Consider the following 93039-nt stretch of genomic DNA (forward strand, 5'->3'; position numbering starts at 1 on the left):
CCCGGCGATCCCGGCGCCACCGCCCACAATTTCCCGCGGGTTCTTTCTTTGGCGGCTTTCGGACGCCGGCCTCGGTGCACGCCGCACCGCTGCGATCGGCCGGCATCCGAAACCCTCAACAATACCGGAAGCCATGGCCCGGCTTCGAAGGACGAGCCTGGCGAGACCGCTGTCTCGTTACTAATCACGCGGCGGCCTGGCGACCCGACACAAGCTCGCTGACGATCTTGCGGGCTTCTTCTGACAAGTCGAATTTGATCAGTGTCGTTCCTTCATCCTTGCGCGCGACAAACCCCTTCAATTCTGTTGGAATGCCATCGATGACGAGGGTAAGCGGTGTGTTGACGGCGACCTCAGGACCGGTCTTCTCGATCATCGCACCTCCCAAAGAGAGATCGCGAACCATCACGCTGGCTGATTTACCCTGCAACTTGAGCGTGGCCGGACGACGAATATCGATGCGAGAGGACATGCGGCGGTCGACGTCGCTTGTTGAGGTGCGGATCACCCGTACAAGCGTGTCGCGAAGGACATCGACCTTGTTGGCGATTTCAGCGGAGCCGTCGCGAATTTCTGAGGCGCGTCGGCCGGTCTCAACCGCCTCATTTGACACGGAGACGATCTGCGAAGCCACCTCGCGGGCCGCAAGTGAGGTTTCCTCGACGGTGCGGGAAATTTCCAGCGTGACGGAATTTTGCTCGTCGATGGCGTGAGCGATGGTCGATGACACCTTCTCGACATTCCGAATTACTTCGCCAATGCCAACGATGGATGCTACCGAAGCCTGCGTTGCTTCTTGGATTTCCGTGATCTGCTGGGCGATTTCGCTGGTCGCCTTGGCGGTCTGCTCGGCCAACGACTTCACTTCAGCGGCAACTACCGCAAAGCCGCGTCCGGCTTGACCGGCGCGGGCGGCTTCGATGGTGGCATTGAGTGCCAGCAAATTCGTCTGGCTCGCGATCTCGCTGATCAGGTTGGTTACTGCCCCTACCCGATCTGCGGCTTCGGACAATTTGGCAATCGTCGATTGGGCCTGAGTAGAAGCGGTGACGGCTTCAAGGGTCAGAGCACGAGATGATTTGACCTGGGAAGCGATTTCGGCGATGGAGGCGCTCAGTTGCGAGGAGGCCTTTGCAACCGTCTGGGCGTTGGCAAGCGCTTCTTCGGCGGCCGCAGCGACACTGTTGCTGTTCTTGCCGAGCAGGAGTGCGCTGTCAGTCATGGAGACCGCATTCTCGGCCATCCGTTCGGTGCCAATCGCGACTTCGCCGACCGCGACGTTGGTTTCGCGCTCGACCGTCTCGGCCATTTCCTGCAAGGCCTTGCCTTTGGCCTTTTCAGCGATCTGCCGCCGCTCTTCTTCCAGATTTGCTTCGTTCCTAGCTTTTTCGGCCGCCTTGATCTTGAATTGCTCGACTGAGCGCGCCATGTCGCCCAGCTCATCGCCGCGATCCAGACCCGGCAGCTCAATACCAAAATTGCCTTCGCCGAGCTTCGTGACGGCTGAAGTCATGGCGACCAGCGCCGAAGACATCGTGCGCGCGATAATCAGAGTGACCGTGCCCAGCAGGCCAACCACAATCAGCGCTGTAATGATTACTTTGCTGATACTATCCCAGAGCTGAGCCTGCAGGTCGTCAATATAAACGCCGGTGCCGATGACCCAGCTCCAAGGTTCAAACCCCGTTACGTAAGACAGCTTCGGCTGTGGCGCGTCCTTGCCAGGCTTTGGCCATTGATATTCGACGAAGCCGGCTCCCTTGCTCTTCGCGACGTTGGCGAACTCGACGAACAGGTGCTTACCATTGGGATCCTTGATATCGGCAAGGTCCTGGCCGTTCAACTCCGGCTTCGCCGGGTGCATTATCATTCGAGGACCGAGATCATTGATCCAGAAATAGTCATCGTTGCCATAGCGAAGCTTCGATATCCTAGCCGCGGCATTCCTTTGAGCCAGCCCATCGTCCGAATGATCACGAACCGACGCATCGTATTCCTCGCGGGCAATCGTCACGGCGAGCTGCGTGAGGTGGTTCAGCTCATCCTGGCGTTGTTTTTTGAGCGAATCAGCAAGGTTGTTCGCCTGCATCGCCGCCAAGCCGATTAAACCGCAGAAGCTGAGACCGATGATGCTGTAAATTCGAAAGCCCAAAGAAAAGCGCATGTCCGCAACAACCCAAGATAGGATCAAGAATCGAATGTGCCACTGTCACACCGAGACGCTGCCGAACGGTTAATACGGACTAGATTAGCGGACCCGTAGTTTTACGTACCCGTCCATTCGGCGGCGCGATGGTCTGCAGCGATCGCTCGATCGTTTGCCCTTGGCGACGGCCGCGTTGCCGGCAATCTGATTGAAGATCATCAGGCCAACTAGCAAAAGGCCTAGCGTGGATACGATTGCGAATTTGATGCCGATGCGGAGATTCCGAACGATCCGTATGATGGGCTTCCTTATTGCTGCTCACGAGGAGCTGAGCTAATTGCGAAAGCGAAAGCAAAGTCGTCCAACCGTCGGCCTCTAATCGAGCGGCGTTGATGTAAATTTAGTCAAATCGAGTAAATGCCGTCTTTGTCCGAAAGCTGCCACCACTACCCTAAAAGTGCGATGACTTTTGAAGTAATGAACCTTGGAGATCATCGACGTCCGAGACGGATCCAAACTCCGAAGTCAATCAGCGCCGGTAGGCTGAACAATTGGCAATCAACCTCTGGCGGCCGTAATCAGACGCGCCTGCGGGGGATACCGCACAGCAAATTCGGCCATCCATTTACTGATCTCATTGGCTGGCATTGGCTTTCCAATCAAATACCCCTGCACGCAGTCGCAACCTTCAGCCTTCAGGAACTCAAGTTGCTCCTCGGTTTCAGCACCCTCGGCGAGAATCTTCATGCCGAGCTTTTGGCCGATCTTCAGCAGTGCACCAATAATGGCCTCAATCTGTGGAGTTGGTTTGCTCCAATTCAAGAAGGACTTGTCCAGCTTAATCTTATTGAACGCAAATGAAGAAAGTGTCCCGAGAGAGGAGTAACCGGATCCAAAATCATCCAACGCAATTGAAATGCCGAAGTTCTGAAGCGACTGCAGTTCCTTCAAAGCGTGTTCGGGACTTTCGATCAGCGTTGATTCCGTAATTTCGAGCTCGAGGCGTGCAGGTGGTAGGCCGCTTGGTCTAATCGCATCCATGACCACTGCTGTTATGTCTGAAGACCGAAGTTGCACCGGAGAAAGGTTTAGAGCCACACTTAGCGATGCGGGCCATGACGACGCAATTTTGCAACCTTCTTTCAGCACCCACTGTCCGATCGGCACGATCAGCCCGGATTCCTCAGCGATTGGTATGAACTCCGACGGCGGAACAGAGCCCAATGCGGGATGGTGCCACCTCAGAAGCCCCTCAAAGCCGACAATTTCCATCGCGGCAAGATCGCACTGCGGCTGGAAGTGCAATTCAAACTGACCAAGTTCAAGAGCGTTCTGCATATCCTGGCTCAACGTCCGGCGTCTGTGAAGACATTCGTCCGTCGCTTCGTCGTAAAAGCAGATGTTGCCAGGTAACCGGCGAGCTCTTTCGAGCGCCACATTGGCATTTGCCATTAACGGTCCTTGACTGTTTCCATCTCGGGGGAACATTACAATCCCCATGCGAAAGCGAAGTTTTATCGCCCGACGCTTAATTTGCACAGGGGATGCGAGGCTCCCGATGATCGCCTGTGATATGGCTTGAGCCTGCAACACATCGCCGCAATCTATCACCGCAGCGAAGCGCGTTCCGCTAAGTCGGGCGAGAAACGCAGTCGAATTCAGCGTCGTTTTCAGACGCCGAGATACTTCGACAAGCAGTTCGTCGCCGCCATCAGTTCCGGTCACTTCGTTTATTTCATGCAAGGCTGCGATATTTATCTTGTATAGCGCGATTGTTCGACCTTCGAGCCGAGCAGCCTCAATAATCTTACCTAATCTCTCTTCGAAAGCAGTCCGGTTAGGCAACCCTGTCAATGGATCATGGTGCGACGCGAAGTCGACCTGATAGCCTGCATTCAATTTATTGCGCTGATCTATTGAGATTGCGAAGAAGCCAACACCAATTACGAGACAACTGACGACAAACACGCCGGCTGCAAGAACGTCCCTCGGCAGACCTGCTGGCGCCTCAGCCCCGTAGGGCGTGATCGTTACGCCAGCCATCGCCATAAAATGAAGGCCGACAATACAAAGGACTAGAAGGCCGACACCAAGGCGCTTCGACATCGCGGACGGCATTCGTACTAAAACCGAAAAGACCAGACCCCCCACCAATCCGCCGATCACAATCGACACACGCATGAAATTCGGGTCGAAGTAAACAAACCCTGCAGGTTCGTAAGCCTGCATCCCGATAAAATGCATCAAGCAGCCGCCGAGCCCGATTACAGCGCCTCCCATTTCGGGAAGCCAAAAACGTTGATCGGACCGTGCGATCGCCAGGCCAGCCATCGTCGTAATGATGGCGCTCAGTAACGACAGAACTGTTGTTGTGGCCGCAAATGTGGCGACCAATTGCTGCGAATACGCAAGCATCGCAATGAAGTGGGTGCTCCAGATCGTAGTTCCACCAACCAAACCGGATATTGCAATCCAATCGAAACTGAAACTTCTTGAACGCAGACAACGATCAAACAGATTTATCGAAATCCAGGATCCAAATATGCAAATCCCCCCGGCCAAAGCCACCAGAGGAAAATAGTGCTCGGATTGGATGCAAGTATAGAGCTTTATCATACGCATCCAAATCCAACTTTGGCGTCGCGAGCGCGCGGGGTTTGCTGATTGTGTTCAGCAAACACTTAAGGGGCGATAAATCTTCGACCCGTACATTCCCGGGTGCTAGCCCAAGACATGTCGTTTCGGGTCAGTCGCGCCTGCTTGATCGTGTGACGGTGATTTCCGGTCTAACCCGGTGGTCTCAACTGGTCGGCGCGACACTTTGTCTTAGAGCAATAAGATGGAGTGTAACGATGGATCTGGGAATTCGTCGAGGGTTTACGGCGGCCGAGAAGACAGAGTTATGGGATCGCTGGCAGCGTGGGGACAGCATCGTTGGCTTGATCTGCATCGGCGCCGGTGACAGCATCCCCCTCACATCGGAGACACGTTGGCCGCGACATACAGGCGACGCATCGACTGCCTCATTAGAATGAACGCTGTGCGTCCTGTGGCTAGCAGGCTTGGGCTACGTTCGAGCACCACTCGACGCAGCAGACCTCTAAGCAAGCGCAACGCAACGGCACAAGCCGCCGAGGGAAACCTTGGCGGCTTTTGCGTGTGTAGCCAAGTTGGACTAGCCTGATAAGCAGAGTTTGTCGGAGATCGCGCACGTGAACTCCACCCTTATGATTCAGAAATCAGAAGCGGTGAGCTTGATCGAAAAAATCAAAGCCGAGATCAAGAAGCGTGCGGAGGCGAAGGCAAAGCGGATGCTGCTTAAGCGCCCCAAAAGACCGACGAAATGATACAACTAGAGTAGCGAACTCATTTATGAGTTAGGACTTCTTCGCTCTCTTAGCCTGTTGCAGGCGCTTATTCTCAGCCTGCGTACTGCGGACGGCTTCGGCCAGCATCTCGCGTAGCTCAGTCTTCGTCTTTGGCGGCTCGCGTGTCGATTTCCACGGGGTCATGCAACCTATCTGGGGATGCTGGAGGAACCCCTTGACGGGACTGCCTTCATGTGGGCTTTTGCGCGCACAGCGGACTCAGAGCGCACATCGCGCCATGTCCGAAACGTGCCCCATTAGCGAAAGTCGTCGGGCATCATTCAATCACCTGATCCACGCATGACCGACGGCCCCGCAATTATCCCCGCCAATCGCCTAGTGTTCCACTTTGGTGAACTGCATCCGGAACGCGAAGACCGAGACATTATAACAACAGTCGTCGTGCGAAATTCCAAACTGCTGACCCGGACACATAGTTAAGAAAGCGTCAACTGATTTGTGGAGATATAAGCGCACCGACGATTCCAGAAGGAGTTCTCGATGGCGAAGTTTGCGATTGGCGAGACGGTCGATACGCAGCCGGCCGCCGGTCCGACGACGAGTTGCGCATTCTCGATGTAGTCGAAGCCGAGTTGGCGCGCTCGCCTTCTCGCTTCATTGTAACTGTCCACGCCGTCTTTTGAGCTGCTGTCCGCGAGCACTCGCCAGTGTTGCTCGAGGTTGCTGTTGAATTTTTCAGCGACGCGTGACGCACGAACTGCTGCGCGGTCTGAAGCGATCCGAATCTTGGTTGAGTGCTTCACAACACCGCGGCGATCGAGATGCGCAAACTCGGTCGGGACTCGACGTGCGAAGTGCCAGGTGCCGTTTCGTCTCGTTAAAAAATCGGGCATGAGTGTGAATGTGTTGGACGTTTTGTTGGACGAAATGTTGGACGTTATTTCTGGCAAAAATACGGATTCTATCCGCAATTTCAATAAGTCGCCGAGATCGCTTGGGAAACTACTTGGGGGATGGAGCGGGTGAAGGGAATCGAACCCTCGTATTCAGCTTGGAAGGCTGCTGCTCTACCATTGAGCTACACCCGCGCTAGGGCCGATCCCCTAACACGCCCCGCGTCTGGCCTCAACCTCCCCGCCCGGGGGACAAAATCCGGCCAAAAACCGCCACCCTTAACAGGCGCCGATCACCGGCCTATATTGATGTTTCCACCAACAACGAAAGGAGGTGATCCAGTGTCTTATACCAAGCGCTGTCACCTCGCTGGGATCGCCCGCTAAGCATCTTTTTGGCATCAGGGCGCTCCTAGTGCGGCCTGGACCAGCGAGTTTCAAGAACGGGGCGCGACGGATCACCTCCGCCGCGCCCTTTGTTGAGTCGGAATGGAAGTTTACATAAGGGGTTGTTCGATGGAAGTTCCGGCCTGACATCGCCCTCGCGGTGGACGACGCCGAGGTCGAATGCACTCATTTGACGAGCGGGCATTCGCTTTCCGACAACGGCCGGAACGCCTGATCGGCAGGCAGCGTCGCCAATACTTTGTAATAGTCCCAGGGATATTTCGATTCCGCCGGCGTCTTGACCTGAACCAGAAGCATGTCATGCGCCATGCGCCCGTCCTTGCGAATGGTTCCTCCCCTCGAGAAGAAATCATCGACCGGCATTTCGCGCATTTTGGCGAGAACCGCCTGGGTGTCGCTCGTGCCGGCGGCCTTCACCGCTTTCAGATAGTGCGACACGGCGGAGTAGACGCCGGCATGCGTCATGGTCGGCATCGCCTTGCGCCGTTCGAAAAACCGCTTCGACCAGGCGCGCGTATCGTCATTCAGATCCCAGTAGAAGCCTTCGATGTAGGTCAGCCCCTGGGCCATCGGCAGACCCATGCTGTGAATGTCGGAAATATAGACCAGCGGCGCTACGATCACGTGGTCCTTCGTCAGGCCAAATTCCTGCGCCTGTTTCACCGAGTTGATGGTGTCGGAACCGGCGTTGGCGAATGCGATCACCTTCGCATCCGACGCCTGGGCCTGCAGCAGGAACGAGCTGAAATCAGGATTGTTCAGGGGATGACGAACGCTGCCGACCACGGTGCCGCCCAGCGCCGTGATCGCCTTTGATGCCTCGGCCTGAAGTGAAATGCCGAGCGCATAGTCGACCGTGAGAAAGAACCAGCTCTTGTCGCCCTTCGCGACCAGCGCTTTCGCAAGGCCAGCGGCATTCGAATAGGCGTCATAAACCCACTGGATGCCGTTGGGAGAACATTGCTTGCCGGTGAGCTCGGTCGTTGCGGCCGTGGCGTAGAGCGCGATCTTTTTTTTCTCTTTCACAAGCGCCTGCACGGCGAGCGCGACGCCCGAGTTCGGCATGTCGGCAATGACGTCGACACCATCGACATCGATCCAGTGCCGAACGATGGAGGTCGCGACGTCCGTTTTGTGCTGATGGTCGGCAGAAACAAGTTCGATCGGCTGATTGCCGATCTTGTTTCCGGCATCTTCGATCGCCATCCGCGCCGCCTCGACGGAGCCTGCGCCCGCCTGATCGGCATAGGGGCCCGACATATCGCTGAGGACACCGATCTTGATTGGGCCTTCGAGAGTCTGCGCCTGGACCGCGACTGTTCCAAAAAGAACGCCGCACGCCAGAATGACCAGAGCCTTGATTTGCTTCTTCTGATCTTTCATCAAACACCTTCCATAAAATCATAACGTGACGTCAATCCGCTTTCGGAAGCCCGACCACGGCCTCGATTTCGACCTTCATCTCCGGCAGCGCGAGCCGGCTGACCTCGATCAGCGTGCTGGCGGGCCTCGCCGACCCGAAGAATTGCTGCCGCACCGGGTTGATCGCAGCACGATCGTTGATGTCGGTCAAAAACACCGTCACCTTGAGCACGTCGGCCATGGTGGCTCCGGCTGCATCGAGCACGAGCGCGAGATTGGAAAGTATCTGGCGGGTCTGGGCTGCCGCATCCGCGCCGCCCACAAGCTTGCCTTCGCCATCGTGCGCCGTCAGCCCGGAGACAAACAGCATGTCTCCAAACCGTACCGCGTCCGTATAGTGGCTCAGGGCCGCGGCAAGTCCTTCGACTTTGAACTCCTGGCGTTTGGTGTGATTGGAACCGGACATGATTTTCTCCCCCGCTCTTCCAGCTGCAAAACCCCTTCTAGCGGCCGAATTGTCTAGCCGCTGTCGCGCAGCACCAGTTCGAACCCGAGATCGACGCACCGCTCTCCGCCGCGCTCCAGCGTCAGCGTGGCGGCCGTGCGGCCGATGCTGTGTCCGTGCACGCTGATGGTGCTCAGGCTGGGCGAGATGAGCTGGCCGATTTCAAGATCGCCAAGGCCGATGACCGCGACCGGCTGTGCCGACGCGGGTCCTTGACGCAGTAGGCCAGCCTTGCGCAGCCCCGCCATGAAGCCGATGGCATAGGCATCATTGGCGGCAAAGACGGCATCGACTCCCGGCAGATGCGCGTTCGCCGCCACGCTGCCGGGGGCATTGCGATCGAGGATCAGCCGGCGAGGCTCGGCCAATCCCTGCGCCAGCGCCTCTTCTCTGAAACCGAGCCAGCGACGGGCGCCGCGCGGATCGTCGCCACCGATGAAAGCGAGATGTTGTCGCCCTTGCGCGATTAGGTGCTTTGCGACCGCGACCCCTGCCTTGAAGTTGTCGAAGCCGGCAACCGCTTCGATCGGCGATGTCGGCAAATCCCAGGTCTCGACAACGGGAACTCGTGCGTTGCGGAGCAGCCGCGCTCCTTCTTCCGTCGCGGGCGATCCCACCATGATGATCGCCTCCGGCCGCCGCGACAGCAGCGCCGCCAGCATGCGGTCCTCGCGTTCGTCATCGTAACGCGACTGCGCGAGGATCACCGAAAAGCCTGCGGGCTCGAGCGTGTCCGACAACCCCTGAACCGTGTCGGCAAAGATCGAATTGGCGATGGTCGGCACCAGCACGCCGACCGAATTGGTGCGGGCACTCGCGAGCGAGCCCGCCACGAGATTTGGGACGTACCCCAGTTCCCGCATCGCGCGCTCGACCCTTGCACGTGTCTGTGGCGCAACCTGCCCGGGAAGCCGCACCACTCGGCTCACGGTGATCGATGAGACGCCCGCGAGCCTAGCGACAGCCGAAAGCGTCGGGGCAACTTCGGGGCTTTCCTGGATGTCAGGTGGGGATTCTTGGTTCATGGCCGTAAATGCACGAATTTGACTTGCCCAGCTACAATGACAGCGCTACCATTCCGTTATGTTAGCGCTAACATACCTAGAAATGACGGGGGAGGACAGATGATTCCTGAGAGCATGGTGCAGGCCTATGAGCGGGACGGCGTGATTATCGTGCCGGAAGTGCTCGACACCGACACGCTCCAAAGGGTGCGCAATGTGATCGCCGAACTGGTGGCTGGCGCCGCTGATGTGACCGAGCACACCGATGTCTATGACCTCGAACCCGGGCACACGCCGGAAACTCCGCGTGTCCGCCGGATCAAGACCCCGCACAAGGTTCATCCGATCTTCGACGAGATGGTGCGCAGCCAGCCGGTGGTCGAGATCCTCGCACAACTCTTGGGTCCCGGTTTGCGCCTGCACGGCTCCAAGCTGAACATGAAGTCTGCGCAGTATGGCTCGCCGGTGGAATGGCACCAGGATTGGGCGTTCTACCCGCACACCAATGACGACATCCTCGCGATTGGCGTCCTGTTGGACGACTGCGACCTCGAGAACGGCCCAATGCTGGTCACGCCCGGCACGCATATCGGAAACGGGATGTGGAATCACCATGGCGAAGACGGCTGCTTTGCCGGCTTGATCGATCCCGATCAGATTCAGGACGAGATCAAGCGCGCCGTGCCCTGCATGGGCAAGGCCGGCAGCATGTCCTTTCATCACGTGCGCGCCCTGCACGGCTCGGCCATGAACACTTCCAACCGCCCGCGCAATCTCCTGCTCTACGAAGTCGCCGCCAGCGACGCCTGGCCGTTGGCGGGCGTCAAGGATTTCGAGGAGTTCGACAGCCGGCTGCTGGCAGGACCTTCCGTGATTACGCCGCGGCTGACGGACGTACCGGTGCGGATGCCCTTGCCACCGCCGAAACGTCAGGGCTCGATCTACGAGACGCAATCGGCGGCCAAGAAAAGCTATTTCACGCGCGCAGCGTAGTGACATCGACATCGCCCGCGATTCCAAGCCGCGGGCGATGCGCTTCAAGAACCAAAATCAAACAAAATATACGGGGAAACGCATGACCAAGATGGGAGCCGATGGCGCCGGGAGCTCGCGCTTACGTGTCGTCCTGGCCGCGAGCATCGGCTCAGCACTTGAATGGTACGATTTCTTCCTCTACGGCACCGCAGCAGCGCTGGTGTTCGGCGAACTGTTCTTCCCGAAGAGCGATCCGGTCGTAGGCACCCTTCTCTCCTTCCTGACCTTTGGCGTCGGTTTCGTCTTTCGACCGTTGGGCGGCATCATCTTCGGTATCCTTGGCGATCGCTATGGCCGCAAGCCCGTATTGGTCGCAACGCTTCTGATGATCGGTCTCGGCACCACCGCGATCGGATTCTTGCCTACCTATTCTCAAATCGGCGTTTGGGCCCCTATCCTCCTGGTCGCGATGCGGATTGTGCAGGGGCTTGGCGCCGGCGCCGAATATGGCGGAGCGGTGATCTATCTGGTGGAGAACGCACCGGCGAACCATCGCGGCTTCTGGGGCGGCTTTGCGCCGCTCGGCGTTTCCGTCGGCAATCTGCTCGCGGCCGGCGCGTTCGCCTTGGTGTCGATGCTACCGCACGACGCCTTGATGAGCTGGGGATGGCGCCTGCCGTTCCTCGCGAGCTTCGTTCTCATCCTGGTCGGGCTCTATGTCCGCCTGCGAATCACCGAAACGCCCGTTTTCACCGAAGCGGTCCTGGCGCGCGGCATCGTCGAAAAAAATCCGGCGATGGAAGCGTTGCGCCACCATCCGCGCAACTTCCTGGTCGTTCTCGGCGCTCGAATGGCGGAAAACGGATTGGGCTATTTCTTTCCCGTTTTCGGGCTCAGCTATGTCATCAAGACGCTAGGCGTTCCGAATTCAGAAGCGCTCAGCGCCTTGATGCTCGCCTTCGTCATCGAGCTCTTTGCCATCCTCGGGTTTGCAGCCCTGTCCGATCGGGTTGGCCGGCGGCCAGTCTACATGTTCGGCGCGCTGGCCGGCGTTGCGCTCGCCTTCCCGTTCTTCTGGATGGTCGGAACCAAGCAATGGATCATGATCGCGCTCGCCTTCATCCTGGCGAGAGCCGTGGTGACGGCGGCGATGTTCGGACCGCAAGCCGCCTACTTCGCCGAACTGTTCCCGCCGCAACGGCGCTTTGCAGGTTTCGCATTCGCCCGCGAATTGGGCTCACTGCTATCGGGCGGGCCTGCGCCGTTCGTCGCCACCGCGCTGGTCGCCGCCTACGGCAGTTGGTGGCCGGTCGCCTGCTATGCGATGTTTCTGTCGATGTGCACGGTGATTGCGATCTGGTTCGGCCCGGAGACCTATCAAGAGGACATCACGGCAGTCGCGCCCGATCCTCGAGTAGAACTTCCGGTAGCGATGCCCCAGCGGGCCTGAACAAGCGAGCTTGAACGAAGATGGCGCAAAAGCTCCGCGTCCTGCAATCGCTGTGGGCCATGGAGCGGCGGCTAAAGGATGAACCGGAGTGGCCGCTTCAAATCCAGCTCGCGATGATCCGCGATGCCGGGTTTGACGGCGCCGGCGTGCGTTTCATCGATCCTGATTTCGCTGGCGAGGCGACCCGTTTCTTGCGGGCCCACGGGATGATCTGGCAGGCGCAGTGCTATCCCAGATCGGTCGACGAACGAAGCCAGTGCTCGAACTGGTGGCAAAGCTCGGCGCCGACCACGTCAACCTGCCACCGGATATCCGCCCCTACCGCCTCGCCGACTGCATTCCCCTGCTTGAGGGGTGGCGGCGCCTCAGCGAACAAGCCAGCGTTGCGGTCAATATCGAAACGCATCGCGACCGCATGACGACCGACTTGCTGTCACCTTGCAGCTGCACGATTGTTTTCCCGATCTCCGTTTAACCGCGGACCTCTCGCATTATCTGGTCGGCCGGGAATTCGCGTGGCTGGTCGATGACGCCAACCACGCCATGATCCGTCGAATCCTGGACAATAGCTGGGCCTTGCACGGCCGCATTGCCAGCCGCGAGCAGGTGCAGATATCGCTCGGATTTCAGCAGCATCAGGGATGGGTCGGGCTTTTCATGGATTGGTGGGAATACGGCATGCGCTCGTAGAAAAAGCGCGCCGGTCCTGACGCGACGCTGACCTTTCTCTGCGAGCTCGGGCCTCCGCCCTATGCGATCACCGGGGCTGACGGACGGGAATTGTCCGACCGCTGGCAGGAGGCGCTCGTCATGAAGGACATGGTCCGCGGCCTGTGGGACCGGATATCCTGAGATGATCACGAGTTGCTATCTTCGGGTCTGCAGTCGCCATCGATAGTGGCAAATCGGCGCGGGCATCATTAAGTTGCCGGCATGAAAAAAATCGGCTTCCTTTCGTTCGGACACTGGACTCCCTCGCCGCAATCGCAGACGCGCTCGGCCGCGGATACGCTTTTGCAGTCCATCGACCTTGCGGTTGCTGCCGAAGAATTGGGCGCGGATGGCGCCTATTTCCGCGTCCATCACTTCGCGCGACAACTCGCCTCACCCTTCCCGTTGCTGGCGGCCGTTGGCGCCAAAACCAGCCGGATCGAAATCGGCACCGCCGTCATCGACATGCGCTACGAGAACCCGCTTTACATGATCGAAGACGCGGGTTCCGCCGATCTGATCTCCCGCGGGCGTTTGCAGCTCGGCATCAGCCGGGGTTCGCCCGAACAGGTGATCGATGGCTGGCGGTATTTCGGTTACCAGCCGGCTGAGGACCAGGACGACGCCGCGATGGGGCGGCGACATGCGGAGGTGTTTCTCGATCTCTTGCGCGGCCAGGGCTTCGCCCAGCCCAATCCGCGTCCGATGTTCCCAAATCCGCCGGGCCTCTTGCGCCTCGAACCGATTTCAGAAGGCTTGCGCGATCGTATCTGGTGGGGCGCCGGTTCGAATGCCACGGCGGTCTGGGCCGCAAAAATCGGCATGAACTTGCAGAGCTCGACGCTCAAGATCGACGAAACCGGCGAGCCGTTTCACGTCCAGCAGGCGAAACAAATCCGCGCCTATCGCGCCGCCTGGAAGGAAGCGGGCCATACGCGCGAGCCGCGCATATCCGTCAGCCGCAGCATTTTCGCTTTGGTAGACGATCGCGACCGCGCCTATTTCGGCGGCGGACAGGACGCGGACCACGTCGGATTCATCGATCCGAAGACGCGAGCGATCTTCGGCCGCAGCTATGCCGCCGAACCTCAAGCGCTGATCGAACAGCTCAAGCAGGACGAAGGGATCGCGGAAGCAGACACGCTGTTACTCACCGTCCCCAACCAGCTCGGCGTCGACTACAACGCGCATGTAATCGAAGCGATCCTGACCCACGTCGCGCCCGCGCTTGGATGGCGGTGATGGCGGACTAACATCACATCCCGCGCGTCTCCGTTCGCGGTGCATCAAAAAAGCGCGTTCGAAACCGATCCGGCGACCTGCCGCGATTCTATTGAGATGCGGCGGTTCCATCGTGTTGCACGAACGCCACGCCCTCGGGAAAACGCAGTGACGGCCCGTTCAAAGGTAACAAACATCAGATATTATTCGCATGAAGCGGTTCACGTTCGAGGTCCCGTAGCCTGACAGTTCGCGGCAATGGTTGTTGTCGCGCCTATTGGAGGTCAACGTGAAGAGAGTTTTTATCTCGGCAGCGGCGATCCTGACATTTGCGAGTGCGGTTCATGCCGACGAATTGTCGGACATCCAGGCCCAGGCCAAACAATTGCGCGAACAGAACGCGGCGATGATCAAGCGTCTTGCCGATCTCGAAAAACGTCAGACGGCTCTCGAAAACCAGAAGCCGGCGGTTCCGGCCATCAATCCGGTGGACGCGATGGCGGCCGACCTGCCCTACAAGGCGGCGGTCAAGGCCAAGCCGCCCGAAGATGACGGCATCTGCGTCAAGGGCGTCTGCGTCTACGGAGTTTTCGACATGGGGGTGGCGTATGCCCAGCATAGCGCGGGACTCAACGCTCTCGCCGCCGCCCCGCTCGATACCATCATCTCGAAGAACGCCGCCGGCGCCTATTTCGGCGTCGGGCCCGACCAGATGAGCAACTCCTACATCGGACTGCGCGGCAAGCAGGAAATCGCGGATAATCTCTACGCGGTCTTCAATCTGCAGGTGCTGTTCAACGTCTACAGCGGCCAGAACGCCAATGGCATCGGATCGGTTGCCCAGAACAACGGTTTGACGACCAACGTCCTGGCGCAGAACTCGTTTGCCGACTCGTCGAAAGGCGGCCAGATGTTCAACGGTGCCGCCTATTTCGGTATCAGTTCGCCGACCTACGGCACCTTCACCATGGGCCGTCAAAGCGCCCTGAGTTCGGACCTCCTCGCCAACTACGATCCGCTCGCCGGCTCAAACTCCTGGTCGCTGCTCGCCTTCCAGGGCGCGAACGGCGGTGGCGGCGACACTGAGGATCGCATCTTCGACAACTCTTACGAATACCGGGTCACCGTCGGACCGGTACGCTTGGCGGCTGAAGTCCAGGCCAGAAACGGCGGCAACAGCTCCACCGGCAACGCCTTCCAGGGCGGGATCGGCGTGGACTACATGGGCTTCTCGATCGATTTCCTCGGCGGCAAGATCGACGACGCCGTTTCCTCCGCCATCCTGTCTGCAGCGCAGCTTTCGACGCTCAACGCGCAGGGCGTCGCCCCCGGCAACGGCTTTCTTTCGGTGACCGTATCCGACAACACCGTTTTCAGTGTCGGTGCGAAATACACCATCGGGCCGTGGAAGCTCTTCGGCGGCTATGAGCACATCGACTTCGCCAACCCGAACAATCCGCTTAATCCCGGTGCATTCGTGACCGGCGGATATGTCGCCGGTATCGTGAACAACACCAACTTCACCAACGACAAGATTTTGCAGACGGCATGGATCGGCGTCAGATACTCGATCATGACGTCCCTCGATATCACCGGCGCCTACTACCACCAGTGGCAGAATAGCTTCGCCACGGGCGCCAATGCGGGCTGTACCGACGCAAGAGCGACCCAGTGCTCCGGCACTTTGGACATGGTCTCGCTGGTGCTCGATTGGCGGTTTGCCAGGCACATGGACGTGTATGCCGGCGTGGCCTGGTCGCAGGTACAAAACGGGCTCGCGAGTGGCTTCCTTCAGGCAAATGGAACACCGGCCGGCGGCACGATTGTGGGTGGTCCCAACAAGGCTTCCACGTACGACCCCGGTGTTGGTCTGCGCTATCAGTTCTGACCAGCTTGGCGACTACAGCGCGCATGTGATCGAAGCGATTTTGACCCACATCGCGCCCGCGCCTGATCACCGTTGACGATCAAATCGCGCCGGCCTTGCCCGATGCCTTGTCGGCGAGCGCGACGGTTTCAAAGTACTGGATTTTGGGATCGTTGCCGTAACGGGCTCGGATGCCATCGCGCCACGGACCGCTGTAGAACGCCTCGGCGTCGGACTGAGTCTCCCACATATAAACGCCGCCGGCGACGCCGCCATCCTTGTGGCAGATGAACTGCTTGCGGACGAAGCCCTTGGCTTTCAGAAAGTCGGGCGCGATCTTCGTGAAGTGCTCGCGGCATTCCTCAAGTCCGATGGTCTTCGGCAAATCGTAGAGAACAACGGCGGTAATCATTGGATCTCCTCCTTTTTCTTCCGTTTCAATAAGTCAGGCGGCGGCAATGCCAAGATAGGCCTGACCTACACTTGGATTGACTGCGAGATCGACGGTCGGCCCGGACAAGACGATACGACCGGTGTCGAGCACGAAGCCAGTCGTCGCAAGCCGCAACGCGGTCGCCACATCCTGCTCCACCAGCAGGATGGAAAGGCCGGCCTGGTTGATTTCGACAAGCGCTTTGCCCAATTCGCCAACCAGCTTAGGCGACAGACCGAGCGACAATTCGTCGATCAACAACAACAGCGGATTGGCCATGATGCCGCGGCCGATCGCACACATTTGCTGTTCGCCGCCAGACAGGGTCGAAGCATCCTGATTCAGACGCTCGGCCAACCGTGGAAATGTCTTCAGCACAAAATCGAGGTCGTTGTTGATGACGGCGCGCCCGTCGCTGCGCATGTAGGCCCCCATCAAGAGGTTTTCACGCACCGTCATCCCCGCAAACAGGCGTCTGCCCTCCGGGACATGCGCAATGCCGCGACGTACGATCTCCTGAGGCGATAGTCCGAGCAAGCTCTGGTCGGCGAACGTAATATCACCGGCGACTGCCTTCGCCATACCGGACAGCGTTCGCAACAACGTCGTCTTGCCCGCCCCGTTCGAGCCGATCAGGCAGACGATTTCGCCGGCTTTGACCGTGATATCGACGTCGTGCAGCACCTGGATATCGCCATAGCCAGCTGAAATGCCTGAAGTTTTCAAAAGATCGGTCGTCATGCAACCGCTCCCGGATGGCCGGCATAGTCTGCGCCGAGATAGGCTTCGACCACCTGGGGATCTCGTATCACGTCGGCCGGCAGCCCGTTGGCGATCAGCGCCCCCTGATGCAGCACGATAATCCGGGACGACGCGCGCATCACCACCTTCATCAAGTGTTCGATGAGCAGAATCGTAATGCCGCGCGCGGCAATCGCCCTGATCAAATCCAGTGCGCCGTCGATTTCTGTGGCGTTCAGTCCGGCGTTGACTTCGTCCAGAATCAGCAGGCTCGGGTTGGTGGCAAGACCCTTGGCCAATTCCAACCGCTTCCGCCCAGGCAGCGTCAATTGCGCGGCCGGCAGCGATGAAACCGCAGAGAGGCCGACGAATTCCAGACATTCGGCGGCCCGGTCCTTTGCAGCGGACACGCTATTGGCCTTTCCAGCAAACATCGCGCCCGCCGCGACGTTCTCGAGCACCGTCATGCGCGGAAACGGCTGAACGATCTGGAACGTGCGCCCGATTCCGCGTCGTGCGATCTGATAGGCCGGGAGCCGGTGAATTGGCACGCGTTGAAAGAATATCTCGCCGGAATCGGCCCGCTGCATGCCGGTGATGACGTTGACAAGCGTCGTCTTGCCCGCGCCGTTGGGACCGATCAATCCGATGATCTCGCCCGGCATCAAGGCAAAGGAGACGTTGTTCAATGCCACCAGGCCGCCGAAGCGCTTGGTTACGCCACTGATCTGCATCAATGGCGTTGAAGAGTCCGCATTTGCCGCAACCGCGCTCATGAGGACACCGCCGGCGGCACAACCTTGTCGATGCGGCCGGTGCGGCCACTGCTGAAGAACCTTTCAATTCCGCGCGCGACGTTGCGGAGACCTCCCGGCATGAAGATCAGCAAGGCCACGATGATGATGCCGAGAATTCCGGCGTGGAAATTGAGAACGTTGCGCCATACAAATTCTTCCAGCACCAGAAAGACAACGGCGCCGGCAACGGGGCCAAAGATGGTCCCTACCCCACCGATAAAAGCCATGACGATCGGCTTGACCGAGAGCAGATCGTCGAAGGCATCCGTCGGATCGATATAGCCGATCCAGGTTGCGTAGATCGCCCCGACCAGGCCGGCCGTACCGGCGGACGCCGCAAAGGCTACAATCTTGGTCGCAAGCGTATTGACGCCGAGCACGATCGCAGCGTCTTCGTTTTGCTCGACGCAACGCATGGCCCAACCCCATCGACTGCGCCATATCAAGGTGGCAACGCCGACCGCAATCAAGGCGGCAGCCAGCATGCTGGCATAATAGAGACGGGCCTGCGCGTCGACATTGATAGTGCCGGTGGTTGGAAGATTGAGACCCATGCCACCCCCGGTCAGGCTCGTCGCCGCGTTGGTAATCTCCCGCAGCACCGCCGCCAAAACCAGGCTTGCGACCGCAAAATAATGCCCGCGCAAGCGAAGGATCGCCGGGCCAACCATCAGCGAGAACACCGTGGCGGCGGCCGCTCCCAACAGCCAGGAAAGTGGCAAGGGAAAAGCGCCGCTTGATCGCAGAATGCCCGACGCATACGCGCCGATCCCGAAAAACGCCGCCGTCGCAAACGACGGATAGCCGGTGAAACCGCCGACGATGTTCCAGGACGACGCCAGCGCGACATACATGAAGCCGATGGTCGTCAGACGCAGCAGATAGTTGGTGGCGGCGAATGGCAGCGCGACAATCGCAAGCGCAAGCAAGCCAAAACCGATCATCATGACCGGAAATCGCTTCATACGAACCCCCGTTTGCCCATGATGCCGTTAGGTCGAGCGAGCAAAAACAGGATCAGCACGGTGAACGAGAGCGTGAGCGAATGTTCGGGACCGAAGAACAATGCGCCAAAACTCTCGAGTATTCCGAGCACGAGCCCGCCGACCAGGGCGCCCGACACACTGCCAAGACCGCCCAGCACGCAGATAACGAAGGCCTTGCCGAGATAAGCGGTCCCTGCAAGCGGCGAGATCGGAAAGATCGGGCTGAGCAAAGCGCCGGCCGCGCCTGCCAACGCCGCGCCGAGCGCAAACGTCACGGCAAACACCTTCTCCGTATTGACGCCCATCAAGGTCGCAGCGTAGCGATCCATCCTCACCGCGACGATCGCACGTCCGACCGCCGTGCGCCGCAACAGCAGATAGAGCAGTCCGACGAACAGCAGCGCAAACAGCATGCTCGCCAGACGATCGACCGGCACGATCAGATCAAGCGAAGGAAAAGTGTCCGAAAGATCGATGATGCCCAGCGGCGGCTTCAGGTTTACCTTGCGGAAATTGGCCTGGAAGGCCACCAGCATGACGTTGTCGAGCAGCAGCGTCAGACCGAACGTCGCCGTCATGGTGACCAGCACCGGAGCTTCAATTACCCTGTTAATGACTACGAGCTGCACCGCGTAGCCGAGAACGAACAAGAGCAGCGCGGCGATCGGCGCAAACAGGTAGGGATGTACGCCAAGCCCGGTATAGGCGAAGAAGGCAAGATAAGCGCCAAGCACGATGAATGATCCGTGCAGGATGTTGATGACGTTCAGGACGCCCCATACCAGCGAAAAACCGACGGCGATGCAGGCATAAAGCCCGCCGAGCAGGATGCCGTTGATGAGGATCTGGAGATACAGCAAATTGGGCTATTCCGGTCAGCGGACACCGAGCTGTAGTTCACCACCTTTGATCACGTCGGGATAGATCACGACCGGCTTGCCGTTCTGGATCTGGAACACCGGCGGCACATAGGAAACGGCCTGGCCTACGCTGTTGAACGACAGCGGCCCGAAGAAGGTGTCGAAACCGCCTTTGGCAAGGGTCTCGCGAATCTTGTCGCGATCGATGGAACCTGCTTTTTCGATCGCCATTTGCAGCACGACGCCAACCGAACTTCCTGTCGCATTCGTGAAATCAGGCAACGCGTTGAATTTCTTCTGGAACATTTCGGTGTATTTGGCGGCGCTTCCGAACACGTCCTTGCTCTCGTAGCGCACGGCCGGATGCCACCAGGTTGCGCTGGTGACATTGTCCGCCAACGGCCCGGTGGCGTCGATGAACTCCTGATAGGCCGGCGCGTTGATCATGGTGACGATCTGCGCCTTGATGCCGAGATCGGCCATCTGCTTGCGGATCAGGATCATGTCGTTGATGTAACCGGTGGCAACGATCCAGTCCGGCTTCGCGGCTTTGATCTCCGTCAGCGCGGAAGCATGATCCAGCGTGCTGATGGCGTATTTCTCGAAATACACGACCTCGAGACCGCGCTTCTTCGACGATTTCTCGAACTCCTGACCGAGCGCCAGCGGATACAGATCGTTGCGAGCGAGGATCGCCACGCGCTTCACGTTCGGCGCCTTTGCCTTGACGATTTCCGCCATCGGCTCGCTCAGCGTGTCGTTGGCGGTAAAGGTCCCGAACAGGTTTTTGTAGCCCTGATCGTAGACCTCGACAGAAGAGGCCGTCGGCGCCAGCATGGGAATGCCGTAGCGTTCCGACACCGTGCTCGCCGCTTTGGACGCGCCCGATCCGAACGGCCCGAACATGAAATCGACCTTGTCGTCGGTCGCGAGCTTCTCGGCCAGTTGGACCGCTTTCGGCGTCGCCGACTGATAATCGTAATAGACGATTTCGACCGGGCGCTTGATGGCGCCGACGGCAATGCCACCCGCGGCATTGACGGTGTCCTTCCAGAGTTCATAGCCTTGCTGAAGCTTCACCCCTTCGGGCGAAAGCGCACCCGTCAGCGGCAGCGGTGCGCCGATCCGAATTGGCGCTTCGGCAAAAGAGACTGCCGGCATCCCCCATGCCGCCAGCATCGCCACCGCTAAAGCTGCGAGACGATGGCGGCTCACAACGACACTCTTAGGCACACTGCCAAGACCCATGACATGACCCACTCCTGTTTGATCCGCCGGTACCATCAAGGGAGGCAAGGCCCATGCCAAATCATATATGATATGATTACCTCGTCCGCGCCCGGCGGGCGACTATTCCGTTGGGTCGACCATCAGGCTCACCACGGATTGGCAAAAACAATAGGCAAGCTGAGCCGAAATGACCAAGAGTTGAGCTTGTTCGAAATTCGGCGCCTTGGAGAGAATTATGCTGGCAATCAGGCTTCCGACAACAATTGCGAATTTTCATATATGATTTCGCGATGAACCTTGCTTCCATTGCCACCGCGCTGCGCGGCAAACGGCCCTCAAGCCCCGAAGTGATCGCGGATGTGATCCGGACTTTGATCCTGCGCGGTCATCTCGAAGGCGGCCAACCGTTACGGCAGGATACGATCGCGCGATGGTTTGGCGTCAGCCACATCCCTGTCCGGGAATCGCTCCGCCAACTGACCGCCGAAGGCCTGGTTCAACTGCACGATCGGCGCGGCGCGACGGTTGCGCCTTTGCGTCCCGATGAGGCCGAAGAAATCCTCGAAATTCGTCTGACGCTGGAAATCAAGGCGGTATCGCTGGCGATGCCGCACTGGACTGAAGCGACCTTCGACGATCTCGAAAAATTGCTACTCGAAGCCGAGGCTTGCGACTCAATCGACCGTTGGAGCGACATCAATCGCCATTTCCACGAAAAGCTCTACAAGGCTTGCGCCAGGCCAAGGCTTTTGAATCTCATCGCCAGCCTCAATGCCAATGTCGAACGCTACATCCGCCTGCTGGTGAGCCGGTCGGACTACCGCTTGCAGGCGGAACAGGAACATCGCGCGATCCTGGCGAGCGCGAGGGTGCGGAACGCGGCCTCTCTCGCCGCGCTCGTCGAGCATCATGCGCTCGAGACGGCGGTGCAGCTGCGACAGTTCCTTTTGCTGCATCAGCAGGATGAAATTCGAGGCGACAGGAGAAAAGCGCAGCGCCGCGCCGTTGGATCTGACGGCTGATGGTGGGGAAGGAAGGACTCGAACCTTCGAAGCCATGAGGCGGCTGATTTACAGTCAGCTCCCTTTGCCACTCGGGACACTTCCCCGCTTCAAACCTCGTCGCAGGCTTACCCGCCGAAGATAGCGGAAATCAGCCTGTCGATGACGCTGAAAACCAGAAGACCTGATAAAGGCTCCAGTCGGGCGCGTTTATGGGCGAAGGGCCATGGCAAAGTCAACCAACGTGGATAGCGAAAATGCCAACATTTTCAGAGCCTCAGTAAAATTGCCGGCCAAATTGCGTTAGGCCGGAACCCGTGAGACAAGGTTTCCATGCGCGACCGCGACCGAAAGCCGAAATTCCACCGCTCCGAGGCAGCCGGCAAGCGAGCCGACAAAGGCCCCAGGCCACGCCGCGACGGCGGCAGGCCGCCCTGGCGCGGACGCGAGGGGGCCGCCGACGACACCGTGATCCTGTATGGCTGGCACACGGTCACGGCCGCTCTCGCCAATCCCGGCCGACGGCTTCGCAAGCTGTTTTTGACAGAAAACGCCGCGCGGCGTCTCGCCGAGGAAAAGATCGAGATCCGCATTACACCTGAGATCGTGCGGCCGAACCTGATCGACCAGCGGCTCGGCCCCGACGCCGTGCATCAGGGACTTCTGGCGGAAGCCGATCCCCTCGACTCGCCCGACATCGATACGCTCCCGCAGGAAGGTATCGTGCTTGTGCTCGACCAGATCACCGACCCGCACAATGTCGGCGCGATCATGCGTTCGGCGGCAGCGTTTGCCGTCAAGGCGATCGTCACCACCGCGCGCCACAGCCCGGAGGCGACCGGCGTGCTGGCGAAGTCGGCGTCCGGCGCCCTGGAACTGGTGCCGCTGGTGACAGTGCAAAACCTTGCCCGTGCGCTCACCGAGATGAACGAACGCGGCTTCATGACCGTTGGGCTCGATAGCCAGGGCGAGGAAAACCTTGGCGCGGTCGCGTTGCAACAACCTTTGGCGCTGGTGCTCGGTGCCGAAGGCAAAGGCTTGCGGCAATTGACCCGCGACACCTGCAGCGTGGTGGCCCGGCTCGACATGCCCGGCGAGATCAAGAGCCTCAACGTATCGAATGCGGCCGTACTCGCGCTCTATATCGGGGCGAGTCGACTTGGCCTGATGTGAACCCCTAAAACGAAAAATGCCGGCCTGCGGATCACGCAAAGCCGCTAGTGGAGTGGATTTGACATTCGCTGCCGATCCAGCCGCAAACTCGCGAAACGCGAATCAATCCTAAACTCCACTAGAAACCTATATTTGCTAGTGGTCCTTTGATTCTAACATTCGCAAAAGTGCCCGCTGAGAGGGGAGGCGAATGTTAGAATCGGACCACTAGCCGATGTCGTTCAATCCTGTTCCGCGCCCCGAAGGCTCGGGGATCATCGATCAATAGTAGCTGTGCAGCACGTGCGGGCGGTAGTGATAGCCGTATCGATAGGGCGTGGCGTGATGCCAGTGGTGGAAATGCGGGTGCGCGTACCGGCCGCGTTCGTAGCTGTAGTGATGACGCCAATGATGATGGGGCCTCCAGCCATAGACGCCGTCTTCGCGATAAACCCGGCGCGGCGCGAAGTCGCCGGGGCCGGTATAGGTCGGGCCCTGATCGACGTAATAGTACTGCGGCAAGGCGGCAGCCGGTGCCGAGCGATACTGCACGTACGGGTCGGGCAGCCGCTCATAGGCAGCATAGGGTTGAACGTAGGTCGGCGCGCAAGGACTGACATAACCGCACGGCGAGCAACCGCCGTCGCAGGCGCTGGCGGGCGCCGCGCCCGCAACGATGACGGCTAAAGCCGCAACCAATCCTGAAATCGTCTGACGCATTACTCTCTCCTGTTGGGGTGGCTTCGTTATTTGAACCTGGTCTTGTCGTTGAAACTGCTTTTTACGGACGATGCTCCGGACCTCTCGGATCCCTCGGTTCCGGCCGAGGGTTGCCAAAGTTCTGTTGAATGCTGTTTTGGGTGTAAGGCGGCGCGACAATCACCGGCGGCGGATTGGCTGGCACCTGGTTGAGCGGCGGCGGCGGGTCGGCCTGCCTGGAATTGGCGCCCCAGGATTGATGGAAACTTTCAGCGGGCTTCGGCTTGTCGGCACTCTCGATCTCGAGGCGGCCATAGCCCGGCAAATGACCCGAGCTCGGATAATAGTGGCCGACGGGCGGCATCGGCTCGACGGGGCGGCCGCCATACACGGTCGGCTGAACGTGGACACCCTTGTCCAGGCCCCAGTCCCCCTCAACCACCGAATAGGAGGCATCGACACCGTTGATGATGACGGGCACCCCGGCCCGGCCGGGAATCGCGATCACCGGACCGTTGCTTTCGGCGCAAGTTACGCCCGCTGTTCCAATCAAGACCGCCAGTGTGACTAACGCACGCATCGCATCCAATCCCGATAGGTTTGCAACCGTAATCGAGTCAGGCGCCGCGAGGGTTAAGGCGGATCGCCAAACTCACGGTAAGCCTAACGCCGAGGCCTTCACGCTTCGTCAATTTGCGGGGGATCAGAGTGCGAAAACGTTAACGCAAAGCGCGGGCATCCGCCGTCAGGAAAAGGCGGTTTCAGCGATCGTTCGCAAGCCGATCGCGATCGTGACCAGGCCTACCGCTGCCTGCAGGCCCTGGTTGGCCCAGGTCAGCCAGCGCGCCGAAAGCGCCAACGGGATCGCGATCACCGTCGACAAGACCCCCATCCCGATCATCGAGCCGACCCCAAACAGCGCGACGTAGCCGAGTCCAACCGCAACGCTCGGCGCCTGCGTTACCGTCAGCACCAACAGCGCGGCCGAACCGGCCATGCCGTGCATCAGGCCGACCAGCAGCGTGCGCCAACGGAAGCCGTGCGCATGGCTATGGGAGGTTCTCTCATGCGCGACGGCCTCGCCGGCATGGCTGTGGGCGTGCACATGGACGGTTCCGTCCTGGTGGCGATGTCGGTGAAAATGAACCCGGTCGCGCCACAGCCGCCACAGTACATGCGCGCCGAGACCGACCAGCATGACCCCGACCGCGGCTTCGATCGGGCGCGAAAGGTTGTCGGAGATCGCCTGACCGAGCGCTAGCGCAGCACCGGCAAAAACAAACAGCGTCAGCGTATGGCCGAGCCCCCAGGTCAGGCCATGCTTGACGATATCGGCGACATTGTCGCGGCGGGCGGCAATCGAGGAAACCGCCGCTACGTGATCGGCCTCGAGCGCGTGCTGAATGCCCAGCAGGAAACCCAACCCCAATATTGCAAACATCGCTGGCCTCGCCTGCCCTTCGTGACGGTCCGAAACACAACGGCGGGACCGGAAAGGCATTTGAGCCCGTCGGGCGGCAAATTGGAACGAAAATCAGGGCTCAGCTGCGCCGCGCCGGCATCACCTGATGGCGCAGCTTTTCAGATGGTGCGTCCGGAAATCCCTTTCGTCGCCGGCGGCACGAAGGGGGACGCCGAGGCACCGTTCGTAATGCACCGCGAAGTCCGAGGACCAGCGGCTTCCCTTCAAGGCGCCGCCGCAGGCTGGATCGGAAAGTCCGGCCCGCACCTGATCAAGGGCGGATCGAGCGTATTGCCGGCAAAACCCCGGATCCGCCGCATGGGCCGCGGCCAATTGCGCCATCGCCAGGCATGTCATCAGGACAGTGGCAAATGGCCGCTTGTTCGTCATGCGCTTCTTAGCCACGGTTAATACCTGATTAATTTTGTTCTGCGACTGATGTTCTGGTCACCCTGATCCGGGACGCGGAGAATACGATGTCAACAACGTCAGCTAGCAGCAACATTCTCACGATCCTGCAAAATTCCTATTCGACTCCGTCGCAGTTCCCGCCTGGCTCAAAGTTTGCCAAGGTCGATCCGACGCAATGGCAGGGCACCTGGACGGCGACGGACTCCAACGGCAAGCCGGTGACGCTCGCGATTTCGAATGTCAGCGGCTATCGCGCCAACGTACGCTTTACGACTGCCGATGGCGGCCTTCAGACCGGGCGCGTCTTGATCAACACCAACGGTGTCTTCCGCATAGGCGATTCCCAGATGCAGCTGACCGCCGCCGGCAAGATGACGATCAGCACCGTCATCACCAATTCGACCACCGGCAATCAGTCGATCGAGACCGATCACGCAACGCTGCAAACGAGCTGAATAGGACACCGCTGGCTTTATCGATGCCGGTCGAGCCGCGCCCAAGGCCTCTTGTCGAGCGCTGGTGCCGGTTGAGAGGATTGAACTCCCGACCTTCGGTTTACAAAACCGCTGCTCTACCGCTGAGCTAAACCGGCAAACTGGCGACGAAAAATCGTATTTTGTCGTCGGTGCGTCCCCACCCCGTGGCGGGTTGCGGGCCGCGGCGGGTCAAATAGCAGAGATGCCGGCAAAGGGCCATGGTTGTCGGGGCGGCTTGGCCGTCACGCCTGGCCATCCTCCAGACCGTATTCCCGGTAGATCGCCTCCCGGTCCGCCGCCGGAAACAAGCGGCATTTGGCCTGGGCCAGATGCAGATTTACGGTCCCCGTCTGGCAGCCGGCGGCGAGCAGCTTTTTGATCTCGTCCATGTGGGTGGCCGGCTGATGTTTGGACGGCAATTGTTCGAGCGCGATCAGCGCCGTCGCCAACGCTTCCGTAATCACCCACTCGTCGTGGCCCGTGATTCCTTTTCTCGGCATTGAGAGCGCCCTTTCGACCGGCGATACAGGGACGTTCGACCCAGCTTTGGGCCGCGATCAGGATCAAGGTAAAATATCTAGGCAAAAAAGCGACTTTCAAGGCCGAGTAGCCAAAAGCCGGTCAGCCGGCGGCCAGATCGCTCAGAAAAAGACACATAGCAGCGCCAGATTGGCAGCGCAGGCCGCAAACAACGCGAGCGACAGCGTCATATGAATTCGCCCGCAGGAAATCTGGCTAATGATGCTCATGGCAAACGCGAACATCAGGCGATTCTACCGGGGGAGTCCCACATGATATTTTTTGCGGCATTCATAACCCGTTTACGACTCACCCACCGGCCCACAAGGCCGCATTTGGCATGCAACCCGAACCGCACTTTCTGCGTTTAGAACGTTGTTTGCGGAGCAGAGGATGCCCTACGCGCTATTTTGCAACGACGCCCGTCTGAGCAACGCCTACCCGACGGAAGCGGACGTCTGGAAGCTCGCCCGTAAGAGCGGGCTGGTGGTAGACGCGGTATCTGGGGATGACAGGCTCGCGCCGCGGCCCGTGTTGGAAAATGACTACGAGATCAGGCCCTGCCGGGCGGATCCTCAGGAGGATCCGATACGGAATCAGGCCGATGCCGAGCGGGAAGCTTCCGGCGGCCTGCAATGGGATACGGTTAGCCCGGACGCCTGAAAAAGCCTCAAGAAATCGAAGGCGGCCAAGGTCAGGGTGTCGCAACGGCCAGGGAAGCCTGCTCTGACGCCAGGGTCACGCAAGCCTTGCGGCGATGAAGCCCGCGGATGGCGCCGGTGACCTTAAGCACCTGTCCGACCGGACAGGTGCCGTTCTCGACGAAGGCAACTTCATAGGGGGCGAGCAGGAGCGGCTCGGACTTCAGCACGGTTTGCGCCAGGCAAGGCGAAGCGATCGCGCAAAAGGCCAACGCTAAGGTGAAAACGCGCATGTGTGCTGTCCAGCAAGCCGGCAACACTATAATAACCGATTTGACGCGAAAGTTTCGCGACATCGGAAAAAATTTTCGTTGGCAGATTTCTGGGCCGGTTTTGATCAGTCAAATAACCGGGTTTCATCAGGTCAAATAAAAAGGCCGGCGGTGCGCCGGCCTTTTCGTTCACCTAGGGTGTCTCGATATCAGTACTTCGCGACGACCGGGCCACCCCATCCAAACCGGTAATTGATGCCAAGCTTGACAGTGTGCTCGTCGTCGTGAAACCGGCTTCCGACGACAGGCGCCGGGCCACTGGTGAAGGTCGTGTTGCCGAAGTTGTAATACTGGTATTCGCCTTTGATCGACCAGTTCGGCGTGAACATGTATTCGATGCCGGCGCCGACCGTGTAGCCGTCGCGGTGGTTATGGTCGACCGTGAAGGCAACCGGCACGCCGCCGGTGGTCACGCCCAGGTTGTCGTTGTTGCGCCAGGCATAACCGCCCTTGGCGTAGAGCAGCGTAGGCCCGAAGGCGTAACCGAGCCGGCCGGTCGCCGAACCAAGCTGGTCGGAGTTGGCGGTCGCTACCGTGCCGCCCGGGAACGCGACGCCGCTGCCACTGTTACCCGTCAGCCAGCTGTACTGGGCCTCCGCACCGATCACCCAGTTGTTGGAGAACTGGTAGTCGAAGCCGCCCTGCACGCCGCCCATGAACCGGGCGTCGCTGTTTTCAAGGCTCGAGCTTCCCGGAAAAGCGCCACCGATATGGCCGCCGATATAGAAGCCGGTCCAGTTGTAGATGGCCTCTGGCGCCTTATAGACCGGAGCCTTCGTGTAGGTTTTCGCCGGAAGGTCGGCTGCGAAGGCGGGAGCCGCGAACGCGACGACGGCCGCTGCACCTAGCAGAATTTTCTTCATGGAATTCCCCGTTATCGTCGTGATCGACAACAACCAAACAACGTGGCGCGAATTTGGTTGCTTCGTGGCACCGCCAAACACGTTTGTTTTCAGGTTGTAGCTGCAACGTCACAGCGGCGGTTTGTTCCACGCCTGACGCTTTTTTGGTAGTAATCTTTCGATTTTGTCGTGGCACCGCCCGCCAGGTTCACACCTGGACACAAAGCTCGCCGAAACGTGATGAGGGCGAGTTCCGCTTTTGAGCGCGGGGGAACCGGTCTTCGAAAGCTCGGTTAAGGCCGCAAGCTCAGCGCGTCATCTTTTCCAGTTCGGGAAACGGCGCCAGCGCGACGCCCGCGCAGAGTTCGCCGGCCTTCTCGATCAGACGGTCCAGCCGGCCGTTGAGGAAAAGCACCGCCCGCTCGTGCGGCTCGCGATAGCTGCCGTCGGATTCGCGCGCAGAGTAACGCAGGCAACTGATGTAGCGCATCTTGCCGTTGACGTCGCGCATGACGGGCTCGGCCATGGCGGCCTCATGCACGCCGACCGGGTTGTTGAGATAGGTCTTCATGAAAGCCAACAGTTCGGTGCGATAGTTGGCAGGGAAAGACTGAGGCGGATCAGGCTTGTTGTCGAACAGGCCGAAGCTTCGGCTGTCGTCCCCTCCACCCGCGCATGCCGAAAGCGCAATCGGCAGCATCAGAAGAGCCACGCACTTTGCCGAAATTCCCAATCGCCGCGCCTCGTGTTCTTGCAAGCTGATCGCTCGATGCGTTTCTAGCCCTTCCGAAAATGAAAGGGAATCGCATTTTGAGAAGCGGACGTCTTCAAAACGCAGGCACCGGCCCAACGCCGTAGGGTTGGCGTGGGCCGGGCCTGATCGCCGCGATGGCGCTTCGGGGAAGCGAACCGCGCTCGCGGCTCGTCGTCAGCCGCGCTTGGCGGGGTGCGTTACAGGCTTGGCTGAGACCTTCAGGGACTTGTGGAGCTTCGCCGCCATCTTCTTGTGGAAGTGGTGATGCCGCGCATGGTGGCGGCCCATCTTGGCATTGGCGTTCAGGGGATTCTTTTTCACCTGCGCCGAAGGGGTCACGGTGGCGGACTTGGTCACCGGTGTCTGCGCAATCTTGCTCGTGTTCGCGGCAAACACCGGTGCAGCGATAACCGAAACGGCAAGAAGTGCGGCGGAAATGGTCTTCAACATGGATAGCTCCTCTCGAAAGGATCACAGGGTGCCGGTCGGATGGCCGGCTTCGTTGATCTTGATGTGACCTTACGAGGTGGCCGCTGAACCCGCCGTGAAGCCGAACAACGGCTTTCGTTCATCTCAATGAATTCCTCGTCATGTTCGACGAGTTATGCGTAAAATGGTTCGATTGGCATTTCGTCGCCGAACGACTTCGCAGGATTATCTTTGTCTCCCCGCGAAAAATTCCCGAAAACCACAAAAAAAAGTCGCCGGAATGATCTCAAACTCCGGGTGTTCAAGTCGATGGGCTCCAGTGTAGGGTTGCCCATGACCTCAATCAGGAGAAACGCATGACCAAAACTGCGATCCGGCTTTTGACCCTTGCGATGTATGCCACCGCGATGGTGGCGATGCCCATGGTCAATTCAGCCAAGGCTGCGGGTGGCGATACCCCCTCGCCGCCGGCCGACTCGAGCAAGGACAAGAAAAAGAAGAACGACAAGAGCTCGAGCATCGACGATCCGAAGTTCCTCGAAGGCTATCGTACGGCCTACACCACGATCTACGATCGCCACGACTATACTTCCGCGATCGCGCAGCTGAAGGCACTGGGTCAGGACGAAGTCGCCGACGTTGCCAATCTGATCGGCTATTCCTACCGCAAGCTCGGCGACTACAAGGTTTCACAGGTCTGGTATGAGCGCGCGCTCCAGGCCGATCCGAACCATGTCCGGACCTGGCAGTATTACGGCTTGTGGCAGCTCGAACAGGGCAACCGCGAATCCGCCCAGTATCATCTGGGCCGCATCCAGCAGATCTGCGGCACCGACTGCGCCGAATACAAGTCGCTGGCGATGGCCCTCAACCAGCCGGCAGGCACCGGCCTCGTTTACTGATCGCGGCAAACGACCGGAATTGTTGGCCGGCGCAGGCGACTGCGCCGGTTTTTCTTATATGCACGATCCGAAAAAAGTGCGCAGCGGCTTTCCTACTTCATCAACGCTTCCGCCTCGCTGCGGAACGCCTGACGCGAATCTTCGCGCGAATAGAACATATGCCCGCCGGGATAGACCATCAGCTTCACCCGATCGGGCGAACCAAAAGTCGGTAATTGATCGAGCCGGATTTTCGTCCCGAAATAGGGCGTGGCGAGATCGAACAGTCCGTGGCCGATCAGAAGCTTCAATTTTGGATCGAGCGCGAGGATTTGCCGAAGCTCGGAGATCGACTGAACCTGATTCATGCCGCGTCCGTAATCCCAGGAAATCGAGCGGTTCAGCAGACGATAAGGCCCGTCGGGATGCCAGTTAAGTGTGTGCGTGGAGAGCTCGATGGCGGCAGTGGTCAAAGGCGCAACCAATGTATCGCCGGAAGGGTCGTCAGCCGGGGCGGAATTTGAGTTCGGATTGGGGTCGAAGCCCAGCACCGAACCATCATAGCGCCCCGCTACCTTGCCGTCGCGGCGATCGAACTCGCGGCGAAACACCGAAACGTCGAGTCGCCCCGCGAGCCGCCGGGCAACCGCCTGATCGATGCCCGTCAGCGCCGAGACGCTGTCGGCCAATCGCGTGGTGGCCTCGCTGTCCGCTTCGCCCTTGACCAGATCGACGAGAAAATCGCCGCGCGCATAGGCTTCGACGTCGGCCATGTCGGCGCGTGTGACCGGATGTTTGGCTTCGCGCGCAATCGCCGCCATCGAAGGCAGGTTGATGACATATTGCATCAGGTTCGATCCGGCGAAATCGCGGAAATCGAGTGCCGGAGAAATCAGGATCAAGCCATTGACGCCGATGCCTTGCCGGCTCTGCAATTCGTTCACGATCTTGGGCCCGCGGATGCCGCTATAACTCTCGCCGACAATGAATTTGGGCGACAGCAGGCGATCGGCTTTCTCCAGGTAACGGCGAATGGTGACCGCCAGCGCGTCGACGTCGCCATCGACCGAGAGGAAGCGTTTGCGGACCTCCTCATCGGTCGAAACGAAGCGGCTATAGCCGGTGTCGACGGGGTCGACGAAGACGAGATCGGTAAAATCGAGCCAGGTTTCGGCGTTGGGCTTCAGATCGGGAGACGCTGATGGAATCGCGTTCTCGCCTTCGATCGACAACCGCCAGGGTCCGGCGCAGCCAAGTTGCAAATAGGCCGAAGATGCCCCCGGTCCGCCATTGAAGAAAAAGGTCACGGGGCGGCGGCGCGGGTCGCCACCATCTAATTGATAGGCCGTGTAGGCAATATCGGCTTGCGGTTCGCCGCTGCTTGCATTGAACAGTCGAAGCGAGCCTGCCGTTGCGGTGAAAGCGAGCGTCCGCCCGTTCACGACAATGGTTTGCTTGGTGGTGGAATCCTCTGGCAGCCGGCGCGTCTCACCCGACACCGCAGCCGCGTTACTGCGCGAAGACGACGGTCCCGCTTTCTGGCCGGAAGGCGCCGCGGAAGACTGCGAAGCCGCAGCTGACGGGGAAGACGGCTGCGGCTTGGCATCCTGACCGCCGGCCCCGTTTGCAAGCGCCAGCGTTGCCAGAGCCACGAGGCCAACGGTCGCAGGTCGGATCGTCGTTAATCTTGTCAAGTTTTTCTCCTGCCTGCCGCAAGCAATGCGATGATTTCGACGCGCTGAAGGATATATTCAGCGTCGGCGGCGAATTTTAGCCCTGCTTCCCGCGACCGTCTCGACAAGCCCCGCCATGGTCGTATAGACGACCATCCACTCCGCCCGGATGACCTGCATCTTGGCCGCGCACAAAACACCCCTGGTGATTTTATGACCACGTCCAAGCCATATGACCGGATTGCCTTTGTCGCGAGCGCCGGCGTGGAAGCGCAGGAGGCCCTGGCGCGGCTGGTTGCAGCCTACGGCAATCATGATCCGTCCGATGCGGACATTATCGTCGCGCTCGGCGGCGACGGCTTGATGCTGCAAACCCTGCACCAGCACATGCATTCCGGCAAACCGATTTACGGCATGCATCGCGGCACGGTCGGCTTTCTGATGAACGAATTTTCGACCCATCATCTGCACGAACGTCTGGCGGCCGCGCGCGAAACGCTGATCAATCCGCTTCTGATGCGCGCCACCGACGTGGACGGCGTCGTTCACCTACATCACGCCATCAACGAAGTCGCGCTGTTTCGCCAGAGCCATCAGGCCGCGCGCCTGCGAATCCTGATCGACGAGCACGAACGCATGCCCGAGCTGATTGCCGACGGCATCCTGGTGGCCACGCCCGCCGGCTCGACCGCCTATAATCTGTCGGCACAGGGACCGATCCTGCCGATCAATGCCGCCCTGCTCGCGCTGACGCCGATCAGTCCGTTCCGTCCGAGGCGCTGGCGCGGTGCGCTGCTTCCCAATACCGCCTTCGTCGTCATCGAAGTGCTCGAAGGCGACAAGCGCCCGGTGGCCGCGGTCGCCGACCATGACGAGGCGCGCGACGTGCGCCGTGTCGAGGTTCTGTCCGACAAAACCATTTCGATGCGGATGCTGTTCGATCCCGGCCATAGCCTCGACGAACGTATCCTACGCGAACAGTTCGGCTACTGAAGCCGCCTTACGTCCGGGATACCCCGTCCCAGGTCCATACCCGCTTGCCGTGCCTTAAAAGTTGCGCGAACGGCCTTTGAAGGGCGCGGTCGCAACCATTCATTAACGCAGGCGCGATATGGTTAACGACGGGTATACCGCTTGTCGGCTGTCCCGAAGGGCGCGACCATGTTCCGTATCGATTTCAACAAGCTCCGATTCCTCATTTGCGACGACAACCCGCACATGCGCCGCATCTTGCGCACGCTGTTGCATTCATTCGGCGCGCGCGAGGCTTACGAAGCCGAAGACGGCGCGACCGCGCTCGAAATGTACACCCACTACGTCCCCGACATCGTCATCACCGACTGGGCGATGCCGATCTTCGACGGGCTTGAGCTCGCACAGATGATCCGGCAGCCGGAATCAAAGGGTAACCCCTACGCCCCGATCATCATGCTGACCGGTCATTCCGAGAAACGGCGCGTCACCGTGGCGCGCGATGCGGGCGTGACCGAATTTCTTGCGAAGCCAATTTCCGCCAAAGGCCTGTATCAACGCATCCTGAACGTCGTCGCCAATCCGCGCCCGTTCATCAAGACCAAGACCTATTTCGGCCCGGACCGCAGGCGCAACCCCAACGGCGCCTATATCGGGCCGGAGCGGCGCGTCGGCGGCGAAATGGAAATCCTTCAGCAGCCCTCGCTGCTCGACAAGGCCAAATCCGGCATCTAGCAGGAAGACAAACCGCATGCCGAACAGCAAATCCGACATCGAGATCCAGAAATTCGCCGATCACCATGTGATCACTCAGCCCAATCCGCTGCGCAAGGTGATGCGACGGATGGCCGATGACGAGATCGACGATCCCGTTGCGCGCGCGGAAAAGGCGCTCGCCGATCTGTCCGGTGAATTCAGGCACTGGATGGAAGTCGAAGTCGAGCGGCTTGCGGCTGCCCATGCCATCATTCTCAAGGACGGTTTTACGAAAACCGCGCGCGACGAACTCTTCCGCGCCGCCCATGACATCAAGGGCGACGCCGTCACCTTCGGCTTTCCTCCAGCCGCAGCCGTCGCCGAGAGCCTGTGCCGGATCATCGAACACGCCCCCGATCTGTCACGGGTGCCGTCGGATCTGATCGCACACCATATCAACGCTGTTCAGGCGATCGTGCATCAGCACACCAAGCTCGACAGTATCAGCATGTCGAACGAACTGAGCCGGCGCCTGCGTGGCGTCGCCGACGAATATCTAGCCCGCGTCAATCGCGATCGGCCCGAACATCTCGAGGCCATCATGGCGCCGAGCATCGTGCCGGCGGATTGAGGCTATTTGGTCGTCCCCGCGAAGTCGGGGACCCATACGCCGCGGCTCATCAATTGGGCGATTTGGCTGACAATATCTAAATAACATGCATCGATGGTTATGGGTCCCTGCATTCGCAGGGACGACGGCCGAACAGTCAAGCTACGCCGCGACCAGACTGTACTGCATCGGCGCGACGGCTTCCTCGGCGGCGAGTTCCTCGCAGAACAGGCGCGCCTCTTCCCGCGCCGATTCCGTCGCAAAACGCCGCAGCAGAATCAGAAGCGGGCTTGCGGCATCCTGATCGGCTTCGCATTGGGTCAATACGCGTTCGACCATGCGGCGGCGCAAGCGTGCCGCACCCGCGAGCGTGTCGATAAAGCCTGCCTCTTGAATGACGTCTAGCGCGGCGCGGAATGCAGCGAATGTCGATTGCGGTAAGCCGGCTCGTTTCAGGAGCGCCACCAGGCTTGCTTCGCCGCGATCAAGCAATAGCGAGGAGACACGGGCGCGCGGCAGACCGGACAATTCGGCCAGCGCGGCCTCGAACAATTCGAGATTGCCTGAGAGCAACGCCCGCAGGATCAAACCCGCGGTCAGCTGCGAGGTCGCGCGCAGATGCGCAATCAGTCCGCGCATGTCGTCGCCGCGCGAAGACGCCGCGATGTTGACGGTGGAGCGATCGCGCGCCTCGCCCGCCACCCGTTCGGCACGGTCGGCGCTCAGCCAGTTCTTGGCGACGACGAATTGCGCCAGCGTATCCGACAATTTGGCGACCAGGGCTGCCCGCGTGGCGGCGGGCAGATCCTCGAGCACCAGCATCGATTCCCTGATCGCGGCAAGATGACCGTGGCGCTCGACGATGCGGTCCCAGGAAAACGGCGGAAGTTCCGCATAGGCGTTTTCGATCAATTCCAGCGCCGCGGCCGCGGTGCCGACTTCGGCGATCGCGGCGCAAACAGAGGCCGGCAAATTGACGCGGCGGGCGATCGCGCATTGCGTCTCGCCATCGCCGGTGGCCGCGATGTCGACGAGGTCCGCATCGATCAAAAGCGGTGAATGTTCGAGGATCGGCAAAGCGACCGAGGACTGATCGAGCGCCAAAGCCTGCACGATGGCTGCGGGCGCCTCCTGACTGCGCGCGAACACCTCCGCCATCGCCCGGCGCACCAGAGGCGAGGCGTCATCGAGCAACATCAATAGCGCGCCTTCGGCCGCCGTCCTGTCGTCTTCGGAAAGATCGGAGATGAGCCAAGCCCGCGCCAGGGCCCGCGTCGCTTCGGCGCGTTCGCCGGCGGGGGCCGTCTTTATCCAACTGATGAACTGGCGAACGATCATTGCCCTGCCGGCTTACGCAAAAAACCCTGGCGCCTTGGTGTTGCGCCAATGCAAGACAAAATAAACCACGACGCTTAACAAAGCGTTCACTATAAGCGGCTGGCTTCATTGACGTTTTGTTAAGGCCTGCGGCGCCCCCACCCTCTCCCTTGGGCTAGCCGCTGAAGGTGCCGCTGCGATCGCTGAAGAGATCGAGCCCGCTGCCAGAAGCAGCCGTGGGCAGCACCGCGACCGAGGCCGACGGCGTTGATGGACTTGATGATGCCGGCGTATCCGACGTCAGCGAGCCGGAGTTGCCCCATAACTCGCGGACGGCTTGCGAGACCGGCTGTGCCGGCCCGCCGTCCTGAAACAGCGAACGGAAGACCGGACTTGCCGGCACGGCGGCCGCAGAGGTCGAGGCCACGGCGGCGGCCGTCGCAACGGTCGCGGCGGGTGCGACCGATCGGGTGTCCGGAAAGCTCGAGAGAAAGCTCGCGGTATCGGCCACGGATGGACTTGGCGCCGCGCTCGCCACAGCCACGCTTGGCTTGACGACGTCGCCGCCGGCGGACGCCATCGCGCTTTGGGTCGCCGATGAAGTGGCTGCGCTGTCGTAACGCTGCTGGAGCACCGCATAGACTTCGGAGACGGTGCGCGCCCGCCCCGTCGTGCGGTCATAGAAGATCGAGCGGTTGGCGGCAGCCGCATTCGGAAACAACCGCGCGGCGGAAGCTTGTCCATTATCCTCGGCATTGGCGATCAGCTTGGCGGCGCCGCCGACGCCCATGAAATGGGCCAGGTACAATTCGCTGTCGCTCGGGCGCCGGCCGATCATGCCGGTGAGCTTGAAACTGTTGGATTGAGTGAACGCCGCGGCCATGTCGGAAGCGACCGTCGGGTCGTCCCGCAGCTTCATGATCGCCTTCCGCGCATCAGGGTCGGACACTGAGTAGCTGCCGTCGGAAGACTTGGTGATCATGTCGGCATAGCCGCCGTAACCGATCTGAGCACCAGCTTCCTTGAAGGTGGTGAGCCAGGTCTGGTCGATGAACTGAAACAGACCACGGGCCGAAGATGTCGAAGCCCCCGCCGTCGGATTGAAATCCGATTCCATCTTCGCGGTCGTCAGGAGATATTGAAAGCTGGTGCCGCTCGAAGCCGCGGCCTGCTTGATCGCGCCGGCCACGCGCGCGCGCGCAGGATCGACACCTGCCGTGGCATTCGATGTGTCGACCGACATTGTCGGGTCTCCGCTCCCCGCGAAATGACCTTGATTTCTGGTGACCGACGCGAAGGCTCCCACCAGCGCTTCAGCCGGACTCAACAGTGCGGCTGACATGGTTAAGAGTGGGTTAAGAGAGGTCCTTAGGCGCCGCCCATGGAGAAGCAAGGGCAACGCATCACTTGCGATAGACCGCCTTCGGATCGAATTGCCGGCTAGCATCCACGAACGACAACCGCGCGCCGCCATCGGCCGCCTCGACCTTGCGGTAGAAGCAGGAATGCCGGCCGGTGTGACAGGCTGCGCCGGTCTGCTCGACGCGGATCCAGACCGCATCCTGGTCGCAGTCGGTGCGCATCTCGACCACGCGCTGGACGTGGCCGGAGGTTTCGCCCTTGCGCCACAGCGCCTGGCGCGAGCGGCTGTAATACCAAGCTTCGCCGGTCGCGATGGTCTTGCGGAGCGCCTCCTCGTTCATATGCGCGACCATCAGCACCTCCGATGTCGAGGCATCGGTGGCAACGCAGGTAACAAGGCCGTTGGCATCGAATTTGGGCCGGAGCGACAGCCCTTCTTCGATGTCGTTGCTCTCGGGTGAGGTGGACACAGATTTAACGCTAGCGCTGCGGCGATCGTACCAGGGACATAAAACGCGCCTGTTCCGCCGGGTTGTCGCGGAACATGCCGGTGTAGCGGCTGGTGAAGGTCATCGCGCCATGTTTGGCGACGCCGCGGACCGACATGCAGGTATGCTCGGCCTCGATCAGGACGGCGACGCCGCGGGGTTTGAGAACTTCATCGATGGCCGCCGCAATCTGTGCCGTCAGATGTTCCTGGGTCTGCAGGCGGCGCGCGAAGATATCCGTAAGACGCGCCAGCTTCGACAGGCCGACCACGCGCTCCACCGGCGTATAGGCGATGTGCGCCCGGCCGTAGAACGGCATCATGTGATGCTCGCATTGCGAGGTGAATTCGATGTCGCGCACCAGCACGAAGTCGTCATAGCCCGCGGTTTCGCCAAACGTGCGATCGAGCACTTCGGCCGGGCACTGGTGGTAGCCCTGATACAGTTCATCGAAGGCCTCGACGACGCGGCGTGGCGTGTCGAGCAGCCCCTCGCGTCCGGTGTCTTCACCGATATAGCTGAGCAAGGTCTGCACTGCCGCTTCGGCCTCAGAGCGCGACGGCCGAGGCTGATCGGGGCGCACGGCGGCGGCCAGAAATTCGGAAGGATCAAGCTCAGCAGGCCTGACGTCCAAAGGCTTCGTTTCGGTAGCCTTCAGCTCGGAAGTATTTGCTGGGCGGAGGGATTTGATCAATGCGTCCATGTCAGCTCCGTTCGACCGGTCGGCAAGACCGGAGTGTCACCGGCAGACGGGGCGTTATATCGCCTGGCGCCTGAGTCCCCCACAGATATCGTCTTACGGTGGCCGATGGGTAACCGGTTTCCGACCACCTTATGAGATTGGCGGGGTGTATTTCCGCCATTCCCCGCCATATATAGGGGCATGCGCCTTGGCCGCCAAGGGCGAGGCGGACCGGCGGGGGTGAAAGTGCCGACCTATGCTAAACGATATCTACAACAAGCGGATCATCGAACTCGCCGGGAACATCCCCCGACTCGGCCGCCTGCCCTCGCCTGATGCGACCGCGACCGCGCATTCAAAGCTTTGCGGATCGACGGTAAAGATCGACCTCAAGATGGACGGCGGCGTCGTCACAGACTTTGCCCACGACGTGAAGGCCTGCGCGTTGGGTCAGGCCTCGTCCTCGATCATGGCTTCCCATGTCATCGGCTCTACGGCCAGCGAATTGCGTGAGTTGCGCGAGACGGTTCGCAAGATGCTCAAGGAAAACGGCAAGCCGCCCGACGGTGGCAAATGGGCCGATATCGCTTTGCTCGAGCCGGTCCGCGACTACAAGGCGCGGCACGCCTCGACGATGCTGACCTTCGATGCGGTGGTGGATGCGATCGGCCAGATCGAGACCAAGAATGCATCCGAGAGCACTACTGAAAAAACAGCGCAGCCGGCCTCGGTATAAAGCGCACTTTCCAGGCTGGATCAACGCTACTGCGCCGGGGCTGCCGCGACGTTGGCCTTCGGCGCGAGAGCCTCGGCGGTCCGGGTGGATTTCGCAGCCGGCTCGGCCGCATCGTTCACCGCCGAACTCGTAAAACGATCCTGAACCGGCTTGGTGGCCAGCACCACGCCTTGCATGACCGAGCCACCCATCGGCGGCAGCACTTCGGCGACCGCGTCTGTGGTCACGAGATTGGTCAGCCGTAGTTCGTCGCGCGACAGTTCATGCAGCGCTTCCCAGGGCGGGACGTTGAGCGAGAGCGCGAGCAGATCGCCACCGCCGCCCATCTCGAAGGTGTATTTCGCAAGCCGCCCGATATCGCGTTCCACGATCATCAGATCGTCGGCGGAATAGCTCGCGGCGCGCGCATCGTCGGCGCGGTCGCCCATCCAGATCTGATGCACCCGCACATGCGCGGTCTCCGGCACATAACGCGCCTTGCCGGACAACAACAGGAACACGCACATCGACTCGCAATAGGCTTCGGGCTCGACGGCGCCGCGATCGCCCTGCGTGGTGTGGGTTCGGATGCTGGTGCCGACCGTCGTCATCAGACCGAGATTGCGAAAACGCCGTCCGAGCGTGATGGAGTCGTTCACCGAGCCGCCGCTGGAATCCAGGACAATGGTCGCGCCGCGCAGATCGCGTCCCTGCGCGAAATCCTCAAAATCCTTGGGGCTCTCTGCCGTTACGATACCGACCGCGCTGATCCAGCCGCTGCAATGCGGCTGACAAGCCACCCAGTTAAACTGCATCGGCAGCTTGCGCTCTTCGAGCGTTCCGCCCGCATGGGCCAAACCGCCAAGTACGGCCAGGGCCCCCGGCACAGCAAGACAGGCAACCGTCACGGTCAACACCGCCCAGCCGCGGAAGCGAAGTCCGACGAGTTTCAATTTGGTTCCTTCCCCGCAATCGCTAACAAGCGGCTGCTCCGGTTCAAAACGAAACAAAAAACGAGTCTGTCATCCCCACGTTATGAAACGTAAACGGAGTTGACCGAATCGTCCAGAGAACCTTTGTTGCGCCGCCGCACAAACCGTTGATATTTCTAAAACTGTGGCACAATTATTAGCGCGGAGAGTTCCCTGCGCTGGAACCAAGCAATTGCCGCTTAAACACTCAGCAAGCCGCCCATGAAGCATACGCCGTTCAAGCTGCCTTCGCTGTCCGCGCGCTGCGGGGATTGCGCGCGCGGCGTCGAACGACTGCCGCGACATGCAGGCCGCGCGATGATCTGGCTCTACCGGCACACGCTTTCGCCGCTGGTCGGCTACAACTGCCGGCATCTGCCGACATGCTCGGTTTATGCCGATGAAGCGATCGGGCGTTTCGGATTGTGGGCCGGCGGATGGATGACACTGGCGCGGGTGTTGCGCTGTCAGCCGTTCGGCACCGCGGGGATCGACAACGTGCCCGCAACAAAACCCGACGGCGCGCGCTGGTATTTGCCGTGGCGGTTCGGACGCTGGCGCGGCGTTAACGCGGCCTGACGTTATTACGCTGCACTACGCTGCGTTGCATCATCCGAAATGGTTGCCAAGGCGTCGGAACCGGCGCTTTATCGCTGAATTGGTTCGATGTCTCCTCTAAGGGAGGACGTCAACGATGCGCTGGAAATTTCGACCTAGTGGTCACGATCCACGCCAGATCGATTTGTTGGCGGTTGTCGCGATCCTGATCGTCATTGTCGCGGTCGGCGAATTTCTGACCGGACATTCCAAAGCTCACTTCACCAGCAGCTTCGTTGAGCCGAGCCAGACCGTGCGCTGGTAGCGCGCCTCACTGGAACCAAAGAAATTTGTGGGCGGGTTCGGGCGGCGGTGGCGCTGGTGACGGCGGTGGCCGGGGCTTGCGCGGTCGAGGTTTGGGCACGAGCTGAGCTACCGGCTCGGTCGATGAGGTCGTCTCCGCCGCCACCGAACCATCGTCCGGCAAGCGCACGGACAACAGCAGGTTCGATTCATACGAATGCCAGCGATAGCCGATGCCAAAATCCATCGGCTGGGCACGGCGGAACAGCTCAGCATAGGATTGCTGATATTTGTTCGGAAATTCGGAGATCGGGCCGGCATAGCGGCCGAACGGAAGCAAGCGCCATTTCTTCGGGCTGTAATAGCCGAGCGGAATTCCGGAATCGTCCTGAATGATCGTTGCGCTGTTGGCGAGAATGAAGTCGCGCACCGTCGAGAAGCTGCCGGAGTGCAGAAGATACGAGGCACTCTTGATCAGGCTCGAGCCGGGCGCGAGCGTGGCGCAGAACTTCAGAAAGCCGCTGGACCTGACACCGGAGTCCGACAGATCGGTCGAGAAATAATACAGCGTCCTGTCCACGCCATCGCTTCCCGCAAACACGATCCTCAACCCCCGCGTGGCGTTGGTGCCAGGATTGTCGCTGGCAAAATAGGCTGTCCCCTTGTCGTCGAGCGCCACCGTCGAGACGTTCTTGATGGTCTTGCCGGAGCGCGCCAGGAAGACATAGAGCAGCGGCATCGCGCCGTTGATCTGCCCTTCATGCAGATCGACTTTCATCTTCTTGGTGATGAAGAACGAGAAACTAAGGATCGAGCCGAGTGAATGTTCGACATTGGCGAGCGCCGCATCGACGCCTCCGCGCGGCACCTTTGTCAGGTCCGGCACCAAGCCCGGGGGCTCGAGCGCGCTTAGCACATAGGTGGTGGCCTTCGGATAAAACGCGTCGGCGTAAAGAAAGTCGGGTCCGGAGAACATGTAGAACATGGTCGGCTTCGGCGCGGCGAGGTTGGCGTCCGACCAGGCGCGGACTTTCGACATCTGCCGTTGGTCGAGTTGTCCGAACGCGGAATCGAAAAACTTTGCATGGCGCTGCCAGGCCGGATCCTTGGTCAAGGCCACCAGCGGCGAGTCGGCTGACGGCATCATGCCGGCGAGGAAACGCGCGGTATCGTCGGGCGTGACGTCAGCGGCGTGAACGGCCGCAAATGCGGCCGCAAGAAAGAAGGCCGCCGCTACGGCTGCAATTTTGAAAGTGCGAAGGATCACTAGCTGCGACCTGTCGTATGCGTTGGTGATGGGATCGCAGCGGGGCCGGAATCGTCCTTTTTGCGGAAGACGAGGTAGATCAGAAGGCCTGACACCATAATCAGAGCACCAAAAAAGGACTGCAGCGGCCGTTCGACGACAAGATAGTACATCATGAAAAGGGTCACGAGCAGGAAAATAATCGGCGTGACCGGGTATCCCCAGGCGCGGTAGGGCCGCGGCAAGTCAGGCCGCGTGATACGCAGCTTGATCACGCCGAGCACCGTGAAGAACGAACAGAACAGCAGCGAGAACTGAATGAAATCGAGCACCGCCTCGAAGCTGCGGGTCAACAGCATCAAGGTCGCGACCGCGAGCTGAAACAGGATGGCATAGGCCGGCGCGCCTTGCGTCGATTTGCGGGAAAAAACCCGGAGCGCCGGGATATCCTCGCCCATCGTCATCATCACGCGCGGACCGATCCACATCATCGCGCTGATCGACGATATCAGCCCGATGCAGATCATCGCGCCGACGATGCGCCCGCCGATCTCGCCGAACATGTACGTGCCGGCAATGCGGGCAACATCGAGTTGGCCGGCCAGTTTGTCGATCGGCGCGCTGTGAAGGAATACGGCGTTGAGCGCCACGTAGAGCACGAGAACGATCAACGTGCCTGAAAACAAGGCACGCGGGAGATTCTGGCTGGCGTCGCGCAGCTCGCCGATGATGTAGGTCGCGGCATTCCAGCCCGAAAACGAATACATCACGAAAACAAGTCCGATCGCGAACGGCGCGCTGGCGACATAGCCGATGTCGCTCTCTTGCGGCGTGAACGACACGGCTTGCGGCGTGCCGACGACAAAGCCCGCGATCAGGAAGGCCGTGATCAGCACCACCTTCAGGATGGTCGAGATCAACTGGAAGGTCGAGGAGTGCTTGACGCCGGTAAGCTGGACCAGCGACACCGCCCAGACCGTGCCGACCGCCAGTAGCAAAGACGGCGCGCCGGCGAAAATCGCCCGGCCATATTGCTCAAGCGCCATCGCCGCGAGCGCCACCGGAGCGGCGAAGCCGACGGTGGCCGACACGAAACCTGCGACGAAACCGAAAGCGGGATGGTAGGCGCGGCTTAAAAAATTGTACTCGCCGCTCGAGCGCGGAAACATCGCGCCGAGTTCGCTGTAGGAAAACACGCCGCACAGCGCGACGATGCCGCCCACGCTCCAGAGCGCGAGGATCGCAAAGCCCGAAGGGATGTCCTTGACCTGAAAGCCGAGGCTGGTGAAGACACCGACGCCGACCATGTCGGCGACGACAATGGCGGTTGCAACCGCGACCGAAACCGTCGACCCGCCGGAGAGCCGGCCTCCCAACGCCGGGGTTTCTGAAGCCGCCATGTTCGCCCGCACGTCGGGCCCCATGCCCTGCCGCTAACATCGTGCGTGGCAGCTTCGGCCAATTCAAGGAGAGCGGGTAACAATTTAAATCCACACCGATTTTGGTGTTTGAATACCTTTTTAGGCGTTATCAGTGCATTTCCGGCAGCGAGCCCACAATCAGGACACGATTTCGTGTTGCTTGGACCATTCCGGGAATGGGGAGAAATTTCCGGAAGATTAACGTCACCGCAACACTAGTGCGGTGGAGTTGGCATCCGCTTCGGTGTTGCTCGCGAGTTCTCATAGCGAATGCCAAATCCGAACCCGCACTAGCGACTTACGGCGGTTGGGGCAAAGGGGTGGATGGTCGGGGCCAATCCGAAATCTGAGACCTATGTTCGCGTGACGCCGGCTAAAAAAGCCGGATCGCCGCGTCGTGCGCGTTCGCGCGCCATCCCACAGCGTCGCTGGCTCCCTCTCCTCTCGGCCCTCATCCCGCTCTCATTCACGCTCATCCAATGCAGCAAGGCGCCCAGCGCCGGCTCGCTCGCCGCCAACGTGCAAGGCTCCAGCGATACGTTCGACGACCGTTTCCCTCAGCCGCAATTCAAGGATCGCTTTCCCACCGCCGCCGAAAGCTTGCAGCAGCGGCCGGCGAACGTGGCGGACGCACAAACCCGGCGGACCGTCCAGACGCAGCCTTATCGCGTCGCTTCGCTGGCGCCGACCCTGCCCTATCAGCGTTCGGCGCACGAAGAGCAAACGGCCCTGATCGGATTGAAATCGTCCGCCTTCCCCTATTACGGCAACAATCCACGCACCGAGACGCCGTTCCTCAACGTCGCCAATGGCGACCGTCACGGCCACCGCAGCTATTCCGGCCGCGTCTACTGGCAGGACGAGACCTTCAACGACAACCGCGTGCTGATGCACGTCCCAGAACATTTCGACGTCAACAAACCCGGCGTCATCGTCGTGTTTTTCCACGGCAACGGCGCGACACTCGAACGTGACGTGCGCGACCGGCAGCTGCTGCCGCAGCAGATTTCGGATTCAGGCGCCAACGCCGTGCTGCTCGCACCGCAGCTCGCGGTCGATGCCGCCGATTCCAGCGCCGGCAAATTCTGGCAGCCCGGCGGGCTCAAGCGCTTCATCAATGAATCGGCCGATCATCTCGCCAAGCTCTACGGCGATCCGAACGCGGCCAAGACATTTGCCAATATGCCGATCGTCATCGTCGGCTATAGCGGCGGCTTCGTCCCGACCGCCTGGAGCCTCGACGTCGGCGGGGTCGGCAATCGCGTCCGCGGCGTCGTGCTGCTCGATGCGGTCTATGGCGAGCTCGACAAGTTCGCCTCCTGGGTCGCCAACAACCGCTCCGGATTCTTCGTCAGCGCCTATACCCGCTACACCCAGCGGCACGATCAGGAACTAATGCAGATGATCCGCGACAAGGGCATCGCCGTATCCGACGACATGGATGGCCCGTTGCGTCCGGGCAGCGTCGTCTTTGTCAAAACGCCTGACGGCGTGACGCATCGCGACTACGTCACGCATGCATGGACCGACAGGCCGGTACGCGAAGTTCTCGCCAAGATGGCCTTGACCCCTGCGCTGACGCGGTTTGCGGCGAGCAACGCCGATAGCTCGATCAGCCGATAGAAGACTTCGCGGTTAGCTTTTCGCCACCGAAAAGCGCCGCGTCAAAATCACCGTGGTCAGCGCCAGCGCGACAAAAGCGGTGCCGGCATAGCCTATGCCGCGCAGCAGGTCGTGCGCATACAACAAGCCGCCGAGCCCCGAACCGATCGCCTGCCCTACATACAGAAACGACGTGTTGAGCGACACCGAGGCGGAGGCGAGCTCAGGCGCCGCGGCCACGAGGCGAACCTGTTGCATCGAATTGCTCGAGGCAAACCCCAGCCCCCAGATCGCCGCCGAGCACGCCATCAGCGGATAGAAGCCCGCGGAGAGCGCCCATCCGCTGATCCCGGCCAGCACGAACGCGACGCACAGCATCGACGTCTTCAAGGGCCCCCAGGAATCGACTACACTGCTGACAATGACAATCCCGATAAAGCCGCACACGCCGTAGATCGCAAAGACCAGTCCGACTGCATCGGAGCCGACCTGCGTCAGCCGCGACAATAGCGGCCCCATATAGGTGAAGACCGCGAACTGGCCCGACATCAATAGCGTGGTAATCACAAGCAGCACGACGATCACGCGATTACGCGCCAGATCGGCCCATGTCTTGAGATCGACCGGCGCGCCGACGAGGCCCGCGGGCAACCGCCATATCAAGAGCAGAAAGCTCAAGGCCCCGAGGACACTGATGCCGCCAAAAGCCGCGCGCCAGCCATAACGGCTGGCCATGAAGGTGATCAACGGCAGCCCGACGGCGGCCGCCAGCGACCAGCCGAGAAACACATAGGCAATCGTGCCGCCGCGTTTTTCCGCCGGCACGATCAGCGCGGCCGTGCCCGCGGCCTGCGGCGTATAGAGGGCGCCGACCGCCAGCATCACAAGACGGATGAGCAGAAGCGTCGTATAGCCCGGCGCAAACGCGGAAAGCGCGTTGCCGAGCGCAAGCACGGCGAGCGTGACCGCGAGCAAGGTACGGCGCTCGATCCGGCTCGTCAGCCACGCCGTCAGCGGCGAGCCGATACACAGCACCATCGCACCAAACGTCACCAGAAGACCGGCAGTGTGGACGGTGATACCGAGATCGGACGACAGCTCGATCAGCATGCCCGCCGGCGCGAGGATCGATGAGCCGGTGACGAAATTCCCAAACATCAGCACGGTCGGCGCAAAGCGGCGATGGACCGGACTGTCGGACGACGGCTTTTGCATGCATGCGCATCTAGACCAGCCGAACGCCGATGGAAAGGGCAGCAAAGAATTTAGTTGGACGCAGAGCGGCATCCATGAAAGAAAGTCGCGCGCCACATGAGAGAACGTCGTCCGTTTTCCGTCTCAAGACACAAAAATCGCGCTACTTCGCAGCTGCCTCACTCGACCGGACGGCCGCAGCCTCTCTCGTCGGTGGACAGGTCGCGAGCAATCTCTCCAGCGCGCCGTCCCAACCCTCGTTGGACAATTTGGTGGTTTGCGGGAGCATGCGCCCGTCTGAAGCAACCGCCGTCTCTGTGATTTCAATTTGGGGCTGACCCACCAGCGAATCCAATCGCGACCGTATCAATCGCATGCCCCACTGCTCGAAGTTGGACGCGCTTCCCACAAGCGATGGACCACTGAAATAGACCGGGCTCGCACCGCCATGCGTGATCGCGACCAAGGCACCCGCGCGCACCGGCCGCTGAAAGTCCAAAGCGAAGCGATCCGTATTGAAGCAGGTAACGCGCCATTGCATCAGCCTGAAAGAAGTTTCACCCGGCGCCCTCACCGTGGCGATCTTTCGCACCATGTTGAACGTACCGCGCTCAAACCGCCAGGCAGTCTCGGCGAACTCGCGGCGGTCTATACCGAAGCGCGCGATCTCTTCGCGCGTGAGAACGTGAATGTCTTCGAACTTGACGGTCCTGGTGAGCGCGAGCAGTCCGGCATCGATTCCCATTTTGGCGAGGTAGGCCGAAGCGACGCGGTCGGCACGCTCGCGACCGCGCTGGTTCGCCGCGGCGATCACGAAGGCCTCCGGCTGGCCCCCGTGAAAGTTGAGGATGACCTTTGGCGAATGGATGGCCAGGATCGCATCCGGCGCGACTTCATGGACGGCGACGCCGAAAAAGGCATAAGGACAGGCCGAAGCACAGATCGCACCGCTGGTGAAGAGATCGCCGTGGAGTTCGCGGCCCGAGCGCTTGAGTTTGACACAGACGTCGCTGTCCTGCGCCTCGAAGCCGCATTCCTGCACCATGGCTCGCCCCACCCTGGCAACGCTGGTCCTGCCGTGAAGCAGGTTCCCCATCGCGATGGCCTGATCGAGGTTGCCGCCGGGAGAGGCGAAATAGATCGGCAGGTTGCGATCACGAAGGCGATCCAAAAATGTCTTGAGACGCGCGGCCGTGTCGGCCTCGACCTTTCCTTCGGCTTCGATCCACGTGTCGCAATCGCTGCCGCAGGCGCCGGGCGCGCCCTTGACGACATAGAATGCCATAGGCTCTTCGGGCGACTTCGGCGCCTGTGGCCGTTGCTTCAATGAGACTGCGGATGCCCCGCCACAAGTCAGCGCACAGGTCAGCACGAGGGCAGCAACGGCGCGCACGATCATGGGGAATGAATGAAGGCCGGTCGAACAAACGGGAGAGCATCCGAACTTAACAAGTCCGCCTCCGCAAGTCCACGTTCAACAACCAAAGGATGCGCTCAAACCCGCGGCGATTCCGCCGATTTTGTCGGCCCATACCGATTGCATCGGCCGATTCCCCTGCTATACCGCTCTCCATCCCGCTTACCTGCGCTCGTTCGCAGGAGTGAGCTTTGAGGAGACGAACATGTCCGACAAGAATCCGCCCGCATCGGGATTCCAATACAGCCTCACGAATTTGAAGCCGGCCGACCCCGTGCATAAGGTCACCCTCACCTTCCCGGACGGCGCCAGGCGCGAGTATCCCAAAAGCACCACCGGACTGGAAATCGCCAAGGGCATCTCGCCTTCGCTCGCCAAACGTACGGTGGCAATGGCGCTGGACGGCGAATTGGCCGATCTCAACGATCCAATCGAGAATGACGCAAAGATCGAGCTGGTCAACCGCGACGATCCGCGCGCGCTCGGACTGATCCGCCACGATGCCGCTCACGTGCTCGCCGAAGCGGTGCAGTCGCTGTGGCCCGGCACGCAGGTGACGATCGGGCCCGTGATCGAAAACGGATTCTATTACGACTTCTTCCGCAACGAGCCGTTCACGCCGGAAGATTTCGCGGCCATCGAGAAAAAAATGCGCGAGATCGTCGCGCGCGACAAGCCCTTCACCAAGGAAGTCTGGGACCGCGAAAAGACCAAGCAGGTCTTCCGCGACAAGGGCGAGAACTTCAAGGTCGAACTGGTCGACGCCATTCCCGGCAACGAGCCAATCAAGATCTATTTCCAGGGCGACTGGTTCGACCTGTGCCGCGGCCCGCATATGACCTCCACGGGGAAGATCGGCAACGCCTTCAAACTGATGAAGGTGGCGGGGGCTTACTGGCGCGGCGATTCCAACAATCCGATGCTGACGCGCATCTACGGCACAGCCTTCGCCAAGCAGGAAGACCTCGATGCTTACCTGAAGCAGATCGAGGAAGCCGAAAAGCGCGACCATCGCAAACTGGGCCGCGAGCTCGACCTGTTCCACTTCCAGGAGGAAGGCCCGGGCGTGGTGTTCTGGCACGCGAAGGGATGGACCATCTTCCAGGCGCTGATTGCCTATATGCGCCGCCGCCTGACCGGCGATTACAGCGAGGTCAACGCGCCGCAGATCCTCGATAAGTCACTGTGGGAAACTTCCGGCCACTGGGACTGGTACCGCGAGAACATGTTCGCGGCACAATCCGCCGGCGATGAGGCCGAAGACAAACGCTGGTTTGCGCTCAAACCGATGAACTGCCCTGGCCATGTGCAGATCTTCAAGCACGGCCTGAAGAGCTATCGCGACCTGCCGCTACGCTTGGCGGAATTCGGCATCGTGCATCGTTACGAAGCATCGGGCGCCATGCACGGCTTGATGCGGGTGCGCGGATTTACCCAGGACGACGCTCATGTGTTCTGCACCGAAACCCAGCTTGCGGAAGAATGCCTCAAGATCAACGAGCTGATCCTGTCGACCTACGCTGATTTCGGCTTCGAGGGTGAGCTGACGGTCAAGCTCTCGACCCGTCCCGAAAAGCGCGTCGGCACCGATGCGATGTGGGACCATGCCGAACGCGTCATGGCGACGGTGCTGCAGGAGATCAAGGCCCAGAGCAACCACATCAGGACCGAGATCAATCCGGGCGAAGGCGCTTTTTACGGGCCGAAGTTCGAATATGTGCTGCGCGATGCGATCGGCCGCGACTGGCAATGCGGCACCACGCAGGTGGACTTCAACCTGCCGGAGCGCTTTGGCGCCTTCTACATCGACGCCGACGGCTCGAAGAAGGCGCCGGTGATGGTGCATCGGGCGATCTGCGGCTCGATGGAGCGTTTCATCGGCATCCTGATCGAGCACTATGCCGGCAACTTCCCGCTCTGGCTGGCGCCGATCCAGGCGGTCGTCACCACCATCACTTCCGAAGGCGATGAATACGCCAAGGTGGTCGCGGCCGCCGCGCGGCGCGCGGGCCTGCGTGTCGAGATCGACCTGCGCAACGAGAAGATCAACTACAAGGTCCGCGAACATTCGCTGGCGAAGATTCCGGCGCTTCTTGTGGTCGGCAAGAAGGAAGCCGAAACGCATTCGGTCTCGGTGCGACGGTTGGGCAGCGACGGGCAGAAAGTGACGACCACCGATGAGGCAATCGCGGCCCTTGTCGAAGAAGCCACGCCGCCGGACGTGAAGCGGGCGCGGCTAGTGGAGTAGATTTGACATTCGCGATCCCGTAGCCCGGAATTCGCAATGCGAATGTCAAATCTGAAACTCCACTAGAGACCTATATTTTTAGTGGCCCTTTGATTCTAACATTTGCAAAAGTGCCTCCGACGGTAGCGTGCAAATGTTAGAATCGGACCGCTACTCGCCTGATCTTCATAATCGCTCTAAAAGCGCTTCCGCCCGCGTGGTGACGCGCTTATCTCTGCCGGTGCGACCGCCATCCATAGAGGACATTTCGTGCCCGACGCCCTGGAATTTCTGAAGACCCGCCGTTCCGTCAAGCCGCGCGAGATGAGCGGCCCCGGCCCCTCGCCGGCCGAGCTTGAAACCATTCTGACGATCGGCGCGCGGGTGCCCGATCACGGCAAGCTCGCGCCATGGCGCTTTATTGTTTTCGAGGGCGATGCGCGGGTTCGCGCCGGAGGGGTCATTGCCGGCGTCTTTGCGCGGAAAAACCCAAATGCGTCGCCGGCCGAGATCGATGTCGAGAAGCGGCGCCTGACCGATGCCCCGCTGGTCATCGGTGTCGTCAGCTTCACAAAACCGCATCCCAAGGTCCCGCCGTGGGAGCAGGAGATGTCGGCGGGCGCTAGCGCCATGAACATCGTGACGGCGGCGACCGCGCTCGGCTATGGCGCCTGCTGGCTTTCAGGGTGGTTTTCCTTCGACCGCGAAGTGCTCGCCGGCCTCGGATTGAAGGCGGACGAAAAGCTCGCCGGCTTCATCCACATCGGCACGGTGTCAAAGCCGAGCGAGGACCGGCCGCGGCCTGCGCTGTCGGAGATCGTGACGCGGTTTTAGCGCGTACCCCGCCGTTCAGGAGCGAGCGGTCGTTTTCGGACATGGTCAACGGCAAGCGGGTGGTCCAACCGCTCGGTCGCTTGTATAGCGACGGCGATGCTCGACTTTGCCGCCCAATATGAAGCGTTTCAGCGCCGCGATCCGGCTTTTGACGGCGTTGTCTTCGTCGCCGTCAAGACCACCGGCGTCTTTTGCCGGCCGGTGTGCCTGGCGCGAACGCCATTTGCCCGCAATGTCGGCTTTTATCCAAGCGCAGCTGCGGCCGAGCGCGCCGGCTTTCGTCCGTGTCTGCGTTGCCGGCCTGAGAGCGCGCCGTTCTGTCCGGCCTGGAAAGGCACGCAGACCACGGTTGAGCGCGCGCTGAACCTGATCGAGAGGGGCGCGCTCGACCACGATAACATAGCTACCCTCGCCTCAAGACTCGGAATTGGTTCGCGTCATCTCACGCGGCTGTTTGGGCACCAGCTCGATGCCTCGCCGCTGCAGGTCGCGCTCTCGCTTCGCATCCAGAGCGCCAAACGTCTGCTCGATGACACCGATCTACCCGTCAACGAGGTGGCACGACACGCGGGGTTTTCGCACTCGAGACGCATGCGCGCGGCGTTCACGCGGCTCTACGGTCGACCGCCATCGGCGTTCCGTAAAACGCGCCATCGAAAATATGAAATCGAAAAACGCAAGGAGAGACGCTTGTGAACAATGCCGCGGCAAGAACCTACGGAACAGTGAGTCCGGAGGCACGCAAGGAAATAACGGGACTGGAGTTCGTGCAAGGCCTCGCCAACCGAACGTTGCCTCTGAATACGATCGCCAAAACCCTCGGCTATGACGTAACCGAGGCCGAGGCCGGACGCGTCGTCGTTACAATCCTGCCGACCGCCGATCACCTCAATCCGGCCGGCACGGTGCATGGCGGCCTGACGGCGACGCTGCTTGACAGCTGCATGGGGCTTGCTGTCCAAACGACGCTGGAAAAGGACATGAGCCAGACGACGCTTGAATTCAAGATTTCATTGCTGCGACCGATCACGCCCGAAACCGGCGAGGTCAAGGCCGAAGGGCTGGTCTTGAGCCGCGGCCGCCGGATCGGCACTGCCGAGGGACGCGTCACCGACGGGGCGGGACGCCTGCTTGCCCACGGCACGACGACCTGCCTGATTTTTCCGAGCGGACCGGCGCAGGCTCTCGGTTAAGCCGCCTGCGAGGCATGCCGGCCGAATCTCGATAACAGCGCTGCGACCTCGCCCGCCGGCTTGGCCGCGCTGAACAGGAATCCCTGCACCTCGTTGCAGCCTTCGTTGCGCAACCAGTCGAGCTGATCGACTGTCTCCACGCCTTCGGCCGTGGTGGTGATGTTGAGGCTGCGGCCAAGGCCGGAGATCGCGCGCACGATCGCGACGCAATCCGGCCGCTCGGCGAGATCCTTGACGAAGGAACGGTCGATCTTGATCTTGTCGAACGGGAAGCTTCTCAAGTAGCTGAGGCTGGAATAGCCGGTGCCGAAGTCGTCCATCGAGATGCGCACGCCGAGTTCGCGCAACTGATGCTGGATGGCGAGATTGGCTTCGGTTTCCGCCAGAAACACCGATTCGGTAATCTCAAGCTCGAGCCGCCGCGGCGACAGGCCGGAATGCGCCAGCGCCGAGATCACGGCCTGGACCAGATTGCGGCTGCGGAACTGTACCGCCGACAGGTTGACCGCGACCTTGACCTCATCAGGCCATTTGGCCGCCTCGCTGCAGGCTTCGCGCAATACCCATTCCCCGATCGACGTACAATACCGCGACGCGTTTGTTGCCGGTTTGCGCTTCCACCAGCGCCTCGCGCAGCCGCTCCTGGTAGAATTCGCGGTTGGGCAGGTCGGTCAGCCCGTCGTGATGGGCCATATAGGCAATGTGGGCCTCGGTCTGGCGCCGCTCGGTGATATCGACGATGGCGACGAGGTAGCCGTCATGCCCGTCGAACGTCACCCGCCGTCCGAAGGTCAGCACGTGGATTTCGCTGCCGTCGGCCTTGATGTGCCGCCAGTTACGGGTGGACTGATAGGCCTCCCCGATATGCAGCAGCGATTCCTGGTGGCTGATCCGCTCGTCTTCGGGCCAGATTTCATCGAGCTTCATGGCGAGAAATTTCTCGCGAGCGTAGCCGTAATGCTGGATCGCTGCGTCGTTGACGCCGAGAAACCGGTTGGTCTCGGCGCCGAACACCCACATCGGCATCGGATTGTTGTCGAACAACAGACGGAATGAAGCTTCACGCCGCTTCAAGGCAGTGACATCGGAAATTGTCAGCGCGAGAATGTCGCCGACGTCACGCCCAATTTCAGGCTTCGGTCGTCGCTGTCGATTTCAAACCGGTCCCCCTCGTCGCTTCGGACCACCGTCAGCAAACGCTCAACGACATGACCGGCGCTGAGAAGGCTGCGTCCGCCGCCAAGCCGCTGCCACAGCAATTCGACCGTCGGCAGCTTGAGCAGCCGCGCGGCGCCGTCATTGTGATGAACGATCTGGAAATCGAACGGGCGGCCTTCCGCGTCGCGGATCGCGGCCAGCGACAGCAAGAGGCCTTGCGGACCGTCCTTGAGCAGGACGATGTGATCGGCGAGCCGGCCGAGGCTTCCCAGCATCACGGCTTCGTAAGCCGGCAGTTTTTCACCCGGGCGCATCGCGGCCTGCCACTTGCGTTGCAGGACCGGGACATCATCGAACATCTCAGGTGCGGATTTTTCCGACGACTTCCTGGCAGCAAGCATGGCATTCCCCAAACGCGCAATTCTTAGCGCGCGCCATCAATGCGAGCGGCGCTTAAAGGGCTGTAAAAATTCCGCGTGGAGGAAGGGGACGCAGCGATTATGACAGTTTTAAATCGCGCGATGGTTAGTTCGCGTTAGAAACTATGACAGAGCATGTCCAAAAATCAGCGCGCGACGACTTCGACCTCACCGTCGACGCCGTTAACGACGTTGAAAGGACGCTCGTAAACCTTGCCTTCGTTCTTGGCGATCGCCCGGTATTCGCCTTCCGACAATATCACCTTGGGAAACGCTCCGATCGATTCCTTGATGACGTCGCCGCCCGGCGTGATCACCGACCACGCGGTGTTGGCCAGCGCTTCGCCGCCGCGGTCGCTGACGAGCTTGAGCGTGATCACGGCGGCGCGATGGGTGACGATAACGTCCGTCAGCTTGCCGGCCTGCACGCGAATGTCCGAGCGCACGACGGAGTTGGCATCGCCATAGTTGGAAATGATGTAGTAGGTGCCCTCCGGCAGCAATGCGACGTCGCCGGGTGCGACGCTCGGCACGAGAGAGCCGCGCTCGCCCGCCTCGAACTGGCTGCCCTTGTAGATCGCAAATGAAATCTGGTTCTGCGGAATCTTGGAGGCGCCGACGCGGCCCTCGATGCGCAGGCCGCCGGCGGGAAGGATGAAGGTTTCGCGGTAAGTCTCCGCCTTCAGCGTCATCGGCCGTATGGCGCTGACGAGGCCGAGCGCGACGTGGACGACGTAATTGCCGGGCGGCAGCACGACGTTCGGCGTCGCGCCACGGTCCTCGCGAACCAATTTCATATTGCCGGTCTCATCCGCCCGGTCGGAAAAAACGCGCCATACCAGCCCGCCGGTGACCGCGGGCAGGTCCTTGCCGAAACGCGCCGTCATCGCCAGCACGGCCTGGTTCGGCGTGGCCGCGCCGGGTGGCGGGGCTGGAACGGCCGGCGGCACCGCGGCAACCGAGGGCGGCGCGGTCAGTGACGGTGGCAAATTCGGGACAGATGCCGGACCGGTAGCTGGCGCCAAATTCATCGCGGGTCCGGCGGGCGGCTCGGGGACGGCCGCTGGCGGCACCGGTGGCGGCCGATCGCTGAACATTTGTGCCGAAACGGGGCCTAAAACCGCAAATCCCAAAAGCACGGCAAACGCCGGCGCCACGCGCCAACGCCCGCCCTGCCACCTGCGGCTACCCTGCCTTCCCCTGATCATGATGGATGCTTTTCACTGAAAACGCGGCAAATTCAAGCCTGCATTGGGCGAACAAGAAGGGATGGAACCGGCGCCGGCCACTTCCGTTACTCATACCGATTCGCCGCGGTCCCGTCACAATCTCACCCTCAACCCCGGCATAAACCATGCTTGTCAGCCATTCTGGCGGGGGCGGCCGTCTCGCGATAGCCTTCCCGCGCCTATCGGACCATTAGAACGAGATTGCTTTTAGCGTGTTTAATAACTGGATTGGACGAGGCCAGAACAACGGAGACGTCCGCGACAAGACCGCTGGCCGCCGACCGGTCATCGGACTTGCGCTCGGCGGCGGAGCGGCGCGCGGTTTTGCCCATATCGGCATCGTCAAGACGCTGATCGCCCACGGCATCGTCCCCAATGTCGTCGTCGGCACCTCGATCGGGGCTGTGGTCGGCGGCGCCTTTGCGGCCGGGCATCTCGACACGCTGGAGGAATGGGCGCGCGGCCTGCAACCGCGCAGTGTCCTTTCCTATCTCGACCTTAAGCTCAACGGCTCGGGCCTGATCGGCGGCGACAAGCTTGCCGCAGAGCTGGAGGCCGCGATGGGCCAAACCCTGATCGAGGACCTGCCGTTGAAATTCGCTACGGTCGCGACCGAGGTTCGCACCGGCCACGAAACCTGGGTCACCCACGGCCGGGTGGTGGATGCGATGCGGGCCTCGTATGCCCTGCCCGGCATCTTCGCGCCGGTTCTGATCGGCGACCGCTGGCTGGTCGACGGCGCGCTGGTCAATCCGGTGCCGGTCTCCGCCGCGCGAGCGCTGGGCGCCGAAATCGTGATCGCCGCCAACCTCTCCAGCGACATCTTTGCCCACTCCACCACGATCTATTCGCATGGCGCGTCCGCCTTGGTACGCGAAGAGGCCGTCGAAGCCGCCCCGCCGAAACGCGGCATCGGCAAGTTCTTCTCGGCGGAACGTGCCGTGAAACGCGAATTTTTCGGCAGCGCCGGACGGCCCGGCATTTCGTCCGTGATGGTCGACGCCTTCAACATCATGCAGGACCGTATCACCCGCGCTCGCCTCGCCGGCGACCCGCCGGATCTCTTGATCACGCCCCGGGTCGGTCAGATCGGCTGGTTCGATTTTCACCGCGCCGACGAATTGATCGCCTATGGCACGCGCGCCACCGAGCGTGCGATCGGCTCGATCCAGGAAGTGATCGAGGTTCTGGGCCCGACGCCGGTCATCCCGCCGACGACGCTCGACGAAGAACCTTAAGGGTTCACGCGAGCGCCGCGAACCGCTCAGGCGGTCTTGATATATTCGCGCAGCGCTTCCTGCTCGTGTTCGTATTCCCGCACCCGCCATTTGACGATGTCGCCGATCGAAATCAGGCCGACCACGCGCTCCCCCTCGAGGACCGGCAGGTGGCGGAATTTTCCAAGGGTCATCATCTCCATGATCTCACTGACGGTATCGGACTGCTTGCAACTCACGACCTTGCGCGTCATCACCGCGCTCACGGGCTCATCGAGGACGGCAGCGCCACGCTCGCCCAGCACGCGCACGATGTCGCGTTCCGACAAGATGCCCTCGATGCGGCCCGCGCTCATGACCAGCACGGCGCCGATCTTGCGCTCGCTCAGGATCTTGATCGCGGCCGTAAGTTTCTCCTCCGGCGGAACGCTCTGGATTTGGTGACCTTTGGTGTCGAGAATGGCACGTACCGTCATTGTCGTCTCCTTGAAGCCGATCGCGCCCTTGAACGAGCGCTTCTTGGTTTAGTTTTGAGTCTTCAAACAACAGTATAGCGCCGATTTAGTTGCGGGCGCCTGGATTGCAGATACGGCTTGAAAAGCACATCACGGCCTATGCCGTGCCGCTGTTTTGCAAATGATGAATGAAATCGTTCGGTCCCGCAAGCGAGCTGGAGAGAAAATCAGGACGACGCACTTGCAGCATCGGATGCCGCGCGGGGGACCGGATCGAACAGGGTAAACAACAAAAGTCCGGCCAGAAAACCGCCAATATGGGCCTGCCAGGCGACGCTGACGCCCTCTATGCCAATCGCAATCGATCCGAGACCAAACACGATATTGACGCCAAACCAGATCGCGAGAAAGGAAAGCACGCGGCGATCTCGCAAGGCGCGCCACAACGGCTGCGCGGGCACCTTGGCGGCGGCGTTCGCATCGCTGCGGTCAAAGGAGAGAAAGCTGCCGCGCACAAAGGCAAAGCGAATCGCGGCCGCCATGGCGCCGGAGACCGAGGCTGAGGCACCGATCATCGGCGCCAGCGCGTGCTCGTGGGTCACCAGATGCGCCAGCGCACCGGCGGCCGCCGTCACCGCCATGAAGATGAAAAACCGCAGGCTTCCGAAACGGCGCGCCAGCGCGCTGCCGAACGGCAACAGCCACAAGACGTTGAAACCGATATGGCTGATATTGGCGTGCAGCAGCGAATAGGTCACAAAGGTCCAGACCTTGGCGCCCTCCCCGCCGGGGATGCCGTCAACCAACAGCGTCAAGTCGTAACGCTTGGGGATGAATCCGAAGACGTCGATAATCCAGTTCTCGAGATCGTCCGGCAGCAGCACGTGCAAATGGAGCACCGCCAGCAGCACAATATAGGCGGTGAGCGCCCCCGGCAGCGTCAACAGCGGCTCGCGCGCGGGCGGAGCCGGCTCGGGCAAGGTTTCCGGCGGAAATTCTTCGGGTGGAGATTCCAAGGGGGTTAGCGACCTCGGCTTTTGCTTGCGATGCGCCCCATTAGAGGGTTTTGCGGCCAAGTGGAAGCTGGATCAGACCAAGCAGTTGCGATAGATCAATCGAACGCAACAAAAGCCGGAACGGCTAGGAAATAGGCCGTATGGGAGAGAAGCGCCATGGATTTTCACCGCAGAACCATGTTGCGCGGTCTTGCCTCGCTCGCTGTTCCATTTCCGGCTCTCGTCCGGCCGGCCGCGGCCGCCGACAAGGTCAAAATCGGCTTCCTCCTGAAGACCATGCAGGAGGAGCGCTACCAGCGCGACAAGGCCGCCTTTCTCGCCAAGGCCAAGGCCCTTGGCGCCGAGGTAATCTTCGATTCGGCCAACAACGACGAACAGACGCAACTGGCGGCATTCGAAAACATGCTGTCGCGCGGGGCGCAGGCGATCGTGCTGCAGCCGGTCAATACCGGCACCGCCGGCAGCATGGTCACCTCGGCCCGCAATAGCGGCGTCAAGGTGATCGGTTACGACGCCATGCTGGTCAACGGTCCGCTCGACGCCATGGCGATGCAGGATAGCTGGGCGGTCGGCAAGCTTCAGGCGGAAGCCATGGTGGCATGGCTGAAGGCGAAATATGGCGCCGTCAAAGGCAATGTTGTGCTGATCCGCGGACAGCCCGGCGATTCCAACGCAAATACCATGAGCAGCGGTGTCCTCGAGGTACTCAAGGCAAACCCCGAACTCAAGCTCGTCGCCGATCAGTCGCACGAGGGATGGTCACCCGACAAAGCGATGGCGACCATGGAAAATCTTTTGACCAAGTCCGGCAACAAGATCGACGCCGTGATCTGCAACAACTCCGGCATGGCGCGAGGCGTCATCGCCGCCCTCGACGGACAGGGGCTCGCCAGCGCCGAGAAGATTTTCGTCGCCGGCTCTGATGCCGATCTCGTCAACATTCAGTATGTCGCGCAAGGCAAGCAGGCCGTGGACATCTGGAAGAAGATCGATCCGCTGGCCGAGAGCGCGGCGGACATCGCGGTGAAGCTCGCAACCAACCCCGACAAGGAGGCGAAGTCCCTCTTCAAGGTCGACCGGACGATCAACAACGGCGCCGTCGACGTACCGACACTCGTGACGGAGGTCGTGCTGGTCGACAAGAACAATCTCGACCAGACGATCATTGCGGAGGGGTTTTACACCCACAAGCAGGTTTACGGAAAATAGGCGGCTGGTAGGGCGAGGGATTGTCGGAATTGTCTGAAGCGACGCACATGCCCCAAACCGCTTTGAAGATGGAGCACATCGTCAAGGAATTTTCGGGCATCAGGGCGCTAGACGATGTCACCTTCGAGGCCCGCGCCGGCGAGGTTCTGGCGCTGATGGGCGAGAATGGCGCCGGCAAATCGACGCTGATGAAAGTACTTGGCGGCGTGTGGCCCTATCCCTCTTACCAGGGCGATATTTTCATCAACGGAGAGAGGAAAAGGTTTCGCGGCACCCGCGAGGCCATGGATGCCGGCATCGCCGTCATCCATCAGGAGCTCAATCTCATCACTGAGCTCACCGTCGCCGAGAACATTTTTCTCGACCGCCAGCCGACCAACGCCTTCGGCGGCATCGATTGGCGCCGTTTGAATCTTGATGCCGAAGCGTTGCTCGGCGAGTTGGGAATTGTCGACATCAAGCCCACCGACCGGGTCAAGCACATCGCGGTCGGCAAGCAGCAGATGGTCGAGATCGCGAAAGCCCTATCGAAGCAGGCGAGCATCCTCATCCTCGATGAGCCGACATCGGCCCTGTCGGACAAGGAGGTTGCGGAGCTTTTCCGGGTGATCCGAGGCTTGCGGCAGGCCGGCGTCTGCATGTGCTACATCTCGCACAAGATGGAAGAAATCGCGGAGATTGCCGATCGCGTCGTGGTGCTGCGCGACGGACGGACGATCGGCGAGGCCGCCGCAATATCCGATATCACGCTCGATCAGATCATCGCCAGGATGGTCGGCCGCAAGCTCAAGGAGATGTATCCGCACAGCGTGCGTCAGCGCGGCGAAAAGGTTTTAGAGGTTCGAAATTTTGCCGTCGATCACCCTTCTTTGCCCGGCGAACGCAAGGTCAAGGACGTATCGCTCTCGGCCCATCGCGGTGAAATCCTCGGGCTTTGCGGCCTGATGGGCTCGGGCCGGACCACACTGGTATCCGGAATCTTTGGCGCTTTTCCCCAGGCCACCCATGGCGAGGTGCTGATCGAAGGCAGGACAGTCGATATCCGTTCGCCGGCTGATGCGATCCGTCACGGCATCGCGCTTCTGACCGAAGACCGCAAGGCGCTCGGCCTGTTCCTCGGCCAGCCCATTACCTTCAACACCACCGTCGCGTCGTTGCAGACAGTGAGCTCGCCGCCGGTCGGGATCATCGACAGCGGCAGGGAGCGTGCGCTGACCGAACAGTACGTCGCGCAGCTCGACATCAGGGCGGCAAGCGTCGACGCCCTTGTCGGAACGCTGAGCGGCGGCAACCAGCAAAAGGTGCTGCTGGCGCGATGGCTCAATGCCACGCCTAAGATCCTGATCCTGGACGAGCCGACCCGCGGCATCGACATCGGCGCCAAGGTCGAAATCCACAAGCTCCTGAACGCCCTCGCCGAGCAAGGTGTGGCGATTATCGTCATTTCTTCCGAACTCGAAGAGACCCTTGGCATGAGCGATCGGATACTGGTGATGAACGAGGGCCGTATCGTTTCGGAATTCGCGCGCGAGAACGCGAAGCGGGAAGTGATCATGGAATGGGCAACCGGCGCGCGGCGGGTGGAGAAGTAAACGACCATGCACCGCAATGGGGCAGTTCAATTCATCAAGACCAATGCGACGCTGATCGCGCTTGTGGTGCTGACGGTGGGGCTGGCGCTGATCGATCCGACCTTCCCCACCGCCCGCAATCTCTCCAACGTGGCACGACAGGTGACGATCGTCGGCATCATCGGCGTCGGGATGACGATGGTGATCCTGATCGCCGGCATCGATCTGTCGGTCGGTTCTGTCGTGGGCGTCGCGGCCGTGGTCGTGACGCTGCTGATGCAATATGGACTTGCCGCGTGGCTCGCCGTTCCCGTCACGCTGTTGATCGTCGGCGGTCTCATCGGACTTTGGAACGGCTTCTGGATCGCGCATTACCGCATCCCGCCATTCATCATCACGCTCGGCATGCTGACGATCGGGCGCGGCGTCGCCCTGTCGCTGTCCGGCGGCAGCTCCGTTCCGGTGGCCGATCCCTCCTTTGCCGCGCTCGGCAGCGCCTATATCCCGCCGGTGCCGACGCTGGTTCTGCTCGCGATCGCGGCGCTGATCGGCGCCACTACACTCATCAGGGCAGCCCGCGACAAGAGCAAAGCGAATACGCCGTCGCAGCTTGAACGAAGCCTGCCCGGCGTGGTCGCGACCGCGGCCGGATTATTACTCGCGGCCTATGTGTTCGGCTCAAGCGACGGCCTGCCGGTACCGGTCGCGATCTTCGTCGTGATTGCCAGCGCTGCGATCTTCGTTCTCGGCCGCACGAGGTTTGGCCGAAGGCTATATGCGCTCGGCGGCAACGAAGAGGCGGCCCGGCTTTCCGGTATCAACGTCTATCAAACGAAAATGATCGTCTACGTGGTGGTGTCCGTGCTCTCGGCGCTGTCGGGCATTCTTTTGGCGTCCCGGCTGAACGGCGCCTCCCCCAACCTCGGCACCATGTTCGAGCTCGACGCCATCGCCGCCGTGGTGATTGGCGGCACCAGCCTCGCGGGCGGCTCCGGCACGATCGGCGGCACGATCATCGGCGCGCTGATCATCGGCGTTCTGAACAACGGCATGAGCCTGCTCGGCGTCTCTTCGTTTTATCAGCTGATCATCAAGGGGCTCATCATCAGCCTCGCCGTCTGGTTCGACGTGCTGCAAAAGAAGAACTGGACAAACTGAGCACCGACCTGCGCGGAAAGATCGCCCGATCCAAGCCCTCGAGCGAACAGCAAAGAGACCGCCTCAAGGCAAGATCATTCGACCGGCAGGGATGCGTCGTTCCGCTTGGCGATGACTTGCCGGAATTTCGCCGCCAGGTCGTCGGTGTAACGCGCCAGCCCCTGATAAAACGCGCGGTTCGCTTCACCGGTCGCTTCTTCGGCAGACTTCTTGTACTGCGCGGCCTTGCGCTCGTACTTCTCAAGTTTGGCTTGAAGTTCACTCGACACGGGCACTACTCCACTCGATACGCTTCACGACGCAAGCCCAATGGTTGCCTCCCGCTCCGCCCGAAACGATGACTGGCTTAAGGCAATTTTGCAGCCGCCATGCGGCCCGCTTTTGGCACCAGCTTAGCGACCCCAGATCGTCACGTTGGGTCCACGTGTTGGGCAACTATTTGATGAAATGAGACAGGATTCTCGTGGGTTAACGTGCCCAGGAAAGGTCCCGGCGGGGGTTTAATTCAGCCGCCGGCATCCCCACATATGGGCGATGACACAGTGGCAACCTCCCAAGCGGGAACCGAAGAAAACCAAGGCTGAGCTGTACGAGATGCTGGCTGAGGCCGTACGCAACACGCAGGTCGAGAATGAGCGTGTGCAACGGCCCAAAAAAGTGAAAGCAGCCTAGCTTTTGTCGGGAGCACCAGAATTTCCGCTGGTGCGCCCCAATTAGCCAATCCGGCAACAGTCCTGACGCGATCGGCCTTCACGCCGGCGCGCTGTGTGTTGATTTGTGCCACACGCAAACGCAGCAAGCGCTTAATACCGCCTCGAGGGAACTTTCCTGCCTGCGGCGGTATTGTGATTGAGCAGGCAAGTCGCCTCGCGAAGGAGGCGCCGTGCTCATACCCTTTATTCGGCTCACTATCGAAGCCAACGAGGTCATCGGCCTGAGAATGATGAAGATCATTTCAGGCGGTCCTGACGCGATGACCGAGATACAGCTGATGATCACCGAGAAAATCAACGCCTCTGCCGAAGCTGGAACAAGCTTGATCTTCGGCCACAGCCCGACGGCGGTAGTCGCCAGAGTCCGCGAGCACGTTGCGAACAATCAGCGCCGGCTTTCAGCGCCCTCGTAGCCATCACTGAGCGGCAGCTCCAAAGGAGCGCGGCTCAATTCATCACCCGTTTACAAGAGCACCCTAAGACGCACCCAAATGACGTGGGTTGCGATTCGATGAATAATTTGAAACGGGAATTTGATGCCTCGACCGTCGCCATGATGCGGCAGGCGATGAACGAAGTTGTGGCGGATCGACGCTTCCTGATCTGTCAGTCCGTCACGCCGCTGGAGGTAGCGGAGCATATCCTTGAGCAAGCCGCGTCCGGCGAACGCGACCTCGACCGGCTGAAAATCTCGGTATTCGAAAAGCTGAGCGACGCTGCCTGAGCTATCGGAGAAGCAACATGAGTCTAGGCATCCCCGGGGAATTTTGCGCCGGCTTGATCGAGCGGGGTCTCGTCTTGATCATGGGCAACGCTATGCCACCCCGAGATCCTGATGAAGATGACGACGAGGACGACGACGAAGAGGACCACGACGATGAACCGCCGGTCGTGCGCGAGCCGGACGAAGATTAGAGCACGGTCACGGTAGCCGTCGCATCGTGAAGCGGCCCTCGCCTGTATGGTGGCTAACGGCCCCCCTACCTGGCTGGAAGTCTTGACACGGGCGCCCTCGGCACGCCGCGCACCCCGACCGATTCTTATGCGCATAGGACTCGACGTTAAACCTAATCAAAAAGCTTAATCAGCACTTTTTCCCGCGGCGCACTATGGCTGCGCTATCGTTGTCTCACCGATCACTAACTGTTGGAGGTGATCCATGAGAGATAAAAAGGACTCCGCGCAACAAGACGCCGGGCGGACTTTTCAGCGTGGCCCTAAGCCGGTCGCGACTGAATATGAAAAGGTGCAGGAAGCCTTCCGGAAAAATTTCGAGCGGTTGAAGGCGGAGCGTTTGGCTAGGGAAGCGGTGAAGTCAGACGACAAATAGCAGCGAGGGACTAAAATTGGCAAAAGACAGTTACGCGAGGCCGCAAAAAAATACCAAGACCGAGCTATACCTGATGCTGGCCGAAGCGGTCCGCAACACGCAACAGCAACCGGTCAACACGCAACCTGAGCCGGTCCGCGACGTGCAGCGCGAGCCGAAGCGCAAGATGCGACCCGCGCCGAAACGGCCTGCTAAAAATAAAAGCGTTCGAGCGTCTGCTAGCCGCAAGTCACGGCCTAAATCAAAATCTCGCCGCTAGGAGTATCGTTTCGTCAGCCTTTTGGGGTGCTTAAGAAGCATACGCTTGGCCTTCGCCTCCGAGCGTTTTTTGATCTCGGCCTTGATTTTTTCAATCAGGGTTATTGCTTCTGACTTCTGAATCTTAAGGGTGGAGTTCACGTGCGCGCCCTCCGAAAAACTCTCCTTATCAGGCTAGTCCCGTTTGGCCACAAACGCAAAAGCCGCCAAGGTTTCCCTCGACGGCTTGTGCCGTTGCTTTGCGCTTGCCTAGAGGTCTGCTGCGCCGAGCGGTGCTCGAACGTAGCCCAAGCCTGCTAGCCACAGGACGCATGCCTTCATCCTAAGGAGGCAGTCGATGCGTCGCCTGTATGTCGGGGCGAACGTACCCCGATGCGAGATGCTGTCACCGGTGACGGCCCTTATCAAGCCAGCGGTGCTGTCCTATCGATGAAATGGAAAAGGGCTACCCTTGCGAGCCGCCCCTCTGGTGGTCGTTAGTTGTGATCTTAGGTCTTTATATTTCGCATCAACTCTGCGAGCCATTTCGCGCGCACCAGGTCGTGTTCCGTAGCACGTCGTAGGCCCTCATAGGTCGCTGCATTATTTACGACGTCCAAGTCTCCTAACGTTGCTAACGCGCGCCACTCCGCGCGACGCGCAATACGAAACGCCAACTCGTCCGCCGGATTATCGATTTTGTGGTGGTATTAAGAGCTGAGCCAAAAGGTCTTCTTCTGCCTCGGCGGCTTCGGTGGCGCACTTCAGACGTGTTTGATAGCGAAGGGCGCTGTCTGTCTTCTCGACACGGTCACCCGTGGGTGAAGCCGGGGGTAACCCGCCAAAAATCGTAAATTACTCAATAAAACAATTGAGGGAGGGCTCTGAGAAAGCCCTCCCTCGATGGATGCTGACCCTGAAGTTACGCGGGGCACGCCGGGGGTTTGATCCCCACCGCTTCCCGCGCAAGCGGCCAATCTGTTCGACGCCTGGTGTCTTTGCCGGGCCTTTAAGAAACCCGGCGGAGTAATCTGGTGAAGCGACACTAGCAGGCTCTCCGGCCGCACCAAGCCCATCGTTAATTTAACGTTAACCGGCGCTCCCTCTCAAAACGCTTTAAGGCATTGCTGTGAAAGCGAAATTTTGGTGCCCGGTTATATGAAAGGGCACGCGAATAACAGAAATCAGGGGTGATTAGTTATTTGGCCGGACTTGGTTTGGTCCATTGGCAGGCGTCCGCGGATGCGCCTGACGCGCTGGGCTGCATCACCTTGCCCTTCGCTAGCTAGAAGACGCACCGGCAGTCAGCTAGTCTAGATGTAGCATGGTCGCGCTTTAGAGCTGCGGAGATCCGATATGGGGAAAGCGGAATGCGTCGCGTGCGCGTATTCGGATCGAACGCCGACCAACTCTCCGGCCACCCAGCGATTCACCTTAAGAGGCGGGCGAATTTTTGCCGCTCGATTTGCTTTCGAGATTCGGTTGCAAGACATTCAGCATTAACTGGGCAATGGATTTAACATTAGCCTTTTTCATAATGTTCAAACGGTGGGTCTCGACTGTTCGCGGACTCAACCCCAGTCGCCGTGCAATTTCTTTGTTCGTTTCGCCCGAAAGCAATTCGTTGAGTATTTCCCCTTCTCGACGCGTCAGCACTTGCCATGCGGAAAAACTGTTGGAATCGATCGCGAGGCGGGCCGCTGTTCGATATGCCCTTGCTTTTGCGATTGTCCGTTCAATTCGGTCGATTCGGTCGATTATTTCATTGGCTTTGAACGGCTTCTGGATGAAGTCAGCGGCCCCGTTTTGCAGTGCTTCTACGGCAATCTCTATGCTTCCATAGCCTGAAATCAATATGACAGGCGCTAGATAATCCTCACCCTGCAGTTCGCTTAATATTTCCATACCGGATTTGCCGGGAAGCCTAAGATCGAGGAGAATACACAGCGGATATTTTTCGCGGGCGCGAGCAATAAGCGCACCCCCGTCTGCGAAACAAATGGGCTGATAACCGGCTCTGTCCAAAATAACCGACAGTGTCTTCCGGACGAGGGCGTCGTCTTCCAGGATATAGATTTCACGTGATTTCATGTTCTCTCAATGCGTTCAAACTCCAACGCCGATTTGCAAATTCAATGACGACTCAATGTCAGCAAAGTATTGGCTCTCTCAAAGTGTGTCTTGAGATTCATCAACCTCCCGTATTACTACGGGCTTTGATTGAGCCATGCATGGGTCTCTACCTGTAGACCACACCACCCTCTGCACCGGAGAAAGAGAACGGGGACAACACGGTTGAGCCTATCCAGCTTGGCCACGATGATCGGCGCCTTGTGCCGCTTGGCGACACTTCTTCTCCGTCCTGACATCGCCGAATACGGCGAACTTCATGAGGGGCAACTTGCCCTTGTCGGGACCGACTGTCTCCAGCATCCGCTGCTTGATTTGCGGGAGCGTTAGGGTCTCCTGCCGCTGGCTCCGGGCGAGTTTGTTCTGGAAGAATGTGACGCGGTGCGCCGCCGTATCGATTTCGGTTGGTTTCGCCGACGCATCGCGCAGGGATGGACGCGGCAGTTGTTCGGGCACGGTCATGACCGCACCTGCTCGATCAGGAGCTGCTCGGCAATCCTTCCGATTTGCGGGTCCATCTCTCCCAATGCAGAGAACAACGCTCCGCAAACGCCCTCGTCGTAGTACCACGGCCTGCGTGAATGGATGTGACCAGAAAAACACCCGCAACCGGTGACGTTCCGCGATCATCTTAACCAGGACGCCGATGGCGCGGTCAGGGTCGGCCGGTAGTTGCTTGATCCGGATCTCGGTGTCCGTGCAGTGGCGCAGGCGGTAGTCCGCGCGGTCGTCGGCCATTCAACCGCACGGAAAAAAAGTCCAAGGGCGCGGGAGCACCTTGAGCCGGATCAGATCAACTCGGCGGTTGACGCGTGCTGACGCTCGGCAAGAGCCACGCCTTTACGTCACCGCGCTTGTATCTGATGACTTGGGGCGCGAGCCTCACGAACGGCGGGCCGTAGCCCTTGGAGCGGCCGATCTCGAACCACTGCGTAGAGCAGCGAAACCAAGTGGCCATCTCGGGGGTCGACAGCATTTCGTCGTCGCTGCCGACTCCGCTATCGCTGATCGCGCGTGCGTAGGCGTCTATGTGGTGATGTCGGGGTTTATAGTTCACGACAGGTCTCCCAAATCCCTTGGGAGCGCCGGCGGCAAAATAAAAAAGGCCGCCCAGCGCTCGTAGCGCGTGGACGACCTTTCATTCATTTGGGCCCTGACACCCACACTGGCTCTTGCCAGAAAGACCGCATCTTCCGTTGGGTACGGTGGAATGGACCGTTTCGACAACACCGCACCGCAGTTGCTATCAGGAGCCTGGGTGGGCTAGCTCTGAAAATAGAACCGATCGACGACGAAGTAAATTATTATTTTTCGTTACCTCGTGCTGCCACGTCACAGCCTCGCGACGTTCGGCGCAGCGACGGCTTCCACGGCGCAAAGCAGCTTGATCTTATCGCAGACCTTCTGAGCCGCCTCACGCCGTCGCTCGGTTGCCATCTGGACATAACCTTCCGTCACGCCACTGCCGATGCTGTGATTGATCAGGCACTTTAGCGCGATGGGGCTGATGTCGCAGCCCTCGGCAATCGTGCAAAAAGTTCTACGAAGATCGTGCGCTGAAATGACTATCCCCGTTGCCGTCGCGACGGCAGCCAAGCCAGTGTCGGAGATGCGACCGCTCTCGCCTGCGCCCGGAAACACGAAGCCGGTGTTGCCGAGCGCGCGTCGGGCCACGAGCATGTCGCGGACCACGTCGTTCATCGGCAGGCTCAGCGCCCTGCCCGCCTTCGTGCGCACCGCAGGCAACCCGATGACCCGCTCCGCGAAATCGATGTCGGTCCAGCGCAGGGTTGCTGCCTCGCCCCGCCTGAGGCCGGTGAATAACAGGAGCAGGACGTAATCCCGCGCGATGGCGTTGCGCAGGTTCGTCACGCCCTTGTAAAACTTCGGGAGCTCGTCCGCCCTCACCAACCTCGTATGCGCGGCTCGGCGTACCATTGCCGCTTCAAACGCCGCACGGGGTTGGGCGGCAGGTCAGGCATCCGCTCGGCGGCAAAATTCCAAAGTATCCTGAACACCCGCATCGAGTAGTTCGCGGTCGAGGTGCCGTCGTAGCGGCGGCTACCGACCACCCTGCTCGTCGCTGCGGCCAAGGCGCGGTGCCGCTCCTCGATCATCTCGCCGGTGATGTCCTTGAGTTGCAGGTCAAGCCACGGCTCCAGCGTCCCCTCAATCTGCCGATACATGCGAACGCTCGCGGGCCTCAAATTTTTGCGGGCGGCCAGGTAGGCTTCCAGCGTCTCCCGCAGTGTGCTCACCTTGCGCTTGGGGTCGATGCCGCGACGCAGATCGTTGATCATGTCGGCGGCCTGCTCGCGCGCCGCTTCCAATGTGATGGTGTTGGTCGCGCCAATGGTCAGGCGGCGGGTCTAGCCGGTCTTGAGCGCCGGCTGCACGATGAAGGTCTTGGCGTTTGAGACGCCGGAGCAAAGGACCGCGAGGCCCGTGATCTCGGCGTCCCAGTGCAGCACCTGTTTTCCTGACGGATCAGGCGCTTGCATTCTCGCGATGGCACGGTCCGTGAGCTTGATCTTCGCCATGGGACATCTCCGAGTTAACGGCGCGCCAAATAACAGAAATCAAGTTATTTGTGCGGCCGTAAGGGCTTTTAGTCGTGGCACTGAGTGAACGACATCAGCCTTAAAAGTCAAACAATATCAGGTAGTTATTCTTCATCTCTTATTGTTATTTTAGCGCCGCACACCTGGCAATGCTTAATTTAACGTTAATGGCGCAAACCCGCAGCCCCAGGCGGGTTCGGCATGGACGCTGCAATGCTGTTTCTGCACAACGAAGCCGGGAATGCTTTTGCGCAGAAACGGGACAGAGATGTCTCACCTGCGCTCAGGCAGAGGGGCAATATCAGGTATGAAACATCCGTCGAACCAGCAATTCTTCGCCTATTGGAACCAGAAACGCGGCGAAGCGCGTGCACCGGACCGCGGCGACATCGATCCCGATGCCGTGCGCGAGCTGCTCGGCGACATTTTCGTGCTAGCCTGCGATGAGCCCAGCCGTTTTCCGTTTCGTGTCGCCGGCACGCGGCTCTGTGCGCTGGCCGGCCGCGATCTGAAGAATCGGAGCTTTTCCGAGCTGTTCGCAACCGAGGCCCGGCGCGAGATCGAAGACATTGTTGCGGCGGTGACCGAGGACATGGTGCCCGCCATCGTCGGCCTCATCGCGGCCTCGGCCTCGGGGGCGGTGCCTCTGGAATTGCTGCTGCTGCCGTTCAACTACCACGCCCACGCGCCGCTGAGCCTGACGGGGCTGCTCGCCCCGTTCGACAGCGGGCATAGCTCGTTGCGGGATTTCAAACTGACGTCTTGGCGTTATCTGCACCCGCCCGCCGAACGCCTCGTTCCGCGTGCGCTGCGCAAACTGAAACTGGCGCGCGGGCTCATGGTCTATGAAGGCATGCGCTAATAGCGGCTAAAGCGTTTTCGAGCGAAGCATGCCCTCGGACTTGATCCGGGGGTGGCACCGGTTCGCGTGAAGAAAACGCGTCAAAACAAAAGACTCTAGAGCTGCCATCGTTTGTCGGCGCTGCCCTCGCCTGCCCGCCTTACAGCTTATGCCCCTTCTGACGCAGCGCCTCGGTGAGACGCTGACGCAGATCCTCGGCGGCCTTGCGGCCGATCTCCTGGCCCACCGCGAGCGCCTGCTGGCTGATGGCCGGCATTTTCGCCAGCATCTTTTGACCGACCGGCTGTCGATAGAAAGCCTCGATCTCGCGCAATTCGGCGGCAGTGAAGTTGTTGGCGTAGACGGTGGCGATGCCGTCCACCATTGACGTGTAATACGGCGTGAAGGCCTCGGCGATCATCGGCATCATCGCGTCGTAATCCTGTTCGATCTCCGGCCGGTCCTGCGTCAGCGCGGGCTTGAGGCCGAGCAAAATCGCCGGCAGCAGCGCCTTGTACTGGTCGGCGAGCTTCATGGTGTTGACGAGGCTGCGCGCCGCCGCCATGGCGTCAGGCGTCGGCGTCTGCGCCCGGGTCGCGGGCGCCGACAGCAGCAATAGACAAGCGACAATTAAAAGACGTCGGACCATGATTTCCTCCGGTCAACAATCGCGCACGGATCGGTCGCAGCGCGATTTAAACGAACTTGGATTAGCCGAATTTGGATTTCCCCAACGATCCGCTTCGCAAGGGCTTAGGCTTTGCCGGGTTCGAGCGCAGTCTTGCGGCGCTCGATCTCGGCGACATCGACGAACAGGTCGGGCACGTTGTCGGCGCGATCCAGCACCCACGCGATGCCAATCATGGTGAGGATACCAGCCGCACTGACAACAAGCTGCTCCCACACGCCCCTCGTGTACTGCATCAGGACCCAGTGTGCCGCAAAGGACAGGAACACACCGAAACAGAAGATCGGCAGCGAATGCCGGCCGCACATGATGGCCGGACGCAGCCACTTGAATTTGAGCGGCGCCCAGTCGTGCGGCACGTAACGTGACACGATCAGCGCAAGCGCCAGGAAGTGGGTGAAGCGGAACATGTCCAGATCGGTCTTGTCGATCGGGTAGATGATCTTGATCATCCATTTCGGCACCAGCGCGTCGAGGGCGGCGATGTGCCAGGTCATGACGATCAGGAAGGCAAAGAGGATCCAGATGATCGCCGCAATCAGCGCCAGGCGGGATTGCACGATCGGCCAGATCCGGCTGGCGCCCCCGGTGCCGCACCAGGCGGCGAAAATGAACAGCATCTGCCAGGCAAAGGGGTTGAAATACCAGGTCGAGCCGGGCGGGTAGGATGCAAAATTCCAGTCGAAAATGCGCGCGAAGATGTAAAGGATGACCGAAGCGAGCAGCGTCAGGTTGGGCCGGCGCACCATCGCCCACAGCATGAAGGGTGCGGTCGCAATCAGGGCAATGTAAAGCGGCAGGACGTCGAGATTGACCGGCTTGTAGCGCAGCGTCAGCGCCTGCCCGATCAGGATGTCCGGATGCTCCAGGAAGTTGTGGACGTTGAACTCGTCCTCATACAGCGGATTGTCGAACCTCCTCACCGTGCGGGCGATCTGCGCGGTGAAGATCAGAAACAGCATGATGTGGGCGACGTACATCTCCATCGCCCGTTTCCACAGCCGCTTGAGCGCCGACAAGAAATGGCCGGCCTTGATGATCGGGCCGTAGATAAAGCCGGCCAGATAGCCGGAAATGAACACGAAGAACTCGGCCGCATCGCTAAAGCCGTAGTTGCGCAGCGTCAGCCAGGAAACGACGTCGTGCGGAATATGATCGAGAAAGATCATCCACAGCCCGACGCCGCGGAACAGGTCGAGCCTGACGTCGCGCTCGATGATTACCTTATCCTGCTCGGCCATGATGCCCCGTCCCATTGTCCTAGTGTCCCGGTTCTGACATTCGTATCATATCGCGGCGGGCACTTTTACGAATGTCAGAACCAAAGGGACACTGGCAAACATATGATTCCAGTGTGGCTTTGACACTGACGTTCCTTCGAAGAACTCGGGGCGGCACTGGAAGGAACGTCAGTGTCACCACACTGGCAGCGGCTCAAACTAAAGGCTGTCAATGAAGCTTTGATGCAACAAATCCCTGCAACCATTGATACCCACAAGCCTGTTTGCGTCAATGTAGAAACCTGATCGGGTTTGGACAGTTATCTTGCCGTCATTAGCCGGCAAGCAACGGGAGGCTGACGCTGTATCACTCGACCAGTTCCGGCCACGGCACGATGGTGGATTTCACCGTCCTCATCGCCATTGCGTCCGCGACCGCCTGCCCGATGCCGGCTTCCGAAAACGGATAGATCGTCTGCATGTCGAGCCAGGGATATTTGTTGCGGGTGCGATACAGCATGTCGACGCCAAGCGGCAGGTCGTTACCGGTGAACCCCCACGATCCCAAGACATTGAGATCCTTGGTGCAGATGCGGTGCCAGGAGGTCTCGATGGAGCCTGCATCGGTGAATTGCCCCATCTCGACATAGGTGCCGCCATCGCGCAGCATTTCGATGCCTTCGGGGCCGGCGCTCGGATGGCCCGAGCAATCCATCACGAGATCGGCGCCAAAGCCGCCAACGATCTCGCGCACGCGCTGGATGCGCTCGGCGGGTGTCTTGACCGCTTCGATGTCCACGGCTGCTTCCGCGCCGAACTTCCGCGCCAGCGCCAGCCGCGGCTCCTCCGGCGCGCCGACGCAGATCACCCGCCCTGCCCCCATTTCGCGCGCGGCGGCGACCGCGAGGATACCGATCGGACCGGAACCCTGGATGACAACGGTGTCTCCCCAGGTAAATCCGCCGGCGCGCGTGGCGCGGTTGAAGGCGCGGATGCAGGAGGTGAGCGGCTCCGACAGCGCCCCTAACCGCAGCGGCATGTCGTCCGGCAGTTTGTAGATCTTGGTGCCCGGCAGCATGTCGAGGTCGACATAGACATATTCGGCCCAGCCGCCCCACAGATGCGGCGCTTTCTCGAACCCGAGGTAGCGGCCGTAATAGACCGGCGTCAGGCATTTGTTGGCGCTCTGGGGATAGTGAACGCAGTAGTAGCAACGGCCGCAGGGCATCAAGGGCGGGATCATGACTTTCGATCCCGCTTTCAGCGGCTTGCTCATGAAATCTTCAGTGAAGTCCGAGCCGACCTCGACCAGCACGCCGCCGATCTCATGGCCAAGCGTGAACGGCCACGGCAACGGCTTTGGCCAGTGGCCCTTGAGGATATGCAGGTCGGTGCCGCAGACGCCGCAGGCGCCGACCTTGATCAGCGCACCCTTCTTGCCGACCTTCGGCCATGGCACGCTGCGGATCACAGGCTGTGCGCCCGGACCGTCATAGGTGCATACGCGAATCTGTTGCATGGCAACTTCCTCCCGGCCCTTGATCTTTGCGCTGATGGGCGAGAGCCAAGCCCAAGAGAAAGCCTATGTGAAGCGCCCGGCGACGCCAATGACCGGCCGCTGAACCACGGCGATTGACAGTCGTATCGCCGCCCTCCAGCTTGGACGACGCTTCCCGATCCTTGAAAGTGTGACGCCTTGCGCAACCGATGGTTTGCCCTCGCCGTACTGTTTATCATTCGCCTGACGATGGCGTTTCAATTCCAGAGCGTCGCGGCGGTGGCTCCGCTTTGGGCGATACGTTCGGCGTTTCCCTTGCCGACATCAGATGGCTCATCGGGCTCTATTTCGCCCCCGGCATTGCGCTCGCGTTTCCGGGTGGTGCGATCGGAAAACGGTTTGGCGACAAGCCTACGGTGATTGCATCACTCGTCCTGATGCTGCTCGGCGAGCTGGCGATGGCGCTATCGCCTTCCTGGCCGGCGCAGATCGCAGGACGATTGGTGAGCGGCGCCGGCGGCGTCATGTTCAATGTCCAGATGACCAAAATGGTCGCCGACTGGTTTGCCGGTCAGGAGATCGCAACCGCGATGGCGATCTTCGCCAACTCGTGGCCGGCGGGCATTGCGCTGTCGCTGGTCTCGCTGCCCCCGATCGCAACCGCGTTCGGCATCGAGGCCGTCTATCTCACGGTGGCGGCCTCGATCGCACTCGGGCTCGTGTTTTTTGCGGCCGCCTATCCGTCGCCACCGAAGATCACAACGACCGCGGCAACCGGATCGGCGTGGCCCGATCGCACTACGTTCATCGCCCTGATAGCGGCCGGTCTGATATGGGGTCTTTTCAACGTGGGATTTGCCATGATCTTCAGCTTCGGCCCCTCGATGCTGGACGAGCGCGGCTGGTCGATATCGGCGGCAGGCTCCGTCATCAGCATCGTGCTGTGGTTGGCGGTGATATCGGTCCCGCTCGGCGGCTTCCTGGCCGAGCACCGGGCGGCCGAATTTGATCCTCGCCGGTGGCTGCATCGTCTTCGCCGTGCTGATGATCATCCTGCCGCGCAGCGAGATGGTGATATCGACTGTCACGGCGATCGGACTACTCAGCGGCCTGCCGGTCGGGCCGATGATGAGCCTGCCCGCCCGCGTGTTGAAGGCCGAGACACGCGCGATCGGCATGGGCATTTCTATACGCTCTACTATGCCACGATGATGCTGGGTCCCGTTGTGGCCGGCGCGGCGGCGAAATCGATCGGCCAGGCGGCGGCCGCCATCCATTTCGGAGCCATCGTCCTTCTGGCGTGTCCAATTCTGCTGTGGGCCTTCAACCGGCTGCCCAAGCGCGACCAAAAGTGGCGTGAGCGGGTTCCTGCATTCCGCTAACGGCTCATTAACCCTGCCGGCCGTAGGGTCCATGAGCAGATGCTCTGGCGGCGACGATGGCGTTAGCAAACAAGAAATCTATTTTGCCGTCCGCTGAAGAGCGGCGGCGCTTCCAGCGGGTGAAGGTTCATCTGCTGGGACGTTACATGCTGCCGGACCGGCGCGAATTTCCTTGCCAGATCATCAATATGTCGCCGGGTGGGCTGGCGTTGCTCGCGCCCGGCATCGGCAATGTCGGTGACCGCGTGATCGCCTATCTCGATCATATCGGCCGGGTCGAGGGCAAGATTACCCGCATCATCGACAACGGCTTTGCGATGACGGTAGGCGCGACCGCGCGCAAGCGCGACAAGCTCGCCGCGCAGCTGACCTGGCTCGCCAATCGCGACATTCTCAACCTGCCGGAAGATCGTCGCCACGACCGTATTATTCCGCGCAACCCGATCGCGCTGCTCACGCTCGAAGACGGCACCAAGATGACCTGCCGCATCATCGACATGTCGCGTTCCGGTGCGGCGATCGCGGCCGAGAACCGCCCGCCGTTGAAATCGCTCGTGCTGCTCGGCAAGGTCCAGTCACGCGTGGTGCGCAATCTCGAGGAAGGCTTCGCGCTCGAATTCGTCCACGAACAGGTGGCCGAGACGCTCGAAGATGCCGTCACCGCGCGCTAAACATCACTTCCCACGCGTAGCCGGCTTGGAAAGATACTCCATCGACTGCGCTTCGCCTTTCAGCGGCGTCACCTTGTCGGGATCGATCCGGATCATGAGATAGTCGACGTGGTCCTCGATCTTCGTAAACCAGTGACCGGTACCGGCCGGAATCACCACGACATCGCCGGCCTTGATCTCATAGGCGACGCCATCTTTCACGTCCGATCCGTTATTGCCGGGACCGTTGAACTCCCTCACCGTGCGCATGGTCGAAGGCCGCCGCTGCCGGTTGACGATGTCCGGACCGAGCACCAGCGTCGCTGCACCTGAAATCACGTGATATACCTCGCTGATCTGGTCGTGCTCGGCGACTGAATCGGGCGACGGCTTTTCCAGCCGGCCGCGATGGACCATGCCGATGCCGATCCGCGCCTTGCCGATGTCGATATCGCGCACCTGCTGATCGATCAGCTTCTCGGCGATGGCCTTCTGGGTGTAGCGCTCAAGCTCGGCCGCTGGGATATGGGTCCCCGGACACATGGCACAGGTCGGCTGCGGGTCGGTCGGATTGATACGGACGGCTTCCTCGGCGCTCGCCGACAAACCAGCCGCAACGCACAAAGCGGCCACAAGCCCCAAAAGCACCCTCGTCATGATCGCCTCCCTGTCTTCCTTTTCTTGCGCGGCATGCATGCATGGGCGGGAGGATCTTGCCAAGGTTTTCCGATCCATCTCCAACAGCGTTACCGCGGGGTAAAGCCTCAAACGGCCGAATTCCCTGCCTTTTGCTGCCCGGCTCCCGTCGAAAGGTGCCTTCGAGACCCGGAAGTGGCCTGGCGATCTCGGTTAATGCCGGCGGACTTTGCGGTGCGATACCCGCATTTCCGAGGGCGACAGCGGTTAATCGATAAAATTTGAATCAATTGCAGTTGTCTAAAATTGTATTCAAATTCTATTCAAATACAGATCGAATTCGCCGCAGTATTTATGAGTATTCGCTTCAATTGTACTTGCTGTACTTAGTCGCAGCGCAAAGCCTTTGTGAGAAACGTGGTCCCAACAAAAAAGACGGGGGCCACAATGTTTGGTTTCAGGGAGCGGAAGGGATTGGCGGTTGTCGCCATCCTGTTGGGATTGAGCGCATCGGCGCGTGCGGCCGATGAGCGGACAGTTTATGCAAGTCTCGGCGATACCACGCGTGCGCCGATCGGCTGGGTCGAATTCTGCACCGAGACTCCGGCTGAGTGCCGGGGCGGTCCGTCGCAGCCACGCGACATCGTGATGACGCAAGCGGCCTGGCGCGATCTCTTGAAGGTCAACCGCTGGGTCAACGAGACCGTCAAGCCGATGACCGACATGGATCATTGGGGTGTGATTGAAAAATGGTCGTTGCCGACCGACGGCTACGGCGACTGCGAAGATTACGTGCTGATGAAGCGCAAGATGCTGATCGACGCGGGATGGCCGCGTGAGGCGCTTCTGATCACGGTGGTGCGCGACAAGATGGGCGAGGGTCATGCGGTTTTGACCGTCAAGTCCGACAAGGGCGAGTTCATTCTGGACAACCAGAACGAAAACGTCGTGGCCTGGACCGAGACCGGTTACCGCTTCGTCAAACGCCAATCGCAGAGCGACCCGAACGTCTGGGTCTCCCTCGGCGATCCCAGGCCTGCGGTTTCGACCGCCAGCGCCCACGATCGCTGACAACAGGTTTAGGAGCTACGCGAGCCGGTCACATCCCCACCCCTCCCCGTCCCAGACCGGACCGCGCGCGGCCAGCCTTCCCCCAAGGGCTGGCCGCACCTTTTTTATGGGCTTTGTGAGCTAGCTCACATCCGCCGGCGGCCACTTGGGGCATGGTGTTGATGCCGGATGGCGCAAGCCAATTTAATATCCGGGGCTGGCAAGGCCGTGGGCGTCAATACTCCGCCGACGGCCTTGTTTTTTGCGGTGCAAGATGGCGCCGTATTGCTTCTCTCATGCTGGTGACTTGCATCGCCGATGGAATATCGGCTGGATGCTGGTGTCTAATTTGCCACCATCGATGAGGAATCCTAAATGAACGTCCACACCCAGCAGACGCCCGATGTCATCGGACTGACCAAGGTTGCTCCGTTCTCCCGGCGTGGCTTTATGACAGCATCCGCCGCCGTCGCGGCCGGCTATACGCTTGCCGCCGGCCCCGTGCGGGCCGACGTGATCACGACCTCTACCGACGGCCTTGATGCCGGCGACATCAAGATCAAGGTCGCCGACGGCGAAATGCCCGGTTATTTCGCGCGCCCGAAAGGCGTCGCCAATCCGCCGGTCATTCTGGTCGCGATGGAGATCTTCGGCCTGCACGAATACATCAAGGACGTCACGCGGCGTCTGGCCAAGCTCGGCGCACTCGCCGTTGCGCCCGATTATTACTACCGCAAGGGCGTCGATCTCACCAAGATCACCGACATTCCGCAGCTTCTGCCGATCGTCAATGCCAAGCCTGACGCTGAGTTGCTGTCCGATCTCGACAGCACGGTGGCCTGGGCCAAGGCGCAAGGCGGCAACACCGACCGGCTCGGCATCATCGGCTTTTGCCGCGGCGGCCGCACGGTGTGGGAGTTTGCCGCGCACAGCACAGCACTGAAGGCCGGCGTTTCCTTCTACGGACCTCCGGTCGATCCGGCGAACCCGCTCTGGCCGAAAAGCCCGACCCAGCTTGCGCCTGACATGAAGGCGCCGGTGCTCGGACTTTACGGCGAGAAAGACACCGGCATTCCCGTCGATACCGTCGAGGGGCTGAAGGCGGCGCTGGCGAAAGCGAACAAGCCGGCCGAATTCAAGATCTATCCGGACGCCCCGCACGGCTTCCACGCCGACTATCGCGCCAGCTACCGCAAGGAAGCGGCGGAAGACGGCTGGAACTCGATGCAGGCCTGGTTCAAGAAATACAAAGTGCTCGGCTGATCAGCACCGATCTTCCCACAAAAAACGGCTCCGGTGGAAACACCGGAGCCGTTGTTCTTTCAGAGCAGACGAGGCTGCCCCGACAAATCAGCCGCAAACCTGAACCGGCCGCACGCGCCATCCATATGACGTATGAACGCGCCGCTGCACCACGTAGCAGCTGCCGTTGTCATAGTAAGAGTCACCGCCATAGTAGGAATCGTCGTAGGCGTAGTCTGGATAATCCCAATAACCGTCATAGTAGCCACCGAAGCCGCCGGCAAAGAAACGCCGGCCATGGTCAAAACGGCCATGGTTAAAGCCGCCATGATTGAACCCGGCGCCGTTTGCAAATCGGCCGCCTTGAACCGCGCCTACACCGGCCACAGCGCCGACTGCCGCACCGCGCGCAAAACTATTGCCGAAGTTACCTCCGCCGCTAAAGCCTCGCGCTGCGAACCCGCCGCCGCCGAAACCGCCGCCATGGCCACCACCAAAACCACCGCCTCCGCCACCGTGACCACCACCTCCGCCTCCGCCGCCGCCGCCGCGGGCCAAGGCGAGGCCGGGCGCCAGCATGGCGACAGACGCCACCGTGCAGAGCGCGATCATTGTTTTACGCAACATGTATCCCTCCTGGATGATAACCCAACCCCGCAAACGAAGACGCGTTTGCGACAATCCCGTTCCCTCATGTGGCGATGACCGCGACGAAATGCCCGAGCAAAACCCTCACTTCTGCGCGACCGGCGTGCGAGCGCCATCGTGCACGATGAGAGCATTGGCGGTTGCGGGGTGGAAAATAAAATGCGCTTTAGCGAAACGGATCGATGTCCAGGATATTCAGGCATGCGCAAATTGATCGCCTTCGACGACGACACCTTCGACAAGCTCAAGCAGCTGGCGCGGGACCGGATGGGGACGTTCCAGGAACTGGCCGACGAGGCGTTTGCCGACCTCTTGAAGAAGCACGGCATTCCCATCGACCTGAAAGACGCCTTGCGCAAAAGTGCGCGTCTGGCGGCGCAGCCCGACAAGAAAAACAAGTCGGCGAAGACGCCGCGAAAAACCAGATCGTGATGGTGAGAATGCCGGCGCGGCCTAGTGTCCCGATTCCGAAGTTCGTAGCATTTTACGGAGCCACATTGCGAACTTCGGAATCGAAAGGACACTAGCAAACCTATTGATCTAGTGTGGCTTTGGTTCAGAAGTCCGCATGACGAACTTGCGACGATAATGATGCGGACTTCTGAACCGCCACACTAGCTGATTTTCTTCAGCCCAGCTTTGAAGCGCGGCCCGTTACGCTGATATGACTTCGCCGCGCGCCCCATTGCGGTTGCTTGCTCAGGCGTCAGCGTGCGGATCACACGTGCCGGCGAGCCGATGATGAGGGAATTTTCAGGAAACTGCTTACCCTCGGTAATAACAGAGCCGGCGCCAACCACGCTACCACGGCCGATTCTCGCTCCGTTCATGACGATCGAACCCATGCCGACCAGCGCGCCGTCTTCGAGCGTGCAGCCGTGCAGGATGACATTGTGGCCGACGGTACAATCCTTGCCGATGACGAGCGGAAATCCGGGATCGGTGTGGCAGGTCGAGTTGTCCTGCACATTGGAACCCTCGCCGATCTCGATCCACTCATTGTCGCCGCGCAACACCGCGCCGAACCAGACGCTCGCGCCTTCCAGCAAACGGACTTTGCCGATCACGGCGGCGGTATCGGCGATGAAATAGTTGCCGCTTTGGGGAAGGTCGGGCGCCTGCCCGTCGAGTTCATAGATCGCCATGGAAAGATAGTCTCCTTTGAAGGAGACCATGGCACGGCGATCAAAGCGTTTTCAAGCGAAGCATGCCCTCGGACTTGATCGGAGGGTGGGCGGCGGTTCGCGTCACGAAAACGCGCCAAAACAAAAACCTCAGGCCAGCAGGCCGGCGGCGCGGAGCGTCATGAGAAAAAAGGTGCCGGACATCAGGCTCCAAAAGCCTGCCAGCACGGTCGCCATCATCACGAATTCGAAACGGCGGCTCTCGATCTGCACACCGCGCAGCGTGTTGCGCATAATGATGAAGGGGGCGGCGAACACCAGAAATGGCACCGCCGCAAAGGTGCTTGGTGCAACGCCCTCCTGGAGCAGCCCGAAGCCGGCGGGCCGCTGCACGGCCGCCTGAAATCCCGATGTCAGCGCGCCCGCAAGCGCAAAACCGATGCAAAGGGAAAACAGGGAATTCAACGCATCCGGCGACATTTTGGGCTCATCCACGCGACAACTGAAGGCGCCCTTCCCTTCGCAAAATTGGCTGCTGGCCGCCACAACATCCTTAAGGAAAGGTTAACCGCAGTGCCGGGAACCGCGGCGCAGACATGGCTCGCGCCGTACGCCGCGCCGTAAAACCATACGGAAGCCCGATGCTGCGTGGCATATTTGACGTTGATTCGTCCGTCAACTCCCGCCCCACGCTTGTGTTCATGACATTCATTACTTCAGCCCAGACCGTCGCGCGCACCACTGGCAAGGACTGGCGCAACCATTTGCTTCCGATCCTCTCAGGGGGCGCCCTTGCCGTGGCTGCGCTGGCGTTCGTCGCCTATCTGCTATGGCCGACCTGGGAGATAGACCCGGTAAGTGGCCCGGCGCGGCTACCGGTCAGCGTCGGCTCAACGCTGTTCAACGTGCCTTCCGGATCGATCCGGATGAAAATCCAGCACCACACCGGGCCGCAGGAACGGATCGATCTCAACTTCGCCTATCCCTCGCTCGAACCTCCCGAAGCCCCAAAGCATGTCACCGCGGCCGATGTGGACGACGCCATGCAGCCAATCGACCGGATTTTCGTGTCGATCGCGGCCCATCATGACGCGCTGGCGCCGGACGTCCGCGTTCGCACCATCTTTCCACGCTATCTCGATTCTGCAGCCACGGTCGGAGAAGACGGTTTGACGATGCGCTCCTTTCGCGAAGGCTCGCCCTACAGCGGGGAAGATTTGTTTTCCGCTGTTACACCCGATTTCATCGCGCGCTGTAGCCGCGAGACGGCCACTCCGGGCATGTGCCTGAGCGAACGCCGCATCGAGGGGGCCGACCTGACGTTTCGCTTTCCACGCAGTTGGCTCGCGCACTGGCACGAGGTGGCAGACGCGATGGATCGCCTGACCCAGCAACTGCACAGTCAGAAATAACAGGCCGAAGCGTTTTCGAGCGAAGTGGGAACCGGTTCGCACAGCAATCAAGTTTACGCAGATTGCGTAGACTTATCTGCGGTAGAAAACGCGTCAAAACAAGACTGGAGACCGGTTCTGACTTAATCAGAACCGAACAGGCTCTAAAGACGTTCGAGATCGGCTTTGTCAGCCCTGCTCGACGAGATCGTCTTCCAGGATCGCCATCTGGAACTGGAAGGATCGATCGTCGTCTTCGTCATCGACAAAGAGAACGCCGATGAACTCCTCGCCGATATAGACTTCGGCGGAGTCGTCCTTCTTGGGCCGCGGCACCACGCGGATCTTGGGGTTGCCGAACAGGCGCTTGAGGTAGGCGTCGAGTTTCCTGACTTCCTGAACGTCCACGGCAGTCTCCGAATTCAAAGGTCTTTGCAAATTTTAGGACGATAGAGCGGGAACCGCCAGCACTATGACCAGTCAGTTCCCGGGGCGCTTATAGCCGCGCATCGGGCCAACTGCAAAACTGCCAGAACCCCTGCCCACACGAAATCCACCGCTCACATCCCGTGCCCAGCAATGACGTTCAAAGTCCGATCGCGTTGATCATCTGATCCATGGTGCGCGAAGGTTCGGCGCAGCCGGCCTCGCCCACGATCTTGGCCGGAACACCCGCCACCGTCACATTGTGCGGAACCGGCTTCACGACCACCGAGCCGGCAGCGATCCTGGCGCAATGGCCGATCTCGATATTGCCGAGAATTTTGGCCCCCGCGCCGATCAGTACGCCGTGGCGGATCTTCGGATGGCGATCCTCGTTCTCCTTGCCGGTTCCCCCCAGCGTGACACCATGCAGGATCGAGACATCGTCCTCGATCACAGCGGTCTCGCCGCACACAAAGCCGGTGGCGTGGTCGAGGAAGATGCCGCGTCCGATGATCGCGGCCGGATTGATATCGGTCTGAAACACCGCCGACGAACGGCTTTGGAGGTAATAGGCAAAATCCTTGCGGCCGCGCTTGAACAGCCAATGCGCGAGACGGTGGGTCTGCAAGGCATGGAAACCCTTGAAATAGAGCAACGGGTCGATGAAGCGCAAGGTCGCGGGATCGCGGTCGTAAACCGCGACCAGGTCGGCGCGGAAGGCATTGCCGAGATCGGGAACGTCGCGGAGCGCCTCGTCGTAGGTCTGACGGATCAGGTCGCCTGACAACGCGGAATGGTCGAGACGCTCGGCAATCCGGTGTACGACCGCCTGTTCCAACCGATCGTGGTGCAAGACGGTCGAATAGATGAACGAGGCGAGTTCCGGCTCCCGGCGAACGATGTCCTCGGCCTCGGTCCGCACCCGGTCCCAGATCGGATCGAGCGCGGCAAGCTTCGTGCCGCCTTGCGGATTGGTCTGATGCTTCATCATAGGCGTCGCCCGCAAACGGTTCTGTGGTCAGGATAATCGGCTAACATTCTGCGCCATTCTAGCATGGTTCCCCCCTCGCTGTCCCGTTACCCTCACACCAAGGTGAACGCCGGTATATAGAAGCAAATACCGGATTGGTGGCCCCGTTTGGACAAAATTGGTTGGCCATTGGTATAAATCAAGCCAACCAATTGGTGATTTCCGGCCCATTGTGTCTTTGGGCATGGTTGGGGGCGAAATGGCAGATATCACCACACCCTCCCTGCCTGATCGCGCCGCGAACCCGCCATGGGTCTGGGTGATTGCCGCTGCGATCCCCTTGATGTTGCTCACCCCGGCGCTCTGGAACGGCTACCCCCTGCTCCAGTCCGATACCGGCGGCTATCTGGCGCGTTGGTATGAACGCTACTTGGTCCCCAGCCGGTCGACCGTCTTTGGCCTCTATCTCCACTACGGCGAACACAGCTACTTTTGGTTTAACCTGGCGATCCAGGCGCTCGCGACGATATGGATCCTGCAGCTCACGCTGCGCGTCTTTGGCCTCGCCAAACCAAGGCGGCTGTTCGGCCTGAGCCTAGTGCTGACCCTGACCACGGCGCTGCCGTGGCTAACCAGCATGCTGCTCACCGATATCTTTGCCGGTCTCTCAGTCCTGTCGTTGTTTCTTCTCGTGCTTCACGGCGACAAGGTTTCCGGAATCGAAAAGGCCGCGCTGTTCCTCTTTACCGCGTTCTCGGCCGCGACCCACAGCGCAACGATGGCCATGCTTTTGGGACTGTGCTGTTTAGGATGGATTGCGCGACCGTTGCTGCGGGAGCGGATTTCCGCCTCCCACCTCATGCAGGGAACGCTGACGATCGCTGCCGGCGCCTTCATGTTGCTGTCAGCCAATTTCGCCTTATCCGGACAAGTGGCATGGACGCCCGGCGGCTATTCGATCGTGTTTGCGCGCATGCTTCAGGACGGCATCGTTACGCGCTACCTGAACGATCACTGCCCGACGCAGCATTTCAAGTTGTGTCCCTATCGCGATGCTTTGCCGGAAACCGCGGACGATTTCCTCTGGAGCCGCGAGAGCGTATTCAACAAGCTCGGTCGCTTTCGCGGCATGAACGACGAGATGGGATATATCGCCACCCACGCACTGACCGAATATCCGCTGTGGCAGGCCGAAGAGGCGCTGCTCGCGACCGGCGAACAGATGCTCGAGGTCGCCACCGGCGAGAATACCGACCATTCGACGATGATGCATACCTACGGCGTCTTCCGGGAATTTCTGCAACGGCAGTTGAAAGTCGTAGACGCCGCGCGTCAGCAGAAGAGCTTTCTCACCTTTGGTCCGATCAATCTGATCCACGTCCCGGTGGCGCTGATCTCCACCGCGCTGGTGTTTGCCATGCTGATGGCCGCACTGTTCAGGCGGCGGGCCGACGATGTGACGTTATTGGTGGCGACCGTCGCTCTCGCGTTGCTCGGCAATGCCGCCGTCTGCGGCATCATATCGGGCGCGCACGATCGCTACGGCTCGCGTCTGGTCTGGATTACGACCTTTGCAATCATGATCGCGGTACTGAAGCGCCGGAAAGACCGCGAACCATCACGGGCGGCGTGACAGAAAATCCAGCACGCCCGCCTTGTAGACCTTGTCGCCGACCGCGCGCATGTGATCCCGATTGGGAATGTCGAGAACTTCCGCGTCCGGAATGATGCCGCCGAGCGCATGCGCCGAGCCCGCGATCTCGTCTGAGGTGCCGACCGCGATCAGCACGGGGACGGCGATTTCGGCCGCCTGCTCCCGCGTCATCAGGCGGCGCGACCCGCGCATGCATGCCGCTAGCGCCTTGCGATCGGACCGGGTCTGGTCGGCAAAGGCACGGAACGTCCGCCCAACCGGATCGGTCACCTCATCAAGCGAATCCGCCTCTAACGCCTTGGCGACATTCTCGCCGGGACCGCCACCCTCGATCAGACCGATCCCGATGCCGCCCAGAATGACCGAGCGCAGCCGGTGCGGCTCGGTTCGCGCCAGGTTCGCCGTCATCCGCGATCCCAGCGAATACCCCATCACGTCGGCGCGATCGAGCTTGAGATGGTCCATCAAGGCTGAGATATCGCTCGCCATGATGGCGATCTCATAGTCGGCAGAATCGTAGAGCTTGCCGGAATCGCCGTGACCGCGATTGTCGAACGCAATCACCCGCCGGCCGCTTTTCTTCAGGTCCGACACCCAGGTCGGATAGACCCAGTTCACATTCTTGCTGGAGGCAAATCCGTGCACCAGCACGATCGGATCGCCCTCGCCTTCGTCGAGATAAGAAATTTCAACACCGCCGTGATGAAAACTCGGCATCGCTTGTTCCGTGTTGTGAGGAGATTTCGGAAATTAGCCGTTTACGGCGGCGCCGGCCATCGGATTGCCAAGGGAGGCGAGTTGCCGCCGCAGCCTGCGGCGTTTGCCGTGATCGATGACCGACTGCGTCACCCGCTCGGTGGTCGCCTTGATCGAGGCCAGCAGCGAAAACAGCGCGAACAGTGCGCCGAACACCCACCAGGACAGGTTGAACGCGCCGGCCGCCAAAAGAAGAGCCCCACGGCCGAGCAGCTTGAGGATCGCGCGCGTCTTGCCGCCGCTTGCTTCCGCTAGCCGCGCCGCTCGCGCCACATCTTCCGGGCCTTCGGCGATCTTCAGCGTATCGAGCGCGCCGCGCGCACCGGCCTTTTCGCTGACGCGTCCGACATCCTTGGCGAGCCGAACCAGGCCACCGGCCTTTTCGGCGCGGAAGGCCGCGGTGATCGCGCTGACGGTTTGCGTGGGACGCGTCACGGCGGCGGACGAAACGGCATCCTGCAGCACCGAGGTGTCGACCACCTCGCGCGCGGACCGGCCGGCCCATTCGGTGAGCCCCTCACCCAGCCGTCCGACCTTGCGGGCATCCTTGACCAGCGTGAGCCCGGCCCGCAACGGCGCCACGCCGCCGACGGAAACATAGGTAGCGGCCGTCACCGCGAGACCCGCGGCCGCAAGGCCCAGCACCAGGCGGTCGGTGTCCTCGCCCATCACCAGATGCTTGCTCTCGCGCACCACATCGCGGATATCGCCGAAGACAAAGAGATCGCCGGCCACCGTCCCAGAGAGACTGCCGGCATCGTCAGCATTTCCGGTCACGAGTCCGGTGGCAAAGCGGCGGGCAAAATGCGACGTGGTGTTCTCTTCGGCAACCGCCTCGTTCACACGCTGCACGAGATCGTCGGGGAGCGAAATGTTCTTGGACCTGGCGAGGTCGACAAAGCTAGCGGCCAGGCCCGTATCGTGCACGGCCAGTGCGGCTTCGATTTGGTCGGCCACTATGTTTTGGCTATTTCGCAGAGCAGAGTCGACCTGAAGATCGGACAGTTCCACCGGATCGTCCTGCGCCGCCAAAATCGCACCGGCCTGCCGTGCATGCGGCCATACCGCGACGAGCGCGGCACCGCTCACCGTCACCGCCGCCAGTGCCAAACCGATTCGTCGCCGTTTCATCAAAAATACCCGCTCCTCACAGAGGAGAAATAGTATGCCGCTTTTACGACACAACCGCCCCGACGAAAGAAGGGCTTCTCGGGACAACAAGATTGTGTCGAATTTGTAAGAACAAAACCAGCGCCGAGCTTCGAATCCACTCCGTCAGGGCTGTGGAAAGTGGGCTAGGAATCGACGGGTTCCGTCTCTATGGTGACGCCACTTTGATGTGGCAGAACTTCATGCCGGTGTCGTCTGCTGCTGTTGCTATTTGAGGTGAATCCGATGTCCGACCATGTCGTCCCGCACTTTCATAACGATGCTGGCGTTTCCGTTATCGAGATCGGCTCGCAGGAATTCATGTGCGTCGGCGCCAATCCGCCTTTCGATCACCCGCACGTTTTTCTCGACCTCGGCAACGACAACGAGATCATCTGCCCCTATTGCTCGACGCTCTATCGTTACGCCGCCGATCTGAAGGCCGGCGAGGCCCGCCCGCCGGAATGCGTGCTGACCGACAAGGTCGCCTGATCGGGCTGGTGCCGCTATTTGAAGTTCCCGCACAACAAGCGGCGCATTCGATCCAGGAACTTCAAATGGTCAAGCGGCACTAGAATTAACAAGTTTGTCAGTGCCCGTGACTTTCCGAAGTTCGTGAAAGAGGGCGCTGAGGTGGAGCAACGAACTCGGAAAGCGGGCACTGATGGCGGCTTCACGCACGATCATCGTCGCGGGCGCCGGTATCGGGGGACTAACGGCTTCGCTGGCGCTGGCGAAGCAAGGTTTTCGTGTCATCCTTCTGGAGAAGGCCGAACGGCTGGAGGAAGCCGGCGCCGGCCTGCAGCTTTCGCCGAATGCCAGCCGCGTCCTGATTGATCTCGGCCTGCGACCGCACCTTTCCGGCGCCGTGACGCCCGAGGCCATTTGTTTGATGAGTGCTGTGAGCGGCAGCGAGATCGCCCGCCTCCCGCTCGACCCGGTGACACCATCCGCCGCGCCCTATTGGGTGATTCACCGCGCCGATCTGCAAACCGCCTTGCGTAGCGCGGTCGAAAGCTGTTCCGATATCGAGCTGCGGCTCGGTTGCCAGTTCGAGGATGTCAGCTCCCACGCCAAAGGATTGACCGTGATCCAGCGCAGCGGTGCGACGCGCCGGGAGGAACCCGCGGTCGCGCTGATCGGCGCCGACGGAATCTGGTCGTCGGTCCGCCATCATCTCGTGCCCGACCTGCAACCGCGTTTCTCCGGCCTGATCTCCTGGCGCGGCACCCTCGATACCACGCAGTTGCCGCGCGAATATACCTCACGCCGCGTCCAGCTCTGGATGGGGCCGCAGGCCCATCTCGTGACCTATCCGATTTCCGCAGGCCGCCGGATCAACGTGGTTGCGGTCGTGCCCGGACAATGGAACAGGCCCGGCTGGAGCGAGCCTGGCGACGGCAACGAGATCAAGACCGCGTTCGTCACGGCAGGATGGCACGCCATTCCGCGGATGCTGATCGGCGCTGTCGACAGCTGGCGGAAATGGGCGCTGTTCACGCTGCCCGGTAACGGTCAATGGACCGACGGCGCGGTCGCGTTGTTGGGAGATGCGGCGCATGCGATGCTGCCCTTTGCTGCGCAAGGCGCGGCGATGGCGATCGAGGATGCGGCCGTGCTCGCCAAATGCGTCGGCGAACGGCAAAACGAGGGCCCGGCGGCGCTGGCAACGGCGCTGCAACGCTATGCGCGGCTGCGCCGGCCGCGCGTGATGCGGCTACAGCGCAGTGCGCGGCAGGCGGGCCGGATCTATCATCTGGCAGGTCCGCTGGCGCTGACGCGCAACCTCGTCATCAAGGCGATGGGACCAAAGCGGACGTTGTCGCGCCAGGACTGGATCTACAACTGGCAAGCCTGAAGCGGCGCGGTTGCGCCACGACCGGCTTTCAGCGGCTGGTTTTTAGTAAACCGCGCTACCTGACTTCTGTGAATGGCCGGATTTCGAGGCGGGCGCAGGCGCGGCAGACGGCATCTCCGCCGTCTTGGCTGGCGGGCTCTCGACGCATTTGTTGAGTGCCCATGCTTCATCGGCGTTTTTCTTCTGGCCGCGTATCGCAATGTAATCGTTGCGATAGGCGAGTTCCGCGACCGCAGGACCCGCAAATCCGTCCTGCGCCTTCGCCATCAGTCCCTGCAACTCCACCATTCGGGTCGACAGGGTTTTGCGCTCGGTCTCCAGTTGCTTGCAGTTGTAGAGATTGTATCTGGCGGGATCGGCAAACGCCGACGTCATCCCATCGCTCATATCGGCACAGCCGGAAAGAAGCGTTGCGCAGGCGAGCAGAACCATGCCGGCAAAAGCCTGGAACGGCATACGAAGGCGAGCGCAGGAAGCGAGCATGTAACCCTGTGTTAATCCCTCAACATTGAAGTTGCGTAAAGCAGGGACTGGTGTCGGGAATGAGGCTTTGCCTCGGCGGACCGGGTCGCTCAAAGATTTAGCCGGCGCAGCTCGGCCCGGCTCATTTCCCGGGCTCGAAAACTGCGCTAACTATTTGATCCCATGATCAAAGCGGACGTGGCGGAACTGGTAGACGCAAGGGGCTTAAAATCTCCCGGCGCCGCTGAAATTACTCATCTTTCCGATCTAACGGGGGCAGGCAATCCACACGAAGCGGGTCGAGACCAGGCCGTATTGTCTAACACGCCGCCGCCTCTTCCGCTGGCTGGAAGGTCCTCGAAAACGTGGGCCGACGTCTTCTTAACTGAGACGAGTGCAAGATCGAGCACGTTGCGGTCGTTGGACAAGTCGGCCCGAGTCGAGGGGACATTCTCTCTCCTTCACCTACGATTGGCAAAGTGACGTTTGCACCTGCCGGTCAGCAAGATGCCGCCGAAAACAGGCTGCGCAGCTCATAACGTGATCCAAATTACTCGGCTGTCTGCTTTCGCAGCTCGGCCACGTCGCGTCGCGTACCCTTGCAACAGCCGCGGCCGTTCAATAAACGCCCATCATGCGACCGGCCGCTTTGCGCCAAAAGTTGCCATTCGCAACTCACATGTTGTCAAATTCGACGCGGCGGCTTAAGCGCTTAAAGATCGAGGACCAATCGCTCTTCAGCCGATCCAGCGACACAGACCATCAGGCTGCGCTCTCGCTCGGTGGGTGAAAGCACCCGGTCGCGATGTACCGGTGTCCCCTCAAGCCAATCGACCTTGCAGGAACCGCAAATCCCGCCGCAGCACGATGCGGGAACATCGATGCCCAGACTGACAAGTGCGGCAAGCATGGTTTGACCGCGCTCGACGCGAGTCTCGAGTTTCGAGCGCGACAGAGCGAGCGTGTACGGCTTGACGTTGGGATCGACAGTCAGAGCGGGCGGCACAAAGCGCTCGATATGCACCCGTTCGCGCGGCCAATCGCGTGTTGCCCGCTCAAAATCGTCGAGCATGCTCTCCGGCCCGCAGCATCCCACGGCCAAGCCCGGCGTCGGCAGGCCGACCAATGAACCGATATCCGGCCGTCCGGATCGCGCCGTGTCGTGGATGACAACATTTCCGGTTTTCACGAACGGCGCCAGCAAAGATCTGAGCGGCGGCTCGCCGCGCGCCATCAGATGAAGCGTGAAGTTCGGATGGCTGTTGTGCCGGAGGAAAGCCGCCGCGGACAAGAATGGCGTCACGCCAATTCCGCCCGCGACGAATACATGGTGGGTCAAGTCCCCATCTAGCCTGAGGCCGCCGCGCGGCAACGACACGCCAATCGTATCCTCGACCCTGATCTCATCGTGCAATTTCACCGAGCCGCCGCGGCCGTCCCGCTCACGCTTGACGGCAACGAGATAGCGCTTGTTGTCGGCGGGATCGTTGCAAAGCGAATAGGTCCGGACCGGCCCGCCCGGCAGGTGCAAGTCGATATGCGCTCCTGGCCGAAACGGAGGCAGTTCCCAATAGTCGGGGTCGACCAGTGAAAAGACCTTGATGTCCGCCCCGCCTTCCTCGATCGTATCAACGACAGTTTTGATTGTCGTGACCGGCTTGACCATCATTGGAAATTCCGTACGGCATCCCCGACCCGAACCGTGCCACCCTTCAGTATTTTGCAATTCAGACCGGAGCGATTGATCAGCGGATCGAAGATCGCCTTGCCGGTAATTTCCTCGATATGCCGGCACGGGATCGACAGCCGCGTCGACTCCAGCAGTGTTTCGCCAAGCCAGAACTGGCGTCCGACGAGATGGGTAAGAGGCACGCCCGCCACCGTAACGTTGCGGCGATGCTCCTCGGGGCCGAGGTCGATATCGTGGTCGCGCTTCAGCGCCACCAATGTCTCATGCTCGAATAGCGTAACCTGCCGTCCCTCCTCGGGCCTATGCGAATAGAAGCCCTCTTCCCGCCCGATCATGTAGCGGTCGCCCTCGATACCTTTTCCTGCGATCAGCCGCAGTTCGGGCATCGCCCGCATCGGCAGAAAAGCGCGAGGCGTAACGTGGAGATGGCGTACCACACCGGTCCAGGCCAGAACGACCGCCCCGGGGCTGTCGAGCGAAGTATTGATCGTGTCGAGCATCACTGGCCTCCCATTGTGCCGCGGCTGTGATTTTAGATGAGACACACTTAGTCGGGATCACGTGAGTTCCTTGTTCGCCATCTCCGGCGCGGCGAAAGTCGCCGTTGCAGTAATCAACGCGCAGACGATCAGGAAAACCGAGACTGGCCAGGTGGCGCCGCCGGCCCATGTCATCAGTGAAGCCGCGATCAGCGGGCTCAGGCCGCCGCTCAGCGCGGCGCCGACCTGGAAACCAAGCGAAGCGCCGCTGTAGCGAAGCCTTGCAGTAAATAGTTCGGAATACCACGGCGCGCCGATGCCGAACATGACCATCTGTCCGAAGCTGATGGCAACGACGATGGTCAGAATGACGATGTTCGGATCGCGGGTGTCAAGCAGCCAGAACATCGGAAACGCAAATAACGCGCAGAACAGACAGCTCGCATAAAACATCGTCTTGCGGCCGACCTTGTCGGATAGCCAGCCAAACAGCGGGATCGAGAACAGTGCCACGAATGACGCGATGAAGGCGCCGTTCAGCACCAGACCGCGTGAAAGTCCAAGGCGCGATGTCGCGTAGGACATGATGAAGACGCCAGCTATGCTCGCATAGGCGATTTCCGAGATCTTGAGGCCCACCGCGGTGAAGAATGGACGACGGTGATATTTGAAGATTTCGACAATCGGGATCTTCACCATTTCATTCTTGGCCTTGATCGCCCGGAAAACCGCGGTCTCCCCCATTCTGAGACGGATCCACAGGCCAACGCCGACCAGTAGAATCGAGATCAGGAACGGAATACGCCACCCCCATGTCATGAAGTCGTCCTCGGGCAGTTGCGAAACCAGCGCGAACATGCCGATCGCCGCAAGATTTCCAACGGGATTGCCGACCTGAACCATGCTGCCGAGAAAACCCCGCTTATGCGTGGGACAATTCTCCACCACCATCAACACGGCGCCTCCCCACTCGCCGCCGAGACCGATGCCCTGCAGGAAGCGCAAAACGACCAGCAATACCGGCGCCGCAACGCCGATCTGCTGATAGGTCGGCAACAGGCCGATCAGAAACGTACCCAATCCCATCACCATGATGGTGATCGCGAGCATCGCCTTGCGTCCGACCCTGTCGCCGAAGTGGCCAAAGAGCGCCGCGCCCAGCGGACGCGCCAGAAAGCCAACCGCATAGGTCCCGAAGGCGGCAATCGTCGCCAACGCCGCGTCGCCGGCGGCGAAGAAGACCTTGTTGAACACCAGCGCGGTCGCCGCGCCATAGATGAGGAAATCGTACCACTCGACTGCGGTACCGATGACGCTCGACCACACGATGCGGCGCAAACCCGACGCATCGTCGGGGATTCGCACGGTGCTGAAGTCTTCTGCAATGGCCATGTTCGCTCCGTCAAGAAACGGTTTCAATTTCCATGCGAATTCTCGTTCCCGGTCCGGCGATCCCGATGCCGGTTTCGAAACTTCTTGCTTGCGCTGAATTTCAGTGCCTGAGCGCGCGCGCGATCTCGACTTGCATAGAAGGATTAGCGAGCATGGCTTCCACGCGGGCCCGCGTCGCAGACGCAGCGGCAGGCACCCACGCGTCCCACACGGTGTTGAAATCTGCGAAATCGGCAATGTTGGACCACATGGTCGCGGCCGGGATCGACAGTTTATCCGCACCCGCTTCTGGCAAGAATGCATCGATTTTTGCGAGCGGAATCGTGGATCCTGCTTCGGTAAATCGCAGGAGAGCACGGTGTTCAATCATTGCTTGCGGCATGACCTTCACCTTTCAAGCGCCATATGCGCTCTCAAAATCGATCATGTTTACTGTAGGAAATCAAGGGCAGAAAAACCTGCAACGAACGCAAAAGCCGGAAGACGCCCGAAAAGCCGAATTTTTAAGCAGTAATACGGCGTTTTGACCTGCTATGCCCACAATATCTGCGGTACTGTCAAAAATTACAGCAGGTCTGTTTTCTGGTAGAGTGCACCACGGAATGACAGATACTGCGCCCGTCGGGCGCTCTCTAGCGTGAGTCCCTGGTTTGATGCAGTACGTGGTGACGGGCGCGAATGCCCGTTAAGGAGATTTGCTTTGCTGGATATGAGCCGGACCACGGGATTGGGCCTTAATCTTCGGCGCGTGCGCACGGAGAAAGGCTTGACGCTGGATCGTTTGGCCAGCCTGAGCGACCTGACGCGGGGATATATTTCCCTCGTCGAGCGTGGACTGAAGGTGCCGTCCATTGCCGCTCTGCTGCGTCTCGCGAAGGCGCTTGATGTCAGCGTGTCATATCTGTTCGATCCGAATTCGGCTCAGGCGCCGCGCTACACGATCTATCGTCAGCGCGAACAGGGAGCCATTCAGACCAGGGATGGAACCTTCGGTCTGTCGGCTCTCGCAGTCGGCCGTACGCACAAGATGATGGAGCCGTTTCTGCTGACCCCTCCGCACAAATCTGCGCCGAGAGCTTCGCACGCCGGCGAAGAAATGCTGTTCGTGGTCAGCGGACGAATTGTCATCAAGCTCGACGGCGAAGATATCACGATGGACAAAGGCGACTGTCTCTATTTTGCGGGTGAGACGCCGCATGAGGTTCGCAGCCTGGGGCGACAGAAGGCCGAAGTCCTTGTGGTCGTTGCGCTGGCGTCGTGAGATTACCAATGATGTTTTCTTTCCACCTACGAAAATGCTCGAGAATACTTTCAGTAAAGGCCGTGTGGACGGCTCCGGGTTGGCAAGAGCTTTCTTCACGTTTTGCAGCATTGGTCGGTGCAGCCATGTGTTCGGCCTTTTGATGCGGCTCACATGACCGCTGGCCATAACGCCCTCCGCGGATCAGGTCCC

99 protein-coding genes, 3 tRNA genes and 2 pseudogenes are annotated in these 93039 nt (G+C 60.5%); 41 read left to right on the forward strand and 63 right to left on the reverse strand.

Going from position 1 to position 93039, the window contains the following annotated elements; all coding sequences use genetic code 11:
* Positions 1-184 (forward strand): hypothetical protein (locus ABSE61_RS17325; RefSeq protein ID WP_423872352.1); only part of this gene is annotated, 184 nt, incomplete at its 5' end.
* On the opposite strand, the gene ABSE61_RS17330 is transcribed toward ABSE61_RS17325, so the two are convergent.
* The 7 genes from ABSE61_RS17330 to ABSE61_RS17360 form a co-directional block, all read right to left on the reverse strand.
* A complete protein-coding gene (locus ABSE61_RS17330) occupies positions 185-2164 on the reverse strand; it encodes a cache domain-containing protein (protein ID WP_423872353.1) in 1980 nt (659 codons plus the stop codon).
* Positions 2165-2704: 540 nt separating this feature from the next.
* Positions 2705-4762 carry a putative bifunctional diguanylate cyclase/phosphodiesterase gene (locus tag ABSE61_RS17335; protein WP_423872354.1) on the reverse strand — a complete coding sequence of 686 codons (2058 nt, stop codon included), beginning with the start codon at positions 4760-4762 and terminating at the stop codon, positions 2705-2707.
* A gap of 1189 nt (positions 4763-5951) precedes the next feature.
* A complete protein-coding gene (locus ABSE61_RS17340) occupies positions 5952-6452 on the reverse strand; it encodes a hypothetical protein (RefSeq protein ID WP_423872355.1) in 501 nt (166 codons plus the stop codon).
* A gap of 37 nt (positions 6453-6489) precedes the next feature.
* A tRNA-Gly gene (locus ABSE61_RS17345) sits at positions 6490-6563 on the reverse strand.
* Between the two features lie 378 nt (positions 6564-6941).
* Positions 6942-8159, reverse strand: coding sequence for an ABC transporter substrate-binding protein (locus ABSE61_RS17350; protein ID WP_423872356.1), 1218 nt, complete (start codon positions 8157-8159; stop codon positions 6942-6944).
* Positions 8160-8190: 31 nt separating this feature from the next.
* Positions 8191-8604: a RidA family protein gene (locus tag ABSE61_RS17355; protein WP_423872357.1), complete on the reverse strand. Its 414-nt coding sequence runs from the start codon at positions 8602-8604 to the stop codon at positions 8191-8193.
* A 53-nt stretch (positions 8605-8657) separates the two neighbouring features.
* Positions 8658-9668, reverse strand: a complete 1011-nt coding sequence (locus ABSE61_RS17360; protein ID WP_423872358.1) for a LacI family DNA-binding transcriptional regulator — start codon at positions 9666-9668, stop codon at positions 8658-8660.
* A gap of 99 nt (positions 9669-9767) precedes the next feature.
* Between ABSE61_RS17360 and ABSE61_RS17365 the strand changes: the two genes are divergently transcribed.
* The 5 genes and pseudogenes from ABSE61_RS17365 (at position 9768) to ABSE61_RS17385 (ending at position 15892) form a co-directional block, all read left to right on the forward strand.
* Positions 9768-10640 carry a phytanoyl-CoA dioxygenase family protein gene (locus ABSE61_RS17365; protein ID WP_423872359.1) on the forward strand — a complete coding sequence of 291 codons (873 nt, stop codon included), beginning with the start codon at positions 9768-9770 and terminating at the stop codon, positions 10638-10640.
* Between the two features lie 82 nt (positions 10641-10722).
* A complete protein-coding gene (locus tag ABSE61_RS17370; protein WP_423872360.1) occupies positions 10723-12072 on the forward strand; it encodes an MFS transporter in 1350 nt (449 codons plus the stop codon).
* Between the two features lie 20 nt (positions 12073-12092).
* A pseudogene (locus ABSE61_RS17375) lies at positions 12093-12924 on the forward strand (sugar phosphate isomerase/epimerase).
* Positions 12925-13005: 81 nt separating this feature from the next.
* Positions 13006-14025, forward strand: coding sequence for an LLM class flavin-dependent oxidoreductase (locus tag ABSE61_RS17380; RefSeq protein WP_423872361.1), 1020 nt, complete (start codon positions 13006-13008; stop codon positions 14023-14025).
* A 268-nt stretch (positions 14026-14293) separates the two neighbouring features.
* Entirely contained in the window at positions 14294-15892 is a 1599-nt protein-coding gene (locus tag ABSE61_RS17385) for a porin (protein WP_423872362.1), read from the forward strand.
* Between the two features lie 79 nt (positions 15893-15971).
* On the opposite strand, the gene ABSE61_RS17390 is transcribed toward ABSE61_RS17385, so the two are convergent.
* The 6 genes from ABSE61_RS17390 to ABSE61_RS17415 are packed head-to-tail and all read right to left on the reverse strand — an operon-like array spanning position 15972 to position 20903.
* Positions 15972-16283 (reverse strand): YdhR family protein, encoded by a 312-nt coding sequence (locus ABSE61_RS17390; RefSeq protein WP_423872363.1) that lies wholly within the window; start codon positions 16281-16283, stop codon positions 15972-15974.
* A gap of 33 nt (positions 16284-16316) precedes the next feature.
* Positions 16317-17045: an ABC transporter ATP-binding protein gene (locus ABSE61_RS17395; protein WP_423872364.1), complete on the reverse strand. Its 729-nt coding sequence runs from the start codon at positions 17043-17045 to the stop codon at positions 16317-16319.
* Complete coding sequence (locus tag ABSE61_RS17400; protein ID WP_423872365.1) at positions 17042-17821, reverse strand: ABC transporter ATP-binding protein; 780 nt, start codon at positions 17819-17821, stop codon at positions 17042-17044. The genes ABSE61_RS17395 and ABSE61_RS17400 overlap by 4 nt, the downstream gene beginning before the upstream one ends.
* The gene (locus tag ABSE61_RS17405; RefSeq protein ID WP_423872366.1) at positions 17818-18807 is read right to left on the reverse strand and encodes a branched-chain amino acid ABC transporter permease; all 990 of its coding nucleotides are present in this window, start codon (positions 18805-18807) and stop codon (positions 17818-17820) included. The genes ABSE61_RS17400 and ABSE61_RS17405 overlap by 4 nt, the downstream gene beginning before the upstream one ends.
* On the reverse strand, positions 18804-19688 hold the full coding sequence (locus ABSE61_RS17410; protein ID WP_423872367.1) for a branched-chain amino acid ABC transporter permease: 885 nt from the start codon (positions 19686-19688) through the stop codon (positions 18804-18806). Before ABSE61_RS17410 ends, ABSE61_RS17405 begins: the two co-directional genes overlap by 4 nt.
* Positions 19689-19703: 15 nt before the next feature.
* Positions 19704-20903, reverse strand: coding sequence for an amino acid ABC transporter substrate-binding protein (locus ABSE61_RS17415; RefSeq protein WP_423872368.1), 1200 nt, complete (start codon positions 20901-20903; stop codon positions 19704-19706).
* A 305-nt stretch (positions 20904-21208) separates the two neighbouring features.
* Between ABSE61_RS17415 and ABSE61_RS17420 the strand changes: the two genes are divergently transcribed.
* The gene (locus ABSE61_RS17420; RefSeq protein ID WP_423872369.1) at positions 21209-21940 is read left to right on the forward strand and encodes a GntR family transcriptional regulator; all 732 of its coding nucleotides are present in this window, start codon (positions 21209-21211) and stop codon (positions 21938-21940) included.
* Here the strand turns inward: ABSE61_RS17420 and ABSE61_RS17425 are convergent.
* Positions 21941-22026 (reverse strand) — tRNA-Tyr (locus ABSE61_RS17425).
* A 226-nt stretch (positions 22027-22252) separates the two neighbouring features.
* On the opposite strand from ABSE61_RS17425, the gene rlmB reads away from it, so the two are divergent.
* Positions 22253-23092, forward strand: a complete 840-nt coding sequence (rlmB, locus tag ABSE61_RS17430) for a 23S rRNA (guanosine(2251)-2'-O)-methyltransferase RlmB (RefSeq protein WP_423872370.1) — start codon at positions 22253-22255, stop codon at positions 23090-23092.
* A gap of 261 nt (positions 23093-23353) precedes the next feature.
* Here the strand turns inward: rlmB and ABSE61_RS17435 are convergent, their stop codons facing one another.
* The 4 genes from ABSE61_RS17435 to ABSE61_RS17450 all read right to left on the reverse strand — a co-directional run bounded on the left by ABSE61_RS17435 (position 23354) and on the right by ABSE61_RS17450 (position 25637).
* Complete coding sequence (locus tag ABSE61_RS17435; RefSeq protein WP_423872371.1) at positions 23354-23791, reverse strand: hypothetical protein; 438 nt, start codon at positions 23789-23791, stop codon at positions 23354-23356.
* Between the two features lie 61 nt (positions 23792-23852).
* Positions 23853-24350, reverse strand: a complete 498-nt coding sequence (locus ABSE61_RS17440; RefSeq protein WP_423872372.1) for a hypothetical protein — start codon at positions 24348-24350, stop codon at positions 23853-23855.
* Positions 24351-24515: 165 nt separating this feature from the next.
* Complete coding sequence (locus ABSE61_RS17445; protein WP_423872373.1) at positions 24516-25211, reverse strand: urease accessory protein; 696 nt, start codon at positions 25209-25211, stop codon at positions 24516-24518.
* Positions 25212-25331: 120 nt separating this feature from the next.
* Positions 25332-25637, reverse strand: a complete 306-nt coding sequence (locus ABSE61_RS17450) for a hypothetical protein (RefSeq protein ID WP_423872374.1) — start codon at positions 25635-25637, stop codon at positions 25332-25334.
* Between the two features lie 71 nt (positions 25638-25708).
* On the opposite strand from ABSE61_RS17450, the gene ABSE61_RS17455 reads away from it, so the two are divergent.
* Complete coding sequence (locus ABSE61_RS17455) at positions 25709-26098, forward strand: hypothetical protein (protein WP_423872375.1); 390 nt, start codon at positions 25709-25711, stop codon at positions 26096-26098.
* A 62-nt stretch (positions 26099-26160) separates the two neighbouring features.
* Here ABSE61_RS17455 and ABSE61_RS17460 read toward each other — a convergent pair.
* From ABSE61_RS17460 to ABSE61_RS17470, 3 genes are all read right to left on the reverse strand, one after another.
* Positions 26161-26235: transfer RNA gene (locus ABSE61_RS17460), tRNA-Thr, on the reverse strand.
* A 126-nt stretch (positions 26236-26361) separates the two neighbouring features.
* Complete coding sequence (locus tag ABSE61_RS17465) at positions 26362-26619, reverse strand: hypothetical protein (protein ID WP_423872376.1); 258 nt, start codon at positions 26617-26619, stop codon at positions 26362-26364.
* 141 nt (positions 26620-26760) lie between these two features.
* Complete coding sequence (locus ABSE61_RS17470) at positions 26761-26883, reverse strand: glucose transporter (RefSeq protein ID WP_423872377.1); 123 nt, start codon at positions 26881-26883, stop codon at positions 26761-26763.
* Positions 26884-27031: 148 nt separating this feature from the next.
* Between ABSE61_RS17470 and ABSE61_RS17475 the strand changes: the two genes are divergently transcribed.
* Positions 27032-27301: a hypothetical protein gene (locus tag ABSE61_RS17475; protein ID WP_423872378.1), complete on the forward strand. Its 270-nt coding sequence runs from the start codon at positions 27032-27034 to the stop codon at positions 27299-27301.
* A 31-nt stretch (positions 27302-27332) separates the two neighbouring features.
* Here the strand turns inward: ABSE61_RS17475 and ABSE61_RS17480 are convergent, their stop codons facing one another.
* From ABSE61_RS17480 to ABSE61_RS17495, 4 genes are all read right to left on the reverse strand, one after another.
* The gene (locus ABSE61_RS17480) at positions 27333-27572 is read right to left on the reverse strand and encodes a DUF6719 family protein (RefSeq protein WP_423872379.1); all 240 of its coding nucleotides are present in this window, start codon (positions 27570-27572) and stop codon (positions 27333-27335) included.
* Between the two features lie 188 nt (positions 27573-27760).
* Entirely contained in the window at positions 27761-28474 is a 714-nt protein-coding gene (locus tag ABSE61_RS17485) for an outer membrane protein (protein WP_423872380.1), read from the reverse strand.
* Positions 28475-28760: 286 nt separating this feature from the next.
* Positions 28761-29165, reverse strand: coding sequence for a hypothetical protein (locus ABSE61_RS17490; RefSeq protein ID WP_423872381.1), 405 nt, complete (start codon positions 29163-29165; stop codon positions 28761-28763).
* Between the two features lie 216 nt (positions 29166-29381).
* Positions 29382-29657 carry a His-rich protein BRANT gene (locus tag ABSE61_RS17495; RefSeq protein WP_423872382.1) on the reverse strand — a complete coding sequence of 92 codons (276 nt, stop codon included), beginning with the start codon at positions 29655-29657 and terminating at the stop codon, positions 29382-29384.
* A 335-nt stretch (positions 29658-29992) separates the two neighbouring features.
* On the opposite strand from ABSE61_RS17495, the gene ABSE61_RS17500 reads away from it, so the two are divergent.
* A complete protein-coding gene (locus ABSE61_RS17500; protein WP_423872383.1) occupies positions 29993-30538 on the forward strand; it encodes a tetratricopeptide repeat protein in 546 nt (181 codons plus the stop codon).
* Positions 30539-30630: 92 nt separating this feature from the next.
* Here ABSE61_RS17500 and ABSE61_RS17505 read toward each other — a convergent pair whose 3' ends face one another.
* Positions 30631-32211: a S10 family peptidase gene (locus tag ABSE61_RS17505; protein ID WP_423872384.1), complete on the reverse strand. Its 1581-nt coding sequence runs from the start codon at positions 32209-32211 to the stop codon at positions 30631-30633.
* Positions 32212-32403: 192 nt separating this feature from the next.
* Between ABSE61_RS17505 and ABSE61_RS17510 the strand changes: the two genes are divergently transcribed.
* The 3 genes from ABSE61_RS17510 to ABSE61_RS17520 all read left to right on the forward strand — a co-directional run bounded on the left by ABSE61_RS17510 (position 32404) and on the right by ABSE61_RS17520 (position 34489).
* Positions 32404-33183, forward strand: a complete 780-nt coding sequence (locus ABSE61_RS17510) for an NAD kinase (RefSeq protein ID WP_423872385.1) — start codon at positions 32404-32406, stop codon at positions 33181-33183.
* 168 nt (positions 33184-33351) lie between these two features.
* Positions 33352-33897, forward strand: a complete 546-nt coding sequence (locus tag ABSE61_RS17515; RefSeq protein ID WP_423872446.1) for a response regulator — start codon at positions 33352-33354, stop codon at positions 33895-33897.
* Positions 33898-33913: 16 nt separating this feature from the next.
* Positions 33914-34489 (forward strand): Hpt domain-containing protein, encoded by a 576-nt coding sequence (locus tag ABSE61_RS17520; protein ID WP_423872386.1) that lies wholly within the window; start codon positions 33914-33916, stop codon positions 34487-34489.
* Between the two features lie 141 nt (positions 34490-34630).
* Here ABSE61_RS17520 and ABSE61_RS17525 read toward each other — a convergent pair whose 3' ends face one another.
* From ABSE61_RS17525 to folE, 4 genes are all read right to left on the reverse strand, one after another.
* Entirely contained in the window at positions 34631-35806 is a 1176-nt protein-coding gene (locus ABSE61_RS17525; protein WP_423872387.1) for a DUF2336 domain-containing protein, read from the reverse strand.
* 154 nt (positions 35807-35960) lie between these two features.
* Positions 35961-37028 (reverse strand): transglycosylase SLT domain-containing protein, encoded by a 1068-nt coding sequence (locus tag ABSE61_RS17530; protein ID WP_423872388.1) that lies wholly within the window; start codon positions 37026-37028, stop codon positions 35961-35963.
* A 160-nt stretch (positions 37029-37188) separates the two neighbouring features.
* Positions 37189-37617 carry a phosphoribosyl-AMP cyclohydrolase gene (gene hisI, locus ABSE61_RS17535; RefSeq protein WP_423872389.1) on the reverse strand — a complete coding sequence of 143 codons (429 nt, stop codon included), beginning with the start codon at positions 37615-37617 and terminating at the stop codon, positions 37189-37191.
* Positions 37618-37627: 10 nt separating this feature from the next.
* On the reverse strand, positions 37628-38338 hold the full coding sequence (gene folE, locus ABSE61_RS17540) for a GTP cyclohydrolase I FolE (protein ID WP_423872390.1): 711 nt from the start codon (positions 38336-38338) through the stop codon (positions 37628-37630).
* A gap of 235 nt (positions 38339-38573) precedes the next feature.
* On the opposite strand from folE, the gene ABSE61_RS17545 reads away from it, so the two are divergent.
* The gene (locus ABSE61_RS17545; RefSeq protein ID WP_423872391.1) at positions 38574-39053 is read left to right on the forward strand and encodes an iron-sulfur cluster assembly scaffold protein; all 480 of its coding nucleotides are present in this window, start codon (positions 38574-38576) and stop codon (positions 39051-39053) included.
* Between the two features lie 26 nt (positions 39054-39079).
* Here ABSE61_RS17545 and ABSE61_RS17550 read toward each other — a convergent pair whose 3' ends face one another.
* Positions 39080-39985: a COG3904 family protein gene (locus tag ABSE61_RS17550; RefSeq protein ID WP_423872392.1), complete on the reverse strand. Its 906-nt coding sequence runs from the start codon at positions 39983-39985 to the stop codon at positions 39080-39082.
* Positions 39986-40225: 240 nt separating this feature from the next.
* Between ABSE61_RS17550 and yidD the strand changes: the two genes are divergently transcribed.
* Both yidD and ABSE61_RS17560 read left to right on the forward strand, forming a co-directional pair.
* Entirely contained in the window at positions 40226-40582 is a 357-nt protein-coding gene (gene yidD, locus ABSE61_RS17555) for a membrane protein insertion efficiency factor YidD (protein ID WP_423872393.1), read from the forward strand.
* A gap of 115 nt (positions 40583-40697) precedes the next feature.
* Complete coding sequence (locus ABSE61_RS17560) at positions 40698-40865, forward strand: hypothetical protein (protein ID WP_423872394.1); 168 nt, start codon at positions 40698-40700, stop codon at positions 40863-40865.
* 6 nt (positions 40866-40871) lie between these two features.
* Here ABSE61_RS17560 and ABSE61_RS17565 read toward each other — a convergent pair whose 3' ends face one another.
* Positions 40872-42107, reverse strand: a complete 1236-nt coding sequence (locus ABSE61_RS17565; RefSeq protein WP_423872447.1) for a hypothetical protein — start codon at positions 42105-42107, stop codon at positions 40872-40874.
* 2 nt (positions 42108-42109) lie between these two features.
* Complete coding sequence (locus ABSE61_RS17570; protein ID WP_423872395.1) at positions 42110-43489, reverse strand: APC family permease; 1380 nt, start codon at positions 43487-43489, stop codon at positions 42110-42112.
* A gap of 345 nt (positions 43490-43834) precedes the next feature.
* Between ABSE61_RS17570 and ABSE61_RS17575 the strand changes: the two genes are divergently transcribed.
* On the forward strand, positions 43835-45133 hold the full coding sequence (locus tag ABSE61_RS17575; protein WP_423872396.1) for an alpha/beta hydrolase: 1299 nt from the start codon (positions 43835-43837) through the stop codon (positions 45131-45133).
* Positions 45134-45145: 12 nt separating this feature from the next.
* Here the strand turns inward: ABSE61_RS17575 and ABSE61_RS17580 are convergent, their stop codons facing one another.
* Together ABSE61_RS17580 and ABSE61_RS17585 are read right to left on the reverse strand one after the other, a co-directional pair.
* The gene (locus ABSE61_RS17580) at positions 45146-46327 is read right to left on the reverse strand and encodes an MFS transporter (RefSeq protein ID WP_423872397.1); all 1182 of its coding nucleotides are present in this window, start codon (positions 46325-46327) and stop codon (positions 45146-45148) included.
* A 142-nt stretch (positions 46328-46469) separates the two neighbouring features.
* Entirely contained in the window at positions 46470-47591 is a 1122-nt protein-coding gene (locus ABSE61_RS17585) for a hypothetical protein (protein WP_423872398.1), read from the reverse strand.
* A 337-nt stretch (positions 47592-47928) separates the two neighbouring features.
* On the opposite strand from ABSE61_RS17585, the gene thrS reads away from it, so the two are divergent.
* The 4 genes from thrS to ABSE61_RS17605 all read left to right on the forward strand — a co-directional run bounded on the left by thrS (position 47929) and on the right by ABSE61_RS17605 (position 51977).
* Positions 47929-49971 (forward strand): threonine--tRNA ligase, encoded by a 2043-nt coding sequence (gene thrS / locus ABSE61_RS17590; protein WP_423872399.1) that lies wholly within the window; start codon positions 47929-47931, stop codon positions 49969-49971.
* 249 nt (positions 49972-50220) lie between these two features.
* The gene (locus ABSE61_RS17595) at positions 50221-50784 is read left to right on the forward strand and encodes a nitroreductase family protein (protein ID WP_423872400.1); all 564 of its coding nucleotides are present in this window, start codon (positions 50221-50223) and stop codon (positions 50782-50784) included.
* Between the two features lie 96 nt (positions 50785-50880).
* Complete coding sequence (locus ABSE61_RS17600) at positions 50881-51480, forward strand: bifunctional transcriptional activator/DNA repair enzyme AdaA (protein ID WP_423872401.1); 600 nt, start codon at positions 50881-50883, stop codon at positions 51478-51480.
* Positions 51477-51977: a PaaI family thioesterase gene (locus ABSE61_RS17605; RefSeq protein ID WP_423872402.1), complete on the forward strand. Its 501-nt coding sequence runs from the start codon at positions 51477-51479 to the stop codon at positions 51975-51977. The genes ABSE61_RS17600 and ABSE61_RS17605 overlap by 4 nt, the downstream gene beginning before the upstream one ends.
* Here the strand turns inward: ABSE61_RS17605 and ABSE61_RS17610 are convergent.
* From ABSE61_RS17610 to ABSE61_RS17620, 3 genes and pseudogenes are all read right to left on the reverse strand, one after another.
* Positions 51974-53048: pseudogene (locus tag ABSE61_RS17610) on the reverse strand (EAL domain-containing protein); the annotation flags it as partial. The gene ABSE61_RS17605 and the pseudogene ABSE61_RS17610 sit on opposite strands and share 4 nt — an antisense overlap.
* Before the next feature lie 23 nt (positions 53049-53071).
* Positions 53072-53536, reverse strand: coding sequence for a hypothetical protein (locus ABSE61_RS17615; RefSeq protein ID WP_423872403.1), 465 nt, complete (start codon positions 53534-53536; stop codon positions 53072-53074).
* A 164-nt stretch (positions 53537-53700) separates the two neighbouring features.
* Positions 53701-54762, reverse strand: coding sequence for an RgsD C-terminal domain-containing protein (locus ABSE61_RS17620; RefSeq protein WP_423872404.1), 1062 nt, complete (start codon positions 54760-54762; stop codon positions 53701-53703).
* A 233-nt stretch (positions 54763-54995) separates the two neighbouring features.
* Between ABSE61_RS17620 and ABSE61_RS17625 the strand changes: the two genes are divergently transcribed.
* Positions 54996-56021, forward strand: coding sequence for a patatin-like phospholipase family protein (locus ABSE61_RS17625; RefSeq protein ID WP_423872405.1), 1026 nt, complete (start codon positions 54996-54998; stop codon positions 56019-56021).
* Between the two features lie 26 nt (positions 56022-56047).
* Here the strand turns inward: ABSE61_RS17625 and ABSE61_RS17630 are convergent, their stop codons facing one another.
* Together ABSE61_RS17630 and ABSE61_RS17635 are read right to left on the reverse strand one after the other, a co-directional pair.
* Positions 56048-56476: a CBS domain-containing protein gene (locus tag ABSE61_RS17630; protein ID WP_423872406.1), complete on the reverse strand. Its 429-nt coding sequence runs from the start codon at positions 56474-56476 to the stop codon at positions 56048-56050.
* A gap of 206 nt (positions 56477-56682) precedes the next feature.
* Positions 56683-57471, reverse strand: a complete 789-nt coding sequence (locus tag ABSE61_RS17635; RefSeq protein WP_423872407.1) for a rhomboid family intramembrane serine protease — start codon at positions 57469-57471, stop codon at positions 56683-56685.
* Between the two features lie 156 nt (positions 57472-57627).
* Between ABSE61_RS17635 and ABSE61_RS17640 the strand changes: the two genes are divergently transcribed.
* From ABSE61_RS17640 to ABSE61_RS17650, 3 genes are read left to right on the forward strand one after another with little or no spacing between them, the layout of a single operon-like run.
* Positions 57628-58680 carry a sugar ABC transporter substrate-binding protein gene (locus ABSE61_RS17640; RefSeq protein ID WP_423872408.1) on the forward strand — a complete coding sequence of 351 codons (1053 nt, stop codon included), beginning with the start codon at positions 57628-57630 and terminating at the stop codon, positions 58678-58680.
* 47 nt (positions 58681-58727) lie between these two features.
* Positions 58728-60272, forward strand: a complete 1545-nt coding sequence (locus ABSE61_RS17645; RefSeq protein ID WP_423872409.1) for a sugar ABC transporter ATP-binding protein — start codon at positions 58728-58730, stop codon at positions 60270-60272.
* Between the two features lie 6 nt (positions 60273-60278).
* Entirely contained in the window at positions 60279-61409 is a 1131-nt protein-coding gene (locus ABSE61_RS17650; protein ID WP_423872410.1) for a sugar ABC transporter permease, read from the forward strand.
* Between the two features lie 74 nt (positions 61410-61483).
* On the opposite strand, the gene ABSE61_RS17655 is transcribed toward ABSE61_RS17650, so the two are convergent.
* A complete protein-coding gene (locus tag ABSE61_RS17655) occupies positions 61484-61678 on the reverse strand; it encodes a hypothetical protein (protein ID WP_423872411.1) in 195 nt (64 codons plus the stop codon).
* A 614-nt stretch (positions 61679-62292) separates the two neighbouring features.
* On the opposite strand from ABSE61_RS17655, the gene ABSE61_RS17660 reads away from it, so the two are divergent.
* The 4 genes from ABSE61_RS17660 (at position 62293) to ABSE61_RS17675 (ending at position 63711) form a co-directional block, all read left to right on the forward strand.
* Positions 62293-62535: a hypothetical protein gene (locus ABSE61_RS17660; RefSeq protein ID WP_423872412.1), complete on the forward strand. Its 243-nt coding sequence runs from the start codon at positions 62293-62295 to the stop codon at positions 62533-62535.
* 98 nt (positions 62536-62633) lie between these two features.
* Complete coding sequence (locus ABSE61_RS17665) at positions 62634-62846, forward strand: hypothetical protein (protein WP_423872413.1); 213 nt, start codon at positions 62634-62636, stop codon at positions 62844-62846.
* 17 nt (positions 62847-62863) lie between these two features.
* Positions 62864-63037, forward strand: coding sequence for a hypothetical protein (locus ABSE61_RS17670; RefSeq protein WP_423872414.1), 174 nt, complete (start codon positions 62864-62866; stop codon positions 63035-63037).
* A gap of 431 nt (positions 63038-63468) precedes the next feature.
* On the forward strand, positions 63469-63711 hold the full coding sequence (locus ABSE61_RS17675; protein ID WP_423872415.1) for a hypothetical protein: 243 nt from the start codon (positions 63469-63471) through the stop codon (positions 63709-63711).
* A 1412-nt stretch (positions 63712-65123) separates the two neighbouring features.
* On the opposite strand, the gene ABSE61_RS17680 is transcribed toward ABSE61_RS17675, so the two are convergent.
* The 6 genes from ABSE61_RS17680 to ABSE61_RS17705 all read right to left on the reverse strand — a co-directional run bounded on the left by ABSE61_RS17680 (position 65124) and on the right by ABSE61_RS17705 (position 68359).
* Positions 65124-65780 carry a response regulator transcription factor gene (locus tag ABSE61_RS17680; RefSeq protein WP_423872416.1) on the reverse strand — a complete coding sequence of 219 codons (657 nt, stop codon included), beginning with the start codon at positions 65778-65780 and terminating at the stop codon, positions 65124-65126.
* Between the two features lie 210 nt (positions 65781-65990).
* Positions 65991-66281 carry a hypothetical protein gene (locus ABSE61_RS17685; protein WP_423872417.1) on the reverse strand — a complete coding sequence of 97 codons (291 nt, stop codon included), beginning with the start codon at positions 66279-66281 and terminating at the stop codon, positions 65991-65993.
* Positions 66282-66612: 331 nt separating this feature from the next.
* Positions 66613-66876, reverse strand: coding sequence for a helix-turn-helix transcriptional regulator (locus ABSE61_RS17690; RefSeq protein WP_423872418.1), 264 nt, complete (start codon positions 66874-66876; stop codon positions 66613-66615).
* A gap of 275 nt (positions 66877-67151) precedes the next feature.
* The gene (locus tag ABSE61_RS17695) at positions 67152-67757 is read right to left on the reverse strand and encodes a tyrosine-type recombinase/integrase (RefSeq protein WP_423872419.1); all 606 of its coding nucleotides are present in this window, start codon (positions 67755-67757) and stop codon (positions 67152-67154) included.
* Positions 67724-68119 (reverse strand): hypothetical protein, encoded by a 396-nt coding sequence (locus tag ABSE61_RS17700; protein ID WP_423872420.1) that lies wholly within the window; start codon positions 68117-68119, stop codon positions 67724-67726. The genes ABSE61_RS17695 and ABSE61_RS17700 overlap by 34 nt, the downstream gene beginning before the upstream one ends.
* A 69-nt stretch (positions 68120-68188) precedes the next feature.
* Positions 68189-68359, reverse strand: coding sequence for a hypothetical protein (locus ABSE61_RS17705; RefSeq protein ID WP_423872421.1), 171 nt, complete (start codon positions 68357-68359; stop codon positions 68189-68191).
* A gap of 328 nt (positions 68360-68687) precedes the next feature.
* On the opposite strand from ABSE61_RS17705, the gene ABSE61_RS17710 reads away from it, so the two are divergent.
* Complete coding sequence (locus ABSE61_RS17710; RefSeq protein ID WP_423872422.1) at positions 68688-69242, forward strand: PAS domain-containing protein; 555 nt, start codon at positions 68688-68690, stop codon at positions 69240-69242.
* A 139-nt stretch (positions 69243-69381) separates the two neighbouring features.
* Here ABSE61_RS17710 and ABSE61_RS17715 read toward each other — a convergent pair whose 3' ends face one another.
* The 3 genes from ABSE61_RS17715 to ABSE61_RS17725 all read right to left on the reverse strand — a co-directional run bounded on the left by ABSE61_RS17715 (position 69382) and on the right by ABSE61_RS17725 (position 72648).
* Entirely contained in the window at positions 69382-69837 is a 456-nt protein-coding gene (locus ABSE61_RS17715) for a DUF2059 domain-containing protein (RefSeq protein ID WP_423872423.1), read from the reverse strand.
* A gap of 137 nt (positions 69838-69974) precedes the next feature.
* Complete coding sequence (locus tag ABSE61_RS17720; protein ID WP_423872424.1) at positions 69975-71150, reverse strand: OpgC domain-containing protein; 1176 nt, start codon at positions 71148-71150, stop codon at positions 69975-69977.
* A gap of 346 nt (positions 71151-71496) precedes the next feature.
* Complete coding sequence (locus ABSE61_RS17725) at positions 71497-72648, reverse strand: zinc-binding dehydrogenase (RefSeq protein ID WP_423872425.1); 1152 nt, start codon at positions 72646-72648, stop codon at positions 71497-71499.
* A gap of 269 nt (positions 72649-72917) precedes the next feature.
* On the opposite strand from ABSE61_RS17725, the gene ABSE61_RS17730 reads away from it, so the two are divergent.
* Together ABSE61_RS17730 and ABSE61_RS17735 are read left to right on the forward strand one after the other, a co-directional pair.
* A complete protein-coding gene (locus ABSE61_RS17730; RefSeq protein ID WP_423872426.1) occupies positions 72918-74009 on the forward strand; it encodes an MFS transporter in 1092 nt (363 codons plus the stop codon).
* Between the two features lie 56 nt (positions 74010-74065).
* A complete protein-coding gene (locus tag ABSE61_RS17735) occupies positions 74066-74680 on the forward strand; it encodes a PilZ domain-containing protein (protein WP_423872427.1) in 615 nt (204 codons plus the stop codon).
* 3 nt (positions 74681-74683) lie between these two features.
* Here ABSE61_RS17735 and ABSE61_RS17740 read toward each other — a convergent pair whose 3' ends face one another.
* Entirely contained in the window at positions 74684-75316 is a 633-nt protein-coding gene (locus ABSE61_RS17740) for a cupin domain-containing protein (protein WP_423872428.1), read from the reverse strand.
* A gap of 426 nt (positions 75317-75742) precedes the next feature.
* Here ABSE61_RS17740 and ABSE61_RS17745 point away from each other — a divergent pair, with 426 nt between their 5' ends.
* Positions 75743-76366 (forward strand): transglutaminase-like cysteine peptidase, encoded by a 624-nt coding sequence (locus tag ABSE61_RS17745; RefSeq protein WP_423872429.1) that lies wholly within the window; start codon positions 75743-75745, stop codon positions 76364-76366.
* A gap of 429 nt (positions 76367-76795) precedes the next feature.
* Positions 76796-77608 (forward strand): dienelactone hydrolase family protein, encoded by an 813-nt coding sequence (locus ABSE61_RS17750; protein WP_423872448.1) that lies wholly within the window; start codon positions 76796-76798, stop codon positions 77606-77608.
* An 87-nt stretch (positions 77609-77695) separates the two neighbouring features.
* Here ABSE61_RS17750 and ABSE61_RS17755 read toward each other — a convergent pair whose 3' ends face one another.
* Complete coding sequence (locus ABSE61_RS17755; protein WP_423872430.1) at positions 77696-78214, reverse strand: hypothetical protein; 519 nt, start codon at positions 78212-78214, stop codon at positions 77696-77698.
* A 222-nt stretch (positions 78215-78436) separates the two neighbouring features.
* On the opposite strand from ABSE61_RS17755, the gene ABSE61_RS17760 reads away from it, so the two are divergent.
* Positions 78437-78667: a hypothetical protein gene (locus ABSE61_RS17760; RefSeq protein WP_423872431.1), complete on the forward strand. Its 231-nt coding sequence runs from the start codon at positions 78437-78439 to the stop codon at positions 78665-78667.
* 182 nt (positions 78668-78849) lie between these two features.
* On the opposite strand, the gene ABSE61_RS17765 is transcribed toward ABSE61_RS17760, so the two are convergent.
* Positions 78850-79380: a gamma carbonic anhydrase family protein gene (locus ABSE61_RS17765; protein WP_423872432.1), complete on the reverse strand. Its 531-nt coding sequence runs from the start codon at positions 79378-79380 to the stop codon at positions 78850-78852.
* A gap of 129 nt (positions 79381-79509) precedes the next feature.
* Positions 79510-79839 carry a DUF6949 family protein gene (locus ABSE61_RS17770; protein WP_423872433.1) on the reverse strand — a complete coding sequence of 110 codons (330 nt, stop codon included), beginning with the start codon at positions 79837-79839 and terminating at the stop codon, positions 79510-79512.
* A gap of 221 nt (positions 79840-80060) precedes the next feature.
* On the opposite strand from ABSE61_RS17770, the gene ABSE61_RS17775 reads away from it, so the two are divergent.
* Positions 80061-80771, forward strand: a complete 711-nt coding sequence (locus tag ABSE61_RS17775) for a hypothetical protein (protein WP_423872434.1) — start codon at positions 80061-80063, stop codon at positions 80769-80771.
* A gap of 168 nt (positions 80772-80939) precedes the next feature.
* Here the strand turns inward: ABSE61_RS17775 and ABSE61_RS17780 are convergent, their stop codons facing one another.
* Together ABSE61_RS17780 and cysE are read right to left on the reverse strand one after the other, a co-directional pair.
* Positions 80940-81158 (reverse strand): DUF3126 family protein, encoded by a 219-nt coding sequence (locus ABSE61_RS17780; RefSeq protein ID WP_079543740.1) that lies wholly within the window; start codon positions 81156-81158, stop codon positions 80940-80942.
* A 178-nt stretch (positions 81159-81336) separates the two neighbouring features.
* Positions 81337-82167: a serine O-acetyltransferase gene (cysE, locus tag ABSE61_RS17785; RefSeq protein ID WP_423872435.1), complete on the reverse strand. Its 831-nt coding sequence runs from the start codon at positions 82165-82167 to the stop codon at positions 81337-81339.
* A gap of 238 nt (positions 82168-82405) precedes the next feature.
* On the opposite strand from cysE, the gene ABSE61_RS17790 reads away from it, so the two are divergent.
* On the forward strand, positions 82406-83779 hold the full coding sequence (locus ABSE61_RS17790) for a hypothetical protein (RefSeq protein WP_423872436.1): 1374 nt from the start codon (positions 82406-82408) through the stop codon (positions 83777-83779).
* Here ABSE61_RS17790 and ABSE61_RS17795 read toward each other — a convergent pair.
* Entirely contained in the window at positions 83765-84517 is a 753-nt protein-coding gene (locus ABSE61_RS17795; protein WP_423872437.1) for an alpha/beta fold hydrolase, read from the reverse strand. The genes ABSE61_RS17790 and ABSE61_RS17795 overlap by 15 nt on opposite strands.
* A 33-nt stretch (positions 84518-84550) precedes the next feature.
* Positions 84551-85687 (reverse strand): hypothetical protein, encoded by a 1137-nt coding sequence (locus ABSE61_RS17800; RefSeq protein ID WP_423872438.1) that lies wholly within the window; start codon positions 85685-85687, stop codon positions 84551-84553.
* A gap of 264 nt (positions 85688-85951) precedes the next feature.
* Here ABSE61_RS17800 and ABSE61_RS17805 point away from each other — a divergent pair, with 264 nt between their 5' ends.
* The gene (locus tag ABSE61_RS17805; protein ID WP_423872439.1) at positions 85952-86197 is read left to right on the forward strand and encodes a zinc-finger domain-containing protein; all 246 of its coding nucleotides are present in this window, start codon (positions 85952-85954) and stop codon (positions 86195-86197) included.
* Between the two features lie 172 nt (positions 86198-86369).
* On the forward strand, positions 86370-87563 hold the full coding sequence (locus ABSE61_RS17810) for an FAD-dependent monooxygenase (RefSeq protein WP_423872440.1): 1194 nt from the start codon (positions 86370-86372) through the stop codon (positions 87561-87563).
* Positions 87564-87605: 42 nt separating this feature from the next.
* Here ABSE61_RS17810 and ABSE61_RS17815 read toward each other — a convergent pair whose 3' ends face one another.
* From ABSE61_RS17815 to ABSE61_RS17835, 5 genes are all read right to left on the reverse strand, one after another.
* Positions 87606-88046, reverse strand: a complete 441-nt coding sequence (locus tag ABSE61_RS17815) for a hypothetical protein (protein ID WP_423872441.1) — start codon at positions 88044-88046, stop codon at positions 87606-87608.
* A gap of 691 nt (positions 88047-88737) precedes the next feature.
* Positions 88738-89694 (reverse strand): PDR/VanB family oxidoreductase, encoded by a 957-nt coding sequence (locus tag ABSE61_RS17820; RefSeq protein ID WP_423872442.1) that lies wholly within the window; start codon positions 89692-89694, stop codon positions 88738-88740.
* Positions 89691-90215, reverse strand: coding sequence for an MOSC domain-containing protein (locus ABSE61_RS17825; RefSeq protein WP_423872443.1), 525 nt, complete (start codon positions 90213-90215; stop codon positions 89691-89693). Before ABSE61_RS17825 ends, ABSE61_RS17820 begins: the two co-directional genes overlap by 4 nt.
* A 57-nt stretch (positions 90216-90272) precedes the next feature.
* Complete coding sequence (locus ABSE61_RS17830) at positions 90273-91586, reverse strand: MFS transporter (protein WP_423872444.1); 1314 nt, start codon at positions 91584-91586, stop codon at positions 90273-90275.
* Between the two features lie 100 nt (positions 91587-91686).
* Positions 91687-91968, reverse strand: a complete 282-nt coding sequence (locus ABSE61_RS17835; protein WP_423872445.1) for a Rid family hydrolase — start codon at positions 91966-91968, stop codon at positions 91687-91689.
* 327 nt (positions 91969-92295) lie between these two features.
* On the opposite strand from ABSE61_RS17835, the gene ABSE61_RS17840 reads away from it, so the two are divergent.
* Positions 92296-92847 carry a helix-turn-helix domain-containing protein gene (locus ABSE61_RS17840; RefSeq protein ID WP_423872449.1) on the forward strand — a complete coding sequence of 184 codons (552 nt, stop codon included), beginning with the start codon at positions 92296-92298 and terminating at the stop codon, positions 92845-92847.
* Positions 92848-93039: the final 192 nt, after the last annotated feature.

The sequence above is a fragment of the Bradyrhizobium sp. genome (assembly GCF_049519115.1).
In the GTDB taxonomy this organism is placed as follows: Bacteria; Pseudomonadota; Alphaproteobacteria; order Rhizobiales; family Xanthobacteraceae; genus Bradyrhizobium.

Excerpts from the sequence above, each read along its gene's own strand:
- ABSE61_RS17650 (WP_423872410.1), top strand. The coding sequence starts at position 60,279 with ATGCACCGCAATGGGGCAGTTCAATTCATCAAGACCAATGCGACGCTG.
- ABSE61_RS17630 (WP_423872406.1), bottom strand. The coding sequence starts at position 56,476 with ATGACGGTACGTGCCATTCTCGACACCAAAGGTCACCAAATCCAGAGC.
- ABSE61_RS17360 (WP_423872358.1), bottom strand. The coding sequence starts at position 9,668 with ATGAACCAAGAATCCCCACCTGACATCCAGGAAAGCCCCGAAGTTGCC.
- ABSE61_RS17395 (WP_423872364.1), bottom strand. The coding sequence starts at position 17,045 with ATGACGACCGATCTTTTGAAAACTTCAGGCATTTCAGCTGGCTATGGC.
- ABSE61_RS17680 (WP_423872416.1), bottom strand. The coding sequence starts at position 65,780 with ATGAAATCACGTGAAATCTATATCCTGGAAGACGACGCCCTCGTCCGG.
- ABSE61_RS17575 (WP_423872396.1), top strand. The coding sequence starts at position 43,835 with ATGGTCGGGGCCAATCCGAAATCTGAGACCTATGTTCGCGTGACGCCG.
- ABSE61_RS17720 (WP_423872424.1), bottom strand. The coding sequence starts at position 71,150 with ATGGCCGAGCAGGATAAGGTAATCATCGAGCGCGACGTCAGGCTCGAC.
- ABSE61_RS17435 (WP_423872371.1), bottom strand. The coding sequence starts at position 23,791 with ATGCGTCAGACGATTTCAGGATTGGTTGCGGCTTTAGCCGTCATCGTT.
- ABSE61_RS17765 (WP_423872432.1), bottom strand. The coding sequence starts at position 79,380 with ATGGCGATCTATGAACTCGACGGGCAGGCGCCCGACCTTCCCCAAAGC.
- ABSE61_RS17525 (WP_423872387.1), bottom strand. The coding sequence starts at position 35,806 with ATGATCGTTCGCCAGTTCATCAGTTGGATAAAGACGGCCCCCGCCGGC.
- ABSE61_RS17820 (WP_423872442.1), bottom strand. The coding sequence starts at position 89,694 with ATGATGGTCAAGCCGGTCACGACAATCAAAACTGTCGTTGATACGATC.
- ABSE61_RS17475 (WP_423872378.1), top strand. The coding sequence starts at position 27,032 with ATGCCCTACGCGCTATTTTGCAACGACGCCCGTCTGAGCAACGCCTAC.
- ABSE61_RS17705 (WP_423872421.1), bottom strand. The coding sequence starts at position 68,359 with ATGGCGAAGATCAAGCTCACGGACCGTGCCATCGCGAGAATGCAAGCG.
- ABSE61_RS17485 (WP_423872380.1), bottom strand. The coding sequence starts at position 28,474 with ATGAAGAAAATTCTGCTAGGTGCAGCGGCCGTCGTCGCGTTCGCGGCT.
- ABSE61_RS17440 (WP_423872372.1), bottom strand. The coding sequence starts at position 24,350 with ATGCGTGCGTTAGTCACACTGGCGGTCTTGATTGGAACAGCGGGCGTA.
- ABSE61_RS17830 (WP_423872444.1), bottom strand. The coding sequence starts at position 91,586 with ATGGCCATTGCAGAAGACTTCAGCACCGTGCGAATCCCCGACGATGCG.
- ABSE61_RS17640 (WP_423872408.1), top strand. The coding sequence starts at position 57,628 with ATGGATTTTCACCGCAGAACCATGTTGCGCGGTCTTGCCTCGCTCGCT.
- ABSE61_RS17545 (WP_423872391.1), top strand. The coding sequence starts at position 38,574 with ATGCTAAACGATATCTACAACAAGCGGATCATCGAACTCGCCGGGAAC.
- cysE (WP_423872435.1), bottom strand. The coding sequence starts at position 82,167 with ATGATGAAGCATCAGACCAATCCGCAAGGCGGCACGAAGCTTGCCGCG.
- ABSE61_RS17455 (WP_423872375.1), top strand. The coding sequence starts at position 25,709 with ATGTCAACAACGTCAGCTAGCAGCAACATTCTCACGATCCTGCAAAAT.
- ABSE61_RS17740 (WP_423872428.1), bottom strand. The coding sequence starts at position 75,316 with ATGACGAGGGTGCTTTTGGGGCTTGTGGCCGCTTTGTGCGTTGCGGCT.
- ABSE61_RS17390 (WP_423872363.1), bottom strand. The coding sequence starts at position 16,283 with ATGATTACCGCCGTTGTTCTCTACGATTTGCCGAAGACCATCGGACTT.
- ABSE61_RS17725 (WP_423872425.1), bottom strand. The coding sequence starts at position 72,648 with ATGCAACAGATTCGCGTATGCACCTATGACGGTCCGGGCGCACAGCCT.
- ABSE61_RS17515 (WP_423872446.1), top strand. The coding sequence starts at position 33,352 with ATGTTCCGTATCGATTTCAACAAGCTCCGATTCCTCATTTGCGACGAC.
- ABSE61_RS17500 (WP_423872383.1), top strand. The coding sequence starts at position 29,993 with ATGACCAAAACTGCGATCCGGCTTTTGACCCTTGCGATGTATGCCACC.
- ABSE61_RS17355 (WP_423872357.1), bottom strand. The coding sequence starts at position 8,604 with ATGTCCGGTTCCAATCACACCAAACGCCAGGAGTTCAAAGTCGAAGGA.
- thrS (WP_423872399.1), top strand. The coding sequence starts at position 47,929 with ATGTCCGACAAGAATCCGCCCGCATCGGGATTCCAATACAGCCTCACG.
- ABSE61_RS17790 (WP_423872436.1), top strand. The coding sequence starts at position 82,406 with ATGGCAGATATCACCACACCCTCCCTGCCTGATCGCGCCGCGAACCCG.
- ABSE61_RS17400 (WP_423872365.1), bottom strand. The coding sequence starts at position 17,821 with ATGAGCGCGGTTGCGGCAAATGCGGACTCTTCAACGCCATTGATGCAG.
- ABSE61_RS17495 (WP_423872382.1), bottom strand. The coding sequence starts at position 29,657 with ATGTTGAAGACCATTTCCGCCGCACTTCTTGCCGTTTCGGTTATCGCT.
- ABSE61_RS17735 (WP_423872427.1), top strand. The coding sequence starts at position 74,066 with ATGGCGTTAGCAAACAAGAAATCTATTTTGCCGTCCGCTGAAGAGCGG.
- ABSE61_RS17350 (WP_423872356.1), bottom strand. The coding sequence starts at position 8,159 with ATGAAAGATCAGAAGAAGCAAATCAAGGCTCTGGTCATTCTGGCGTGC.
- ABSE61_RS17470 (WP_423872377.1), bottom strand. The coding sequence starts at position 26,883 with ATGTTCGCGTTTGCCATGAGCATCATTAGCCAGATTTCCTGCGGGCGA.
- ABSE61_RS17510 (WP_423872385.1), top strand. The coding sequence starts at position 32,404 with ATGACCACGTCCAAGCCATATGACCGGATTGCCTTTGTCGCGAGCGCC.
- ABSE61_RS17795 (WP_423872437.1), bottom strand. The coding sequence starts at position 84,517 with ATGCCGAGTTTTCATCACGGCGGTGTTGAAATTTCTTATCTCGACGAA.
- ABSE61_RS17760 (WP_423872431.1), top strand. The coding sequence starts at position 78,437 with ATGCGCAAATTGATCGCCTTCGACGACGACACCTTCGACAAGCTCAAG.
- ABSE61_RS17365 (WP_423872359.1), top strand. The coding sequence starts at position 9,768 with ATGATTCCTGAGAGCATGGTGCAGGCCTATGAGCGGGACGGCGTGATT.
- ABSE61_RS17745 (WP_423872429.1), top strand. The coding sequence starts at position 75,743 with ATGTTTGGTTTCAGGGAGCGGAAGGGATTGGCGGTTGTCGCCATCCTG.
- ABSE61_RS17520 (WP_423872386.1), top strand. The coding sequence starts at position 33,914 with ATGCCGAACAGCAAATCCGACATCGAGATCCAGAAATTCGCCGATCAC.
- ABSE61_RS17420 (WP_423872369.1), top strand. The coding sequence starts at position 21,209 with ATGAACCTTGCTTCCATTGCCACCGCGCTGCGCGGCAAACGGCCCTCA.
- ABSE61_RS17600 (WP_423872401.1), top strand. The coding sequence starts at position 50,881 with ATGCTCGACTTTGCCGCCCAATATGAAGCGTTTCAGCGCCGCGATCCG.
- ABSE61_RS17685 (WP_423872417.1), bottom strand. The coding sequence starts at position 66,281 with ATGACCGTGCCCGAACAACTGCCGCGTCCATCCCTGCGCGATGCGTCG.
- rlmB (WP_423872370.1), top strand. The coding sequence starts at position 22,253 with ATGCGCGACCGCGACCGAAAGCCGAAATTCCACCGCTCCGAGGCAGCC.
- ABSE61_RS17620 (WP_423872404.1), bottom strand. The coding sequence starts at position 54,762 with ATGATCAGGGGAAGGCAGGGTAGCCGCAGGTGGCAGGGCGGGCGTTGG.
- ABSE61_RS17825 (WP_423872443.1), bottom strand. The coding sequence starts at position 90,215 with ATGCTCGACACGATCAATACTTCGCTCGACAGCCCCGGGGCGGTCGTT.
- ABSE61_RS17800 (WP_423872438.1), bottom strand. The coding sequence starts at position 85,687 with ATGAAACGGCGACGAATCGGTTTGGCACTGGCGGCGGTGACGGTGAGC.
- ABSE61_RS17700 (WP_423872420.1), bottom strand. The coding sequence starts at position 68,119 with ATGATCAACGATCTGCGTCGCGGCATCGACCCCAAGCGCAAGGTGAGC.
- ABSE61_RS17445 (WP_423872373.1), bottom strand. The coding sequence starts at position 25,211 with ATGTTTGCAATATTGGGGTTGGGTTTCCTGCTGGGCATTCAGCACGCG.
- ABSE61_RS17405 (WP_423872366.1), bottom strand. The coding sequence starts at position 18,807 with ATGAAGCGATTTCCGGTCATGATGATCGGTTTTGGCTTGCTTGCGCTT.
- ABSE61_RS17585 (WP_423872398.1), bottom strand. The coding sequence starts at position 47,591 with ATGGCATTCTATGTCGTCAAGGGCGCGCCCGGCGCCTGCGGCAGCGAT.
- ABSE61_RS17530 (WP_423872388.1), bottom strand. The coding sequence starts at position 37,028 with ATGTCGGTCGACACATCGAATGCCACGGCAGGTGTCGATCCTGCGCGC.
- ABSE61_RS17695 (WP_423872419.1), bottom strand. The coding sequence starts at position 67,757 with ATGGTACGCCGAGCCGCGCATACGAGGTTGGTGAGGGCGGACGAGCTC.
- ABSE61_RS17645 (WP_423872409.1), top strand. The coding sequence starts at position 58,728 with ATGCCCCAAACCGCTTTGAAGATGGAGCACATCGTCAAGGAATTTTCG.
- ABSE61_RS17755 (WP_423872430.1), bottom strand. The coding sequence starts at position 78,214 with ATGTTGCGTAAAACAATGATCGCGCTCTGCACGGTGGCGTCTGTCGCC.
- ABSE61_RS17840 (WP_423872449.1), top strand. The coding sequence starts at position 92,296 with ATGAGCCGGACCACGGGATTGGGCCTTAATCTTCGGCGCGTGCGCACG.
- ABSE61_RS17580 (WP_423872397.1), bottom strand. The coding sequence starts at position 46,327 with ATGCAAAAGCCGTCGTCCGACAGTCCGGTCCATCGCCGCTTTGCGCCG.
- ABSE61_RS17465 (WP_423872376.1), bottom strand. The coding sequence starts at position 26,619 with ATGCCGAGAAAAGGAATCACGGGCCACGACGAGTGGGTGATTACGGAA.
- ABSE61_RS17370 (WP_423872360.1), top strand. The coding sequence starts at position 10,723 with ATGACCAAGATGGGAGCCGATGGCGCCGGGAGCTCGCGCTTACGTGTC.
- folE (WP_423872390.1), bottom strand. The coding sequence starts at position 38,338 with ATGGACGCATTGATCAAATCCCTCCGCCCAGCAAATACTTCCGAGCTG.
- ABSE61_RS17330 (WP_423872353.1), bottom strand. The coding sequence starts at position 2,164 with ATGCGCTTTTCTTTGGGCTTTCGAATTTACAGCATCATCGGTCTCAGC.
- ABSE61_RS17670 (WP_423872414.1), top strand. The coding sequence starts at position 62,864 with ATGAGTCTAGGCATCCCCGGGGAATTTTGCGCCGGCTTGATCGAGCGG.
- ABSE61_RS17380 (WP_423872361.1), top strand. The coding sequence starts at position 13,006 with ATGAAAAAAATCGGCTTCCTTTCGTTCGGACACTGGACTCCCTCGCCG.
- ABSE61_RS17805 (WP_423872439.1), top strand. The coding sequence starts at position 85,952 with ATGTCCGACCATGTCGTCCCGCACTTTCATAACGATGCTGGCGTTTCC.
- ABSE61_RS17835 (WP_423872445.1), bottom strand. The coding sequence starts at position 91,968 with ATGCCGCAAGCAATGATTGAACACCGTGCTCTCCTGCGATTTACCGAA.
- ABSE61_RS17750 (WP_423872448.1), top strand. The coding sequence starts at position 76,796 with ATGACAGCATCCGCCGCCGTCGCGGCCGGCTATACGCTTGCCGCCGGC.
- ABSE61_RS17665 (WP_423872413.1), top strand. The coding sequence starts at position 62,634 with ATGAATAATTTGAAACGGGAATTTGATGCCTCGACCGTCGCCATGATG.
- yidD (WP_423872393.1), top strand. The coding sequence starts at position 40,226 with ATGAAGCATACGCCGTTCAAGCTGCCTTCGCTGTCCGCGCGCTGCGGG.
- ABSE61_RS17775 (WP_423872434.1), top strand. The coding sequence starts at position 80,061 with ATGACATTCATTACTTCAGCCCAGACCGTCGCGCGCACCACTGGCAAG.
- ABSE61_RS17570 (WP_423872395.1), bottom strand. The coding sequence starts at position 43,489 with ATGGCGGCTTCAGAAACCCCGGCGTTGGGAGGCCGGCTCTCCGGCGGG.
- ABSE61_RS17770 (WP_423872433.1), bottom strand. The coding sequence starts at position 79,839 with ATGTCGCCGGATGCGTTGAATTCCCTGTTTTCCCTTTGCATCGGTTTT.
- ABSE61_RS17480 (WP_423872379.1), bottom strand. The coding sequence starts at position 27,572 with ATGCGCGTTTTCACCTTAGCGTTGGCCTTTTGCGCGATCGCTTCGCCT.
- ABSE61_RS17560 (WP_423872394.1), top strand. The coding sequence starts at position 40,698 with ATGCGCTGGAAATTTCGACCTAGTGGTCACGATCCACGCCAGATCGAT.
- ABSE61_RS17710 (WP_423872422.1), top strand. The coding sequence starts at position 68,688 with ATGAAACATCCGTCGAACCAGCAATTCTTCGCCTATTGGAACCAGAAA.
- ABSE61_RS17615 (WP_423872403.1), bottom strand. The coding sequence starts at position 53,536 with ATGCTTGCTGCCAGGAAGTCGTCGGAAAAATCCGCACCTGAGATGTTC.
- ABSE61_RS17335 (WP_423872354.1), bottom strand. The coding sequence starts at position 4,762 with ATGATAAAGCTCTATACTTGCATCCAATCCGAGCACTATTTTCCTCTG.
- ABSE61_RS17810 (WP_423872440.1), top strand. The coding sequence starts at position 86,370 with ATGGCGGCTTCACGCACGATCATCGTCGCGGGCGCCGGTATCGGGGGA.
- ABSE61_RS17815 (WP_423872441.1), bottom strand. The coding sequence starts at position 88,046 with ATGCTCGCTTCCTGCGCTCGCCTTCGTATGCCGTTCCAGGCTTTTGCC.